The 113031-nt window shown below is 69.8% G+C and carries 104 protein-coding genes (2 of these 104 only partly in view); 42 read left to right on the top strand and 62 right to left on the bottom strand.

Annotated features, from left to right (window positions below; genetic code table 11):
• Positions 1-1266, bottom strand: the 5' portion of a protein-coding gene (locus AVME950_RS15060) for a solute carrier family 23 protein (protein WP_284430437.1). The gene continues 21 nt to the left of window position 1, outside the view; only the first 1266 of its 1287 coding nucleotides appear in the window; the start codon lies at positions 1264-1266; its stop codon lies off the left edge, out of view.
• A 273-nt stretch (positions 1267-1539) separates the two neighbouring features.
• On the opposite strand from AVME950_RS15060, the gene AVME950_RS15055 reads away from it, so the two are divergent.
• Both AVME950_RS15055 and AVME950_RS15050 read left to right on the top strand, forming a co-directional pair.
• The gene (locus tag AVME950_RS15055; protein WP_284430436.1) at positions 1540-2835 is read left to right on the top strand and encodes an AsmA family protein; all 1296 of its coding nucleotides are present in this window, start codon (positions 1540-1542) and stop codon (positions 2833-2835) included.
• A gap of 213 nt (positions 2836-3048) precedes the next feature.
• A complete protein-coding gene (locus AVME950_RS15050) occupies positions 3049-5649 on the top strand; it encodes an ATP-binding protein (protein ID WP_284430435.1) in 2601 nt (866 codons plus the stop codon).
• A 27-nt stretch (positions 5650-5676) separates the two neighbouring features.
• Here the strand turns inward: AVME950_RS15050 and AVME950_RS15045 are convergent, their stop codons facing one another.
• From AVME950_RS15045 to AVME950_RS15015, 7 genes are all read right to left on the bottom strand, one after another.
• Positions 5677-6522 carry a hypothetical protein gene (locus tag AVME950_RS15045; protein ID WP_284397084.1) on the bottom strand — a complete coding sequence of 282 codons (846 nt, stop codon included), beginning with the start codon at positions 6520-6522 and terminating at the stop codon, positions 5677-5679.
• Positions 6523-6708: 186 nt separating this feature from the next.
• Complete coding sequence (locus AVME950_RS15040) at positions 6709-7317, bottom strand: hypothetical protein (protein ID WP_284430434.1); 609 nt, start codon at positions 7315-7317, stop codon at positions 6709-6711.
• Positions 7318-7389: 72 nt separating this feature from the next.
• Entirely contained in the window at positions 7390-9303 is a 1914-nt protein-coding gene (locus AVME950_RS15035; protein WP_284430433.1) for a B12-binding domain-containing radical SAM protein, read from the bottom strand.
• Between the two features lie 86 nt (positions 9304-9389).
• On the bottom strand, positions 9390-9956 hold the full coding sequence (locus tag AVME950_RS15030; RefSeq protein WP_284430432.1) for a GNAT family N-acetyltransferase: 567 nt from the start codon (positions 9954-9956) through the stop codon (positions 9390-9392).
• Complete coding sequence (locus AVME950_RS15025) at positions 9953-10231, bottom strand: DUF2164 domain-containing protein (protein ID WP_284425199.1); 279 nt, start codon at positions 10229-10231, stop codon at positions 9953-9955. The genes AVME950_RS15030 and AVME950_RS15025 overlap by 4 nt, the downstream gene beginning before the upstream one ends.
• Before the next feature lie 103 nt (positions 10232-10334).
• A complete protein-coding gene (locus AVME950_RS15020) occupies positions 10335-10748 on the bottom strand; it encodes an ACT domain-containing protein (protein ID WP_284430431.1) in 414 nt (137 codons plus the stop codon).
• Entirely contained in the window at positions 10745-11386 is a 642-nt protein-coding gene (locus AVME950_RS15015) for a LysE/ArgO family amino acid transporter (RefSeq protein WP_284430430.1), read from the bottom strand. The genes AVME950_RS15020 and AVME950_RS15015 overlap by 4 nt, the downstream gene beginning before the upstream one ends.
• Before the next feature lie 95 nt (positions 11387-11481).
• Here AVME950_RS15015 and AVME950_RS15010 point away from each other — a divergent pair, with 95 nt between their 5' ends.
• The gene (locus AVME950_RS15010) at positions 11482-12378 is read left to right on the top strand and encodes a LysR family transcriptional regulator ArgP (RefSeq protein WP_284430429.1); all 897 of its coding nucleotides are present in this window, start codon (positions 11482-11484) and stop codon (positions 12376-12378) included.
• Between the two features lie 19 nt (positions 12379-12397).
• Here the strand turns inward: AVME950_RS15010 and AVME950_RS15005 are convergent, their stop codons facing one another.
• Positions 12398-13042, bottom strand: a complete 645-nt coding sequence (locus AVME950_RS15005) for a TetR/AcrR family transcriptional regulator (RefSeq protein ID WP_284425203.1) — start codon at positions 13040-13042, stop codon at positions 12398-12400.
• Positions 13043-13189: 147 nt separating this feature from the next.
• Between AVME950_RS15005 and AVME950_RS15000 the strand changes: the two genes are divergently transcribed.
• Positions 13190-14227, top strand: a complete 1038-nt coding sequence (locus AVME950_RS15000) for an MBL fold metallo-hydrolase (protein ID WP_284430428.1) — start codon at positions 13190-13192, stop codon at positions 14225-14227.
• Positions 14228-14252: 25 nt separating this feature from the next.
• Here the strand turns inward: AVME950_RS15000 and AVME950_RS14995 are convergent, their stop codons facing one another.
• From AVME950_RS14995 to AVME950_RS14965, 7 genes are all read right to left on the bottom strand, one after another.
• A complete protein-coding gene (locus tag AVME950_RS14995; protein ID WP_284430427.1) occupies positions 14253-14810 on the bottom strand; it encodes a gamma carbonic anhydrase family protein in 558 nt (185 codons plus the stop codon).
• Positions 14811-14892: 82 nt separating this feature from the next.
• Entirely contained in the window at positions 14893-15369 is a 477-nt protein-coding gene (locus AVME950_RS14990; RefSeq protein ID WP_284430426.1) for a hypothetical protein, read from the bottom strand.
• Positions 15284-16162: a PDDEXK-like family protein gene (locus AVME950_RS14985; protein ID WP_284430425.1), complete on the bottom strand. Its 879-nt coding sequence runs from the start codon at positions 16160-16162 to the stop codon at positions 15284-15286. The genes AVME950_RS14990 and AVME950_RS14985 overlap by 86 nt, the downstream gene beginning before the upstream one ends.
• Before the next feature lie 35 nt (positions 16163-16197).
• Entirely contained in the window at positions 16198-17493 is a 1296-nt protein-coding gene (gene ubiM / locus AVME950_RS14980) for a 5-demethoxyubiquinol-8 5-hydroxylase UbiM (protein ID WP_284430424.1), read from the bottom strand.
• 229 nt (positions 17494-17722) lie between these two features.
• A complete protein-coding gene (locus AVME950_RS14975) occupies positions 17723-18301 on the bottom strand; it encodes a GNAT family N-acetyltransferase (RefSeq protein ID WP_284425207.1) in 579 nt (192 codons plus the stop codon).
• The gene (locus AVME950_RS14970) at positions 18298-18909 is read right to left on the bottom strand and encodes a helix-turn-helix domain-containing protein (protein WP_284430423.1); all 612 of its coding nucleotides are present in this window, start codon (positions 18907-18909) and stop codon (positions 18298-18300) included. The genes AVME950_RS14975 and AVME950_RS14970 overlap by 4 nt, the downstream gene beginning before the upstream one ends.
• Positions 18910-18979: 70 nt before the next feature.
• Complete coding sequence (locus tag AVME950_RS14965) at positions 18980-20200, bottom strand: MFS transporter (RefSeq protein ID WP_284430422.1); 1221 nt, start codon at positions 20198-20200, stop codon at positions 18980-18982.
• 121 nt (positions 20201-20321) lie between these two features.
• On the opposite strand from AVME950_RS14965, the gene AVME950_RS14960 reads away from it, so the two are divergent.
• Both AVME950_RS14960 and AVME950_RS14955 read left to right on the top strand, forming a co-directional pair.
• Positions 20322-20777: a winged helix-turn-helix transcriptional regulator gene (locus AVME950_RS14960; protein WP_284430421.1), complete on the top strand. Its 456-nt coding sequence runs from the start codon at positions 20322-20324 to the stop codon at positions 20775-20777.
• Between the two features lie 28 nt (positions 20778-20805).
• A complete protein-coding gene (locus tag AVME950_RS14955) occupies positions 20806-21333 on the top strand; it encodes a class IV adenylate cyclase (RefSeq protein WP_284430420.1) in 528 nt (175 codons plus the stop codon).
• 50 nt (positions 21334-21383) lie between these two features.
• Here the strand turns inward: AVME950_RS14955 and AVME950_RS14950 are convergent, their stop codons facing one another.
• Entirely contained in the window at positions 21384-22868 is a 1485-nt protein-coding gene (locus AVME950_RS14950; protein ID WP_284430419.1) for an aldehyde dehydrogenase (NADP(+)), read from the bottom strand.
• Positions 22869-23052: 184 nt separating this feature from the next.
• Between AVME950_RS14950 and AVME950_RS14945 the strand changes: the two genes are divergently transcribed.
• The 4 genes from AVME950_RS14945 to AVME950_RS14930 all read left to right on the top strand — a co-directional run bounded on the left by AVME950_RS14945 (position 23053) and on the right by AVME950_RS14930 (position 28510).
• A complete protein-coding gene (locus AVME950_RS14945; protein WP_284430418.1) occupies positions 23053-24675 on the top strand; it encodes an IclR family transcriptional regulator domain-containing protein in 1623 nt (540 codons plus the stop codon).
• A gap of 302 nt (positions 24676-24977) precedes the next feature.
• A complete protein-coding gene (locus AVME950_RS14940) occupies positions 24978-25808 on the top strand; it encodes a M48 family metallopeptidase (protein ID WP_284430417.1) in 831 nt (276 codons plus the stop codon).
• Positions 25809-26016: 208 nt separating this feature from the next.
• A complete protein-coding gene (locus tag AVME950_RS14935; RefSeq protein ID WP_284430416.1) occupies positions 26017-26253 on the top strand; it encodes a DUF6139 family protein in 237 nt (78 codons plus the stop codon).
• A gap of 136 nt (positions 26254-26389) precedes the next feature.
• Complete coding sequence (locus tag AVME950_RS14930; RefSeq protein ID WP_284430415.1) at positions 26390-28510, top strand: acetoacetate--CoA ligase; 2121 nt, start codon at positions 26390-26392, stop codon at positions 28508-28510.
• Positions 28511-28533: 23 nt separating this feature from the next.
• Here the strand turns inward: AVME950_RS14930 and rocF are convergent, their stop codons facing one another.
• A complete protein-coding gene (gene rocF / locus AVME950_RS14925; protein WP_284430414.1) occupies positions 28534-29502 on the bottom strand; it encodes an arginase in 969 nt (322 codons plus the stop codon).
• A 158-nt stretch (positions 29503-29660) separates the two neighbouring features.
• A complete protein-coding gene (gene ocd / locus AVME950_RS14920; protein ID WP_284430413.1) occupies positions 29661-30794 on the bottom strand; it encodes an ornithine cyclodeaminase in 1134 nt (377 codons plus the stop codon).
• Between the two features lie 149 nt (positions 30795-30943).
• Between ocd and AVME950_RS14915 the strand changes: the two genes are divergently transcribed.
• The 5 genes from AVME950_RS14915 (at position 30944) to minE (ending at position 34328) form a co-directional block, all read left to right on the top strand.
• The gene (locus tag AVME950_RS14915) at positions 30944-31405 is read left to right on the top strand and encodes an Lrp/AsnC family transcriptional regulator (protein WP_284397018.1); all 462 of its coding nucleotides are present in this window, start codon (positions 30944-30946) and stop codon (positions 31403-31405) included.
• A 116-nt stretch (positions 31406-31521) separates the two neighbouring features.
• Complete coding sequence (gene pssA / locus AVME950_RS14910; RefSeq protein WP_284430412.1) at positions 31522-32145, top strand: CDP-diacylglycerol--serine O-phosphatidyltransferase; 624 nt, start codon at positions 31522-31524, stop codon at positions 32143-32145.
• Positions 32146-32426: 281 nt separating this feature from the next.
• Positions 32427-33188 carry a septum site-determining protein MinC gene (gene minC / locus AVME950_RS14905; RefSeq protein ID WP_284430411.1) on the top strand — a complete coding sequence of 254 codons (762 nt, stop codon included), beginning with the start codon at positions 32427-32429 and terminating at the stop codon, positions 33186-33188.
• A gap of 57 nt (positions 33189-33245) precedes the next feature.
• Positions 33246-34061: a septum site-determining protein MinD gene (gene minD, locus AVME950_RS14900; RefSeq protein WP_284397011.1), complete on the top strand. Its 816-nt coding sequence runs from the start codon at positions 33246-33248 to the stop codon at positions 34059-34061.
• Between the two features lie 3 nt (positions 34062-34064).
• Entirely contained in the window at positions 34065-34328 is a 264-nt protein-coding gene (gene minE / locus AVME950_RS14895; protein WP_092744488.1) for a cell division topological specificity factor MinE, read from the top strand.
• 64 nt (positions 34329-34392) lie between these two features.
• On the opposite strand, the gene AVME950_RS14890 is transcribed toward minE, so the two are convergent.
• Positions 34393-34950, bottom strand: a complete 558-nt coding sequence (locus AVME950_RS14890; protein WP_272566146.1) for a flavin reductase family protein — start codon at positions 34948-34950, stop codon at positions 34393-34395.
• 99 nt (positions 34951-35049) lie between these two features.
• Here AVME950_RS14890 and AVME950_RS14885 point away from each other — a divergent pair, with 99 nt between their 5' ends.
• Together AVME950_RS14885 and AVME950_RS14880 are read left to right on the top strand one after the other, a co-directional pair.
• Entirely contained in the window at positions 35050-35832 is a 783-nt protein-coding gene (locus AVME950_RS14885) for an alpha/beta fold hydrolase (RefSeq protein WP_272566145.1), read from the top strand.
• A complete protein-coding gene (locus tag AVME950_RS14880; protein ID WP_284430410.1) occupies positions 35829-37007 on the top strand; it encodes a M14 family zinc carboxypeptidase in 1179 nt (392 codons plus the stop codon). Before AVME950_RS14885 ends, AVME950_RS14880 begins: the two co-directional genes overlap by 4 nt.
• 26 nt (positions 37008-37033) lie before the next feature.
• On the opposite strand, the gene AVME950_RS14875 is transcribed toward AVME950_RS14880, so the two are convergent.
• Both AVME950_RS14875 and AVME950_RS14870 read right to left on the bottom strand, forming a co-directional pair.
• Positions 37034-37594: an NAD(P)H-dependent oxidoreductase gene (locus tag AVME950_RS14875; protein WP_284430409.1), complete on the bottom strand. Its 561-nt coding sequence runs from the start codon at positions 37592-37594 to the stop codon at positions 37034-37036.
• A 29-nt stretch (positions 37595-37623) separates the two neighbouring features.
• On the bottom strand, positions 37624-38967 hold the full coding sequence (locus tag AVME950_RS14870) for a D-amino acid dehydrogenase (protein WP_284430408.1): 1344 nt from the start codon (positions 38965-38967) through the stop codon (positions 37624-37626).
• Between the two features lie 88 nt (positions 38968-39055).
• Here AVME950_RS14870 and AVME950_RS14865 point away from each other — a divergent pair, with 88 nt between their 5' ends.
• Both AVME950_RS14865 and AVME950_RS14860 read left to right on the top strand, forming a co-directional pair.
• A complete protein-coding gene (locus tag AVME950_RS14865) occupies positions 39056-39967 on the top strand; it encodes a LysR family transcriptional regulator ArgP (RefSeq protein ID WP_272566141.1) in 912 nt (303 codons plus the stop codon).
• Between the two features lie 53 nt (positions 39968-40020).
• Entirely contained in the window at positions 40021-40689 is a 669-nt protein-coding gene (locus tag AVME950_RS14860) for a TetR/AcrR family transcriptional regulator (RefSeq protein WP_284430407.1), read from the top strand.
• Here AVME950_RS14860 and AVME950_RS14855 read toward each other — a convergent pair.
• The 3 genes from AVME950_RS14855 to AVME950_RS14845 form a co-directional block, all read right to left on the bottom strand.
• Positions 40637-41059: a universal stress protein gene (locus tag AVME950_RS14855; RefSeq protein WP_284430406.1), complete on the bottom strand. Its 423-nt coding sequence runs from the start codon at positions 41057-41059 to the stop codon at positions 40637-40639. The genes AVME950_RS14860 and AVME950_RS14855 overlap by 53 nt on opposite strands.
• Positions 41060-41184: 125 nt before the next feature.
• A complete protein-coding gene (locus AVME950_RS14850; protein WP_284430405.1) occupies positions 41185-42030 on the bottom strand; it encodes a metallophosphoesterase in 846 nt (281 codons plus the stop codon).
• A gap of 33 nt (positions 42031-42063) precedes the next feature.
• Positions 42064-43032 (bottom strand): LysR family transcriptional regulator, encoded by a 969-nt coding sequence (locus AVME950_RS14845; protein WP_284430404.1) that lies wholly within the window; start codon positions 43030-43032, stop codon positions 42064-42066.
• 126 nt (positions 43033-43158) lie between these two features.
• Between AVME950_RS14845 and AVME950_RS14840 the strand changes: the two genes are divergently transcribed.
• A complete protein-coding gene (locus AVME950_RS14840) occupies positions 43159-43599 on the top strand; it encodes a hypothetical protein (protein ID WP_284430403.1) in 441 nt (146 codons plus the stop codon).
• A 93-nt stretch (positions 43600-43692) separates the two neighbouring features.
• On the opposite strand, the gene AVME950_RS14835 is transcribed toward AVME950_RS14840, so the two are convergent.
• The 4 genes from AVME950_RS14835 to AVME950_RS14820 form a co-directional block, all read right to left on the bottom strand.
• Positions 43693-46788, bottom strand: coding sequence for an efflux RND transporter permease subunit (locus tag AVME950_RS14835; RefSeq protein WP_284430402.1), 3096 nt, complete (start codon positions 46786-46788; stop codon positions 43693-43695).
• Positions 46785-49946 (bottom strand): efflux RND transporter permease subunit, encoded by a 3162-nt coding sequence (locus AVME950_RS14830; RefSeq protein WP_284430401.1) that lies wholly within the window; start codon positions 49944-49946, stop codon positions 46785-46787. The genes AVME950_RS14835 and AVME950_RS14830 overlap by 4 nt, the downstream gene beginning before the upstream one ends.
• A gap of 52 nt (positions 49947-49998) precedes the next feature.
• Positions 49999-51252 carry an efflux RND transporter periplasmic adaptor subunit gene (locus AVME950_RS14825; protein ID WP_284430400.1) on the bottom strand — a complete coding sequence of 418 codons (1254 nt, stop codon included), beginning with the start codon at positions 51250-51252 and terminating at the stop codon, positions 49999-50001.
• Positions 51253-51570: 318 nt separating this feature from the next.
• A complete protein-coding gene (locus tag AVME950_RS14820; RefSeq protein WP_284430399.1) occupies positions 51571-53433 on the bottom strand; it encodes a phosphoenolpyruvate carboxykinase (GTP) in 1863 nt (620 codons plus the stop codon).
• Between the two features lie 184 nt (positions 53434-53617).
• Between AVME950_RS14820 and AVME950_RS14815 the strand changes: the two genes are divergently transcribed.
• The 8 genes from AVME950_RS14815 (at position 53618) to AVME950_RS14780 (ending at position 63250) form a co-directional block, all read left to right on the top strand.
• Positions 53618-54634, top strand: coding sequence for an enoyl-CoA hydratase/isomerase family protein (locus AVME950_RS14815; protein WP_502869413.1), 1017 nt, complete (start codon positions 53618-53620; stop codon positions 54632-54634).
• Positions 54635-54799: 165 nt separating this feature from the next.
• Positions 54800-55429 carry a TetR/AcrR family transcriptional regulator gene (locus AVME950_RS14810; RefSeq protein ID WP_284430398.1) on the top strand — a complete coding sequence of 210 codons (630 nt, stop codon included), beginning with the start codon at positions 54800-54802 and terminating at the stop codon, positions 55427-55429.
• 150 nt (positions 55430-55579) lie between these two features.
• On the top strand, positions 55580-56575 hold the full coding sequence (locus AVME950_RS14805) for a Bug family tripartite tricarboxylate transporter substrate binding protein (RefSeq protein ID WP_284430397.1): 996 nt from the start codon (positions 55580-55582) through the stop codon (positions 56573-56575).
• Between the two features lie 132 nt (positions 56576-56707).
• Positions 56708-57925, top strand: a complete 1218-nt coding sequence (locus tag AVME950_RS14800) for an acyl-CoA dehydrogenase family protein (RefSeq protein ID WP_284430396.1) — start codon at positions 56708-56710, stop codon at positions 57923-57925.
• A gap of 3 nt (positions 57926-57928) precedes the next feature.
• Entirely contained in the window at positions 57929-59008 is a 1080-nt protein-coding gene (locus tag AVME950_RS14795; protein ID WP_284430395.1) for an acyl-CoA dehydrogenase family protein, read from the top strand.
• Positions 59009-59076: 68 nt separating this feature from the next.
• Positions 59077-61188 (top strand): acetate--CoA ligase family protein, encoded by a 2112-nt coding sequence (locus tag AVME950_RS14790; protein ID WP_284430394.1) that lies wholly within the window; start codon positions 59077-59079, stop codon positions 61186-61188.
• A complete protein-coding gene (locus AVME950_RS14785; protein WP_284430393.1) occupies positions 61175-61732 on the top strand; it encodes a nuclear transport factor 2 family protein in 558 nt (185 codons plus the stop codon). The genes AVME950_RS14790 and AVME950_RS14785 overlap by 14 nt, the downstream gene beginning before the upstream one ends.
• A 288-nt stretch (positions 61733-62020) precedes the next feature.
• Positions 62021-63250: a porin gene (locus tag AVME950_RS14780; RefSeq protein WP_284430392.1), complete on the top strand. Its 1230-nt coding sequence runs from the start codon at positions 62021-62023 to the stop codon at positions 63248-63250.
• A 177-nt stretch (positions 63251-63427) separates the two neighbouring features.
• Here AVME950_RS14780 and AVME950_RS14775 read toward each other — a convergent pair whose 3' ends face one another.
• The gene (locus AVME950_RS14775; protein ID WP_284430391.1) at positions 63428-64225 is read right to left on the bottom strand and encodes an SDR family NAD(P)-dependent oxidoreductase; all 798 of its coding nucleotides are present in this window, start codon (positions 64223-64225) and stop codon (positions 63428-63430) included.
• Between the two features lie 218 nt (positions 64226-64443).
• Between AVME950_RS14775 and AVME950_RS14770 the strand changes: the two genes are divergently transcribed.
• Positions 64444-65211 carry an IclR family transcriptional regulator gene (locus AVME950_RS14770; RefSeq protein WP_284430390.1) on the top strand — a complete coding sequence of 256 codons (768 nt, stop codon included), beginning with the start codon at positions 64444-64446 and terminating at the stop codon, positions 65209-65211.
• A 30-nt stretch (positions 65212-65241) separates the two neighbouring features.
• On the opposite strand, the gene AVME950_RS14765 is transcribed toward AVME950_RS14770, so the two are convergent.
• From AVME950_RS14765 to AVME950_RS14700, 14 genes are all read right to left on the bottom strand, one after another.
• A complete protein-coding gene (locus AVME950_RS14765) occupies positions 65242-66945 on the bottom strand; it encodes a flavin-containing monooxygenase (protein WP_284430389.1) in 1704 nt (567 codons plus the stop codon).
• 213 nt (positions 66946-67158) lie between these two features.
• A complete protein-coding gene (locus AVME950_RS14760) occupies positions 67159-67950 on the bottom strand; it encodes an SDR family NAD(P)-dependent oxidoreductase (RefSeq protein ID WP_284430388.1) in 792 nt (263 codons plus the stop codon).
• Between the two features lie 9 nt (positions 67951-67959).
• The gene (locus tag AVME950_RS14755; RefSeq protein ID WP_284425240.1) at positions 67960-68916 is read right to left on the bottom strand and encodes a branched-chain amino acid ABC transporter permease; all 957 of its coding nucleotides are present in this window, start codon (positions 68914-68916) and stop codon (positions 67960-67962) included.
• 8 nt (positions 68917-68924) lie between these two features.
• Entirely contained in the window at positions 68925-69806 is an 882-nt protein-coding gene (locus tag AVME950_RS14750) for a branched-chain amino acid ABC transporter permease (RefSeq protein WP_272566111.1), read from the bottom strand.
• Between the two features lie 34 nt (positions 69807-69840).
• Positions 69841-70560 carry an ABC transporter ATP-binding protein gene (locus AVME950_RS14745; protein WP_284430387.1) on the bottom strand — a complete coding sequence of 240 codons (720 nt, stop codon included), beginning with the start codon at positions 70558-70560 and terminating at the stop codon, positions 69841-69843.
• Positions 70553-71308, bottom strand: a complete 756-nt coding sequence (locus AVME950_RS14740) for an ABC transporter ATP-binding protein (RefSeq protein WP_284410349.1) — start codon at positions 71306-71308, stop codon at positions 70553-70555. Before AVME950_RS14740 ends, AVME950_RS14745 begins: the two co-directional genes overlap by 8 nt.
• A gap of 22 nt (positions 71309-71330) precedes the next feature.
• On the bottom strand, positions 71331-72086 hold the full coding sequence (locus tag AVME950_RS14735; RefSeq protein WP_272566107.1) for an SDR family NAD(P)-dependent oxidoreductase: 756 nt from the start codon (positions 72084-72086) through the stop codon (positions 71331-71333).
• Positions 72083-72991, bottom strand: a complete 909-nt coding sequence (locus AVME950_RS14730; RefSeq protein ID WP_284430386.1) for an SMP-30/gluconolactonase/LRE family protein — start codon at positions 72989-72991, stop codon at positions 72083-72085. The genes AVME950_RS14735 and AVME950_RS14730 overlap by 4 nt, the downstream gene beginning before the upstream one ends.
• Positions 72992-73027: 36 nt before the next feature.
• Positions 73028-74251, bottom strand: coding sequence for an ABC transporter substrate-binding protein (locus AVME950_RS14725; RefSeq protein WP_272566105.1), 1224 nt, complete (start codon positions 74249-74251; stop codon positions 73028-73030).
• A 112-nt stretch (positions 74252-74363) separates the two neighbouring features.
• Positions 74364-76010, bottom strand: a complete 1647-nt coding sequence (locus AVME950_RS14720) for a long-chain-fatty-acid--CoA ligase (protein ID WP_284430385.1) — start codon at positions 76008-76010, stop codon at positions 74364-74366.
• Positions 76011-76224: 214 nt separating this feature from the next.
• The gene (gene queC, locus AVME950_RS14715; protein WP_284430384.1) at positions 76225-76935 is read right to left on the bottom strand and encodes a 7-cyano-7-deazaguanine synthase QueC; all 711 of its coding nucleotides are present in this window, start codon (positions 76933-76935) and stop codon (positions 76225-76227) included.
• Between the two features lie 75 nt (positions 76936-77010).
• Positions 77011-77166: a hypothetical protein gene (locus AVME950_RS14710; RefSeq protein WP_272549895.1), complete on the bottom strand. Its 156-nt coding sequence runs from the start codon at positions 77164-77166 to the stop codon at positions 77011-77013.
• An 82-nt stretch (positions 77167-77248) separates the two neighbouring features.
• Entirely contained in the window at positions 77249-78850 is a 1602-nt protein-coding gene (locus tag AVME950_RS14705; protein ID WP_284430383.1) for an OpgD/OpgG family glucan biosynthesis protein, read from the bottom strand.
• A gap of 128 nt (positions 78851-78978) precedes the next feature.
• The gene (locus tag AVME950_RS14700) at positions 78979-80178 is read right to left on the bottom strand and encodes a threonine ammonia-lyase (RefSeq protein ID WP_272566099.1); all 1200 of its coding nucleotides are present in this window, start codon (positions 80176-80178) and stop codon (positions 78979-78981) included.
• A 367-nt stretch (positions 80179-80545) separates the two neighbouring features.
• Between AVME950_RS14700 and AVME950_RS14695 the strand changes: the two genes are divergently transcribed.
• Positions 80546-82129, top strand: coding sequence for an NEL-type E3 ubiquitin ligase domain-containing protein (locus AVME950_RS14695; RefSeq protein ID WP_284430382.1), 1584 nt, complete (start codon positions 80546-80548; stop codon positions 82127-82129).
• Between the two features lie 209 nt (positions 82130-82338).
• Here the strand turns inward: AVME950_RS14695 and AVME950_RS14690 are convergent, their stop codons facing one another.
• Positions 82339-84006, bottom strand: coding sequence for an acyl-CoA dehydrogenase family protein (locus AVME950_RS14690; RefSeq protein ID WP_284430381.1), 1668 nt, complete (start codon positions 84004-84006; stop codon positions 82339-82341).
• Between the two features lie 88 nt (positions 84007-84094).
• Positions 84095-85015, bottom strand: coding sequence for a LysR family transcriptional regulator (locus AVME950_RS14685; RefSeq protein ID WP_284410358.1), 921 nt, complete (start codon positions 85013-85015; stop codon positions 84095-84097).
• 162 nt (positions 85016-85177) lie between these two features.
• Between AVME950_RS14685 and gtdA the strand changes: the two genes are divergently transcribed.
• The 8 genes from gtdA to AVME950_RS14645 all read left to right on the top strand — a co-directional run bounded on the left by gtdA (position 85178) and on the right by AVME950_RS14645 (position 92833).
• Positions 85178-86248: a gentisate 1,2-dioxygenase gene (gene gtdA, locus AVME950_RS14680; protein WP_284430380.1), complete on the top strand. Its 1071-nt coding sequence runs from the start codon at positions 85178-85180 to the stop codon at positions 86246-86248.
• Between the two features lie 47 nt (positions 86249-86295).
• Complete coding sequence (locus tag AVME950_RS14675) at positions 86296-86994, top strand: fumarylacetoacetate hydrolase family protein (protein WP_284425255.1); 699 nt, start codon at positions 86296-86298, stop codon at positions 86992-86994.
• A gap of 16 nt (positions 86995-87010) precedes the next feature.
• On the top strand, positions 87011-87655 hold the full coding sequence (gene maiA / locus AVME950_RS14670) for a maleylacetoacetate isomerase (RefSeq protein WP_284430379.1): 645 nt from the start codon (positions 87011-87013) through the stop codon (positions 87653-87655).
• 61 nt (positions 87656-87716) lie between these two features.
• Positions 87717-89042: an MFS transporter gene (locus AVME950_RS14665; RefSeq protein ID WP_284430378.1), complete on the top strand. Its 1326-nt coding sequence runs from the start codon at positions 87717-87719 to the stop codon at positions 89040-89042.
• Positions 89043-89095: 53 nt separating this feature from the next.
• Positions 89096-90109 carry an AraC-like ligand-binding domain-containing protein gene (locus tag AVME950_RS14660; protein WP_349817237.1) on the top strand — a complete coding sequence of 338 codons (1014 nt, stop codon included), beginning with the start codon at positions 89096-89098 and terminating at the stop codon, positions 90107-90109.
• 199 nt (positions 90110-90308) lie between these two features.
• The gene (locus tag AVME950_RS14655) at positions 90309-91037 is read left to right on the top strand and encodes an alpha/beta hydrolase (protein ID WP_284430377.1); all 729 of its coding nucleotides are present in this window, start codon (positions 90309-90311) and stop codon (positions 91035-91037) included.
• Positions 91038-91126: 89 nt separating this feature from the next.
• The gene (locus AVME950_RS14650; RefSeq protein ID WP_284430376.1) at positions 91127-91891 is read left to right on the top strand and encodes an OmpW/AlkL family protein; all 765 of its coding nucleotides are present in this window, start codon (positions 91127-91129) and stop codon (positions 91889-91891) included.
• Positions 91892-92233: 342 nt separating this feature from the next.
• Positions 92234-92833 (top strand): sce7726 family protein, encoded by a 600-nt coding sequence (locus AVME950_RS14645; protein ID WP_284430375.1) that lies wholly within the window; start codon positions 92234-92236, stop codon positions 92831-92833.
• On the opposite strand, the gene AVME950_RS14640 is transcribed toward AVME950_RS14645, so the two are convergent.
• From AVME950_RS14640 to AVME950_RS14625, 4 genes are all read right to left on the bottom strand, one after another.
• On the bottom strand, positions 92800-93942 hold the full coding sequence (locus AVME950_RS14640; protein WP_284430374.1) for a beta family protein: 1143 nt from the start codon (positions 93940-93942) through the stop codon (positions 92800-92802). The genes AVME950_RS14645 and AVME950_RS14640 overlap by 34 nt on opposite strands.
• Positions 93863-94708 carry an ImmA/IrrE family metallo-endopeptidase gene (locus AVME950_RS14635; RefSeq protein WP_284430373.1) on the bottom strand — a complete coding sequence of 282 codons (846 nt, stop codon included), beginning with the start codon at positions 94706-94708 and terminating at the stop codon, positions 93863-93865. Before AVME950_RS14635 ends, AVME950_RS14640 begins: the two co-directional genes overlap by 80 nt.
• A complete protein-coding gene (locus AVME950_RS14630; protein ID WP_284430372.1) occupies positions 94705-95364 on the bottom strand; it encodes a GNAT family protein in 660 nt (219 codons plus the stop codon). Before AVME950_RS14630 ends, AVME950_RS14635 begins: the two co-directional genes overlap by 4 nt.
• A gap of 682 nt (positions 95365-96046) precedes the next feature.
• Positions 96047-96958: a LysR family transcriptional regulator gene (locus tag AVME950_RS14625; protein WP_284430371.1), complete on the bottom strand. Its 912-nt coding sequence runs from the start codon at positions 96956-96958 to the stop codon at positions 96047-96049.
• A gap of 113 nt (positions 96959-97071) precedes the next feature.
• On the opposite strand from AVME950_RS14625, the gene AVME950_RS14620 reads away from it, so the two are divergent.
• The 4 genes from AVME950_RS14620 to AVME950_RS14605 all read left to right on the top strand — a co-directional run bounded on the left by AVME950_RS14620 (position 97072) and on the right by AVME950_RS14605 (position 100245).
• A complete protein-coding gene (locus AVME950_RS14620; protein ID WP_284430370.1) occupies positions 97072-98064 on the top strand; it encodes a 2Fe-2S iron-sulfur cluster-binding protein in 993 nt (330 codons plus the stop codon).
• A gap of 83 nt (positions 98065-98147) precedes the next feature.
• Positions 98148-99413: an aromatic ring-hydroxylating dioxygenase subunit alpha gene (locus AVME950_RS14615; RefSeq protein WP_284430369.1), complete on the top strand. Its 1266-nt coding sequence runs from the start codon at positions 98148-98150 to the stop codon at positions 99411-99413.
• A gap of 3 nt (positions 99414-99416) precedes the next feature.
• Entirely contained in the window at positions 99417-99908 is a 492-nt protein-coding gene (locus tag AVME950_RS14610; RefSeq protein WP_284430368.1) for an aromatic-ring-hydroxylating dioxygenase subunit beta, read from the top strand.
• Positions 99909-99921: 13 nt separating this feature from the next.
• Positions 99922-100245: a non-heme iron oxygenase ferredoxin subunit gene (locus AVME950_RS14605; RefSeq protein ID WP_284430367.1), complete on the top strand. Its 324-nt coding sequence runs from the start codon at positions 99922-99924 to the stop codon at positions 100243-100245.
• Between the two features lie 24 nt (positions 100246-100269).
• Here the strand turns inward: AVME950_RS14605 and AVME950_RS14600 are convergent, their stop codons facing one another.
• The 12 genes from AVME950_RS14600 to AVME950_RS14545 form a co-directional block, all read right to left on the bottom strand.
• On the bottom strand, positions 100270-101739 hold the full coding sequence (locus AVME950_RS14600; protein WP_284430366.1) for a methyl-accepting chemotaxis protein: 1470 nt from the start codon (positions 101737-101739) through the stop codon (positions 100270-100272).
• A gap of 164 nt (positions 101740-101903) precedes the next feature.
• Positions 101904-103235 (bottom strand): MFS transporter, encoded by a 1332-nt coding sequence (locus AVME950_RS14595; protein ID WP_284430365.1) that lies wholly within the window; start codon positions 103233-103235, stop codon positions 101904-101906.
• Between the two features lie 4 nt (positions 103236-103239).
• On the bottom strand, positions 103240-103797 hold the full coding sequence (locus tag AVME950_RS14590; RefSeq protein ID WP_284430364.1) for a hypothetical protein: 558 nt from the start codon (positions 103795-103797) through the stop codon (positions 103240-103242).
• Positions 103798-103858: 61 nt separating this feature from the next.
• Positions 103859-104554 (bottom strand): hypothetical protein, encoded by a 696-nt coding sequence (locus AVME950_RS14585; protein WP_284430363.1) that lies wholly within the window; start codon positions 104552-104554, stop codon positions 103859-103861.
• A 151-nt stretch (positions 104555-104705) separates the two neighbouring features.
• On the bottom strand, positions 104706-106094 hold the full coding sequence (locus tag AVME950_RS14580; protein WP_284430362.1) for a sigma-54-dependent transcriptional regulator: 1389 nt from the start codon (positions 106092-106094) through the stop codon (positions 104706-104708).
• A complete protein-coding gene (locus tag AVME950_RS14575) occupies positions 106079-107536 on the bottom strand; it encodes a sensor histidine kinase (RefSeq protein WP_284430361.1) in 1458 nt (485 codons plus the stop codon). The genes AVME950_RS14580 and AVME950_RS14575 overlap by 16 nt, the downstream gene beginning before the upstream one ends.
• Positions 107537-107686: 150 nt before the next feature.
• The gene (locus tag AVME950_RS14570; protein ID WP_284430360.1) at positions 107687-108751 is read right to left on the bottom strand and encodes a homocysteine S-methyltransferase family protein; all 1065 of its coding nucleotides are present in this window, start codon (positions 108749-108751) and stop codon (positions 107687-107689) included.
• A 22-nt stretch (positions 108752-108773) separates the two neighbouring features.
• A complete protein-coding gene (locus AVME950_RS14565; protein WP_272566074.1) occupies positions 108774-109655 on the bottom strand; it encodes a LysR family transcriptional regulator in 882 nt (293 codons plus the stop codon).
• Positions 109656-109707: 52 nt separating this feature from the next.
• A complete protein-coding gene (locus AVME950_RS14560; RefSeq protein ID WP_284430359.1) occupies positions 109708-110871 on the bottom strand; it encodes an acyl-CoA dehydrogenase family protein in 1164 nt (387 codons plus the stop codon).
• Complete coding sequence (locus AVME950_RS14555) at positions 110868-111287, bottom strand: cupin domain-containing protein (protein WP_284430358.1); 420 nt, start codon at positions 111285-111287, stop codon at positions 110868-110870. The genes AVME950_RS14560 and AVME950_RS14555 overlap by 4 nt, the downstream gene beginning before the upstream one ends.
• Complete coding sequence (locus AVME950_RS14550; protein WP_284425276.1) at positions 111284-112537, bottom strand: CaiB/BaiF CoA transferase family protein; 1254 nt, start codon at positions 112535-112537, stop codon at positions 111284-111286. The genes AVME950_RS14555 and AVME950_RS14550 overlap by 4 nt, the downstream gene beginning before the upstream one ends.
• Positions 112538-112708: 171 nt before the next feature.
• On the bottom strand, positions 112709-113031 hold the end of the coding sequence (locus AVME950_RS14545) for a Bug family tripartite tricarboxylate transporter substrate binding protein (protein WP_284430357.1). 649 nt of this gene lie beyond the right edge of the window; the window shows 323 of its 972 coding nt (coding positions 650-972); the start codon falls outside the window, past its right edge — the gene reads right to left on this strand; it ends in the stop codon at positions 112709-112711.

Below are 113031 nucleotides of genomic sequence, written 5' to 3'. Positions count from 1 at the left end.
CGCGTAGAGGCCGATGGCGCCGAAGGTGGCGGTGCCGATGCCGCCCAGCGCGAAGTCGCCGAACTTCAGCGTGAAGTCCCCCGTGCCGATGATGAGCGTGATGGCCGCCACGATGAGGTTCTTGTTGTCCGAGAAGTCCACCCGGTTGTCCACCCAGATCTTGGCGCCGGCCACGGCGATGAGGCCGAACACGACGATGGAGACGCCGCCCATCACCGGCAGCGGAATCGCCTGGATCAGCGCGCCGAACTTCGGGCTAAAGCCCAGCAGCAGCGCGATCAGCCCCGCCACCAGGAACACGGCGGTGGAGTAGATCTTGGTGGCGGCCATCACGCCGATGTTCTCGGCATAGGTGGTCACGCCCGTGCCGCCCGCGCTGCCGCTCACCATGGTGGCGATGCCGTCGCCGATGAAGGCGCGGCCCATGTAGCGGTCCAGGTTCTGGCCCGTCATGGCCGTCACGGCCTTGATGTGGCCCAGGTTCTCGGCCACCAGGATGACGGCCACGGGCGCGATCAGCAGCATGGCCGGGCCGCTGAACACCGGCGCCGTGAATTGCGGCAGGCCCAGCCAGGGGGCGGAGGCCAGGGCCGACAGGTCGATCGGCTTGCCCCAGCCCAGCAGGTTGGTGAACACGGCATAGACCCCGCTGGCGGCGATCAGCCCCAGCAGGATCAGCAGGCGCTGCGCCATGCCCCGCGTGAGCACGGCCACCAGGCCCACGCACACGAAGGTGACCGCCTGCATCCAGCTCTCGAAGTTGTTGGCCGCCATGTTCTTGATGGGAATGCCGGCCAGGTTCAGCCCGATCACCGCCACCACCGCACCGGTCACCACGGGGGGCATGAAACGCTCGATCCAGCCGGTGCCGACGGCCTGCACCAGCGCGCCGATCAGGGTGTAGACCAGGCCGCACGCGACGATGCCGCCCAGCGCCACGGCCATGTTGGCGTTGGGGCCCTGGCCGGCGTAGCCCGATGCGGCCACGACCACGCCGATGAAGGCGAAGCTGGAGCCCAGGTAGCTCGGCACCCGCCCGCCGGTGATGAGAAAGAAGATCAGCGTGCCCAGCCCGCTCATCAGGATGGCCACGTTGGGATCGAACCCCATCAGGATGGGCGCGAGCACCGTGGCGCCGAACATCGCGATCACGTGCTGCACGCCCATCACGGCCGTCTGCCCCCAGGGCAGGCGTTCGTCGGGGGCGACGACGGCGCCCTGGGCGGCGGTGGTCACCCGCCAGCGGGGAAAGTAGGGGGAAGTCACGGGAAGGTCTCCTGAAAGGGTATGGGCACCGCGGCGTGCGGGTGCCATCTGGATGGGGGAACGGCCGGTGGCGCGTGGGCGAGTTTAGGGTCAATGCCCGCCCGTCCCGCCGAGGACCGGGTACCGCGTTTCGGCCCCTGGGCCCACAGCCACGTAGGACAGAGCCGACCTGCCGCAGCCGGCCCCTGCGATAACGTAGCCCTTCGGTACCGCAGCACCGTCCCGCCCCCCCCGCCTGGGCTCTTCATACCCTCTCGAACCTTTCTGACGCACATGCCGCGCCACCGCTTCCGCTGGATTGCCCTGGGCGCCACTGCCGTGGCGATGGCGTGCGCGGGCGCCCTGGCGATCTGGTGGCCGTCCGAGGCCGAGCTGGCCCGCCGCGCGGGCGATGCCGCGACCGAGCGGCTGGGCGTGCCGGTCAAGGTCGGCCAGTTGCACTGGTCGCTGTTTCCTTCGCCGCGCGTGGAACTGCGCGACGTGCGCACCGAACAGGAGGCCCCCTTGAGCGCCGAGCGCCTGTCGGCCGGCGTGCGCTGGGGCGACCTGCTGCACCGGCGCCTGGCGCTGACCGACCTGCAGCTGGAGAACGCCACCATTCCCCAGGCCTCGCTCTCGGAGTTCCAGGTGCGGCCCACCGATGGCGACGCCGGGTCTTCCCTGCCGTTCACCCTGGCCCCCGTCCCGGTGGAGCGGGCCGACTGGCAGGGCGTGCGCTGGATCGGCCGCAACGGCCGCACGCTCGTCTATGCCGGCAGCGCCGAATTCGACACCGCATGGCGGCCCCGCCAGGCCTGGCTGGAGCGCACCGGCGCACCCGTGCCCACGCGCATGGCCCTCGCACGCGAGGGCACCGAGGACCGCTGGCGGGCCGACGTGTCCGCCGGCGGGCGCACCGAGCAGGGCACCCTGCGCCTGCAGGAGATCAACGGCCGCTACCGCGTCACGGGTGCCATCGACTTCACCGGCGTCGATGTGGAGGGCGTCATGGCCGCCTTCGAGCGCCGCGCCGTGGTGGCCGGCAAGGCCAGCGGCCACACCGACCTGATCGCCGAAGGCGCCGACCCGGCCGAGGCGGTGCAGGCCCTGCACACCCGCACCCGTTTCACCGTGGCTCGCGCCCGCCTGCTCACCTTCGACCTGGAGCGGGCCGTGAAGACCGTGGGCACCCAGCGCGGCGGCACCACGCAGCTCGACAGCCTGGAAGGCGTGGTGCGCACCGAGGCGGACCGCGGCGGCACCATCGTGCGCTACAGCGACCTCAAGGCGACCTCCGGCGTGCTCACGGCCACGGGCGACGCGGTGCTGCAGAACCGGCGGGTGAGCGGCCACGTGGCCGTGGACCTGGTGGATGGCGTGGTGGGCATTCCACTCGAATTCGGCGGCACCATGGACGACACCACGCTGACCCTTCCGCCGGCCGCGCTGGCCGGGGCGGCCGTGGGCACGGCCGTGGCGCCGGGCGTCGGCACGGCCATTGGCGCCCGCATCGGTGAAACCCTGCGCCGCATCTTCGGTGGCGACGAACCGGAGGTGCCGCCCCCCAAACGCCCGGCTGCGCGCCACTGAGCGCGCCCGGAACCCCGCCACCAGGGCTGGATCTTCTTTTTTCGGTGCGGCATGGATAACCCCATTGAAAATGCCGGTCACCGCAATAAATACTAGGGCATATCGCTATGAATTCAGGAGCAAAACAGCAAGAAGGAGCTTTCGTATGACGGGTCGCAATCCGGCCCCGCCGGGTGTTGGGCGGGTCGCTTTCGATCGATAGGAAACCGTGCCATGTCCAGCGGCATCCCCACCCACCCCCCTTCGTTTCTCGCCTCCGGCGGCGAGATGGCGCAACGCATCGCCCGACATGACTGGGCCGCCACGCCCCTCGGGCCCCTGGCCGCCTGGCCGGCCCCCATGCAATGGGCCATCTCCACCATGCTGCACGCCGCCGTGCCCATGGCCACGCTGTGGGGCGAGTCCGGCGTGCTGCTCTACAACGACGCCTATGCGGCCTTCTCGGGTCAGCGCCATCCGCAGCTCCTGGGCTGCAACATCGGCGATGCCTGGCCCGAGGCGGAGCAGTTCAACCGCCACGTCGTGAAGACCGTCCTGGCCGGCGGCACCCTGAGCTACCGCGACCAGCCCTTCGTACTGAACCTCAACGGGCGTGCCGAGCCGGTGTGGATCAACCTCGACTACTCGCCGTTGCTCGACGGGAGCGGACGCCCCGCGGGCGTGCTCGCGCTGGTGGTGGACACCACCGCCAAGGTCCAGGCCGAGCGCCAGCTCAAGGGCGAGCGTGAACGCTTCGCCCATCTGTTCGAGCAGTCGCCCAGCTTCATGGCCATGCTGGAGGGCCCCGAGCACCGCATCGTGCTGGCCAACCCCGGTTACCTGCGGCTCGTGGGTGATCGGCCGCTGCTGGGCCTGACCGTGGCGCAGGCGCTTCCGGATGCGACCACGCAGGGCTACGTCGAGCTGCTGGACCGGGTCTATGGCAGCGGAGAAGCCCTGACGGCGCATGCCGCCCGCTACGTCCGCCAGGCCGAGCAGGGCGGGCCGGTGCACGAGCTGTACGTGGACTTCGTCTTCCAGCCGATCCGCGATGCCGCGGGCGCGGTGACCGGCATTTTCGTGGAGGGCGTGGACATCACCGAGCGCATGGCGGCCGAGGCGCGGCGCGAGGCGCTGGCACGGTTTTCCGACCAGCTGCGGTCGCTGGACAGCGTGGACGCCGTCTGCCTGGCCGCGGCCGAAACCCTGGGCCGCACCCTGAAGGTCAGCCGCGCGGGCTATGGCGCGGTGGATGCCGCCGCGCAGGCCGTGCACGTGCACCACGACTGGATGGCGCCCGGCTGCGATCCGCTCGCGCCGGTGCTGCACCTGCCCGATTTCGGCGGCTTCCTGGACGACCTGGCGCGCGACGAATCCGTGTGCGTGGCCGACGTGCGCGGCGACGCCCGCACCCGCGATCGGGCCCCGGCGCTGGAGGGCCTGTGCGCCCGCGCCTTCATGAACATGCCGGTGGTGGAGCACGGCCAGCTGGTGGCCATGCTGTTCGCCCACCACGAGCACGTGCGCGAGTGGACGGGCGAGGAGATCGCGTTCATGCGCGAGGTGGCCGCCCGCACGCGCACCGCCGCCGAGCGCGCACGCACCGAGGCCCAGCTGCGCGAGGTCAACGAGTCGCTGGAGCAGGCGGTGGCGCAGCGCACCCACGAGCTGATGGAGGTCGAGGCCAAGTACCGCCAGGCGCAGAAGATGGAGGCCATCGGCCAGCTGACCGGCGGCATCGCGCACGACTTCAACAACCTGCTGGGCGCCATGAGCGCCAGCCTGCAGGTGCTGGAAAAGCGCATCGCGCTGAAGAAGTTCGACAACGCCGAGCGCTACATCGGCATGGCGCAGGCCTCGGTGCGCCGCGCCGCGTCCCTCACCCAGCGCCTGCTGGCCTTCTCGCGCCGCCAGACGCTGGATCCCAAGCCGGTGGACGTCAACCGGCTCATCGGCAGCATCGAGGAGATGGTGCGCCGCACGGTGGGCCCGGGCGTGGAGGTGGAGGTCGTCGGCGCGGGGGGGCTGTGGCTCACCCGGGTCGATCCGTCGCAGCTGGAGAACGCGGTGCTCAACCTGTGCATCAACGCGCGCGACGCCATGTCGCCCCACGGCGGGCGGCTGACCATCGAGACCGCCAACAAGTGGCTGGACGATCGCGCCGCCACCGAACGCGAGCTGGCGCCGGGCCAGTACATCTCGGTGTGCGTGACCGATACCGGCGCGGGCATGGCGCCCGACGTGGCCGCGCGCGCGTTCGACCCCTTCTTCACCACCAAGCCCATGGGGCAGGGCACGGGCCTGGGCCTGTCGATGGTGTACGGATTCGTGCGCCAGTCGGGCGGGCAGGTGCGCATCTATTCGGTGCCCGGCGAGGGCACCACCATGTGCCTGTACCTGCCGCGCTACCTGGGCGACGCCGATGCCGAGGTGCCCGAGCTGCCGGCCATCGACGGCCACCGCGGCGAGGGCGAGGTGGTGCTGGTCATCGAGGACGAGTCCATCATCCGCGGGCTCATCGCCGAAGAGCTGGAAAACCTGGGCTACCGGGTCGTCTCGGTGGGCGACGGGCCGGCCGGCCTGCACGTGCTGCAGTCCGGGCGCCGCGTGGACCTGCTGCTCACCGACGTGGGGCTGCCCGGCGGCCTGAACGGCCGCCAGGTGGCCGATGCCGCCCGGGTGACGCGCCCCGGCCTCAAGGTGCTGTTCATCACCGGCTATGCCGAGAATGCGGCCGTGGGCAACGGCCTGCTGGAATACGGCATGGAGGTGATCACCAAGCCCTTCGACGTGGGCGCGCTGGCCGCCAAGGTGCGGGAGATGATCGAGCGCTGAAGGGCCCGCGCCCCGCGCGCTCTTGTTTCAGGGGCGGACCCGCTGGGTGGCGTGCGTGAAGAACGTGTTGCCGCCCGAGGTCTTGAACTCGCTGAACTCGCGCGACGGCGCACCCGAGCCGGCGGTGCGCCAGCCGAAGAGCCCGGTCGGGCTGGGGTCGGGCGCAAGGCCCTCCGTCGCCACCTCGAGCGCCGCGTTGTAGAAGGCCGTGTACTGGGTGTTCCAGCGCAGGTTGGTGGCGTCGTTGACGAGTGCCAGCACCCCGTTGATCACCTTTTCCTGGCCGCCGCCCAGCCGGGGATACTGGTCGAATCCCTTGAACTGCACGCCATGGGCGCTGGCGCGCACGATGTCCGTCAGGCTGCGCGCATTGGGAGCGCCGAAGTCCTGCGGCTTGCCCGAAGCGAGCCGGTTGTGGAGCACGCGTCGCATCATGCGCATGCCCTGCTTGGCGTCCTCGATGTCCTTCACGCCGGTGTCGCGCCACGTCTGTGGCGCCGGGGCCTCGGCCAAAAACAGGCGCATCAGCATGCCGGCCTCGGAGGCGGCATCGGGCAGCGACACCGGCTTTCGGATCGTGATGCTGACCAGCGGCGGGGTGATCGTCAGCAGCGGCGCGCCCGCGCCCTGCTGCACCTGGATGGCCAGCTTGGCATTGCCCTCGCGCAGGGCGGTGACCACGAAGGCCCACGAGTCGGCGCGGCTGTTGTGGGTGCTGCTCACCTCCAGCAGGTTGGGGATGTCGCTCACGGCGACGAGCTTCTGGCGCTTGTCGATGGCCTCGAGCTTGACGCGCAGCTTGTTGCCCACCACCAGGGTCAATACGCTGGGCACCGGGTCGTTGTAGGCGAACTTCAGGAGGGCATTGGGCATGGCAAAGGGCTCGGATCGGAAGAGAGAGAAATAAAGGAAGAAAGGGGCTGCGGCAGGCCCGCAGGCCGGTGCCTCGGGCCTCCACACGGAATGCGCCGCGAAGTGGCAAGAGGGACGAGAAAAGGGAAGGGGAACGGGGCAGGGCCGAGACGCCTGGAAGGCGCCCAGGGCGGCCTCAGTGCGGCGTCATGGCGGCGGCGGGCGGAACGCCGGCACGCGCACCGCGGTGCCGATGCGCCGGCACTGGCCCTGGATGCGCTCCACCCAGGGGCGGCTCACAAGGAAGGTGCTGGAACCCACGGCCTCGTCGGTGGGCACCACGTCGGTCCGCAGGTTCACCGATTTGCCATTCGCCAGCGCCGCGCCGCGCTCGGCCGGGTCGTCGTCCTGTGCGGGGTTCGGGGCCCCTGGCGGCACCGGAGGCGGCACCCGCAGCCGGTAGATGTGTGATCCGGTGGTCCAGACCATCCACACCAGCGCAAAGCCTTCCGGATCGGCCTTGGACGGCGGAAACGCCTGCTGCACGAAGCAAAACGACTGGGGCCGCCGCGTCTGCCGCAGCTCCGTCAGGAACGCGCGGAGCATGGCCGGGCTGGCGATGTGTTCGGTGGCTGGCGTCGAGAAGGCCGGGTCGGCCGCCACGGGCTGCGGTTGCGGCGCGGTGCCCTGGCGGCCCGCGTCGGCCCAGGCGCCGGGCGCCAGGGTCGCCAGCAGGGCCGCAAGGCCCCAGGCGTGCAGCCTCGGGCGCGCCGTGGGGCACAGGGACAAGACAGGGCGCAGCCGGGGTACGTGCATGGGGCGGTGGGAGGGGAAGCCGGGACCGGCGTAGTGTACGCAGGCGCCCCCAGCCGCTGCGGCGATCGAGCTTCAGTGCGCGCGGCTGGCGAGCGCCCGCTCGATGCGGTGCCGCGCCACGGTGGTCTTGGGCACCTTGAACGGGAACCAGGCGCGCACATCCTCGTCCAGCCCGATGCCGTGCATGTAGTTGTAGATCGCCTTCTTCAGCGCGCCGCCCAGCGCGTCGTGGTCCACGCCCGTGGGGTCGATGAAGGCCACGTCGTTCTTGGCGAAGCCGCCCGGCGGCAGCGGCGCGAGCGTGACGCCGTACTCCCCGGGGTTCTTGCCCACGGGCGAGTGCACGGTGCAGGCGAAGCGGTGGAAGAACCCGCTCTGGATGCAGCCGTTGGCGAACAGCTGGCGCACGTATTCGAGCGCATCCACGGTGTCCTGCACCGTCTGGGTCGGAAAACCGTACATCAGGTAAGCGTGCACGAGGATGCCGGCATCGGTGAAGGCCCGCGTCACGCGCGCCACCTGGTCCACCGACACGCCCTTCTTCATGAGCTGCAGCAGCCGGTCCGAGGCCACCTCCAGCCCGCCCGAGATCGCGATGCAGCCGGAGTCGGCCATCAGCTCGGCCAGCTCGGGCGTGAAGGTCTTCTCGAACCGCACGTTGCCCCACCACGAGATGCCGGCGTTGCGTTCGATCAGCTCGGTGGCCAGCGCCTTGAGGGCCTTCGGCGGAGCGGCCTCGTCCACGAAGTGAAAGCCGGTCTGCCCGGTCTCGCGCACGATCTGCTCGATGCGGTCGGCCAGCACGGCGGCGCTCGCGCCCTCGTAGCGGCTGATGTAGTCCAGGCTCACGTCGCAGAAGCTGCACTTCTTCCAGTAGCAGCCGTGGGCCACGGTGAGCTTGTTCCAGCGGCCATCGCTCCACAGCCGGTGCATGGGGTTGAGCATGTCCAGCAGCGAGAGGTAGCGGTCCAGCGGCAGGCCGTCCCAGGTGGGCGTGCCCACCTCGGCGAAGGCGATGTCGGCCTCCATCATGTTCACGTACTGCACGGCGCCGTCGTCGCCCCGCACGAAGGTGCGCACCAGGCGCTGGCGGCCGCGCTGGCCCTGCAAGTGCTCCAGCAGCGCGAGCAGCGGGCGCTCGCCCGCGTCCAGCGTGACGTAGTCGAAATGGTCGAACACGCGGGGCTCGGCCAGCTCGCGCAGTTCGGTGTTCACGAAGCCGCCGCCCAGCACCGTGGCGATGTGCGGGTAGCGCGCCTTGATGGCCTGCGCGATGCGAAAGGCCGCGTACACCGAGCCGGGAAAGGGCACGGACAGCAGCACCACGTCGGGCGTGTGGCGCGCGATGGCCTCGTGCGTGAGCGCCTCGAGCATCTCGTCCACCAGCGTGGGCGGCGCGGCCAGCGCGTCGGCCAGCGGATCGAAGGTGGGCTGGCTGCCGGCCAGCGACTCGGCATAGCGCACGAACTCGAAGCGCTCGTCCACCGCATCGCGCAATACGTCGGCCAGGTCGTTCAGGTACAGCGTGGCGATGTGCTTGGCCTTGTCGTGCAGGCCCAGGGCGCCGAAGGCCCAGCCCAGCGGATCGCCGCCCTCGTCGTCCACATAGACGTCGAGCGAGGCGAAGCGCGGGCCCTCGGGCAGGTAGTGGCGCCCGGCGATGCGGTGCGCGAGCGTCGAGTCGCGCCCCTGCAGGAACGCGATGGCCGGCGCCACCGTGGCGAGGTAGCGGTCCTGCTGCGCGGCGAAGGACTGGACCGCCGGGCTGCGCCGCGCCTCGGGCAGGGCCTGCACCCGCGCGGCCACGGCCTGCAGGCCCTCGGGCGAGAGCAGGCGCAGCACCAGGGCCAGCGCCAGGTCTTCCTGGAACGCGGTGACGCCGCGCGAGCGCAGAAAGCCCGTCAGGTAGGCGCTGGAGGGGTAGGGCGTGTTCAGCTGCGTCATCGGCGGGATGACGGCCAGCACGCGGGGGGTCGAGGCGGACATGGGTGTGGGGCAGGGCGGCCGCGCAAAAAAGGCGGGGGCAGCAAAGCGCGGCGGAAGGCGGGCGAGGGCCGATTATCCCGCCGGGCTCAGGCCGGCGCGCCGCGTGGGGGCTTCGGCCGCCCGGACACGGGCAGTGCGCCCGCCTGCCAGGCGAAGCGGAACGTGGGCACCTGCGTGCCGCCGGGCGCGTCCCACTGGTCGGCCTGCACGTTCGCGGCCCCGTGGGCGGCATAGAAGCGCTGCGCCTGCAGGTTGCTCTGCAGCACCCAGAGGTACAGCCCCGCATCGGCGCAGGCCGCGGCGCAGTGGTCCGCCACGGCGGCGAGCAGCTGCGCGCCGATGCCCGACCCGTGCGCCTGCGCACTCACGTGGATGTTGTCCAGCAGGCTGCCCCACACCGGGTCTTCTCCCGGATAGGCGCAGACGAATCCGAGCAGGCGGTCGCCTTCGGCGGCCACGATCACGTGCTGCCCAGCGGGCGGATGCGGTGATTGAAGCCGTTGCGTCCAGAGGGCCAGCCGGTCGGCTTCCACGTCGGTGGCGAGGTAGTGCTCGGACAGGGCGCCCCGGTAGGCGAACCGCCAGCTGGCGGTGTGCAGGGCCGCGATGGCCGGGGCGTCGGCGGGTCGGGCGGGGCGCAGGTGCGCGGTCATGGCCGGCCTTTCTTTGCCGCGCGGTCGAACTTCTGCCAGTACCGGAATTCGTCTTCGTGCACCTCGATATCGATTTCGGCCACGCGCTGCTGCAGGCGCTCCTGCACGTCGGCCACGGCCTGGTTGTAGACGCTGGGTCCGATCTCCTCCAGAAAGAAGCCCAGCAGGCCGCTGGCGGCGATGTTGCCGATCTTCTCTTCCATGTTGTCGCGGAAATACCGCTCGATCGAGGCCACGGCCTGCTGGTGGACGTCCTTGGGCAATGCGATGGTCATGCGGGCTCCAGTGCGAAGGGGCCGGCTGAGGGAGGGCGGAAAGCCCCAAGCCGGCGACCCGGTCGATTCTGCCCGCCTTCGGTCCCCGCCCGCCCGTGCCCCTTCAGCCGGCCGCCGGCACCACCCGGTGGCCCGCGGCGGCCAGCAGCGCGCAGGCGCGTTCGCCGTCCGCCTGCGACACCAGCAGGTGGTCGCCGTCGAAGGTGGAGACCACGAAGATGCCGATGCCGTTCTCCGACAGCGGGCGGATCACCGACAGGACGATGCCCGTCTCGCCGAAGCCGAACGGCCCCACGAAACGGAACGCCACCCAGCCCCGGTCGGCCTGCACGCCGTCCGGCACGCGCGCCTGCAGGCAGGTGATCGACAGTTCCTCGCCGCTGCGCGAGATCGAGACGAACCCCTCGCCATCGGCCCACGGCGGAATGGCCGCCTGCGGCGCGAGCCGGGCGACGGCGTAGAGGGAGGGCAGGGTGGCGAGCGTGATGCTGCGGGTGGAGACGGGTGGAGCAGTCATGGGGTGGAATGCAGGGGGGTGAAGGCCAGGAACAGCGCGATCGAGAACATGACCACCGCGATGCCCGCGTCCAGGCAGCGCCAGGCCACCGGCCGGGCGAACCATGGCGCCAGCCGCCGCGCGCCCAGCCCGAGCGTGAGGAACCACAGGGTGGAGGCCGTGGTGGCGCCCAGCGTGAAGCGCAGCTGCTGGCCCGCCGGCTGCTGGCCGCCCAGCGCGCCCAGCAGCACCACGGTGTCCAGGTACATGTGCGGGTTGAGCAGCGACACGGCCAGCACCGCCGCGAGCGCCTGCCGCGCCGTGGGGCCTGCGCCCGGCGCGCCCGGGCCGGCGGCCAGGGCGCCATCGGGCCGCAACGCGCGGCGCAGCGCCCCCAGGCCGTACCAGGCCAGGAACGCCGCGCCGCCCCAGCGGGCGATCGCCAGCAGCCACGGCTGGCCCTGGATCAGCGCGCCCATGCCGGCCACGCCCGCGGCGATGGCGATCACGTCGATGGCGATGCAGGTGCCCACCGTGAGGGCCACGTGCCGTCCGAGCAGGCCGACGCGCAGCACATGCGCGTTCTGCGCACCGATGGCGATGATCAGGCCGGCCCCGGCGCCGAAACCATGCAGAAAAGGGGTGATGGAAGACCACATCGGCGAATTGTCTGGGGCCGGGGCCGAATCCCATCCTGAATGGGGAAAATATCGACTTGGCTGAGAATTTCTCAGCTTTCAACCCCAAAGGCGCCATGGCACTGGATTCCAAACAATGCGAGGCGTTTCTCGCCGTGGCCGAGGCGGGCAGTTTCGAGCAGGCCGCCGCCGCGCTGCACATCACGCCCTCGGCGGTGTCGCTGCGCGTGCGCGCGCTGGAGACGCGGCTCGGCCAGCCGCTCATCGTGCGCGGGCGGCCCAGCCGCGCCACCCGGGCGGGCCGGCAACTGCTGCAGCACCTGCAGCGCGCCCGCGTCATGGAGCACGACCTGCTGGCGGGGCTCTCGGGCGGCGATGGGGAGGCGGATGCGTTCTTCGCCGTCACGCTCGCGGTCAACGCCGATTCGCTCGCCACCTGGCTGCTGCCGGCGCTGTCGGGCGTGCTGCAGCGCGAGCGCATCGCCATCGAGCTGGTGGTGGACGATCAGGAGCACACGCACGCGCTGCTGGAGGCCGGCCTGGCCCATGCCTGCGTGTCGGCCCAGCCGCATGCCATGCGCGGCTGCACGGCCGAGCCGCTGGGCCGCATGCGCTACCGGCTGGTGGCCTCGCCCGCATTCGCCGCGCAATGGTTCGGGCCGCGCGGCATCACCCGGGCGTCGGCGCGCCGGGCCCCCACGGTGGTGTTCAACCGCAAGGACCCGCTGCAGGCCAATGCGCTGCTCAATGCGTTCGGGCTGCAGGCCAGCGCCTATCCGAGCCATTACGTGCCGGCATCGGAGCCCTTCGTCGCGGCGATCCGGCTGGGGCTGGGCTACGGCATGGTGCCGGAGCTGCAGATCGGCGATGCCATCGAGCGCGGCGAGTTGATCGACGTGCTGCCCGATGCGGCGACGGACGTGGCCCTGTACTGGCACGGCTGGGCGCAGCAGCCGCCCCGGCTGGAGCGGCTCGCCCAGCGGGTGATGCAGGCGGCCCGGGGGCTGCTGTAGGCCGCCGGCCGCCGTTCGCTCACGTGGCGGCGCCCGGCCCGGGCACGGCGTAGAAGCCCAGGAACATGTCCACCGCGTCGTGCAGCACCTGTCGCTGCTGGGCCGGCGTGAGCGGCGGCTGGCCCAGCGCCAGCTGCGGCCAGAAGGCGAAGGCCTTGACCATGCCCTGCAGCTGGTGCGCGGCGTATTGCGGATCGACCCCGCCACGCAGGCGGCCGGCCTGCTGCGCCGCGTGGATCCACGCGGGAACGCCTTCTTCCTTCTCGCCCAGGCGCGCCACCATGGCCTGCGCGCGGGCCGGGGTGTGCAGCATCTCGGCCATGGCCACGCGCGACAGGTCCATGAACGCCGCATCGCCCAGCAGCGCCATCTTGCGCTCCAGCAGCTCCAGCAACTGCGCGCGCAGGGGCCGCTGCGGATCGTGCCCCGGTGCCGCCAGCGACTGGCTGCGGTCCCACAGCTGCCCGAGGATGGCGGCGAACAGGTCGTCCTTGCTGGGGAAATGGTTGTAGACCGTGCGCTTGGAGACCGCGGCCGCGGCGGCCACCCGGTCCATGCTGGTGCCGGCGAAGCCGTGCTCGCGGAACTCGCCGATCGCCGCCTGGACGATGGCATGGCGCTTGCGGTCGGTCAGGCGGGATGGCGGCGGAGCGATGGCGGTCATAGGCAAAATTTTACACTCGGCAGTTTACTTTTCTGGGTCGAACACTACACTGTGCAGTGCAGTTTTTGCGAAGGCTTGGCTCCCTGCCTCGCCGCATGTTCCGGATTTCCCGGCTGCTTCACTCCCTACATCGCCATGGCTCACCGCATGTCCTCCTGTTCCGAATCGCCGGCCGCTCCGTACGGCCCGTCGCCCCAGTTCGTTGACGGGCGCTTTCGCAACGCGGCGCCCCGGCACCGCCTGGGCATGCTCAAGACGCTCGGCGTGCTGTGGCGGTTCGCCCTCGGCAAGCCCGCGGACACGGTGCCGGACCGGCCCATCGCCGTCCAGCCCCTGACCACCGCCGCACTGCTGCAGGCGCCGGACGACAGCCTGTGGCGGTTGGGGCATTCGACCCTGCTGCTCAAGCTGGACGGCCGGTTCTGGCTCACCGACCCGGTGTTTTCCGAGCGCGCCTCGCCGGTGCAGTTCCTGGGCCCCAAGCGCTTTCATGCGCCGCCGCTGGCCATCGAAGACCTGCCGCCCATCGCGGGCGTGATCCTCTCGCACGACCATTACGACCACCTGGACCACGCGGCGATCCTGAAGCTCGCGCCCAAGGTGGAGCACTTCGTCGCGCCGCTGGGCGTGGGCGACCGCCTCATCGCCTGGGGCGTGCCGGCGGCCAAGGTGCAGCAGTTCGACTGGTGGCAGGGCACGACCCTCGGCGGGCTGCGCCTGGTGGCCACGCCGGCGCAGCATTTTTCGGGGCGCAGCCTGTCGGACGGCAACCGCACGCTGTGGGCGTCATGGGTGCTGATGACGGCGGACACCCGCATCTTCTTCACCGGCGACACGGGCTATTTCGACGGCTTCCAGGCCATCGGCGAGCGCTTCGGCCCATTCGATCTCACGCTGGTGGAAACCGGCGCCTACAACGCCGACTGGCCCGACGTGCACATGCAGCCCGAGCAGAGCCTGCAGGCCCATCTGGACGTGAAGGGCCGCCACATGATGCCCATCCACAACGGCACGTTCGACCTGTCGCTGCACCCGTGGACCGAGCCCTTTGAGCGCATCACCGCGCTGGCCGCCGCAGCCGGCGTGCCGCTGGTGGCGCCGGCGATGGGCGAGCGGCTGGACATCCGGGCGCCGGCGCCGTCCCGCCAGTGGTGGCGAGAAGCCGCGGTGCCGTCCGCGCGCTGAAAGAGCGCGCCGCGCGGCGAGGGCTTCAGGCCGCCGTCGCGCCCGCCTGCGGCGGCGCCGCGAGGTAGTTGTTCTTCACGCGCACGTAGTGCTCGGCCGAATACCGCAGGTACGCGATTTCCTGCGGTGTCAGCGCCCGCTGCCGCACGGCCGGGCGGCCCGTGTAGAGGTAGCCGCTCTCCAGCACCTTGCCGGGCGTGACCAGGCTGCCGGCGCCGAGCATCACGCGGTCGCCGACCACCGCGTCGTCCATCACGATGCTGCCCATGCCGATCAGGCACTCGTCCCCGATGGTGCAGCCGTGCAGGATCACCGAATGGCCCAGCGTGACGTGGCTGCCGATCACGAGCGGCGAGCCGTCCGGCTTGGCCGGATGGCGGTGCGACACGTGGCCCATGGCCAGGTCCTGCACGTTGGAGCATTCGCCCACCACGATGCGGTTCACGTCGCCGCGCAGCACCGCGTTGCACCACACCGAGCTGTCGCGCCCCAGGTGCACATCGCCGATCACCTGGGCCGAGGGGTGGAGGTAGACGCCGGCGTCCAGCGCGGGGGCGGTGTCGAGGTAGGGGGCGAGGGGCATGGGCTATCCAGAGAAATGCGGTGCGTAAATGGTGGCTTGGCGGCCACGGGTCAGGTCAGGCCGCGGGGCGCTGGCGGGAGGCTCATTCAGCAGCCCCGTGGCATCGCATCGACACGATCGCGCTAGCGTATAGCCGTTCCTTGACCTCTGCCGCGCGGCGCATGGCGGTGCTGGCAAAAGCATGGGCTCCGGAAGGATCGGCGATGGATATCCATGGCTGCATCTGCTGGCTTTCCTGTTCTTGTCCGTCGTAGTCCAGATCGTGTTCCAGATACTGCCACCATGGCCAGTGAATCCAATCTTCCTGCCCATTGGGATAGTGCAGTTTCATCAAGCGCTGAATCTCAGGCCACATCAATGTGTCGCGCTTCGTCAACTCGCCATTCGTGTAGATGCCCCAGTAGAAAGTACCAGCCTCGGTCAGGTCGCTCGTCTCGTACCGAAGTCGCAAATCGCGCAAACCGAGGTCGAATTCAAAGCCGATCCACTCTTCCGACGTCTGCCAATCTTCGTCCCAATGGGCCGCGAAGGCACCGGGCGCCCCCGCCATCATTTGCATCTGCTCGTAAATCTTGCGAAGCAGAGCGCGCTTCATGTGCGGCATCGCTTGGGCAATGCGAATGGACGACGCGATATTCGCTTGGGTAGCCGTCATCGCGTCCACGATTTCCTGCGAGTTTTCCATCGAAGGCTCCCGAATGATTTTTTGTCGGATGAACTGCACGAGGGCGTCCACGAAAAGGCGCACGGTGGGGGCCTGGATGTGCAGGGCGCAGTCTTCCAGCCAGGCGACGATGCCGGGCCATTTCAGCCAGATGAACCGCCCCCGGTCTTCCCATGGCCCGGAGGCTTTTTTCGTCGATGCTGCGGCTGCTGGGGCCGGCGCTGCACAAGTACACCAGCATCCAGGGCCTGCCGAGCGCGGCGCTTTCGAGATGGCGGGCGTAGTTCTGCAACTGCCCGATCTGGTCGGCGGCCCACGGCTTGTTCTCGATGCAGATGCAGCCGCGGTCCAGTTCCAGGTGGATGTCCATGCGCCCGCCGTTGATGGACTTCTCGCGCTGAATTCGGCAGCGCTGGCTGCCGAGCGTCCATGAAGCGTCTGGATGCTCCACCGAAAGCACCTGCAGAAAGCGGTGCAGGAACAAAGGTCCCTGCCCGTGGCTGCCCGCCGGATCGAGCAGCAGCGACAGGTACTCCGAAATCGCCATCTCGTTCCTGCGCAGGTATTCCAGCAGGGAGAAGTCCGGGGCCAGTTGCCTGGCGAACTGCTGGGCGGCGATGCGGCGGGCCTGCTGCCGCACCTGCACTTGCTGCAGCAGCGCGTATTCGTTGCGATGGGTCGGGGTCATGTGGCGGGGGACTGGTGGCTGGGGGTTGGCCGCGCTCATCGCAGCGGCGTTTGGGTATCCCGCCCGAGCGTACCGGACCGCCACGCACTGCGCCCCGTCAGCTCCCCCACGATGGCCGCCTTCAGCGGCGCCAGCCGCCGGGCGCCCTGCAGCACCAGTTGCCGCACGGCGCGGGGCGGGGGGCGCGCGTCGGTGTACAGCCGCACGATGGCGTTGGTGCCTTCATAGATCGGCCAGGCGCGGCGGTGGTGCGCGCGGGCATAGGGCCGCAGCGCGTCGGCGCTGCCGATGTCCTGGCCGCGCTGCCGGGCGTCGGCGAGGGCGCGTGCCAAGCCCTCCACGCCGGCCAGGCCCAGGTTGTAGCCATGGGCGGTCACCGGGTGCATGCCCACGGCGGCATCGCCCAGCAGCGCGCAGCGGTGCCCGGCGAAGCGGTCCGCATAGGTGGCGACCAGCGGGTAGGCGTGGCGCTCGCCCACCAGCGCCATCGCGCCGAGCCGGCCCGCGAACTGGGCCTGCACCTGCGCGGCGAACGTGGCGGCGTCCTGCGCCATCAGGGCCGCCGCTTCGGCCGCGCCGGTGGTGACGACCACGGAGCACTGCGGCGCGCCGTCCGCCGGGTCGTCCGGCAGCGGCAGCACGGCCAGGGTGCGGTCGTGTCCGAAGGCCTCGTGCGCGATGCCGTGGTGGGGCGCTGCGTGGCGCATGCGGCAGACGATGACGGTGCGCCCGAAGTCCGCCATGCGCGCGCCGATGCCCAGTTGCCGGCGGGTGGCGGAAAACCGGCTGTCGGCGGCCACGACCAGCCGGGCCTGCAGGCGCGTGCGGGGCGCGGCCGGATCGCCTGCATCACCAGCGGCCGGCATGGTTTCCACCGCCGCATGGTCGGCCGCCACGGACACCTGCGCCACCTGCGCGCCGGCCAGGATGCGCACGCCCGGCCGCTGCGACGCCACGGCGTGGGCGGTGCGGCGCAGCGCGTGGTTGGGCACGATCCAGCCCAGGTGCGCGACCCCCTGGTCCGCGGCCTGGCCCGGGTGCAGCCGCAGCGGCGCGTGCCGCCCTACCGGGCCGTCGTGCACCCGGGCCTCGGCGATGCGGCCGATCTCGTGCGGGGCCAGCAGCGCCCAGGTGCCCAGGCGGCGCAGCGTGTCGCCGCTGGCGTGGGTGAGCGCGATCTCGCGGCCGTCGGGCGCGGGATCGGCGAGCGCGGTGGCGGGTTGCCGGTCTAGCACCGTGCTGGTGAAACCGGCCTGGCACAGGGCGATGGCCAGCGACAGGCCGGCCGGGCCCGCGCCGACGATGAGAACGTCGCAATGCTGCTGGGGCATGGGAGGAAAGACCAAGGAAGGCGAGCGCCCGGCGGGCGCCGGCGGCCATTGTGCGGGCCCCGCCGCGCCCCCGGCTTGCACTGGGTCAAGGGAATGTGGCCGGCTGCACTGGTGGATTTGCTATTGACTTAATAGCTATATGCCCTAGTATCGATTGCCTTTGGGGCCCAAAAGGCCCCAATGCCTCGCGGCGGCACCCCGGCGGGCCATGGGGCCACGGCCCGCTGCGTCACACCGCCCGGTAGAAGAACGTGGTGCCGCACGGCGCGCCGTCGGGCATCAGGGCATAGCCCGGTACCTCGCCCACGCGCTGCCAGCCGGCGCGGGCGTAGAGCCGTTCGGCGTCGCCGCCGGTCACCGTGTCCAGCACCATCAGGGTCTTGCCCTCCTGCCGGGCGACCGCGTCCACGGCGTCCAGCAACTGCCGGGCCACGCCCTGGCGGCGGGCGCGGCGGTGCACCAGCATCTTGGCCACGTCTGCCCGGTGCGGCTGGTTCTCGGGCTGCGCCAGCACGAGCTGCACGGTGCCCAGCACCGCGCCGCTGTCCACCGCTTCGGCGATGAGCAGCGCCCGTTCGCCGCGCGCCACGCCCTCGGCCACGCCGCGCCAGAAATCCACGGCCCTGTCGTGCGCCAGCGGGTGCATGAAGCTCACCGAAGCGCCGCCGGCCACGCAGTCGATCAGCACCTCGGCCAGCGCCGGCACGCAGGCGGCGGCTTCGTTCACGCCCAGGCGGCGCACGGTCACGGCAGGGGCGCCGGCGGGGACTTCGGCGGAGGGCGTGGCGAGTGAGGTGGCGGCGGTCATGTCGGGCTCCGGGTCGGGTGGGGTGGAATGGCGGGCAGGGTGGCCAGGGCCACCAGGTAGCGCGCGGGGCTGCGCGTGGGGTTGCGGTATTCGATGGCGCCCTCCAGCCGGTGGGCCAGGCAGTCGCCGGCCTCCAGCCGCCAGACCGTGCCATCCAGCGCGATGTCCATGCGGCCGTCGATCATCCAGATCTGCTGGTGGATCTCCGCGCCGCGGTCGGCCCGCTCGTAGGCCACGCGCTGGCCCGGCGGAAACACCACGTCCACGAGCTGCAGCGGCGACGCCACCGTGGGCGACACGTTGCGCCGCAGGTAGCCGGAGGCGGGGTCGGTCCACACGGGCTGCTGCGCCACGCGGGCCACGGGCGAGGGCGCGGCGAGGCCTTCGTCGCCCTCGGCCTGGGGCGCATCGAACAGCGAGGCCAGCGCCACGCCCAGGCCGGTGGCCAGCTTGTCCAGCACGGTGGCGGTGGGGCTGCTTTCGCCGCGCTCGATGAGCGAGATGTTGGAGCGGCTCACGCCGCTGCGTTCGGCCAGGGCGTCGAGCGAGAGGCCACGCGCATCGCGCAGTTCGCGCACGCGGCGGGCCAGGCGGGTATTGATGTCCATTCCTCCAGTTTAATGGAAATGATTCCAGAAAAATGGATGCGCGCCGGATCAAGGCCGGGTCAATGCCGTATCAGGCCCCCTGTGCAGGCATCGCCCGCAGCGTCGCCGCCCAAAAGACCAGCGCCGCCAGGCTGAGCCCCAAGCCCAGCGCGCACACGCCGGGCCAGCCGGCAAGGCCGTACACCGCGGTCGATGCCACCGCTCCCAGGCCGCTGCCCACCGCGTAGAACAGCATGTAGCAGCCCACCAGGCGGCCGTGCGCCTCGGGCCGGGTGCGCAAGATCAGGCCCTGGTTCACCACGTGGACCGCCTGCCCGCCCAGGTCGAGCAGCACGATGCCCACCGCCAGCGCCCACAGCGTGTGCGCTGCGAACGCAATGGGCACCCACGACACCAGCAGGCATGCCAGCGCGAGGCCGGTGGCCCATTGCCCCCGGCCCCGGTCCACGGAACGGCCGGCCCGCGCGGCGGCCAGGGCGCCCACCACGCCGACCAGCCCGAACGCGCCGATGGCGGTGTGCGACAGGGCATGGGGCGGCGCGCTCAGCGGCAGCACCAGCGCGCTCCAGAAGACGCTGAACGCCGCGAACATCAGCAGCCCGATCACGCCGCGGATCTGCAGCACGCGCTCGGTCGCCAGCAGCGTGCCCATCGAGCGCAGCAGCGGCCAGTAGCCCAGCGTGGCCGGGCGCGCGCGGGCGTGCGGCAGGGCCTTCCACAGCAGCGCCAGCATCGCCAGCGACAAGCCGCAGGAGACCAGGTACACGGCGCGCCAGCCCGCCAGGTCCGTGACCGCGCCGGCCAGCGTGCGGGCCAGCAGCAGGCCGATGACGACGCCGCCCTGCACGGTGCCGACCACCCGGCCCCGCTCGGCGGGAGGGGCCAGCGTGGCGGCGCAGGCGATCAGCCCTTGCGTCATGGCCGTCCCCAGCAGCCCGATGGCGGCCATGGCCGCCAGCAACAGCAGCGGCGTGGGCGCCCAGGCCACGCCCAGCAGCGCCAGCGCCAGCAGCACCAACTGCCCGCACAGCAGGCGCTTTCGGTCCACCCGATCGCCCAGCGCCACCACGAACAGCAGAGCGATGGCGCAGCCCACCTGGGTGGCGGTGATCACGCCACCCACCGCCATGGCGGGGATGCCGAAATCCAGCGCGATGGCATCCAGCAGGGGTTGGGCGTAGTAGACATTGGCAACGCTCACGCCGCAGCACACGGCCAGCAGGCGCACGAGGCCCGGCGGCAGGGGATGGCCGGGGGCGGCGTGCAGGGCGGACGGGTTGGCGGCGGTCATGGGCTCTAATCCAGTTGCTGATTGAAACTGGATCGAGTGTAGTGCCATCCTGTTTTAAAATGAAACCACTTCGGTGCGTGGATCGAATGCCCGGTCCGCCACCGGCACCCAAGGAGTGGCCATGGCCAAAAGAAAAAGCCTCGCGGATTCCCCCTGCCCGGTGGCCCGTTCGCTCGACGTGGTGGGCGACCGCTGGTCGATGCTGATCGTGCGCGATGCGTTCGACGGACTGCGGCGCTTCGGCGAGTTCCAGGCCAGCCTGGGCGCAGCGCGCAACATCCTCAGCGACCGCCTGCGCACGCTGGTGGAAGGGGGCGTGCTGGAGATCGCGCCCGCCTCCGATGGCAGCGCCTACCAGGAATACGTGCTGACCGCCAAGGGCGAGACGCTGTTTCCGGTGGTCGTGGCCCTGCGCCAGTGGGGCGAGGCGCACCTGTACGCCCGGGGCGAGAAGCACTCGGTGCTCGTCGATCGCGCCACGGGCAAGCCGCTGCCGAAAGCCCTGCTGCGGCTGGAGGACGGGCGGGTCGTCCGGCCGGTGGACACCCTCGTGAAGAAGGTGCGTGCGCGGCCCTGATCCGCGCGGCCGCCGGCATACTGGGCCCATGCCCCGCAACATCGAAATCAAGGCACGCCTGCCGTCGCCCGGCGCATTGGCCGCGCTGGAGGCCCGCGCCGCAGTGCTGGCCGACCGCGGCCCGGAGTGGATCCACCAGGACGACACGTTCTTTCGCTGCGCGGCCGGCCGGCTCAAGCTGCGCGCGTTCTCCGCCGGCGCGGGCGAGCTGATCTTCTACCGCCGCCCCGACGTGCAGGGGCCCAGGACCGCGTTCTACGTGCGCACGCCCACGGCCGATCCCGACGGGCTGCGCGAGGCGCTCACGCTGGCGCACGGCCAGGCGGGGCGGGTGGTCAAGGCGCGCACGCTGTACCTCGTGGGCCGCACGCGCGTGCACCTGGACCGCGTGGCGGGCCTGGGCGAGTTCATGGAGCCGGAGGTGGTGCTGGACGAGGCCGAGCCCGAAGACGCCGGCCTGCGGGAGGCACACGACCTGATGGCCCGGCTCGGCGTGGCACCGGCGCAGTGGGTGGACTGCGCCTACGTCGATCTGCTGCGCGGCCGGGGCGGCTGACGCCCGGGCGCGCGCTGCGCCGCAGGGCTTTGGCCCCGCGGCACCGCCCTTCAGCAGGGCACGCCGTTGCGCTCGATGAGCCAGGCGGGGGCGTCCTGCAGCGCCACGGGGCGCAGGAACCGGTCCAGCGCCGCATAGCCGACCGAGGTGGTGAACGGTGCGGTGCTGGCGGGGTAGGGGCCGCCGTGCATCTGCGCGCCGGTCACGGCCACGCCCGTGGGCACGCCAGCGAACAGCACGCGGCCGGCCACCTGCGTGGCGGCGCGCACCAGCGCGCGGTGTTCGGCCGTGTCGGCATCGGCGCCCCACAACGTGACGGTGAGCGAGCCGCCGATGGCCTGCAGCACGGCCACGGTCTCCTCGATGGAGGCCACGCGCACCACCAGCGCGGCGGAACCGAAGACCTCTTCGTGCAGCGCAGGGTCGGCGATGAAGTCAGCCGCCTGCACTTCGCCCAGGAACGGGCGCGGCGTGGCGCCGGCTTCGGCCGTTTCGCTCACCAGGGCCCGGAGCTTGCCGTGGCCGCGCCATGCGGCCACGCCCCGGTCGAACGCGCCGCGGATGCCGGGGGTGAGCATGGCGTGCGGCGCCAGGGGGCGCAGCTTGTCGGCCAGGGCCTGCACGAAGGCATCGCCCGAGGCATCCTGGCGCACGACGATCACGCCGGGGCTGGTGCAGAACTGGCCCGAGCCCAGGCAGATGGAGCCGGCCAGCGTCTCGGCCAGCGCGGCGCCGTTGGCCTGCAGTGCCGAAGGCAGCGCCACCAGCGGGTTCACCGAACCCAGCTCGCCGTAGAACGGGATCGGGCGCGGACGCTCTGCGGCCACCTTGGCCAGCGCCGTGCCGCCCTTGAACGAGCCGGTGAACGCCACGGCCGCGACCGCCGGCGCCTGCACCAGGCGCACGCCGGCCTCGATCGAGCCGCCCTGCACCAGCTGGAACACGCCGGCCGGCAGGCCGCGCGCGGCCACCACGGATTGCGCCAGCGCCGCGGTCTGGCGCGACAGCTCGGGGTGTGCGGGGTGCGCCTTCACCACCACCGGGCAACCGGCCGCCAGGGCCGAGGCCGTGTCGCCGCCCAGCACCGAGAACGCGAACGGGAAGTTGCTGGCCGAGAACATGGCCACCGGCCCCACGGGCACGCGCACGCGGGTCAGGCGTGGGCGGCCCGCGGGCGGCGCGCCGGCCACGGCCGCGTCGTCCAGCACGGTGTGGGCCGCGCCGCGCTCCAGCACGTCGGCAAAGCCGCGCAGCTGGAAGGCCGTGCGGTCCAGCTCGCCGTTCAGGCGCACCGGGCCCAGGCCGCTTTCGCGGTCGGCCACGGGCACCAGGGCTTCGCGCTGGGCTTCCAGGGCCTCGGCCAGCGCGCGCAGCAGGGCGGCGCGGTCGGCGGCCGATGTGGCGGCGAAGGCATCGGCGGCGCTCGCGGCGGCGGCCACGGCGGCGTCGATCTCGGCCGGGGTGGATTCGGGCCAGGCGGCGCCGTGGGGCTGGCCGGTGCGGGCGTCGATGGATTGCAGGGTGTTGTCGGGCATGGAGGTTCCTGAAAAGGGCAAGGGCCGTCGCGGCCTGCTGTCTCACTGAATGGAATTGTTCGCCGATCGGCAGGGGCCCGCCGTTGGGAGCCTGCCATCGTAATGAAAGGGCGAGCCGCCTAAAATCCCTGCGGCCCGCCGCCCCCTCCCCGCGCGGTTCTGAATTCCATTTCGTGAGACAAACATGCCTGCATCGCCCGGAGACGGCACCGCCGCGCTCGAAAAAGCCCTCGACGTGCTGGACGCCGTGGGCGCCGCGCCGCAAGGCCTGAGCCACGCCGACCTGGCAGCGCGGCTGGCGTTGCCCCGCACCACGGCCTACCGCCTGCTGGCCACGCTGGTGGCGCGCGGCATGCTGCGCCGCGATCCGCTGCGCAAGGTGTACTGCCTGGGTGTGCGCTGCTTCGAGCTGGCACGCCAGGCCCATGCCATGCCCGATCTGGCCGCGGCGGCCGTGATGGAACTGCGCACGTTGCGCGACCTGACGGGCGAGACCACCTACCTGGCCGCGCTGGACGGGCGCGACGTGGTGTCGCTCGAGCGCTGCGATGGCGCGCACAGCCAGCGCTCGTCCAGCGCGCTGGGCCAGCGCAAGCCGGTGTACTGCACCAGCCAGGGCAAGGCCATCCTCTCCGCCATGGACGGCGCGGCGCGCGATGCCCTGGTGCGCGAACTGGTGCTGCGCCCCCTCACGCCCCGCACGCTGACCGACCGGCGGCGCCTGCTGGCCGAGCTGCGGGTCACGGCGGCGCGCGGCTATGCCATCGACGACGAAGAGATCGTGCCCGGCGTGCGCTGCGTGGGCGCGCCCATCATCGACGGCCTGGGCCAGGTGCGCGGCGCGCTCAGCGTGGCCGGGCCGGCCTGGCGGCTCACGCCCGAGCGGCTGGAGCTGCTGGGCCCCGAGGTGGCCGAGGCCGCGCGCCGTGTGGGCGCGCAGTTGCACGGCGTGCGCCCCACCCTGGGCGATGCCGAGGCCCGCCCCGTGCCCGGCCCCTGGGCGTTCCACGGCGCCCACCCGCGCTGGTGCGCGGCCAGCGGCCGGCTGTTCTGGGCCGACACCCTCGCCCCCGCGCTGCGGGCGGTGGGACCGGGGGACGAAGGCGACACGCTCTGGGCCGAGGCCGAAGGCCCCGTGCACGGCCTGCTGCTGGGGCAGGACGGCAGCGGCGAGGCGCAAGCGACCGGCCCCGCCACCGCGCCCCCGCCCATCGCCTGGTGCGCCCACGGCGCCTTCGCGCTCCCCCGGGGCGGGCCGGCGCAGCGCCTGGCCCCCTGGCCCGCGCTGCCGGCCCAGGCCGTCTGCCGCGGTGCCGGCGGCGAACTGTGGCTGGCCTGCGAGACGCCCGAGGGCGGCAGCGCCGTGGGCTGCCTGCGGCTCGGCGCGCCGCTGGAGGTGCGCTGGCGCCTGCCCGAGCCGGTGCAGTGCCTGCGCTGGCGCGCGGCGGACGGCACCCTCTGGGCCGCCGTGCCGGACACGGGCGCCATCCTGTCGCTGCAGCCCGAGACCGGCGCCGTGCGCCGCCTCGTCTCCGTGCCCAAGGGCTCGGGCCGGGTGAGCGGCCTGGCGCTGGATGCGGAGGGCGGGGTGTGGACGGCCCTGCGCGATGGCTGGAGCGTGGTGCGTTTCCTGCCCGACGGCAGCCTGGACCGCGTCGTCGCGCTGCCGGTGCCCTGTCCCACCGACGTGGAACTGGGCGGGGCCGACGGGCGGCGGCTGTTCATCACCACGGCGCGCCAGCCGGTGCCACTGGACGTGCTGGCCAAGGCCCCGCTGTCGGGCCGGCTCTTCGAGGTCGCGGTGTAGCGGAGCGCCGTTTCGTTCCCCGTTGATGGCGTCTTTATTGAAACAAAAGGTTGTGTACGGGGTGGTTCACCCTATGGCGCCACGGCGTTTCGTTACTTTGTAAAGCGGCGGAAGCGGTGGCCAAGCCGTGGATACAACTCGATGCATTCGCGGCGCCACGCCGTATGGCATTTCAAACGCCCGTGAAACAATTTCCGCCTGCCCGGTCCACCCCATGACCGCCAAGGGGCCGCAGAGCCTCCCGAGCACCGCATCCGTCGCCCCATTGGCGCTTGTTTCCAGACCTCAACGAAAGTGTTTCCATGAAGAAGTTCTCACTGAGCGCCGTCGCGCTCGCCCTGCTGCTGTCCGGCTGCGCCACCACGGGCGATGGCAGCAAGAGCGGCTCCGGCACCTCGGCCATCTCCAGCGTGCTGGGCGCGGCCAGCGCCGGCGGTTCCAACTCCAGCAGCACCGAGAACAAGGCGGGCGCCGCGCTGGACGTGTTCAAGGCCGTGACCGTGTCCGACGAAGAACTCAAGACCGTCTCGCTGCAGTACCGCAACTACGAAGACCGCACCGAGAACGCCGCCCCGGCCAACAACAAGTACGCGCAGCGCCTGGCGCGCCTGACCAAGAAGCACGTGAACGAAGACGGCATGAAGCTGAACTTCAAGGTGTACCTGAGCAAGGACGTGAACGCCAACGCCACGGCCGACGGCTCCATCCGCGTGTACAGCGGCCTCATGGACATGATGAACGACCAGGAGCTGCTGGGCGTGATCGGCCACGAAATCGGCCACGTGAAGCTGCAGCACTCGCTGTCGGCCATGCGCACGGCCTACATGGCCTCCGCCGGCCGCAAGGCCGCGTCCGCCGCGGGCGGCGTGGGCCGCCTGGCCGACTCCGACCTGGGCGCCCTGGGCGAGAAGCTGGTCAACAGCCAGTTCTCGCAAAGCCAGGAAACCGCCGCCGACGACTACGGCCTGGCCTTCATGAAGAAGCACAAGTACAAGGTGCAGGCCATGGAGTCGGCCTTCCGCAAGATCGCCTCGCTGAGCGGCAAGAGCGGCGGCATGGACGCCATGCTGTCCACCCACCCGGACGCGGGCGGCCGTGCGGACCGCATGCGCGACCTGGCCTCGGCGAAGTAATCAGCCAGCCTGAGGCAGCCAGTCAAGGCAGCCAAACCAGAAAGGCGGCGGGCGAAGGCCCGGCCGCCTTTTTTGGTTTTTGCAGGGCGTGGGGGTGGGGCGCCTTCCGGTGCCACCCTCCCGCGAGAGGTGTTTTCCTACGCCCCGCCAGAACCCCGCTCGATAGAGTGGACAGCCTTTGCGTCTCATTTCCGAAAAGGACTCCCACATGCGCGTAGACATCTATCGCCGAGCCGAAGCCGATGGCAAGTTCTCCCACCTCGCCGTGCCCGAAGGGCGCCCCATCCCGCAGGAGGCGATCAACGTGGACTGGGACACCGAAGCCCGCGGCGAGGAGATGGACGAGAACGCCGACCACTGGGACGACTACGGCATCGCGCAACCGGCCGCGCAGATCGAGGAAAAGGGCTACGCCATCACCAGCGTGCACGAGCTGACCGACTGACCCCGGGGGCCCGGCGGGCAACGCCCCGCTGCCGCCTCCCTCGCAAAGCCGCCCGCCGCACCCGGCCGGCGGCTTTGTCCATTCGGGGACGCCCGCCCGGTGACAGCGGCGGTGGCGCACGCTACGCTGCGGCGCCATGGAGACAAAAAACACCCCCCCGTTCGTTCCCCAGATCCGCCTGTACCAGGATTGGCTGCAGGCCCGCCACGGACTGGCCTTCGCGGACTACGACGCGCTCTGGCGCTGGTCCGTCACCGACCTCGATGCGTTCTGGCAGAGCATCTGGGACTACTTCGACCTGCAGTCGCCCACGCCGCACACGGCCGTGCTGGCACGCAATGCCATGCCGGGGGCCGTGTGGTTTCCCGGGGCGCAGGTCAACTACGCGCGCCAGGTGCTGCGCCATGTGGACCCGGCGCACGCCGCGGGCCTGCCGGCCGTGGTGAGCCGCAACGAGCGCGGCCTGCACCGCGAGCTGTCCTGGCCCGAGCTGCGCCGCCAGGTCGCCTCGCTCGCGCTGCACCTGCGCCGCCAGGGCGTGCGGCGCGGCGACCGCGTGGCGGCTTACCTGCCCAACATCCCCGAGGCCATGGTGGCCCTGCTGGCCACGGCCAGCCTGGGCGCGGTGTGGAGCGTGTGCGCGCCCGACATGGGCACGGCCGCCGTGCTGGACCGCTTCCGCCAGATCGCGCCCAAGGTGCTGATCGCAGTGGACGGCGTGACCTACGGCGGGCGCGACCACGACCGCACCGGCGTGCTGGCCGAGCTGCGCGCGGCGCTGCCCTCGGTCACCCACATGGTGGTGGTGCAGCACCTGCATGCTCCTGAAACAATAGCAGGCACGGCAGATTTTTCTAGGGCATGTGGCCAAAACGATACCGAAGTGGCTGCGTTCGAGCCCGAGTGGCTGCCGTTCGACCACCCGCTGTGGATCGTCTACTCCAGCGGCACCACCGGCCTGCCCAAGCCCATCGTGCACGGCCACGGCGGCATGGTGCTGGTGGCGCTGCAGCTCAAGGGGCTGCACAACGACATCGGCTGCAGCTACGAGCCCAATTCGTTCGGCGAGCGCTACCACTGGTACAGCTCGACCGGCTGGGTGATGTGGAACGCGCAGGTGAGCGGCCTGCTGGCGGGCACGACCTGCGTGATCTACGACGGCAACCCGGGCGGCAGCCGCGAGCGGCCCGACTGGGGCACGCTCTGGCGCTTCGCCGCCGAGACGGGCGTGACGTTCTTCGGCGCGGGCGCGGCCTTCTACGCCAACTGCATGAAGTCGGGCCTGTCGCTCACGGACTGCGGCGACCTCTCTCGCGTGCGGGCACTGGGCACCACCGGCTCGCCGCTCGCGCCCGAGGTGCAGGCCTGGGGCACGGCGCAGTTCCGCGCGCTGGGCGTGTCGGGGCATGCGGACGGCGACATCTGGTGGAACAACATCTCCGGCGGCACCGATTTTTGCGGCGCCTTCATCGGCGGGCACCGCGAGCTGCCCCAGGTGCCCGGCGAGATGCAGTGCCGCATGCTGGGCGCGGCGGTCGAGGCCTGGAACGCCGAGGGCCAGCCGGTGATCGACGAGGTGGGCGAACTGGTGTGCACGCAGCCCATCCCGTCCATGCCGCTGTACCTGTGGGGCGATGGCGAGCCGGGCCCGGCCGGGCAGGGCGGCGACCCGAACGGCAAACGCTACCTGGCGAGCTACTTTGACATGTACCCGCCGGGCCACGGCCGGCGGCCGGGCGGGGGCGACGGGCCCGTGGACATGGGCCCGGTCTGGCGCCACGGCGACTGGATCCGGATCGGCCGCCACGGCGGCTGCGTGATCTACGGGCGCAGCGACGCCACCATCAACCGCCACGGCCTGCGCATGGGCACGAGCGAGATCTACCGCGCCGTCGAGGCCCTGCCGGAGGTGCTGGACAGCCTGGTGGTCGATCTGGAATCGCTGGGCCGCGACAGCTACATGCCGCTCTTCGTCGCGCTGCGGGGCGGCGTGGTGCTGGACGACGACCTGCGCGGGCGCATCGCCGCGGCCATCCGCACCGCGCTGTCGCCGCGCTTCGTGCCGGACGAGATCGTGCAGGTGGCCGAGGTGCCGCGCACGCTGAGCGGCAAGAAGCAGGAGCTGCCCATCAAGAAGCTGCTGCTGGGCCAGCCGCTGGACAAAGTGGTCAACCAGGACGCCATGGCCAACCCGGGCTGCCTGCCCTGGTACGTGGCGTTCGCGCAGCAGCGCGCGGCCACCGCTGCGGCGCATTAGCGCTTCAGTGCGTCAGCGCGCCGTCACGCGGCCGCGGGGCGGGCGCGCACCAGCGTGCTCTTGCCGAACAGGCTCTGCACCAGGTCCACCACCAGCTCGGCGGTCTGGTTGCGGATGTCGAGCGCGGGGTTCAGCTCCACGATGTCCAGCGAGGCCAGGCGGCCCGTGTCCGCGATCATCTCCATGCAAAGCTGCGCCTCGCGGTAGTTGGGGCCGCCGCGCACGGTGGTGCCGGTGCCTGGGGCGATCTCGGGGTCGAGGAAGTCCACGTCGAAGCTCAGGTGCAAGTGCACATCGTCGCCGGCCTCGCCCTCCAGCCCGTCGAGCGCGCGGCGCATGACCTCGCGCATGCCCAACTCGTCGATGGAGCGCATGTCGTACACCTCGATGCCCAGCTCGCGGATCAGGCGCTTTTCCTCGTCGTCCACGCTGCGCAGGCCGATCTGGCACAGCTGCGCGCCCTGCAGCGCGGGCACGGCGCCGCCCAGGGCCGACAGCGATTCGGGGCCGAAGCCGTACAGGCTCGCCACGGGAATGCCGTGCACGTTGCCGCTGGGCGAGATGGCGGGCGTGTTGCAGTCCGCGTGGGCATCGAGCCAGAGCACGCGCAGGCGCTTGCCCGTCTGGCGGCAGTGCCGCGCGACCGCGCTGATCGAGCCCACCGCCAGGTGGTGGTCGCCCCCGAGCAGGATGGGCATGCGGCCGGCGGCGAACTGCGCGGACACGGCGTCGTGCACCGCGCGGTTCCATGCCACGCATTCCGCCAGGTTGCGCAGCCCGTGGTCGCCCCGCGCGCTTTGCGGGTTGGGCGGGCCGAAGAGGTTGCCGGCATCTTCCACGTCCACGCCGAACCGCGCGAGGGCCGGGCCCAGCTGGGCGACGCGCAGGGCGTCGGGCCCCATGGCCGCGCCCAGGCGCGCGGCGCCGGCGTCGGTGGGGGCGCCGATGAGGGTGGCGCGCGTGTGCGGGGCGGGGGTTGCGGTGTCGGTCATGGGTTCATCTCCTGGAAACGCACGGCGTGCGGGCGCCGTGGCGCCAAAGTTTTCACCCGCATGCGGTCTGGCGGCCTGCGGAAAACGGCATGGGGCGCGTGCAGTGTGCACGCGGACGGTGACGATGGGTGGCGTGTCCTGGCGCAGTCCACGCGTGCTTAAAGCGCTTCCGCCAGGTGGGCGGCGGCCTGCACCAGCGGGGGCGCGCCTGCGGGCGTGCCCAGGGCGATCCACGGCTGGATCTGCGCGTACAGGTCCTTGGGGTCGGCCTGGTCGGGAATCAGCTCCAGCGGCTGCAGCAGGCCTGCGCTGCGGCCCAGGGCACGCATGAAGCGCAGGGCGGAATAGTCCTCCAGCGCAAAGCCCACCGAGTCGAACACGGTGACCTGCGCGAGCGACGTGCGGGCCGGCGCCTCGCCGCGCACCACGCGCCAGAACTCGGTCACGGGGAAGTCGGCAGGCATCTGCTGCAGGTCGCCTTCGATGCGGGTCTGGGGTTCGTACTCCACGAACACGCTGGCCGCCCGCAGCACCTCGGCCGCCAGTTCGGTCTTGCCGGGGCAGTCGCCGCCCACGGCGTTGATGTGCATGCCAGGCTCGACCAGGTCGCCGTGCAGGATCGTGGCGTAGGCCTTGTCGGCGGTGACGGTGGTGACGATGTCCGCGCCGCGCACGGCCTCGGCGGTGCTGGCGCAGCGGACGATCTCCAGCTCCCCCCGCGCCACCAGCGGCGCGAGGTTGGCCGCCAGCTTGGCCGTGGCGGCCGGGTCGATGTCGTACAGGCGCAGCTCGCCGATGCCCAGCAGGCCCACGAAGGCCAGGGCCTGGAACTCGCTCTGCGCGCCGTTGCCGATCAGCGCCATGCTGCGGCTGTCCGGGCGGGCCAAGTAGCGCGCGGCCATGGCCGACGTGGCCGCGGTGCGCAGCGCCGTGGTCAGGGTGAGCTCGCTCAGGAAGGAGGGGTGGCCGGTGGCCACGTCGGCCAGCGCGCCGAAGGCCATCACCGTGGGCAGGCCGTGGCGGGTGTTGACCGGGTGGCCGTTCACGTACTTGAAGGCGTAGTCGCGGGCGTCGGCGACGGGCATGAGTTCGATGACGCCATTGGGCGAATGGCTCGCGGTGCGCGCGGACTTGTCGAAGTCCTGCCACCGGGCGTAGTCCTCTTCGATGGCCTGCGCCATGCCGCGCAGGCATTCCACCACGCCGGTGCGGCCGACCAGTTGCGCGGCGCGCGTGGCGCTCAAGAACTCGGTGGACATGGTGCCGGGGATGGGGCGTTGGTCGGGGGTCATGGGATCGGCTCCTCGTCGGTGGGTGCGCCACGCGACGGGTGTCGGGGCGGCATGGGTCCTAGCGTCCCACAAGGGTGCGCCAATCCAAATCGGCAAAAATGCACGCATAAGCGCAAAAGACTGGCTTTTTGCTCAAAGGAATTGCCGAAATGGACAATATCGACCAGCAACTGATCGCCCAGCTGCGACACAACGCCCGCGCCAGCGTCGCCACGCTGGCCACGCGGCTGGGCGTGTCGCGCGGCACCGTCACCAACCGCATCCGCCGGCTGGAGGACACGGGCGTGATCGTCGGCTACACGGTGCGGCTGCGGCCCGAGCGCGAGACGGGCGGCGGGCTGCAGGCCTGGACCAGCATCTCCATCGAGGGCAACGACGCGCGCCGGGTCACGGCCTCGCTGCTGGGCGAGCCCAGCGTGCTGGCGCTGCACAGCACCAATGGCCGCTGGGACCTGCTGGCCGAACTGCAGGTGGGCAGCCTGGCGGAGCTGGCGCATGCGCTGGAGCGCATCCGCCTCATCAAGGGCATCAGCAACACCGAGACCAGCATCCACCTGGAGACCGTGCGTGCGCCCATCGCGTCCGGCGGGCGCGGCACGGCCGGGCCATAGCGGGCCCGTAGGACATGCCTGACGGTGCGCCCCTCGGGGCGCCGCCCATAATCGGCAGGCATTGCCACCGCGGCCTTCCACGGCGCGCGGCGGCCGCCACCCACCCAGGAGAGTCCATGTCCCAGTCCACCCCCAAGCGCTTTTCGATGATCCGCGAGTTCCACCTCGCCGACTGGTTCACGCTGGGCAACGCCGTGTGCGGCGTGGGGGCGCTGTTCTCGTCCATGACGTTCCTGGAGACCGGCGAGGTGCGCCACGTGTACTTCGCCTGCGCCCTGGTGCTGGCGGCGCTGATCTTCGACGTGCTGGACGGCCGCATCGCGCGCTGGCGGCAAAAGTCCTCGGCCATGGGGCGCGAGCTCGATTCGCTCGCCGACGTGATCTCGTTCGGCGTGGCCCCGGCCATCATCGCCTACGCCTGCGGCATGCAGGGCCTGTACGACCGCATCGTGCTGGCGTATTTCGTGGCCTGCGGCGTCTCGCGCCTGGCGCGCTACAACGTCACCGCCGAAACGCTGTCGGAAGGCTCGGGCAAGGTCAAATACTTCGAGGGCACGCCGATCCCCACCTCCATCGTGCTCGTGGCCCTGATGGCGCTGGCCGCCGCCCTGGGCGCGGTGCGCGAGCACCTGTGGTTCGGCAGCGTGGTGCTGGGCGGGTTCACGCTGCACCCGCTGGTGCTGCTGTTCGCGCTGTCGGGCTCGCTCATGATCAGCCGCATCCGCATTCCCAAGTTCTGAAGGCTTCGGGGGACGGAATATTGCTATGAAAATAATAGCTGCATGCCGTTGATTTGATTGCGCTGAGGCCCGATTCGATCCAGGGTGCCGGCGCCTGCCGCACGCGGCCTGCAAGCATGGGCTTGTCCGGCCGGGCCTCGGCGCCAAGCTGCCTGCCCCACGCGGCGCGCAGCGCGCGGATACGTCCGGCGACAGGCATCGGCGGGCCCCCACGGTACACTTCGCGCCTTCGGGCCGGGCGTACCGCTCCCCCTTTTTTCCGCACCACGCACCCCCCTTCCATGGCCGTTGACACGGCGGGCCAGGCCCGCACCAGCTTTGACCTCAAGAGCGCCCAGCTGCCCGTGGTGGCGGTCGTGCTCAAGACCACCGACGTCGGCGTGCTCGCCGCCGACCTGGCCGCACGGCTGGAGAGCGACCCGGACTTCTTCGACAACGACCCCGTGCTGATCGACCTGGCCGGCGTGCGCGAGGCCGGCGACGCCATCGATTTCGACGCCCTGTGCGCCGCGCTGCGCGGCCACCATACCCAGCCCGTGGCCGTGCGCGGCGGCAGCCCCGCACAGATGGAGGCCGCGCACGCCGCCGGCCTGATCGCCGCGCCCGAGGCGCCCCCGGCCCGCGTGCATGCCCCGGCGGCCGACGCCCCGCGCGAGGTGGTGCGCGAAGTCATCCGCGAGGTCGAAGTGGTGCGCGAGGTGCCCGCCGGCGGCCCGACCACCGTGGTGGTGGACAAGCCGCTGCGCTCGGGCCAGCAGGTGTATGCCCGCGGCGCCGACCTGGTCGTGATGGCCGTGGTGAGCTTCGGCGCCGAGGTGATCGCGGACGGCAACATCCACGTCTATGCGCCCATGCGCGGGCGGGCCATCGCCGGCGCGCGCGGCGACACCAGCGCGCGCATCTTCAGCACGTGCCTGGAGCCGCAGCTCGTGTCGATCGCAGGCATCTACCGCACCACCGAGACCGAGCTGCCGGACGCCGTGCGCGGCAAGCCGGCCCAGGTGCGGCTCGACGGCGAGAAGCTGCTCATCGAGCCGCTCTAGAACCCGTTCTGACCGCCTTCTTCTTTCATTCGGACCAACGCAGGGAATTTTCACAACATGGCCAAAATCGTCGTCGTGACCTCCGGCAAGGGTGGCGTGGGCAAGACCACCACCAGTGCCAGCTTCGCATCCGGCCTCGCACTGCGCGGCCACAAGACCGCGGTGATCGACTTCGACGTCGGCCTGCGCAACCTGGACCTCATCATGGGCTGCGAACGCCGCGTGGTGTATGACCTCATCAACGTGATCCAGGGCGAGGCCAACCTGAACCAGGCCCTCATCAAGGACAAGCAGTGCGACAACCTGTTCGTGCTGGCCGCCAGCCAGACGCGCGACAAGGATGCGCTCACGCAGGACGGCGTGGAGAAGATCCTGAACGACCTGTCCGGCATGGGCTTCGAGTACATCGTCTGCGACTCGCCCGCCGGCATCGAGAGCGGCGCGCTCATGGCCATGCACTTCGCCGACGAGGCGCTGCTGGTGACCAACCCCGAGGTGTCCTCGGTGCGCGACTCCGACCGCATCCTGGGCATGCTGGGCAGCAAGACCAAGCGCGCCATCGCCGGCGGCGAGCCCGTGAAGGAGCACCTGCTCATCACGCGCTACAACCCCAACCGCGTGGAAGACGGGCAGATGCTGTCGCTGGAGGACATCCAGGACATCCTGCGCATCGAGCTGATCGGCGTGGTGCCCGAGTCCGAGAACGTGCTGCAGGCCTCCAACCAGGGCACGCCCGCCATCCACATGCAGGGCACCGACGTGTCCGAGGCCTACAAGGACGTGGTGGCCCGCTTCCTCGGCGAGGACAAGCCCCTGCGGTTCATCGACGCGCACAAGCCCGGCTTCTTCAAACGCATCTTCGGCGGGAGGTAACGCATGTCTCTGTTGTCTTTCCTGCTGGGCGAGAAAAAGAAGACCGCCTCGGTCGCCAAGGAGCGCCTGCAGATCATCCTCGCGCACGAACGCAACGGCCGCAACGCCTCCACGCCCGACTACCTGCCCGCGCTGCAGCGCGAACTGGTGGCGGTGATCTCCAAGTACGTGTCGATCCACGCCGACGACATCAAGGTGCACCTGGAGCGCCAGGACAACCTGGAAGTGCTGGAAGTCAAGATCGAGCTGCCCGACGGCGTGAAATAGCCGCCACCCTGGCCGTTCGGTCCCCGCCGCGCCGCGGTGCCCCCTCGAAGGGCCCGCGGCGCCGTCATTTGCGGATCTCGGCCTGCAGCGCGGGCGCGGCGCCCAGCGGGTGCTCGGTGTAGAACGTGCCGCCGTGGTAGAGCAGCGGCGAGGCGCCCGTGCGGTGGCTGCAGCGCTCCACCTCGCCCACGAAGATCGTGTGGTCGCCCTCCACGTACTGGCTGCGGTTGAAGCACTCGAACACCGCCGCGGCGCCGTCCAGCACGGGGGCGCCGGCGATGCCCGGCTGGTGGGCCACGCCGGCCCAGCGGTCCACGCCGCGCGAGGCGAAGCGCTCGGCCAGCGCGCGCTGGTCGGCCGCCAGCACGTTGATCGCGTAGTGGGAGCCGGCCGACAGGGCCGTCAGCGTGGAGGCCTTGTGCGCCAGGCTCCACAGCACCAGCGGGGGCTGCAGCGACACCGAATTGAAGGAGCTGGCCGTGAGGCCGATGAGCCCGCCGTCCGGGCCGCGCGCGGTGACGATGGTCACGCCCGTGGCGAACATGCCCAGCGCATCGCGGAACTCGCGCGTGGAGAAACCGGGCGGACGGGCGGCGATGGGGCGGTGCAGGGGGCTGTTCACGAAGGCGCGGGCGCGGGCGGCCGGAGGGAAGGGGTCGGCTATTATGGTCCGGCGCCTGGCGATTTGCTGCCGGCGGCCGCGGCGCCTGCCGTTCTCTTCATGGCCCTTCTACCCACTTTCACGACCCTCGGCTCCGGACCCACCGTGCTCATGCTGCACGACGCGGACGGCGACCACCTCACTTTCGCTCCCCAGGTCGAGACCCTGGCGACGGCCGGCTACCGCGCCGTGGCCTGGGACATGCCCGGCTACGGCCGCAGCGCCCCCATCGAGCCCTACAGCTTCAAGGGCCTGGCCAACAGCTGCGTGCAGTTGCTGCAGGCGCTGCAGTGCGGCCCCGCCGTACTGGTGGGCCACGGCCTGGGCGCCATGATCGCCATCGAGGTGGCGCTGCGCGAGCCTTCGCTGGTGCGCCGGCTGGTGCTGTGCAGCGGCGGGCCGGCCCTGGATGCGCACAGCCTGGACGAATGGGTGGCGCCGCGCCTGGCCGAACTGGACGCCGGCCAGTCGATGGAGCAGATCGCCCAGCGCCTGGTGCCGCGCCACATCGGCACCGGCGCACTGCCCGAGGGCGTGCGCCTGGCCGGCCACGCCATGGGCCAAGTGCACCGCTCGGCCTACCGCCGCGCGCTGGAGGCGCTGCCCACGTTCGCGCGCAGCGCGGCCGAGCTGTCGCGCCTGCACATGCCCACCTTGCTGCTGGGCGGCGAGCAGGACCGCTGCACCCCGCCCGAGGCGCTGCAGGCGCTGGCGCAGGTGCTGCCCGATGCGCGCCACCTGGACCTGCCCCACGTCGGCCACTGGCCGCAGCTGGAAGACCCCGACGGCTTCGACGGCGCGCTGCTGGCGTTCCTGGCTGCTTCCGAGCGGGTGCTGCATTGAGCGCCGCCGACCGCACGCCGCGCGGCGCCGCCGCGGCCGCCCTGCCCTGGCTGCTGCCCCTGGGGGCGGCGCTGGCCCTGGCGCTGATGGGCACGCGCATCTGGAACCCGGACCTGGTGGGCGGCGCGCGCGTGCCGCTCGGCGAGGGGCCGGCCACCGCCCAGGTGACGGTGCCTGCCCGCATGGCCGGCATCCAGTCGGCCGTGATCGTGCAGCCCCGTTCTCCAGAGGCGCCCTTGCCGCAGGCCCGCACGCCCGAACGGGGCGTGGCCCCTTCCCATGTCGGCCCCGGCGCGCCGCACAAGGCGGCGTCCGCACCGGCCCCGGCGCCATCGCCGCCCGGCACGGCCGCCGTGGGCACGGCCGCCGCGGAGCCCGACACCGCCTGCCCGCTGCTCCTGCCGCGCCTGCCCGGCATCTCCAAGGCCCAGTGCCAGTCCGCCCACCTGGTGCCCAGCGGCGCGCTGTCGCGCAACGGCATCCCCCTGTACTGGCGCGACGTGCCGCCGGCCGGCCTGGCCCCGGGCACGGTGCCGCTGCGCGTGCTGGTGGTGGGCGCCATGCATGGCGACGAGCCCACGGCGGCGTCGCTCGCGCTGCGCTGGATCGGGTTCGCCGAGACGCGCCTGCTGCCCACGCGGCGGCCGGTGCACTGGCGGTTCATCCCCGCGCTGAACCCGGACGGCATGCTCGCCAAGCCCGCCACCCGGGTGAATGCGCGCGGCGTGGACCTGAACCGCAACTTCCCCACCCCCAACTGGGAGCGCGACGCCCCCATCTACTGGGAAAAGCGCACCCGCCGCGACCCCCGCCGCTGGCCTGGTCCCGCGGCGCTGTCGGAGCCCGAATCGCAGTTCCTGCACACGCAGATGGCGCAGTTCGAGCCCGATCTGGTGGTCAGCATCCATGCGCCCTACGGCGTGCTCGACTTCGACGGCCCGCAGCCGCCGCCCAGCCGGCTGGGGCGCCTGCGGCTGGACCAGCTGGGCATCTTTCCGGGCTCGCTCGGGCACTACGGCAGCGTGCACCTGGGGCTGCCCGTGGTCACCATCGAGCTGCAGCACGAGCTGCGCATGCCGCAGGACGACGAGGTGCGCGTGATGTGGCGCGACCTGCTGCGCTGGATGGACGAGCACCTGGCCGTCGTGGACGGCCAGGCATCACCGCAGAAATAGCCTCCAGCGCAGATTCGACTAGGGTGTTATGCTATTAAAAATGTAGCAGCCGATGCCAGGGCCTGCGCATCGGACTGCACCGCGCCGGGCGGCCCGCCCTTGCCCCACAGGGCGCCGCCCCAGGGCATGGCCAGGAACTGCGCGCACAGCCGCACCGAATCGATCATGGGCTGCGCCTTGGCGCGGTCGCCGCTGGTGGTGATGAGCCGCAGCGTCTTGGCCGCCATGGGCTCCTTGAACGGCTGGCCCGGAATGCGCATCCAGCCGCTCCAGTGGTCCAGGTAGGTCTTGAGCGGCGAGGGAATGCTGTACCAGTACACGGGTGCGACGAACACGATGTCGGTCGCGGCGAGCGTGGCCTCCAGCAGCGTCTTCATGTCGCCGGTGGGTGCGGGGTACTCGCCGGTGGTGTGGCGCCGGTCCACGAAGGGCGGCAGCGCCATCCGCGCGAGGTTCAGCCAGGTCTGAACGGTGTCCGCCGGCAGGGCCGCGGCGGCCTGCCGCGCCAGCCATTCGGTGTTGCCGACATGGCCGGGCTCGCGGGTGGAGGTCGTGAGGAACAGGGTGTGGGAGGGCATGCCCGGCATGGTAGCGCCGGCCGGCGGTGCCGCCCCGGTCAGGCCGCGACGGGGGCGGACGCGGCGGCACCCGCGGCCACGCCCTGGCCCAGGAAGCCGAAGGCCATGGCCGGCCGCTCGCCGCTGATCAGCTCGGCCACCGCCTTGCCGGAACCCGCGCCGTGCGTCCAGCCCAGCGTGCCGTGGCCCGCGTTGACCCACAGCTTGCCCACGCGCGTGCGGCCGATGAACGGAATGTTGGTGGGCGTGGCCGGGCGCAGGCCGGTCCAGTACTGTGGGTTGCCGCCTTCCTCGGGCGTGCGGGTGTCGCACACGCCGGGCAGGATGGCCTCGATGCGGCGCGACAGCATGTGGCAGCGCGCCCGCGCCAGGGGGCTGTCCAGCGACAGGTCGTAGCCGCCCAGCTCGATGGTGCCGGCCACGCGCAGCACGTTGCCCAGGCGGCTCATGGCGATCTTCTTGCCGTCGTCGATGGTCGAGACCAGCGGCGCGCCCTCGGGCTTGAGCAGCGGGAAGGTCGCGCTGTAGCCCTTGCCGGGGTAGATCGGCAGGTCCACGCCCACGGTGCGCAGCAGCGGGGCGCTGTAGGTGCCGCAGGCGACGACGATCGCATCGGCGGTGAGGTTCTGGTCTTTCTGGCCTCCAGCGCTGGTGCTGCTTGCGCGAACGGCTACGGATTCGATAGCGCCACCGGCCTGGTTCAGGCGCACCACGTCGTGGCCGTAGAGGAACTGCACGCCGCGCTCGGCGCAGCGGCGCGCGAGCTCCTGCGTGAACAGGCGGGCGTCGCCGCTTTCGTCGGTGCTGGTATAGGTGCCGCCGGTGATGTGATCGCCGTAGGCGCGGAAGGCCGGCTCGATCTGCAGCAGCTCGTCGCGGCTGACCAGGCGGCGCTGCACGCCGTGCCGGCGCATCACCTCGACCGCGTGGCCGGCGGCGTCGAACGATTTCTGGTCGGTGTAGAAGTGGGCGATGCCGCGCTCCAGCCGGTGGTATTCGATGCCGGTGGCGCGCACCACGTCCTTCAGGGCGGCATGGCTGTAGGCGCCCAGGGCCACGATCTGCTGCACGTTGCGCTCGAACGCCGCATCGTTGCACTGCGCGAGGAATTTCAGGCCCCAGCGCCACTGGTCCCAGTCGAGCTGCGGGCGAAACAGCAGCGGTGCTTCCTTGTCGAACATCCACTTGAGCGCCTTGAGCGGCGCATCGCGGTTGGCCCAGGGCTCGCAGTAGCTCACCGAGATCTGCCCCGCGTTGGCGAAGCTGGTCTCCAGCGCCGCGCCGGGCTGGCGGTCCACGACGGTGACTTCATGGCCGCGCTCGAGCAGATGCCAGGCGGTGCTGATGCCGATGATGCCGGCGCCCAAGACGATGGTTTTCATGGGCCGGAGTGTGGATCGCGTTGCGGCGAATTAAAAGCAAAATTAAACTTCATCCAAATTCATCAGAACCTCTAATGCACGCACGCCCATGAGCAGCTTTGATCCCGCCGCACTGGAATGCCTGGCCGCCATCGTGGAGGAGGGCGGTTTCGAGCGCGCCGCCCAGCGCCTGAACGTCACGCAGTCGGCCGTCTCGCAGCGGCTGCGCGCCCTGGAGGCGCAGGTGGGCTCGGTGCTCATCGTGCGCAGCCGGCCGCTCAAGCCCACCACCGCCGGCCAGCTGCTGCTCAAGCACACCAAGCAGCTGCGCCTGCTGCGCGCCGACCTGGAGCGCGACCTGCAGGAACTCGCCCCGAGCGCCCCCGGCGGCGCGCGCGAGGACGAGCGCATCTCGATTGCCATCAACGCCGACAGCATTGCCACCTGGGCGCTGGAGGCGCTGCACGATCTGGTGCGCCAGCGCCTGCCCGTCGAGATCATCGTGGACGACCAGGATTTCACGCAGGAGTGGCTGCGCTCGGGCCAGGTGCTGGGCTGCGTCACCACGCTCAAGCAGGCGCTGCGCGGCTGCAAGGTGGTGCCGCTCGGGGCCATGCACTACGTGGCGGTGGCCTCGCCGGCGCTGGCGGCGCGCTACCTGCCGCACGGGCTCACGCCGCACAACTTCCGCGACGTGCCGTTCCTGTCGTTCAACCGCAAGGACGACATGCAGGCCGAGTTCGTGATGCGCGCCTTCGGCCTCAAGCGCGTGGCGCTGCACCACCTGTTCGTGCCCAGTTCCGAAGGCCAGGTGCGCGCCGCCACCGCCGGCTGGGGCGCGGGCGTGGTACCCGAGTTGCTGGTGCGCGGGGCGCTGGCCGACGGCAGCCTGGTGGACCTGGCGCCCGGCCATTCGCTGCCGATCCAGCTGTACTGGCACTGCTGGAACCTCGAATCGGAGGTGCTGGATGCGTTGTCCGAGGCGCTGACCCGCACCGCGGCCCGCATGCTGGCGGTGTAGGCCCTGGGCTGTCCCGGTACCGGGGGCCGCGGCCGGTCGCTAAGATGCGCCGCATGAACACGCCCCCGTCCCGCCCCTCCTTCAAGGCGCAAATGCACCAGGCACGGGAAGAGGCCATCGTGGCGGCTGCGGGCCGCCTGCTCGGCGAAAAGGGCTTCGAGGCCATGACGCTGGACGACGTGGCCGCCGAAGTGGGCGTGGCCAAGGCCAGCCTGTACAAGCACTTCGCCGGCAAGGACGACCTGTGCGCCGCCGCCATGGTGCATGCCGTGGACCGGCTGCAAGGGTTTTTGCAGGGCGTGCCGCCCGGCCAGTCCGCCATCGAGCGCCTGCAGGCGCTGCTGCGCTGGATGCTCTCGCTGCAGCTGACCGACGAGATGCCCCTGCTGCTAAGCCGCAACTCCGGCCTGGCCGGGCCGCTGCGCGACTGCGAGCGCTACCAGGCGTCGCTGCAGACCGCCAGCGCGCGGATCACCACCTGGATCGTGGAAGCCCAGGAGGCCGGCCAACTGAACGCCCAGTGGCCGCCCGACGTGGTGCTGTGGGCGCTGCTGGCCCGTTCGGCCGACCCGCTGCCGGCCATGCTGCGCGCCACCGGGCGGTACACCGATGCGCGCATCCTCGACTGGGCGGTGGAGACGTGCTTCGGCGGCCTGGCCGCGCAAGGGGTCAGCGCACCAGCGGCACCGGCACCTGGCTGTTCGCCAGCACCTGGGTACTGACCGAGCCCATCACCAGCTTGCCGAGCGCGCCGTGGCCGTGCGAGCCCATCACGAGCAGGTCGAACTTTCCGGTGTCCGCCACCTTGCCGAGGGTTTCGCCGATAGGACCGGTCTTCACGATCCGCTGGGCGACCACCCCGTGGCGGGCGAGGAACTTGACCACCGGGCCGATGATTTTCTCGGCCTCTTCGGCGTGGTATTTCTCGACGGTTTCCTTGCCCAGGGCCGCGCGGGCGCGGGGCGGCAGGGCGGGCTGCACGGTCACCACGGTGTAGTCGTGCGTGCCGGCCAGTAGTTCCTCGTGGGTGGCGAGGTAGGCGAGCATTTTCTTGGTGTACGGGCTGCCGTCGACGGCGAGGAGGATGTTCATGAAGACGTCTCCAAAAGAGAAGGGACCAGACTAATCTGCGCGTGCGCCTGTTGTCTTGACCTGCGTCATCTTTGTATGCCCTGCGCGGCGAAAGCGCCGGCGTGGAAGCCGGCACCTGCGAACGATCATACGGTGGCGGTGAAATGCGGCGAGAAGGTGTCCTGCTCGCCCTTGCGGGCATAGCCCAGCGGGTTGGCCACCACGCGGCAGCGCCAGGGCGTTCCATCGGCCCGCGCGCCTTGCACCGTGTAGTCGCTCGGCGAATGCAGGTGGCCGTGCATCCACAGCTGGGCATGGGGCAGCAGATCGTCCAGCGCATTGCAGAACCCCGCGGTGCCGGGAATCAGCCCGTAGCGCGGGTCGGCGCTTTTCAGGCTCGGGGCGAAGTGCGTCACGGCCACGGTGGGACCGTTGAACGGGCGCGCGAGCGCGTCGCGCAGCCAGGCCTGGCAGGCCAGGGACTGCTCGCGCATCGGCTCGGCCAGGAAGGGCTCGCCGCTGCGGGTGCCGCCAGTCTTGCGCAGGTAGAAGTTGGCCGCGCGAAAGGCCTTCTCGCGCTGGCGCAGGCGGCGCGCGAGGTCGGTGCTGCCCTCGTCCTCGGCCAGCGCGTCGAAGTCGCTCCAGAGGGTGGTGCCGACGAAGCGCACGCCCTCCAGCACCACGCTTTCGCGTTCCAGCCAGATCAGGCCCAGGCGGTCGCACACCTGGCGCAGGCGCTGCTGGGCGGCGTCGAAATCCTGCATGTCGTATTCATGGTTGCCGGGCACGAACAGCACGGGGGTCGGCCAGCCGGCGAACTGCGGCAGCGGGGAAAAGCGCGCCAGCCCGAAGTCGTCGTCGGCCAGCTGAGAGCCGGATTGGTAGGAGCCGATGTCGCCGGCCAGCACGAGCACGTCGGCGCCCGGGGCGGGGCTGGGGGCGAAGGCAGGGTGGGCTTCCAGGTGCAGATCGGACAGCAGTTGAATCTTCATGCGCCGATTGTGGAGGCTGGCGCGGTGCCGCCGTCAGGCCACGGGAGGGCGCCGGGCCGTGGGCAGGGCCGAGCGCGCCATCGCGCCCCGCAGCCAGCGGTGGGCCGCATCGTGCAGGCGGCGGCGGTGCCACAGCGCATCGACATGCACCGTGGGCAGCGGCATGGGCAGCGGGCGCCACACCAGTTCGCCGGCGATGCTGGCCACGCCCACGAAGTGGCGCGGCAGCACGGTGAGCAGGTCGGTGGTGGTCACCACGCGCCCAGCGGTGAAGAACTGGTTCACCGTGAGCACGATGCGCCGCTCGCGGCCCAGCGCGGTGAGCGCCTCGTCGATGAAGCCGTAGGGCTTGCCGGAAAAGCTCACCAGCAGGTGGCGCGCGCTGCAGTACAGGTCGAGCGTCATCGGCACCTGGGCGAGCGGGTGGCCGTGGCGCATCACGCACACGTATTCGCCGTCGTACAGGCGCACGCTTTCGAAGGCCACCACGCTGTCGGTCTGGGCGCGCGCGGTCAGGTCGGCCATCACCGCGGGGAAGTAGCCCACGGCCATGTCGGCGGATTCGTCGTCCAGCATGCTGCGCGGATCGCGCGTGGTGAGCGGCACCACGCGCACGGACACTCCGGGCGCCTCGCGCTCGATGATTTCCACCAGCGGCGGGATCAGCGTGGCGCCCGTGGCGTCGGCCATGGCCAGCACGAACGTGGAACTGGCGGTGGCAGGGTCGAAATCCCCCGGCGCCAGCGACTGTTGCAATTGCGCCAAGGCCTGCCGCACCGGCGGCCACAGTGTGAGCGCCCGGGGCGTGGGCTGCACGCCCTGCCCGCTGCGCACCACCAGGTCGTCGCCCAGCACCTCGCGCAGGCGCCGCAGCGCGTTGCTCACGGCCGGCTGGGTGAGCGACAGCTTGTGCGCCGCTCGGGTGAGGTTGCGCTCGGTCATCACCTCATCGAACACGCGCAGCAGGTTCAGGTCAAGCGAGCGGAAGTTGAGAGGTAGCATGTTGAACCATCACTTCAATGAATGACTGAGATTCAAAATATAAAGTGGAACAGCCATGGGGTAAACCCTAAGATTCACCCATTCGCCCGGCAATTTCGCCAAAAGCGTCTGAAAAGGGTTCTCATCATGGCAAATTTTGTACACATCGAATACCGCACCGAACACCCCGGCGTGCAGCGCGCAGAGCGCTTCGCCGCTTCCCTGAGGGGCGCTGCCGCCAGCCTGGACGGCGCACGGGGCGCATCCTCCCTCCTGCTGGCCGCCGTCGTGGCCGCCGTGCTGGTGGTCGCCAACCAAGTGGTCGACACCCGCGCAGAAGGCCACATGCTGGCCGCCTGGATGGTCATGTGGGTGATCGCCTTCGCCGCGCTGGCCCTGCTGGCCGGTCCCGCCCGCCGCGCCAGCGCCGTGTTGCGCTCCGGCTACAAGGCCTGGGCCGAAGCCCGCCGCCGTGAAGCCGAAGACGAAAAGACCTGGAACGCCGCACTGTACGACGCCCGCATCATGGCCGATCTGAGCCGTGCCATGAACGGCATCGCGGTGGACAACATCCGCCGCTACTACTGAGATCGGGGGCCGGACCGGCCGCGAAGTCTCCCCATCAAGGGCGCCTCACCAGGCGCCCTTTTTCTTTTTCATGGTGCGCCGGGTACGGGATCCTCAACCCCCTGCCAGCCACCGCTGGCGCCAGCGCTCCAGGCCGTAATAGATGACAGGGGTGGTGTACAGCGTGAGCAACTGGCTGACCGCCAGCCCCCCCATGATGGCCAGGCCCAGCGGCCGGCGCAGCTCGGAGCCTTCGCACGTGCCGAGCACCAGGGGCAGCGCGCCGAGCAGGCCTGCCAGATTGGTCATCAGGATCGGGCGCAGCCGCAGCGCCGCCGCACGGCGGATCGCCTGCTGCGGCGGCAACCCCTCGCGGCGCTGGGCGTCGAGCGCGAAGTCGATCATCAGGATGGCGTTCTTCATGACCACGCCGATGAGCAGAAACAGCCCCAGCAGCGCCATGAGGCTGAACGGGGTGTTGGTCAGCCACAACGCCAGCAGCGCGCCAACGCCCGCCGGCGGGACGGTGGAGAGGATCGTGAGCGGGTGCACCAGGCTCTCGTACAGCACCCCCAGCACCAGGTACACGGCCAGCACCACGCCCAGGATGAGCCAGGGCTGCGAGCGCACCGCGCTGGACCGTGCCGCGTCTTCCCCGGACGGCGCCAGGTGCACCGAGGCGGGCAGCATCACGCGCGCCATCACGGCGTTGAGTGCACGCTGGCCCTGCTCCTGCGTCACGCCGGGGGCGAGGCTGTAGCCGATGTACATCGACGCGAACAGCGCGTCGTGCCACACCTGGTCCTCCGCCAGCCCGTAGCGCCACGTGGCAAAGGCGGTGAGCGGCACGCGCGATCCGTTCGGGGTGAGCACCTGCATCTGCGCCAGCGATTGCGGCTGCGAAGTGAAGCGCGGGTCCACCTCCATCACCACGCGGTACTGGTTGAGCCGGTCGTAGAGCGTGGTCACCTGGCGCTGGGCGTAGGAGTTGTTCAACACGGACGCCACGGTCTGCATGTCCACCCCCAACCGCTGCGCGGCCTCGCGGTCGATGTCCACCACCACCTGCTGCGCGCCACCGTCGCTCACGGCCTGCACGTCGGTGAATTCCGGTGCCTCGCCCATGGCCAGCGACACCTTCCGGGCCCAGGTGCGCAGCGAGCGAACTTCGCCCGAGCGCAGGATGACGGCCGTATCGGCCTCGCCGAACGACACGCCGCCGATCTGGATGTCCTGCTCGATGCTGGGGCTCAGCACCCCGCCCGGCACGGCTGGCGCCTTCTCGCGAAGCCGGTTGACCACGGCTTGCGTCGGCTCGCCGCCACGCTCCGCCAGAGGTTTGAGGCTGACGATGAAAAAACTGTTGGCGATGCTGCCGCTGCCGCCGCTGGTGCCGGCCACGTGGGCCACGGCCGGGTCGGCCAGCAGCAGGCGGCGGTAGGCCTCGATCTTGGGCTGCATGACCTGGAACGAAAAGCCATCGTCGCCGCGGATGAAAGCGTGGACGATGCCGGTGTCCTGACGCGGCATCATGATCTTGGGCAGCGACTGGTAGAGCCATACGTTCACGCCCACCACGGCCAGGAAGGCGAGCAGCACCACGAAGCTGTGGCGCAGCGCCCAGCCCAGGCTGCGGTCGTAGCCGTGGCGCAGGTCGGCCAGCATCGCGGCGCTGACGGCCCCCACGCGAGCGGTCCAGGCATGCCGCGCCTGTGCCTGGCGTGCGCTGCGCTGCCCGCGCAGGCCATAGGCGCACAGCACGGGCGTGAGCGTCAGGGACACCACCAGCGAGATCACCACCGCCGCCGCCAGCGTGATGGAGAACTCGCGGAACAGCCGCTGCACCACGCCGCCCATGAACAGGATCGAGACGAAGACCACCACGAGGGCGAGGGTCATCGCCACCAGCGTGAAACCCACCTCGCCCGCGCCGCGCAGCGCGGCGCGCAACGGCGTCATGCCGCGTTCGATGTAGCGCTCCACGTTCTCCAGCACCACGATGGCGTCGTCCACCACCAGGCCGGCCGCCACGATGAGGGCCATGAGCGACAGGTTGTTGAGCGAAAAGCCCGCCAGGTACATCACCGTGAACGTGCCGATGAGCGACACCGGGATCGCCACGGTGGGAATGAGCGCCGTGCGCAGCCGCCCAAGAAAGGCCGCCACCACGGCCACCACCAGCGCCACCGACAGAGCGAGCGTGAGATGCGCCTCGCGCAGAGTAGCCCGGATGCCCTGCGAACGCTCGACGACGATGTCCAGCCGCGCGCTCGCAGGCACCAGCGTGCGCAGGTAGGGCAACTGCGCACGGATCGCGTCCACGGTCGCCACCGTATTGGCGCCGGGCTGGCGCCGCACCTGCAGGATGACGGCATCGCGCTCGTTGTGAAAGCCGCTGCTGTAGCGGTTCTCGGTGGAGTCGGTCACCCGGGCCACGTCGGACAGGCGCACCGGGGCGTTCTCGGCCCAGCGCACCACGAGCGACGCGTAGTCGGCCGCGCGGGCCGGCGCGCCATCCAGCGCCAGGGGCCAGTGGCGGGCGCCTTCTTCCACCGCGCCCAGGGGCTGCACCGAGCCGGCCCGCACGATGGCCGACCGCACCTCGTCCAGCGACAGCCCCTGGTGCGCCAGGGCGCTCGGATCGAGCTGCACCCGCACCGCCGGCAGCGAGGCGCCCCCGACCGAGACATCGGACACACCCGGCACCTGCGCGATCTTCTGCGCCAGGATCGTGGAGGCGGCGTCGTACAGCGCCGAGGGCGCCAGGTCCGGCGACGACAGCGCCAGCACCACGATGGGCCGCTGGGACGACTGGATCTTGCGGAAGGTCGGGTTGCCCTTCATGCCCGCCGGCAACTGGCTGCGCACTGCGTTGATCGCCGCCTGCACGTCGCGCGCGGCCGCATCCAAGTCGCGGCCCAGCACAAATTCGAGCTTCACCTCCGTCGTGCCCTGGTTGCTGCTGGACGAGATGGCCGCCACGCCGGCAATCGCACCGAGGGCGCGCTCCAGTGGAGCGGCCACGGTGGCGGCCATGCTTTCGGGGCTGCCGCCGGGCAGGCTGGCGCTCACGCGGATGACGGGGTAGTCCACCTGCGGCAGCGCCGCCACCGGCAGCAGCCGCCAGGCCAGCAGGCCCATCAGCACCAGCGCCAGCGACAGCAGCGAGGTGGCCACCGGGCGGCGGATGCACAGGCGCGCCAGGTTCATGGCCCGCTGCCCGCCGTGCCGTCCTGCCAGGCCGCACGGCGGCGGGAAAGCCGCTGGCCCAGCCGGTCGAAATACAGATACACCACGGGGGTGGTGAAGAGCGTGAGCACTTGGCTGACCACCAGCCCGCCCACCATCACGATGCCCAGCGGCTGGCGCAACTCCGCGCCCGAGCCCTGTGCGAGCATGAGGGGCAACGCGCCCACCAGGGCGGCCAGCGTCGTCATGAGGATGGGGCGCAGGCGCAGCAGCGCTGCACGCCGGATGGCCTCGTGCGCGGGCAGCCCGAGGCGGCGCTGCGCATCCAGGGCGAAGTCCACCATCATGATCCCGTTCTTCTTCACCAGGCCGATGAGCAGCACGATGCCGATCACCGCGATCAGGTCCAGCGGGCGGCCGCTGACGAGCAGGGCCAGCAGCGCGCCGACGGTGGCCGAGGGCAGCGTGGAAAGGATGGTGATGGGGTGGATGGTGCTTTCGTAAAGCACCCCGAGCACGATGTACATGGTGACCACCGCTGCCAGCACCAGCCACAGCGTGTTGGACAGCGATGCACGGAACGCCTCGGCCGCGCCCTGAAAGCGCGTCTCGATCTGGGGCGGCAGGCCGGTGGCCGCAAGCTCCCGTTCGATGGCCGCCACGGCCGCCCCGAGCGAGTGGCCCGCGCCCAGGTTGAACGACACCGTGGCCGCCGGAAACTGGCCTTGCTGCAGGACCTGCAGCGGCGCGGGCTGCTGGGTGATGCGCGCCACGGCCGCCAGCGGCACGCTGCGCCCGGACGGCGTGGACACGAACGTGGTCTGCAACGCATCCAGCCCGCGTGCGTGGCGCGGATCGACCTCCAGCACCACGCGGTACTGGCTGGCCTGGGTGAACAGCGTGGCGATCTGCCGCTGGGCGTAGGCGTTCTGCAAGGCGGTGGCGATGTCGGCCACGGTGAGGCCCAGGCGCGCAGCGGCGTCGCGGTCCACCTCCACGTGCGCCTGCCGGCCCTGCTGCTGCAGGTCGCTGGCCACGTCCGCCAGTTCGGCGCGGGCGCGCAACCGCTCCACCAGGCGTGGCACCCAGGTGTCGAGCAATGCCGGGTCCGGCGTGGTCAGGGTGAACAGGTACTGCGTGCGGCTCACACGGTCTTCGATGGAGAGTTCCTGCACCGGCTGGAACCAGGCCGTGATGCCGCCCACCTGGCGCGCGCGGGCGCGCAGGCTGTCCAGGATGGCGCGGGCACTGGCCTGCCGTTCTCCATGGGCGCGCAGGTTGATGAGCATGCGCCCGCTGGAGAGCGAGGCATTGCTGCCGTCCACCCCCACGAAGGACGAAAGGCTCGCCACGTCCGGCTCCTGCAGCAGTGCGTCGGCCAGCGCCTGCTGGCGCTTCGACACCACGGTGAACGAGCTGTCGGGCGCCACCTCGGTCACCACCTGGACCACCCCGCTGTCCTGCACCGGAAAGAATCCCTTGGGCACGGCCAGGTAGAGCAGGACGGTGAGGACCAACGTGGCCAGCATCGCCAGCATCGTCAGGCCCTGGTGCGCGAGCACCGCATCGATCGCGCGGCCATAGCGTTCGAGCACGCGGTCCATGAAGCCCGTGCCCTTGCCTTCGCCGGGCGGCGCGTGCAGGGGGGCCTTGAGCAGCCGGGCGCTCATCATCGGCGTGAGCGTGAGCGACACCAGCAGCGAGATTCCGATGGCCACGGCCAGCGTGAGTGCGAACTCGTGGAACAGCCGCCCGACCACGTCGCGCATGAACAGCAGCGGAATCAGCACGGCCACCAGCGACACGGTGAGCGAGACCAGGGTGAACCCGATCTCCGAAGCGCCCTTGAGCGCCGCCTGCAGCGGCGGCAGGCCCTGCTCTCGGTGGCGCGCGATGTTCTCCAGCATGACGATGGCATCGTCCACCACGAAGCCCGTGGCGATGGTGAGCGCCATCAGGCTCAGGTTGTTGACCGAAAAGCCCAGCAGGTACATCACGCCGAAGGTGCCCACCAGCGACAGCGGCACCACCACGCCCGGAATGAAGGTGGCGGTGGCGCTGCGCAGGAACAGGAAGGTCACCAGCACGACCAGACCCACCGCGAACACCAGCTCGAGCTGCACGTCGCGCACCGAGGCGCGGATGCTCTGTGTGCGGTCGGTGAGCAGCGCCACGTCCAAGGCGGCGGGCAGGGTGGCGGTGAGCTGGGGCAGCAGGGCACGCACCCGGTCGGCGACGTCGATCACGTTGGCACCCGGTTGCCGCTGCACGTTGAGCAGCACGGCCGGCTGCCGGTCGGCCCATGCGGCCAGAAAGCGATCTTCCGGACCGGATTCGACGGTGGCCACGTCGCCCAGGCGGATCGGAGCGCCCGGCGGCGCAGTGCCCGTGCCGGCGACGGCCGGGTTGGACGCCACCGTGCCGGTGGGAGTGCGCCAGGCGACGATGAGCCGGCGGTAGGCGTCCGGCGAGGTGATCTGGTCGTTCGCGTCCAGCAAGGTGGTGCGGTACGGGCCGTCGAAGCTGCCCTTGGGCTGGTTGGCATTGGCGCCCGCGATCGCCCGGCGCACGTCTTCCATGCCCAGTTGCTGCGCCGCCAACGCCGTGGGGTTGACCCGCACCCGCAGAGCCGGGCGCTGACCGCCGGCCAGGCTCACCAGACCCACGCCCGACAGCTGCGCGAGCTTTTGCGCCATGCGCGTTTCCACGAGGTCGTGCACCTCGTGCAGCGGCAGGCTCGTCGAGGTGATGGCCAGGGTGAGGATGGGCGCGTCGGCCGGGTTCACCTTGCGGTAGATCGGCGGTGCGGGCAGGTCGGCGGGCAGCAGGCTGGCCGCGGTGTTGAGCGCGGACTGCACGTTCTGCTCGCCCACGGCCAGGTCCGCGTCCAGCATGAACTGCAGCGTGATGACCGAGGCACCGCTGGAGCTGGTGGACGACATTTGCCGCAGCCCCGGGATCTGCCCGAGCCGGCGCTCCAGCGGCGCGGTGATGGCACGGGCCGTGACATCCGGGCTGGCGCCCGGGTGGAAGGTGAACACCTGGATGACGGGGTAGTCCACCTGCGGCAGCGCCGCTACCGGCAGCAGGCGCCAGGCGATCGCCCCTGCGATGAGCAACGCCAGCATGAGCAGCAGCGTCGCCACCGGGCGCAGGATGAACGGGCGCGAAAGATTCATGGCGGCGGCAGTACCAGGGCGGCGGTGGTTCGGGCGTTGCGGTGCAGCGCCATCAGCGCGCCGTGCTGGCGGAGGTGGAAGCTGCCGCGGCCTGCGCTTTTGCGCGCTGCTGCAGCTGATGCGCGGTCTGAGGGGGCTCGCCATCCACCACCTGCGCCACGTCGATGCCGTCCCGCAGGCGATCCAGCCCTTCCAGCACGACGGAATCGCCTTCGGCCAAGCCCTGGGTCACGACCAGGCGCTCGCCATCGCTGGCACCCAGCGCCACGCGGCGCAGCACGGCTTTACCGTCCCGCACGGTGTACACGTAGGGCCCCTGGCTGCCGTGCTGAACTGCATCCGCCGGCACAACGAGGGCATTCTCCAGCGTGCGCACTTTCAGCCGCACGTTGACGAATTGGTTGGGAAAAAGCGCGTCGTCGGCATTGTCGAACTGGGCCTTGAGCCGCAAGGTGCCGGTGGCCGTGTCGATCTGGTTGTCCAGGGTGGTCAGCCGCCCGGTTCCCAGCAGGGCGGCTTCGGCGCGGTCCCAAGCCTGCACCACCAGGGGCCGGGCACCGCGTGCGCCGGCACGTACGGCCGGCAGCTGGGTTTCGGGAATGGCGAACAGCACTGTGATGGGGTGCGTCTGCGTGATGGACACCATGCCCTGGGCATCGGCCGTCGCGACCAGATTGCCCGCATCGACCCGCCGCATGCCCAGACGGCCGGCCACCGGGGCCTCGATCCGCGTGTACGACAGCTGCAACTGGGCCTCCTGCACCTGGGCGCGCGCAGTCGCCAGGCTGCCGCGCAGTTGGGCCACCAGGGCTTCCTGGGTTTCCAGCTGCTGCCGCGCGATGGAGTCCTGCTGCAGCAGCGTGCGGTAGCGCGCCACGTCGCGCTCCGCGCTTTGCAGTTGCGCCTGCATCTGCTGCTGCAGGCCCTCGGCCTGTGCCAGCTTCACGCGGAAGGGCGCGGGGTCGATCTCGGCCAGCACCTGGCCACGCCGCACCTCCTGGCCCTCCTGGAACAGCACGCGCGCCAACTGGCCGTCCACGCGGCTGCGCACGGTCACGCTTTGCAGCGCAGTCACGGTGCCGATGGCCTTGATCTGCTCGTCCATGGCCTGCCGCTGCACACCCACGAGGCGCACCGGAATGGGTCCGCTCCAGGGACTGGGCCCCGTTTCCTGCAGCGCAGGTTGGCGCCATATGAGATACCACGCCACCCAGGCCAGCAACACCAGCACCACGCAGCCCAGCAGCCGCAGCCAGAGACGGCGTGTGGATGCCGCCGGCATCCGCTCAGAAACCATTTCAACCATGTCGGGCCCGTCGAGGGGAGAAGAGTGCCAGCGCCGCGGGCGCAGGAAGCCGGTGCGCAACCCGGCGAACCGGGAGTTGCAGCGGCATTGTCGGTCCCATGCGAAGACGGGGCGGTGGGGACGTGTGCGGTGCGATGCCCGGTCAGGGTTGGCCGCCTGCGAATTTAGCCGAAAGAACGGTCTAAATGATAATGACTTTTAATTGGAAGGTGATCTGTGCCACCACGAAAAAGCGCCCGGGCCGCTGTGCGGACCGGGCGCTTTACATCGAACGGCCATTCGGTGGCGTGGCGCCACCGAACCCCGTGCGCGAAGGGATCAGCCAGCCAGACGCTTTTCCAGCGCGGCCTTCGTGTCGAGCAATGCGGCAGGCAGGTGGTAGGCCAGTTGATCGAAATGGGCCGTGTGCAGCTTCAGCTCGTCGGCCCAGGCGGCGGCATCGATGCGGGTGACCGTGTCGAACTGGACCGGGGTGAATTCGATGCCCGTCCAGTTGATCTCGCCGTACTGAGGGGCGGTGCCGATCGGCGTGTCCTGACCGCTGGCCTGGCCTTCGATGCGGTCGATCATCCACTTGAGCACGCGCATGTTGTCGCCATAGCCGGGCCAGACGAACTTGCCGTCGTCGCCCTTGCGGAACCAGTTGGTGGTGTAGATCTTCGGTTGTTGTGCGCCGGCGGCAGCGATCTTCTCGCCCATGTTCAGCCAGTGCTGGAAGTAGTCGCTCATGTTGTAGCCCATGAAGGGCAGCATGGCGAACGGGTCGCGGCGCACCACGCCCTGCTGGCCGGCGGCGGCGGCAGTCGTCTCGGAGCCCATGGTGGCGGCCATGTAGACGCCTTCCGTCCAGTTGCGGGCCTCGGTCACCAGCGGCACGGTGGTGGAGCGGCGGCCGCCGAAGATGAACGCGTCGATCTTCACGCCCTTGGGGTCGTCCCAGGCTTCGTCGAGCGCGGGGTTGTTGGTGGCAGCCACGGTGAAGCGCGCGTTGGGGTGTGCGGCCTTGGCGCCGGTTTCCTTGGCGATCTGGGGCGTCCAGTCCTTGCCTTGCCAGTCGATCAGGTGGTCGGGCAGCTTGCCGGTGTCCTTTTCCATGCCTTCCCACCACACGTCGCCATCGTCGGTCAGCGCCACGTTCGTGAAGATCACGTTCTTGTCCAGGCTGGCCATGCAGTTGGGGTTGGTGTGGTAGTTCGTGCCCGGGGCCACGCCGAAATAGCCGGCCTCGGGGTTGATGGCGCGCAGGCTGCCATCGGCCTGGGGCTTGATCCAGGCGATGTCGTCGCCGATGGTGGTGACCTTCCAGCCTTCGAACGCCTTGGGCGGAACCAACATGGAGAAGTTGGTCTTGCCGCAGGCGCTCGGGAAGGCGGCGGCCACGTGGTACTTCTTGCCTTCGGGGTTCGAGACACCCAGGATCAGCATGTGCTCAGCCAGCCAGCCCTGGTCGCGGCCCATGGTGGAAGCGATGCGCAGCGCGAAGCACTTCTTGCCCAGCAGCGCGTTGCCGCCGTAGCCCGAGCCATACGACCAGATCTCGCGCGTTTCGGGGTAGTGCACGATGTACTTGGTCTTGTTGCAAGGCCAGGACACGTCCTTCTGGCCGGCCTGCAGCGGGGCGCCCACGGTGTGCACGCAGGGCACGAAGTCGCCTTCCATGCCCAGCACGTCGTACACGGCACGGCCCATGCGGGTCATGATCTTCATGTTCACGGCGACGTAGGGGCTGTCGGACAGTTCGATGCCCACGTGTGCGATGGGCGAGCCCAGCGGGCCCATGCTGAACGGCACCACGTACATGGTGCGGCCCTTCATGCAGCCGTCGAACAGCGGCTGCAGCGTGGCGCGCATCTCGGCCGGTGCCATCCAGTTGTTGGTGGGGCCGGCATCTTCCTTCTGGGCGGAGCAGATGTAGGTGCGGTCTTCCACGCGGGCCACGTCGCTCGGGTCAGACCAGGCAAGGTAGCTGCCAGGGCGCTTGGCGGGATTGAGTTTCTGGAACGTGCCGGCATCGACCAGTTGCTGGCAGAGGCGGTCGTACTCTTCCTGAGAGCCGTCGCACCAGTAGATGGCGTCGGGCTTGCAGAGGACGGCCATGTCGGCCACCCAGGCGAGCAGGCGGGCGTTTTTGACGTAGGCGGGGGCTTTGAGATCCAGGCCTTGCATGGTGGGTGCGTTCATCGGGAGCTTCCTGAAGTTGAAAAACAGTTTTTTCAAAGGAAGCTGCCGACGAGCGGCGCGACGTGGGGGCCTGCGCATGGGTCTTCTGAGCGCTGCCTTTGAAAAAACGGCTGGATGCTCAGTCGGCGGGCGGGGAGTGCGGCGAGAGCTGCAGGGTCCGCGGGTCGGCTGGGATGACGATTTTATGAATCCCACCCGCGCCTGTCTGTCAGACAGGCATTACTTTTATGCAAAAAAGGCATGGGGTTATGTGTTGAGCATGATCTGGACTGCCATGTCGCTGCCGGGACAAATCTGCCGGTTTTTCCGTAGTCGCCTGCTTGCGTGCGCTGCGGATTTCTCCGAAAGTTCAATTACCGCCCGGCAGGTAAAAAATGGATTGCAGTGTTTTGGCCGTGGCGAGATTCCATGCCACACAAGGAGATATATGGACTTCCAGACCTTGCAACTCGCGGTGCAGGACCGCATCGCCGTCGTGACGCTGAACCGGCCACCGGTCAATGCCCAGAACGCGGAGCTGCGTGCCGAGATCACGCAGGTATTCGATGAATTGTCGGATCGGGAGGACGTCTCGGTCGTGGTGCTGACCGGCGCAGGCAAAGTTTTTTCCGCAGGTGCCGACATCCGCGAGCGCCCCAACCTCGGTGCGACCGCGGGCGCTTACGGCCGCCACAACCGGCTAGTGCGCGAATCGTTCTACGCAGTTGTCGAATGCTCCAAGCCCGTCATCGCGGCCATCAACGGGCCCGCCATGGGTGCGGGCTTCGGTCTGGTGATGGCCTCTGACATCTGGGTGGCTTCCGAGGACTGCTATGTGTCGATGCCTGAGATCAACGTAGGGCTCGCAGGGGGCGTGACTTTCCTGCAGGAGGTGTTCGGCCGTTCACGCGCACGTCGCATGTTTTTCACCGGCATGAAGGTCAGTGGCGCCGAACTCTATCGCCTGGGCCTGGTGGAGGCTTGCTTGCCTGCCGAGGAACTGATGCCCTACGCGATGGACCTGGCGCGCGAGATCGCATCCAAGAGCCCCATTGCGCTGCGGCTGGCCAAGGAGGCCGCGCGACTGACGCAGTTGATGCCATCGCGCGATGCCTATCGCTACGAGCAGGGCAACACCGTCGCGTTGTCCAAGACGGAGGATGCCAAGGAGGCCCAGCGCGCCTTCCTGGAAAAGCGCGCTCCGGTTTACGTGGGCCGCTGACGGGCAGAGAGAGCAGCCGGGCCTGCGCCCAGGACGCTGCTGCAAAATGGAGGCTGCAAGACACCATCCCCATCGCAGCGATGCGAGGGGTTTGTGGCACCGGGGTGGCGCCGATCCGCCGCCCGGCCGGGTGCCAGAACTACAAAAGAGAGGAGGCCTCCCCCTATGGCAAACCGTCCAGCCGCTTCGGCGAACGACCCCGTCGACTCGGCGCCCACGACCCGCTCCGACACCCGGCAGGAACAGCTCATCGACATTGCATGCCGCCTGTTTGCGCAGCGCGGGTACGAGGGCACTTCGCTGCGTGACATCGCCGAAGAGGCCAAGATCACCAAGGCGGCGCTGTACTACCACTTTCCCAACAAGGAAGCGCTCTACGAGCGCATCGTGCTGGAATCCATGCAGGCGCTGGTGGATTCCGTGCGCGAGGCGATGGCCGGGGGCGCCACGCCGGTCGACAAGGTGCGGCTGTTCATGCAGTCGTCGGCCGACTTCCTCGACCGCAGCCGCCATTCCTGGATCGCTGGCTCCAACGCCTTCTGGTCCGGCAGCGCGGTTGACCCGCGTGCCATGGCCGTCTATCTGCGCGACGAGTACGAACACCTGCTGCGCGACAGCATCGCGCAGGCCATCGCGGCAGGGCAGTTCCGTGCGGTGGACCCGGCCATGGCCGGGCGCATGCTGCTGTCCATGCTGAACCACATCGCGCGGTGGCATTCGCCCGGAGGTCGCCTCACCACCCGGCAGGTGATCGAGCAGTACCTCGACATGGCGTTCGGCGGCCTGCTGCAGTAAAGCGCGCCACCTTCTCCCGGGCACCCCCCAAGCCGCCCCGGCCTGCGCCGGGGCGGCTTGTTCGTTTCTGGCCTTCCTGGCGCGCGGCGCGGGTTTTCCCTGTTCATTTACTTGCCGGCCGTTTAGTAGACTTTTCGCAGGAGTCTACCCATGCGCACTGACCGACGCCATTTCCTCTTGTTGCCCTGGAGTGCAGGCCTGGCCTGTGCCCAGGCGCGGGCGCAAGGCGTGGTGGGCGCTGAGGGACTGGTGGGGGCCAGGCCCGTCCAGATCGTCGTGCCTTACGCCGCTGGAGGCCTGACGGACAACCTGGCACGCCCGATCGCGTCGGCCCTCTCGGCGCGGTGGTCCCGGCCAGTGGTGGTCGACAACCGCAACGGCGGGGGCGGCACCATCGGCACGGCGGTGGTGGCGCGCGCGCCGGGCGATGGCCATGCGCTGCTGCTCACGGCATTCGGCTACATCGCCAATCCGCTGTTGATGAAACAGCTGCCTTACGATCCACGCGCCCTGGCTCCCCTCGCCATGGTGGGCGATACGCCCAGCGTCCTGTACGTGAGCACGCGCCTGCCCGTGACGTCGGTGGCCGAGTTGGTGGTGTACGGCAAGGCACACCCGGGCAAGCTGGTGTTCGCTTCGTCCGGCAACGGATCCAGTCCGCACATCGCCGCAGAACTGCTGGCGTCCCTCACGGGCATGGACATCGTGCATGTGCCCTACCGCGGCAATGGGCCCGCGCTGAACGATCTGCTGGGCGGGCAAGTGCATGCCATGTTCGATTCGGTGGCGTCGTTGTCCCATGTGCGCAGCGGACGGCTGCGGGCGCTGGGTGTTGCGAGCACCGCCCCGCTGGCCCGGGCGCCCGAGTTGTTGCCCATTGCCCAGTCCGGCGTGCCGGAGCTGGCCCATTTCGCCGCAGGGGGCTGGTTCGGCTTTTTCCTGCCGGCATCCACTGCGCCGGCATTGCAGCGATGGCTGCATGCCGAATTGCGCCAGGTTCTGGAGCAGCCCGCCGTGCGCGAGGCCGTGGAGCGTGCCGGTGTCGAGCCCCGCAACCTAGACCTGGAGGCCTTCGCGGCCTACCTGCGCGCGGAGAGCGAGCGCTGGGCCCCCGTTTTCCGTGAACGCAACATTCAACTGGATTGATGCGTGCCGTGGCCTCTACCCCGCCTGCGCGCGCAGCCGCCACGCCGCGGCCTTCTACCGCATGGTCCAGGGCTGTGGCTTCCTTCTTTTCTGCAATGAACCGGGGCTAGCGCCCCAGCACTTCCAAGCACCATGACGATCTCCCTCCCTTCATCGCACACCCTCGACCCCTACGATGCCTTCCGCGAGGAACTGCGCCAGTTCGCCGAGTCCGAATGCCCGTCGGCCCTGAAGGAGGTCGTTCGCAACAACCAGAAGGTCACGCGCAACGAGTACCGCATCTGGCAGGAAAAGCTCTTCGCGCGCGGCTGGGGTGCGCCCAACTGGCCGGTGGAATACGGCGGCACGGGCTGGGACCTGCAGCAGCGCTACCTGTTCGAGGAGGTCACCGCGCAGGCCGACTGCCCGCCCCAGTACCACCACGGCCTGGGCCACATCGGCCCGGTGATCATGCACTTCGGAACGCCCGAGCAGAAGGCGCGCTTTCTGCCGCGCATCCTGGACGGCAGCGAGTGGTGGTGCCAGGGCTACTCCGAGCCCGGCGCGGGCTCCGACCTGGCGTCGCTCAAGACGGCGGCGGTGCGCGACGGCGACCACTACGTGATCAACGGCCAGAAGATCTGGACCTCGCACGCGCAGGAGGCCGACATGATGTACACGCTGGTGCGCACGTCGAACGAAGGGCGCAAGCAGGCCGGCATTTCGCTGCTGCTCGTGCCCATGGACACGCCGGGCATCGAGGTGCGGCCCATCCCCACGATCGACCACTGGCACCACGTCAACGAGGTGTTCCTCCACGACGTGCGCGTGCCTGTCGCCAACCTCCTGGGCGTGGAAGGCGAGGGCTGGAAATGCGCCAAGTTCCTGCTCGACCGTGAGCGGCTCTCGCCCGCGACGGTGCCTCGCCTGGCCCGGCTGGCTGAGCAGGTTGGGGATCTGCTGCGCGCACGCGGCGCTGGCGGATCGGCGCCCAGCGCGAGCCAGCATGTGCTGCTCGAACGCCTGTACCTGGCCCAGGCCGGCGTGGCGGGCGCGCGCGAGATGCTGCTGAGCGCCATCCAGGAGGAGATGCAAGGCACGCTGGCAGCCTCGAAATCGTCGGCGCTCAAGCTCTACTGCTCGGACCTGTCCCAGCAGCTCATCGGCATCGCGCTGGACATCGCCGGCCCCGAGTACGCCGCACGCCTGGTCGACACGGTCGCGGCCACAGGGCAGGAAGTGGCGGACGATTCAGACGACCCCCTGCGCCAACTCATCCACACCTACCTGTTCTACCGCTCGCGCACCATCGCCGGGGGCACCAGCGAAGTGCAGAAGAACGTGATCGCCCGCGACCTTTTCGGAGCCTGACCCATGACATTCCACGCCACGCCGATGTTCCCCGGCGACCTCTATGACACCACCTCCCGCGTGGCTGCTGCGGCGCCCGTGGCAGAGACCTTCGAATCCCAGGAGCCCAGCGAGACATGGAACCAGTTCCTGCAGCTGGGCTGGCAGGGGGTGCTGATCGACGAGACGCACGACGGTGCCGGCGCCTCGCTGGGCGATGTGGCCGCCATCGCCGAAGCCGCGGGCCGGCATGCCCTGGCGCAGCCCCTGGCCGCGCGCTGCGCCGTGGTGCCCCTGCTGCTGGCCGGCCTGCCGGGCGCCAGCAACGTGCTGCGGGCCATGGCCGCGGGCGAGGCTTCGGTCTGCCCCGTGCTGGACATGGGCCCGGTGCCCCTGGCTGCCGTGCGCGATGGCGATCGCCTCACTCTCAACGGCCGCCTGCATGGCGCCGACCTGACCGAGCCCGCCACGCACTTCGTGTTCGTCGCCACACAGGACGATGGCCAGCCGCTGCTGGTGCTGGCACCGCGCGATGCGGTGCCGGGCCACGCCAGTACCTGGCTGGGCATCGACGGGCGTCAGACGGCCGACATCGCCCTGACCGGCGTCACGCTGGCGGCGTCCAGCGTGCTGGCGCAGGGCGAGGACGTGCGCACCCGCGTGGAGCGCGCCAGCGCTGTCGGTGGCCTGCTGGCCTGCGCCCAGACCGTGGGCGCTATCGGCGCGATGATCGAGCAGACCATCGAGTACCTCACCACGCGCGTGCAGTTCGGCGTGGCGCTGGCCACGTTCCAGGCGCTGCGCCACCGCGTGGTGGAGATGTACGTGGCCTACGAGAACGTGCGCGGCATGGTGCGCCGGCAGGTGCTGGACCTGTGTGAGGGCTCCGCCAGCGGCTCGCCGCGAGACATCGCGCTGGTCAAGCTCTACCTGTCGGTCACGGGGCGCCAGGTGGCCGAGTCCGCGATCCAGCTGCACGGGGGCATCGGCATGTCGCGCGAACTGCCCGCGGCGCGTCTGGCCATGCACGCGCTGGCCTGCAGCCTGCAGTGGGGCGATCGCTTCGCGCACCTGGACCGCCTGGCTCGGCCCGCGCTGCACTGAGCCGCCCTGGCCACGCCAGCCTTCCGAACCGACCAGACAGAGACCCCCGTACAGAAGGACGCTTTCCCATGCATTCGTTGCACCCGCTGTTCCACCCCACGTCGGTCGCCCTGGTGGGCGCCTCGTCGGACCCCGAACGCATCGGCGGCAGGCCGCTGCGTTTCATGCTCGAAGGGGGCTTCGAGGCGCCGCTGTACCCCGTCAACCGCAGCGGCGACACCATCCAGGGCCTGCCGGCCTACGCCAGCGTGCGCGACATCCCGCACCCGGTGGACCACGCCATCATCTGCGTGCCCGTGGCGGGCGTGGAGGCGGCGGTGCGTGACAGCATCGCCCAGGGCGTGAAGGCCATCCAGGTGCTCACGGCCGGGTTTGCCGAGGTGGACGCCGAGGGACGCGCGCTGCAGGACCGCATCGTGGGCCTGTGCCGCGATGCCGGGGTGCGCATGGTCGGCCCCAACTCCCTGGGTCTGCTGAACGTGCCCACGCGCTTCTTTGCCACCTTCTCCACGGCGCTCAATGGCTTAAAGCCGCGCCCCGGCCCCATCGCCCTGGCCACCCAGAGCGGGGCCTTCGGCTCGGCCGCCTACGGCGCGGCATCGCTGCGCGGCCTGGGCTTCAGCAAGATCGTGGCCACGGGCAACGAGGCGGACGTGGATGTCGCCGAGTGCATCGACTACCTCGTGGACGACCCCGATACGCGCGTCATCTGCGCGGCGCTTGAGTCCTGCCGCGATGGCGATCGCCTGCGCGCCGCTCTGCTCAAGGCCGCGCATGCCGGCAAGCCCGTGGTCATCATGAAAGTGGGGCGCACGGAACTGGGCGCGGCCGCCGCATCCACGCACACCGGCTCGCTGGCCGGCGACGACGCGGTGTACGCCACGGTGTTCGAGGAGTGCGGCGCCTGGCGCGCCGCTTCAATCGAGGAGATGCTCGACATCGCCTACCTGCACTCCACCACGGGCCGGCTGCCGCAGAACACCGATGTCGGCGTGGTCACCGGCTCGGGTGGCATCGGCATCCTGATGGCCGACGACGCGGGCGAGCGCGGGCTGCAGCTGTCGCCGCTGCCGGCCGCCGCGCGGGCCGCGGCGCTGGAGCTGCTGCCGTTCGCCGTGGCCAGCAACCCGCTGGACATGACGGCGCAGGTGACCGCCGTGCCGCAGGGCGTGCCGCGCACCGTGGCACTGATGCTGGACCAGGCCGGCTACGGCACCGTGTTCGCCTACCTGGCGCATGTGGGCCTGTCGCCACAGCGCTTCGCGGCCACGCAGGCCGAGCTGATCGCGCTCAAGCAGCGCCATCCGCACCGGCTGCTGGTGCTCGTCATGCTCTCGCGGCCCGAGGTGAATGCGGCGCTGGAACAGCACGGCATCGCCGTGTTCGAAGACCCGTCGCGCGCCGTGCAGGCCGTGGCGGCGCTGGCCCACGTGCACCAGCGCCGGAGCGCCCTGCACCTGCCGCCCCCGCCGACCGGGCTTTCCGCACCACTGGGGAACGTGGCCACCGAAGACGGCGCCAAGCGTGCGCTGGCGGCCGCGGGCCTGCCCGTCCTGCCCGAGCGGATCTGCCGCAGCGCCACGGAGGCTGCCGAGGCGGCCTCCGCCATGGGCTACCCCGTGGTGGCCAAGATCGTCTCGCCCGACATCGTGCACAAGACCGAAGTGGGCGGCGTGCTGCTGAACCTGCCAGACGCGCAGGCCGTGGCCGAAGGCTTTGCCGCGCTGATGCAGCGCGCGCAATCGGCCCGGCCCGATGCTCGGCTCGATGGCGTGTTGGTGGCGCCCATGCTCAAGGGGGGCGTGGAACTGATCGCTGGCATCCACCGGGACCCGACCTTCGGACCCATGGTGATGTTTGGCTCGGGCGGCACGGCCGTGGAGCTGTTCAAGGACGTGGCCTTCGCGTCGGCACCGCTCACGCCGCAGCGGGCCCGGGCGCTGATGGAGCGCGTGCGCTCCACACAGTTGCTGCGCGGCTGGCGCGGCGGCCCGCAGTACGACGAACAGGCCCTGGCCGACGCGCTGTGCAGGCTGTCGGAATTCGCCTTTTCGCATGCCGATCAGATCGAGAGCATCGACATCAACCCGCTGGTGGTGCGCGTGCAGGGCGCCGCCTGCCTAGATGCCGTGATCGCCGTGCGCGCTCCCGCGCCAGGGGACTCCTATGGCACCCATTGAAGCGCGCCTGACGGCGCTGGAGGCCGGGTGGCAAGCCCTGGCCGACAAGGATGCCATCCGCGAATGCCTGTACCGCTACAGCCGGGGCATCGACCGCTGCGATGCGGAGGCCCTGCGCAGCGCCTACTGGCCCGACGCTACCGACCGCCACGGCCCCTACCAGGGCAGTGCGGAGGGATTCATCGACTGGGCCCTGGACAAGCTGCCGGGGGGCGGCCGGATGGTGCACCTGCTGGGCAATATCGCGATCGAACTGCGGGGCGAGCACGCCGCGGTCGAAAGCTACTTCCAGGCCTTCCAGACGGGTACCGGCGCCCAGGGGGAGGCCGCCGAGACCTTTCTGTGCGGCCGCTACATCGACCGCTTCGAGCGCCGCGCGGGCCAATGGCGCGTGGCGGCCCGCACCGTGGTCTACGACTGGATCCGCGAGGCGCCCGCCGCCCCGGGCACCGATGCGCAGCGCTTCGGCGTGCGCATGCCTGTGGGCGCGCACAAGCCGGCGGATGCATGGTATGCACTGCTGTCTGGATTACCCGAGGGATAATTTCGACGCCTGATTTTCGTTGGGCTTCAATAATGGCCTGGATGAATAATCCGGGCCATTGGCGCTGGATTTTTGGGATTTCCGGATGGGTTTCTTTGATGGTCGGTGAATACCCGTAATCGATCGGTGCATACCCTGCAATTGCTATGTAGGTCATTGAAATAAATAGGATTTTTTCTTACCATTTTTTAACCGGTCGACAGGTAATTAATGGTTTTGCTGTGGGTGGCCGGTCATGTGCCAACCCTGGCGGGTGGCGATTCATATTGCTGCGTGAGGAGACATTCGATGTCGGAAATATTCAACAAAACAGCCGGCCGCATTCGCCGGGGCATCCAGGGCACGCCATCACGCGTGCTAGTGGGCGCCATGGCCGCCTGGGCCTGTGGCCAAGCGCCAGCGTGGGCGCAACAGGCGCAGAAAGAAGAATTGCGCCAGATCACCACGCCTGCGGGCGGCATGGCCGCCGCCGCATCCAGCGTGACCCTTTATGGACTGATCGACACCAGCATCGCCTATGCCTCCGGCGCAGGCGGGCGCATCACCAAGCTGGACAGCGGGCACATGAATGGATCACGGTTCGGTTTCCGGGGCTCCGAAGACCTGGGCGGCGGGCTGCGTGCCAATTTCTGGCTGGAAGCGGGCATCAACTCCGACACGGGTGGTTCGGGGCAGAACCAGGGCGCAGGTGCCAAGTTCTTCGGCCGGGGTTCCCTGGTCAGCCTCACGGGCGACTTCGGCGAGGTGCGGCTGGGCCGCACGGTGACCACGATCAGCTCCGAGGCGCAGGCCGTGGGCGATGCCTTCGGTTTGGGGGGCGCCGGCAACCTGCAGGGCATCCAGCCGGCCACAGGCCGCGCGAACAACACGGTCTGGTACCAGTCGCCAGCGTTGTCCGGATTCATCGGCAAGTTCTCGTACTCCTTCGGCGAGCGCACCAGTGCCACGGGCGGCACCCAGGCCGCCAACCAGGCCGCCGTCGCGTTGTTCTATTCCGGCCAGGCGCTCAGCGGCGCGGTGGCGTACACCACCTTGCGCCATCCCACGGACCTGAGCACGGTGCGCTGGCTCAACTCCAGCCTGGCCTACAACTTCGGCGGCTTCAAGCTGTTCGGCTCGTTCGCGACATTCAAGAACCCCGGCGCCGACCTCAGCCCGGCTGTGCATGCGGCACTCGATGGCAATGTGCAGTTGGCGGGCATTCCGACCGTGGGCTACTACGCCGGGCAGGACGACCGCAGCGCCTCTCTGGGTGTGGCGGTACCGTTCGGGTCCAGCACGGTGCTCGCGCAGGTCGTCAAGGTGGATGACCGCGGCCCGCTGAACCGCGATGCCACGCAGTTCGGCGTGGCTTACCTCTATGCCCTGTCCAAGCGCACCACGCTGTATGCGGACTACGGCAAGGTGAAGAACCGCAACGGCGCAGGCTACGCGCTGACGGGCGCGACGTCGCAGGCCGGCCTCGGCGACAGCGGCAACAGCGATGCCGTGCACGTGGGCGTACGCCACGCTTTCTGAGCCTGCGGCCGCGGGCAGGCCCACCTGGTGGGGACGGGGCCTGACGTGATGGCACGCGGAGCAGCAGGAGTCCAAGGGCAACGGCCGCGTTGCAGCCCGGATCGGCTGCCGGGTACCCAGCTCTGGAAGGCCCGGTTTCCAGGCTCGACGGGCCTGCGCACCGGGCTCGCAGGCGTTTCAGCCGGCGGCGGGCCGGCCCCAGCCGCCCATGGGCAGCGAGCCCATGAGCGTGTGCGCCAGGCCACCGTCCACCAGCAATTCGGCGCCATGCACGTAGGCCGCGTCGGGGCCCAGCAGGAAGGCAGCCACGCTCGCCATGTCATCGGCTTCGGCCAGCCGGCGCAGGGGCACGCGCGCTTCGCGCAGCGTGCGGGCCTCGGGGTCGGTATAGGCTGCCGCCGTGCCCGGCGTGAGCGTCAGCCCGGGCGAGAGCGCGTTCACGCGGATGCCCTCGGGGCCCCACTCGGCGGCCATCTGGCGCATCAGCATGAGCGCGGCGGCTTTGCTGGCGCTGTAGGCGCCCAGCGGCGGCGTGGCATGGCTGCCCGAGATCGAGGTGATGAACAGCACGGTGCCGCGCGCGGTTTTCAGCGCCGGGTAGGCGGCCTGGGCCAGCAACAGCGGCGCGCGTGTGTTGACGGCGAAGACGCGGTCCCACATGGCCGGGTCGTACGTGGCCAGCGGGCCCGGTGCCGCGAAACCCGCGTTGCTGACCACGGCGTCCAGGCCCCCGAAGGCGTTCACGGCCTGCGCGCACAGGCGGGCCGGAAAGGCCGCGTCGGCCAGGTCGCCGCCCAGCACGAGCGCGGTGCCGCCGAGTTGCTGGATCTCGGCCGCCAGGGGCTCCAGCTCGGCCACGTGCTGGTCCGCCAGCGCGATCCAGGCGCCGCCGTGGGGCGCCGCGTCCCGCGCCAGACGCAGTGCGATGGCGCGGCCGATGCCCCGCGCGGCGCCGGTGATGATGCAGCGGTTCATGCGGCCTCCGCTGGCGTGGTAACGCCGGGCTGGCCGATGGAAGGGAAAGGAAGGTGTGCCATGGGGTTCAAAGGTTGGAATGAAGGCTTGCGGGAAGGAAAGCGGTCCGCCGCGCGGGCCCGTACCTTTGTCGCGCGCAGGGCTGCCGGTGGTGGCGGGGGCCCGCACAATGGGCCGGCCATGCCATGCACCTGCCGCGTTGTCTCTGGAGCTTTCCCATGCCCACCAGCACGGTGAAGTCGGCAACGCGCGTGCTGCAGGTGCTGGAACACTTCGCGCAGGTGCGCACGCCCCTGCCGCTCAAGCACATCAGCGAGGCGCTGGGCTACCCCCAGTCGAGCACCACGGTGCTGCTCAAGAACCTCATCGCCATGGGCTACCTGCGCTATGACCGCACCGAGCGCCTGTACTTCCCCACGCCGCGCGTCACGTCGCTGGGCGACTGGATCTCGCAGGCGCTGTTCGGGCAGGGCCGCATCTTCGAACTGATGCACGACCTGCACGGCGCCACGGGCGAGACGGTGTCCATCGCCATGCTCAACGACATCTATGTGCAGTACATCCGCGTCATCCAGTCGACGCATGCCATCCGCTTTCACACCGACGAAGGCAGCCTGCGGCCGCTGACGCGCTCGGCCGTGGGCTGGCTGCTGCTCACCGACCGCACCGATGCGGAGGTGGAAAAGCTCGTGCACCGCGCCAACATTGCCGTGCAAGGGCGCGAAGACCGGGTGCCGCTGGAGACCATCGCCCCCGAGGTGGCCGGCGCCCGGCTGCGCAAGGCGCTCTACCTGGAGAACCTGCCGCTGCTGGGCGGCGCCACCATCGGCGTGGTGCTGCCCTGGCGTGTGCAGGGCCGCCTCGTGGTGCTGGGCATGGGTGGCACCATCGAGCGCATGCGGCCCCACCGGGCGCGCTACACCGCGCTCATGCGGCGGCTGGCCCTGCAGCTGGAGCAACCGCAGCCCGGGCCGGGCCGCGCATAGCGCACGCATTGGGCGGGGCGGCGCGGACGGTCAGCCCGCCACCGCTGCTTCGGCCGGGGCTTCCTGGCCTGTGTGCGGCACCGGCCGCGTCAGGGTTGGGCGCTGGAAGGTGAAGTTGCGGTAGCCGTCCTGCGCGGCGGCCGCGCAGTGCTCGCGGTACTTGGCGAAGCCTCCGGTGAACAGCGTGAGGCCCTGCGGCTTGTCCTTCACGTTGGCGCCCACGTACCAGGTCTTGGCCTTGAGCAGCAGCGAGCGCTGCGACAGTGTGTAGACCAAGTCCATCCAGCCCTGCTCGGCCTGGGCCGTGGGCTCGATGGTGGCCAGGCCCTGGCCCTGCATGTGCTGCATGGCAGCGGCGATCCAGTCCACGTCGTTTTCGCTGATGCGGATGATGTTGGCCAGCGCGGCGGGGCCGTTGGGGCCGGTGGTCATGAAGAGGTTGGGGAAGCCCTCCATCATCAGGCCCAGGTAGGAGCGCGCGCCGTCCTGCCACTTGCCGTTGACGGTGCGGCCGTCGCGGCCGACCACGTCGAAGGCCAGCATTGCGCCTGTCAGGCCGTCGTAGCCGGTGGCCAGGATGAGCATGTCCAGCTCGACCTCGCCGGACTGCGTGCGAACGCCCTTCTCGGTGATCTCCACGATCGGATCGTGCAGCAGGTCCACCAGGTGCACGTTGGGGCGGTTGTAGGTCTCGTAGTAGCTGGAGTCCAGGCAGGGACGGCGGGCGAAGATGGGGTAGCCGCGCGGCTTGAGCTGCTCGGCCGTCACCGGGTCCTTCACGACCTCCCCGATCTTGCCGCGCACGAATTGCGCTACATGCTCGTTGGCTTCGGCGTTGGTCATCAGGTCGCAGAAGGTGCCGAGCATGGCCAGGCCGCCGCTCTTCCAGGCATCTTCCAGCAGTTGCTGGCGCTGGCGGAGCGTCACGCTGAAAAACGCGCGGGTGGATTGCGGGCGCACGCCGCCCACGGCACTGTTGCGCGCGGACTCACGGATGCCGGCGTAGTGGCGCTTGACCTCGGCCATGTACTCGGGCGTGAGGTCTTCGTTGCGCATGGGCATGGTGAAGCTGGGCGTGCGCTGGAAGACGAACAGCTCGCCGGCCTCCTTGCCCACCTCCTGCACGATCTGGATGCCGGTGGAGCCGGTGCCGATCACGCCCACGCGCAGGCCTTCGAAGCGCACAGGCTCGTGCGGCCACCTGGCCGCGCGCAGCAGGCGGCCCTTGAAGCGCTCCAGGCCGGGGATCTCGGGGTCCTTCGGGATGGAGAGCGGGCCGGTGGCCATGATGCAGTAAGTAGCCTCGTAGACGGCCCCGCGGTCGGTCTTCACCGTCCACAGCTGGCGCTCCTCGCTCCACACGGCGCTGGTCACGCGCGTGTTGAACTGGATGTGCCGGCGCAGGTCGAGCCGGTCGGCCACGAAGTTGATGTAGCGCAGCAGCTCGGGCTGGGCCGCGAACTGCTCCGACCAGGTCCACTCCTGCTCGATCTCGGGCGAGAAGGAGAAGCTGTAGTCGATGCTGGGCAGGTCCACGCGCGCGCCGGGGTAGCGGTTCCAGTACCACACGCCGCCCACGTCGCCGCCGGCCTCGAAGCCCTGGATCTTCAGGCCCATTTCCCGAAACTTGTACACGGCGTACATGCCGCCAAAGCCCGCGCCGACGATGGCGACGTCGATGCGCTGGGGCGGGGTGGGAGCGTTGGCGTTCCCGAGCGGGGTTTGCGTTGTCATGTTGTCTCCTTGGGGGGCGGCATGGTCCGTGCCGCGGATGGTTTCAGATGGGGTCAGGTCGCCACCGGCGCTGCGCTGGCGCTTGCGGCGTGCGGTCTGTCCTGCGGGAAATGATGCGTTCGCGCCGTGCGCGCATCAAGCAAATGCACGGGTGGGGCCTGCAACATCACATCCATGATTTCCGGGTGCCCGCGCGGCCCGTGGACGCCTGCCTCAGACGGCCAGCGTGCCGCCGTCCACCGGCAGCGTCACGCCATTGACGAAGCTCGCCATGTCCGAGGCCAGGAACACCGCCGGCCCCGCCAGCTCGTGCGGCTGGCCCAGTCGGCCGGCGGGAATGCGCTGCATGAAGCGCGCGAGCCGCTCGGGGTTGGCGCGCGTGGCCTCGGTCATCGGTGTGTCGATCACGCCCGGCGCCAGCGCGTTGACACGGATGCCATCGGGCGCGAGGTCGAGCGCCAGGGTCTGCGTGAACATCTTCACCGCCGCCTTCGAGGGCGAGTAGCCCAGCGCACCGCCCTGCGCGATGAATGCCGCGCCCGAGGCCACATTGATGATGCTGCCGCGCGTGCGCCGCAGCGCGGGCAGCCAGGCGAGCACCGTGTGGAACACGCCGAAGAGGTTCACGTCCATCGTGCGGCGCAGGTTCTCGGCGGCGCGCGGGCTGTCGATGCCTTCGCGGATGATCACCCCCGCGTTGTTGACGAGCGTGTCCACATCGCCGACCGACTGCGCCACCTGCGTGGCGAGGTCATGGCAGGCCTGGGCGCTGGACACGTCGAGCGCCCAGGCCCAGCCCTCGGTGCCGGCGGCGCGCACATCGCGCAGCGTGTCTGCACAGCGATCGGCCTGCAGGTCGGTCACGATGACGCGCGCGCCGGCCTGGGCGAAGGCCACGGCCACCGCGCGGCCGATGCCGCTGGCCGCGCCCGTGACAAGGGCCAGGCGGCCGGCCAGCAGCCCGGGGGTGGCCGGCCAGTTGGGGGGAAGTGCATGGGCTGGCATGGGGTCTCCCTACAGCGGTGCCGCGCCGCGCTGGCGGCGGCTGGCGAGATAGGCCTGGAACTGGCCGACGATGCCCTTGCGGAACAGCATGACCACGATGACGAACACCACGCCCTGCAGGATCAGCACCCACTCGGCGAACGAGGCGAGGTAGTTCTCCATGGTCACGATGACCATGGCGCCCACCACCGGGCCCAGCAGCGTCTGCATGCCGCCCACGATGCAGATGAGCAGGGCCTCGCCCGAGGTGGCCCAGTGCACGTCGGTCAGCGAGGCGAGCTGGAACACCAGCGCCTTGAGCGAGCCCGCGAAGCCCGCGATGGCGGCCGACAGCACGAAGGCCAGCAGCTTGTAGCGGTTGACGCGGTAGCCCAGGCTCTGGGCGCGCGGCTCGTTGTCGCGGATGGCGCGCAGCACCTGCCCGAAGGGCGAGTGCACCAGCCGGTGGATCAGCCAGAACGCGCCGCCGATGAGCACCGTGACGAAGTAGTACAGCACCAGCGTGTTCTCCAGCGAGAACAGACCCAGCACGGTGGGGCGCGGGATGTTCTGGATGCCGTCTTCGCCGCCCGTGAACGGCAGGCGCAGCGCCATGAAGTACACCAGCTGCGCGAAGGCCAGCGTGATCATCGAGAAGTAGATGCCCTGGCGGCGGATGGCCAGCAGCCCCGTCAGCAGGCCCAGCACAGCGGCCGCGGCCGCGCCCAGGGCGATGCCGCTCAGGCCCTCCCAACCCCAGACCTTGACCGCGTGCGCGGTGATGTAGCCGGCGGTGCCGTAGAACATGGCGTGGCCGAACGACAGCAGGCCGACGTAGCCGACCAGCAGGTTGACCGATGCCGCCAGCAGCGCGAAGCACATCAGCTTCATGAGGAACATGGGATACACCACGAACGGCGCGGCGGCCAGGCAGGCCAGGGCGGCCAGCAGCAGCGCGTTGTGGGTGCGTCGACTCAGCAGGTCCATGGCGACTCCTAGTGGGCACGGCCGAAGAGGCCATGGGGACGGACGGCGAGCACGAGGATCATCACCACGAAGATGACCACCCCCGCGCCATCGGGATAGAAGACCTTGGTCAGGCCCTCGATGGCGCCCAGCGCGAAGCCGGTGACGATGGAGCCCAGGATGGAGCCCATGCCGCCGATCACCACCACCGCGAACACGACGATGATCAGGTTCGAGCCCATCAGCGGGCTCACCTGGTAGATCGGCGCGGCCATCACGCCGCTCAGGCCCGCCAGGCCCACGCCCAGCCCGTAGGTGAGCATGAGCATGCGCGGCACGTTGATGCCGAAGGTGCGCACCAGCGGGGCGTTCTCGTTGGCCGCGCGCAGGTACGCGCCCAGCTTGGTCTTCTCGATGAAGAACCAGGTGCCCAGGCAGACCGCCAGCGCCGCGGCGATCACCCACACGCGGTACAGCGGCAGGAAGGTCACGCCCACGTCGATGCCGCCCGTCAGCGGGTTGGGGTAGGGCTGGCCGCTCACACCGAACTGCAGGCGGAAGGCGCCCTCCATGAGCAGCGCCACGCCGAAGGTCAGCAGCAGCGCGTACACATGGTCCAGCGCATACAGCCGGCGCAGCATCAGGCGCTCGAACACGACCCCGAAGCCCGCCACCACCAGCGGCGCGATGACGAGCGCCGGCCAGTAGCCGATGCCCAGGTATTCGAGCAGCCCCCACGCCACGAAAGCACCCAGCATGTACTGAGCGCCGTGGGCGAAATTGACCACGTGCAGCAGCCCGAAGATGATCGACAGCCCCAGGCTCATCAGGGCGTAGAAGGCGCCGTTGATGAGCCCGACCAGAAGCTGCCCGATCAGTGCAGCCCAGGGGATTCCGAATAGCCCGTCCATCGTGTTGTCCGTCCTGCGTTGGGTGAAGAAGGGCTCACAGGCCCAGAAGCGACTCGATGTGTTCGCGCTGCGTGTCGAGTTCGTCGCGGCGGAAGTGGCCCGCCACCTCGCCTTCCTCGATCACGTAGAAGCGGTCGGCCAGCGCGCAGGCGAAGCGGAAGTTCTGCTCCACCAGCAGCACGGTGAAGCCGCGCTCGCGCAGCATGCGGATGGTGGCGCCGATGCGCTCCACGATCACCGGCGCCAGGCCCTCGGTGGGCTCGTCCAGCAGCAGCAGCTTGGCGCCCGTTCGCAGGATGCGGGCGATGGCCAGCATCTGCTGCTCGCCGCCCGACAGGCGGGTGCCCGGGCTGTGCCGGCGCTGCTGCAGGTTGGGGAACAGCGTGTAGATCTCGGCCACGCTCAGGCCGCCGGGCAGCAGCACCGGCGGCAGCAGCAGGTTCTCTTCGGTCGAAAGGCTGGCGAAGATGCCGCGCTCTTCGGGGCAGTAGGCCGCGCCCAGGCGCGCGATCGCCTCGGGCGGCAGGCCCTCGGTGGGCTGGCCGCGCAGCGTGATCCGGCCCTCGCGCCGGCCCAGCAGTCCCATGATGGCGCGCAGCGTGGTGGTCTTGCCGGCGCCGTTGCGCCCCAGCAGGCACACCACCTCGCCCTCGTTCACGTCCAGGTCGATGCCTTGCAGCGCCAGGGTTTCGCCGTACCAGCCGCGCAGGCCGCGCACCTGCAGCAGGGGCTGCGCGTCGTGGGCCTCAGGCATGGGTACCTCCTACGTAGGCTTCGATGACGCGCGGGTCGCGCGAGACCTCGTCATAGCTGCCCTCCGCCAGCACCTGGCCGGCCTGCAGCACGGTCACGCGGTCGCACAGCTCGGCGATGACCTTCATGTTGTGCTCGACCATGAGCACCGTGCGTCCGCGCGCGGCCTCACGGATCAGCGCCACCACCGGGCCGATGTCTTCGTGGCCCAGGCCCGCCATGGGCTCGTCCAGCAGGATCATCTCGGGCTCCATGGCGATGGTGGTGGCCAGCTCCAGCGCGCGCTTGCGCCCGTAGGGCAGTTCGCCGGCGGGCGTGTCGCGCCAGCGCGTGAGGCCCACGCGTTCCAGCAGCTCCAGCGCCCGCGCGTCCAGCGTGCGCAGGACCTTCACGTTGCGCCAGAAGGCGAAGGTGCCGCCGTGGCGCTTCTGCAGCGCCACGCGCACGTTCTCCAGCACCGTCATCTGTCCGAAGACGGCCGAGATCTGGAACGATCGCACCAGGCCCGCCATGGCCACGGAAGCAGGGTCGCTGCGCGAGATGTCGCGGCCGTTGAAGACCACGGTGCCCGAGGAAGGCCGCAGGAAGGTGGTGAGCAGGTTGAAGCAGGTCGTCTTGCCTGCGCCGTTGGGCCCGATGAGGGCGTGGACCGAGTGCCGGCGCACCCGCAGGTCCACGTCCTTGACGGCGTAGAAGCCGCGGAACTGCCGGCTGAGCTGGCGGGCTTCGAGGATGAAGGGGGCGTCCATGGCGGGGCGGCCGTTGGGCGGCTCAGAGGAAGGCATGGGTGACGCCGCCGTCCACGAGCAGCGACTCGCCGGTCACGAAGCTGGCGTCGTCCGAGGCCAGGAAGCATGCGGCCTTGGCGATGTCCTCCACCTCGCCCAGGCGCTTCATCGGCGTCTTGGCGATGCGCAGCTTGGCCTTTTCGGCATCGACGTTGATCTTCACGCCCTCGGTGAGCACCGAGCCCGGGCAGATGGCGTTGACGCGGATGCCGCGCGGCCCCAGGTCCACGGCGGCCGAGCGGGTCAGCCCCAGCACGCCGGCCTTCACGCCGCAGTACAGCATGCCCTCGGGCAGCCCCAGAAAGGCGGCCGACGAGGCGATGTTGACGATGCTGCCGCCGGCCTCCATGGCCTCGGCACCCACCTGGATGCCCCAGACCACCGAGTTGAAGCCCGTGCCCACCATGCGATCGAGCATCTCGGGCGTGATGGCGTCGATGGGGCCGTAACGCACCCAGATGGCGTTGTTCACGAGCACGTCCAGGCGGCCGAAGCGCTCCTTGAGCGCACCCACGGCGTCGCTGAAGCTCGCGCGGCGTGCCACGTCGCCGCCGAAGGCCATGGCCTGCAGCCCCTGCGCCTGCAACTGCTCGGCCGCTTCGTGCGCCATGTCCTCGGCGCGGTCCAGGATGCCGACGGCGGCGCCTTCGGCCGCCATGGCGTCGGCGATGGCACGGCCGATGCCGCGCGCACCGCCGGTGATGAGGGCAACCTTGCCTTCGAAACGTCGGGTGGTCATTGAGGGGTCCTTGTCGAATGGTGAGAGGGGAGGTCGGCGAAGCGGGCTTCCTCCAGCCCGCGCACGCCCGTGCCGTGGATGGCGAACACGGCGCCCGCGTCGGGGTGGTCGCTGCGCAGCAGGTTGCCGCTGTCGCGGATGGAGGTGAGGTAGATCACGTCCAGCCCGGGGCCGCCGAAGCAGGGGCAGGTCACGAAGGTCACCGGCAGCTGGATGCGGCGCTCCAGCCGCCCGTCGGGCGTGAAGCGTGCGAGCTGGCCGTTCTGCACCAGCGCCACCCACAGGCAGCCCTCGGCGTCCACGGTGGCGCCGTCGGGCACGGAGCCCAGCGCGCGCGTGTCCACCAGCACCTCGGCCGGGCCGATGTTGCCCGTGGCGGGGTCGTAGGCGTAGCGGCGCACCTGGTGCGTGGGGCTGTCGGCAAAGTACAGCCAGCGCCCATCGGGGCTGAAGCAGGTGCCGTTGGCCACGTGGATGCCCGTGTCCAGCGTGCGCACGGCGTGCGCGCCGAGCTGGTAGAGCGCGCCCTCGGGCGCCATGCGGCCCAGCGTCATCGATCCGACCACGAAGCGCCCGTTGCGGTCGGTGCGGCCGTCGTTCAGGCGCATCCGGTCGGCGCCGTGCGCTACCCGCACGCCCAGGGGCGAGAGGGTGCCCGTGTCCGGGTCCAGGTACTGGAAATCGTCCTCCAGCGCCAGCAGCAGCCGGCCGCTGTCGCACAGCGCGATCGCGCCGATGTGCTGGGGCAGTTGCCACTGCGCGCCGGCCCCGGTGGCCGGCGTGTGGCGCCGCACGATGCCGGCGCGCCCGTCGATCCAGTAGAGCGACTGGGTGCGCGCGTCCCACAGTGGGCATTCGCCCAGCAGGTCCCGCTGCGGGGCCAGGATGTCGATGCGAAGGGCCATGGAAGGGCTCGGGCTGCGTATCGGCCGGGCGCGGGCCTACTTGGCGGCGGCCTTGATGTAGTCGCAGCTGCTCTCGGACAGCGGGCGCCAGGTCTGCTCGGGCGGGATCTCGCCGCGCACCGTGTAGAAGTCGTTGGGGCCCTTGGACTCGGAGGGCTTCTTGACCTGTATGGCGTACACCGTGCGCAGCGCCTGGCCGTCCTCGCGGATCTTCACGTCCTTGGAAAAGAAGTCGTTGATGGGCAGCTCGCGCATCTTGGCCGCGACCTTGGCGCCGTCGTCGGTGCCTGCGGCCTTCACGGCCTGCAGGTAGTGCCAGGCGGCGCTGTAGGCGCCCGCGTGGATGTAGGTGGGCACCACGCCCTTGTTGCGCGCCATGAAGCGCTTGGCCCAGGCGCGCGAGGCCTCGTCGCGGTCCCAGTAGAACGGCAGCGTCAGCTGCAGGCCCTGGGCCACGTCCAGTCCCATGGCCGAGACGCTGTTGATCGTCATGCCGAACACCGTCACCACCTGGCCGCCGCGGGTGATCTTGTATTCCGCGGCCTGCTTGAGGGCGTTCGACAGATCGAGCCCCGCGTTCAGGATCACGATGGCCTGCGCGCCGCTGGATTGCGCCTGCAGCAGGTACGACGAGAAATCGGTGGCGCCCAGCGGGTGCTTGACCGAGCCCACCACCTTGCCGCCGGCGGCCTGGATGAAGCGCGTCGCATCGTCCTGGTAGGCCTGGCCGAAGGCGTAGTCCACGGTGATGAAATAGAAGCTCTTGATGCCCTGTTTCATCAGGCTCTGCACGCCGGCCTTGGGCAGCGCATAGGTGTCGGTGAGGAACTGGAAGTTCATCGGCGAGCAGGACTTGTTGGTCAGTTCCGCGCTCACCGTGCCCGCGATCAGGTAGGGCTTCTTGCGTTCCTTGAGCAGGCTGGAGATGCCCAGCGCGATCGACGAGGCCGAGCCGCCGACGATGGTGTCCACCTTCTCGGTGTCGAGCCACTTGCGCGCGATGTTCAGGCCCACGTCGGGCTTGTTCTGGTCGTCGGCCACGACCACCTCGACGGGCTTGCCGAGCACGGCGCCGCCGAAGTCCTCTGCGGCCATGCGCACGGCCAGCGTGGAGCCGGGGCCGCCGTTGCCCGAGTAGGGGCCGGTCTGGTCGGCCATGACACCGATGCGCACCACATCGTCGCTGATCTGGGCGTGGGCCGCTGCGCCGCAGGCGAGGGCCAGGGCGGCAAGGGCAAGGCGGGAGCTGGGCAATGGCATGGGTGTGTCTCCTTGGTGTGTGCGTGTCTTCGGTCGGGACGGGTGCATCCAGGGCCCCGCCGTCCGCGGGGTGTGCGATGCCAGCGGCCCGCAGGGGCCGCGGGGCGTGGGCTCAGGCCGCGTCGGTGGGCAGGCGGTGGTCGCGGAACAATTCGCGCAGCCGCGTCTTTTGCAGCTTGCCGGTGGCGGTGTGGGGCAGCGCGTCGATGAACACCACGTCGTCGGGCATCCACCAGCGCGCGATGCGGTCCTTCATGAAGTCGAGGATCTCCGCGCCGCTCACCGACTCGCCCGCCTTGGGCACCACGATGAGCAGGGGGCGCTCCTGCCACTTGCTGTGGTAGGCGCCGATCACCGCGGCCTCCTGGACCTTGGGGTGGCCCACGGCCAGGTTCTCCAGGTCGATGGAGGAAATCCATTCGCCTCCGGACTTGATCACGTCCTTGGAGCGGTCGGTGATCTGCACGTAGCCCTCGGCGTCGATCAGCGCCACGTCGCCCGTGGCGAACCAGCCGTCCGCATCCAGGGCCGCGCCCGGCTCCTGGCCGTAGTAGGCCGACACCACCCAGGGCCCGCGCACCTTGAGATCGCCGGGGGTGCGGTCGTCCTGCGCGCGCTGGCGCCCCTCGGCGTCGAACACCGCGATCTCCACGCCGAAGATGGCGCGGCCCTGGCGGGCCTGCACGGCGTGGCGCCCTTCGGCGGGCAGGTCGGCATGCCGGGGCAGCAGGTTGCCGATGGTGGCCAGCGGGCTGGTCTCCGTCATGCCCCAGGCCTGGATCACGAACGCACCGAAGAGTCGGTCGAATTTCTCGATGATGGCGCGCGGCGCGGCCGATCCGCCCACCACCACGCGTTGCAGCCGCAGCGCCGCGCGCTCGGCGGCGGGCAACGCCTCGGCATGCTGGAAGAAGCCCAGCCACACCGTGGGCACGCCCAGCGAGAGCGTGCACTGTTCGTCGCGCAGCAGCGCGAAGAGGCGCTCGCCCGAGAGGTTGGGGCCGGGCAGCACGAGCTTGGCGCCGCTCATGGCGCTGGCATACGGAATGCCCCAGGCGTTCACGTGGAACATGGGCACGGCCAGCAGCACGCTGTCGCGCGCGCCCAGCCCCAGGCCGTCCGTGGCGCAGGCGGTCCACGAATGCAGCACCGTCGAGCGGTGGCTGTACAGCACGCCCTTGGGGTGGCCGGTGGTGCCCGAGGTGTAGCAGAGCGATGAGGCGGTGTTCTCGTCCAGCGCGGGCCAGGCGAAAGCGGCGTCGCCCGCGTCCACCAGGTCTTCGTAGCACAGCAGCGGCGCGGGCAGGTCCACCGCCGGCAACTGGTCGCGCCGGCACAGGGCCACGTAGGCCCTGACGGAGGGCAGGTGCGGCGCGATCTGGGCCACGAGCGGCGAGAAGTCCGGGTCGAAGCACAGGTACTCGTCGGCCGCGTGGTTGACGATATAGCTGATCTGCTCGGGGAACAGGCGCGGGTTCACGGTGTGCAGGATGGCGCCCATGCCCGAGACCGCGTAGTACAGCTCCAGGTGCCGGTGCGTGTTCCAGGCCAGCGTGCCGACCCGCGCGCCCTGCGGCAGACCGCGGGCGTGCAGGGCGCTGGCCAGGCGCCGCGCGCGGTGGCCCACTTCGCCCCAACTGGTGCGCAGGCTGGTGTGCGCGTCGACGTGGGAGACGATCTCCACGTCGCCGTGGTGGCGAGCCGCGTGCTCCAGCAACGTGGAGATGAGCAGTGCTCCGGATTGCATCAAACCCTGCATTTGTCTTCCTCTTTCTCTGCGGCGTCGCCCTGATTCCGTGAGCGATCTGTTTTTTACATGCCGGCCGGTAAGTGAATTGATGCTAGCAGAACGACTCCGGACCAACAACGCCCGCGCGCTGGGTGAAAACCCTTGCGTCGCGAGGCATTCGACGCCGGGTGGGGACGCAGGGAATGTGCGGAGACGGCCGGAAAGTGGCCCATCTCCGCGGTCGTCAAGGGCCTGGCGGCAGCCCCGTCCACTGAAAGTAGCCTGCGCGGCGCAGTTCGCACGCCGGGCAGGTGCCGCAGCCGTAACCCCAGGCATGCAGCGTGTCGCGCACCCCGTGGTAGCAGGTGTGGGAGCGCTGCACGATCAGGTCCACCAGCGCATCGCCGCCCAGCTGGCGCGCCATCTCCCAGGTCGCGGCCTTGTCGATCCACATGAGCGGCGTCTCGAAGGTGAAGCGCTGCCCCACGCCCAGCGATACCGCCACCTGCAAGGCCTTGAGCGTGTCGTCACGGCAGTCGGGGTAGCCCGAGAAATCGGTTTCGCACATGCCGCCCACCAGCGTGTGCAGCCCGCGCCGGTAGCCCACCGCGGCGGCGAGCTGGAAGAACAGCAGGTTGCGGCCGGGCACGAAGGTGTTGGGCAGCCCGGCCTCGGTCATCTGGATGGCGGTGTCGCGCGTGAGCGCGGTGTCGCTGATCTGGCCCAGCACCGCGAGATCGACCATGTGGTCCTCGCCCATGCGGCCGGCCCATTGCGGGAACTCGGCGCGCAGCGCGGCCAGTACCTCCTGCCGTGCCTGAAGCTCCACGTGGTGCCGCTGGCCGTAGTCGAAGCCGATGGTTTCCACCCGCTCGAAGTGGGTCAGTGCCCAGGCCAGGCAGGTGGTGGAGTCTTGTCCACCGGAAAAAAGGACCAGGGCGTGGCCGGCTCTCATGGTGTGTTCCTTTGAAGGACGTGGGCGTAAAAAAGCCCCGCGGCGCGGGGCTCTGCGAAGGGGAGGGGTCGGCGCTCAGGCCATGTAGATGGCGATGAAGGCCAGCAGGAACATCAGCACGCCGCCCACCACGGGCAGCACGATGGGCATCAGCGGGACCACGGCTTCGACGCCATCGGGGGCATGGTGGTGTTCGCCAACGTGCGGGGTGGTGGTCGTGTCGTGGGCCATGGGTTCTCCTGGTGGCTGCCTCAAAAAGTGATGAAATTCTAGCGGCAGCCGCCGGGCGGCCGCCACAGGGTTTCGACGGGTGTCACACCAGCTTGCGGTCCGCAGGGGCCGGCGGCACCCACTGGTAGAGCCACGTTTCGGTGATCGGCTCCTTGCCCACGCGCAGGAACAGGCGGATGGTGATGGGCTCGGTGCTGTCGTCCTCGGGCCGGATGTCGAACATCGCGCGCCAGCCGTTCATGGCGTCCAGGGGGCGGGCGGACGTGATCTCGACCTTGCCGCGGCTCACCGTGATCACGGGCTCCACCTTGGCGTCCCGGCCGAGGGCCGCGAGGTTCTCGCCCGCGAAGTCGACCGCGAAGCGCCACGAAAAGTACTTGCGCGGCTGGCCCACCACGCCGCCCAGGCCCGTGCGCGTGGCCACGCAGCTGGCCAGCGCGGAACGGGCCGGTGGGTGCGCGCCCCAGTACAGGCGGTAGCCCACCAGCAGCTCTTCGCCCGCCTTCGGCTTGCGCTCGGGGTTCCAGAACGCCACGATGTTGTCGAAGGTCTCGTCGATGGTGGGAATCTCCACCAGCTGGATCGAACCCGCGCCCCAGTCGGCCTTGGGCTCCACCCACAGCGAGGGCCGGCGCTCGTAGAACACGCCATCGTCCTGGTAGTGGTCGAAGTTGCGGTCGCGCTGCAGCAAACCGAACCCGCGCGGGTTCTGGTCGGCAAAGGCGTTGAACTGCAGGTTCGGCGGATTGGTGAGCGGGCGCCACACCCATTCGCCGTTGCCGCGCCACATCGACAGGCCGTCGGAGTCGTGGATTTCCGGCCGCCAGTCGTTGGCCATGCGGCGGTCGTTCTCGCCGTGCTGGAACATGCTGGTGCAGGGTGCGATGCCGATGCGCTCGATTTCCTTGCGCGGGTACAGCGCGGCGTCGATCTCCATCACCTGCGTGTCGCCCGGGGTGATCGCGAAGCGGTAGGCGCCGGCCACGCTGGGGGAGTCGAGCAGGGCGAGCACGACCACGGTGTTGGAGCCCGGGGCCGGCCGCTCCAGGTAGAACGCGGTGAAGTCCGGAAACTCTTCCGGCCGCTGCATGCCGGTGTCGATGGCCAGGCCCCGCGCCGACAGGCCGTACTGCCACTCGCCGCCCACGGCCCGGAAGTAGCTGGCGCCCAGGAAGGCCGCCACGTCGCGCACGGGATCGGTGTGGAAGTTCAGGCGAAAGCCCGCGAAGCCCAGGTCGGCGGGCAGGTCGCTGGCCTTGAGGCCGCTCTTGCCATAGTCGAACATGGCCGGGTCATAGGCCAGCTCCTGCGCCTGGCCGTTGGCCAGTTCGTACATGTGCACGGGCTTCTTGAAGAACAGGCCCAGGTGGAAGAATTTGGCCTGGAAGCGCAGCTTCTCGTCGGCCCACAGCGAGTGGTCGGGCCGGAACTGCATGGACTGGTACTGGTCCCAGTCGAGCGACGTGACCGAGGGGGGCAGGGTGCCCTGGTACGGCTCGTAAGCCTTGGCGGCCAGGGCGCGGGCCTGGCCCTTGAGCGCGGCGAAATCGAAGGGCTGCGGCTTGCCCAGGGGCTTGAGCGTGGCGAAGGCCTGGGTCCAGTTCAGGCCGAGGGTCCCGGCCGAAGCCAGGGCGGCGCCTCGGCCGAGGGTGCGCAGGAAGTGGCGTCGTTTTGGTTGCTGCATGGGCCAGCAGTGTGCCGAAAACCGCGCGCCATCCCATGCAACGCCGTGTATTCGGCGGGGAATTTCGGCAAAAAACCGCGTTTCTCCTACAAAAAACCCGCGGTTCGGAGCGGACGCCTTTCGGTGCCTCAGATCAGGTCGGCCTCCATGTGGGCCGCGCGCAATTGCTCCAGCACCTGCTGCACGTGCGCCTTGCCGCGCGTCTGCAGCACGAGTTCGATCTCCACGTTCTGGGCGGCCAGCATGGTGAAGGCCCGCTGGTGGTGCACCTCCTCGATGTTGGCGCCGGCCTCGGCCACGGTGGCGGTGATGCGCGCCAGCACGCCCGGAATGTCGCGCGCGCTGACCTTGATGCGGGCCAGCCGCCCGGAGCGCACCATGCCGCGCTCGATGATGGCGGCCAGCAGCAGCGGGTCGATGTTGCCCCCGCACAGCACCAGGCCCACCTTCTTGCCCTGAAAGCGTTCCGGGTAGCGCACGAGCGCTGCCAGGCCCGCGGCGCCGGCGCCCTCGACCAGCGTCTTTTCGATTTCCAGCAGCATGAGCACGGCCTGCTCGATGTCGCCCTCCTGCACCAGCACCAGGTCGTCCACCAGCCGCGCGATCACTTCGCGGGTGAGGGTGCCCGGCGTGCCCACGGCGATGCCCTCGGCGATCGTGGAGGTGCCCTGCGGATGCTGCGTGCCCTTGATGGCATTGACCATGGCCGGAAAGCGCGCGGTCTGCACGCCCACGATCTCGATGCCGGGGCGGATCGCCTTGGCGGCCGTCGCCACGCCGGAAATCAGTCCGCCGCCGCCCACCGCGATGACCAGGGTGTCCAGGTCCGGCACGGCCTGCAGCATCTCCAGGCCCAGCGTGCCCTGGCCGGCGGCCACGGCCTCGTCGTCGTAGGGGTGCACGAAGGTCAGGCCACGCTCCTCGGCCAATGCATAGGCGTGGGCGCGGGCTTCCTCCAGCGTGTCGCCGTGCAGCACCACTTCGGCGCCAAAGCCGCGCGTGCGCTCCACTTTCACGCCTGGCGTGAAGCGCGGCATCACGATCACGGCGCGCAGGCCCAGGCGCTGCGCGTGGTAGGCCACGCCCTGGGCGTGGTTGCCGGCGCTCATCGCGATCACGCCGCGCTGCTGCTCTTCGGGCGACAGCTGGCTGAGCTTGTTGCAGGCCCCGCGCTCCTTGAAGGAGGCGGTGAACTGCAGGTTCTCGAACTTGAGGAACACCTGGGCGCCCACGATCTGCGAGAGCGTCTTGGATTCCACGCACGGCGTGTCGAGCACATGGCCGCGCAGGCGGGCGGCGGCATCCTGGATGGTTTGGAGCGTGAGCATGGGCGACATTGTGGCGCGTGCCGGACCGCGCGCCGGCCATGACAACGCCAACGCCAACGCCGACCCACCGGCGGCGCCGGCGGGCCGGTTCGCCTCCAGCACAGCCCCTTCGGGCCGCAGGCGGCCCCGGGTCCGGGCCCGGCGCAGCATGTCGGCGTTCTTCACTCCGCGTTGCGCCATGCCCCTGTCCGGCCCTTCCCGTGCGCCGTCCGTGCCTGCCGCGCCGCTACTGCAGAGGCCGGCCGATCACGCGCCCGCGACGGTCACCCCGCCGCAGAGGCACACGCTCGGATCGCTGTTGAGAATGCCCTCGGGGGCCTTGGCGACGCGGGCGCCTTCGGTACCCGGGGCCACCGCCGCCGCGCCGATGCCCCCGCTTCCCGTGCGGCGCACTCTGGGCGAGTTGCTGGCAATTACGTCGGCGCCTGCCGATGGAGCAGCGCAGGGCGCGCCAGCAACGCCCGTGCAGCCACACTGGGTGCCCACCCCGGACGCGACGGCCGAGGCGCCGGCCGTGCCCTTGCCGGCATGGGCGGATTGGCTGCAAGCGCCTGCCTCCGTCCAGTATCTGCACGCCAAGGCCCTGGCCCCCGGGCAGCGCCAGCTTCTGGCGCGCACCCTGGAGGCGCAGTGGCGAAAGCATCCCGACCTGCAGGCGCCCTCCCAGGAGATGAACCTGTGGATGTCGGTATTGAATGCGCAACTGCGGGCCCGCCGCGATGCGGGACGCCTGGCCCAGGCCGGCCAGCGGGTCCTGTCCCTGCTTCGGGCCTGCGCCCCGCTCGATGGCGCGGCTGCGGTCCGCGACGGCGAGACCCGCATGCGGGGCCCGGAATACCGGGAGGCGTTCAACCATTTCCTGCGGGTCATCGGCGACGAGTCGCTTGCGCAGCCCCTGCGCGATGCGGCCGAACGTGCCTTGCAGGCCCATGGCGAGAACGGCGCCACGCTCACGCCGGACCATGCCGAACGGCTGTCCCGTGAGGGCATCGTGGCCCTCGCGGAGCAGGGTTACCGGGCGATCGGTGCCGGGGCCCTGCACAAAGCCACGCCACCCCATCTTCGATCCGAGTTGCGGGCACCCTTCTCGCTCTGGCTGGAAGCCCAGGAAGCCTTCGATGGCGAGGAAAACGCGCCCGCGTTCGCCCATTTGCTGGAGCGAAGGCTGCCGTCCACCCCGGCGCTGCGGAAAGCCCACGGGCCGGGCGCCACCCTCCTGCAGGAAGGGGCGCAGGTGATCCAGGCCATCGCCCGCGACGGCCGGCTCCGGGCGCGGGTGCTGGCCATGGCCGAGAACGCGCTCGGATCGTGCGGCGACAACGTGGCCGAAGGCTTTTCCGCCATCGTGCTCGCGGTGCGCAACCACCAGATGGTCCAGGCGGTGCAAGAGGGCCGCATCGACGCGGCGGGGCTGGACGGCTGGGCGCGGCAGCAGTTCCGGCTGGGAGCGCTGGAGGCGGCCGTGCACCACTTCATCCGGCAGGCGCTGGAAACGCCCGGTATTCCCGAGGACATGGAACGGCAGTTGCGCAGGGAACCCCTGGAGACCATGCTGCACGCCAAGGTCAGCCTGAAGGCCCTGCTGTGGCTGCCGGACAGCGTGCCCTCCGAGATGACCTATGCCGCGCAAAGCGTGCTGACGCCCGGCGACCTGTCGGCCCTGGCCGCGGGGGTGATGGACGCCGAAGGCGACGACCGGCAGCTCACGGCCTACCTGCTGTCCAACGAAACCTGGCGCGTCGGCATGCGGCACCTGCATCGCGAGGCGTTCGCCGCACTCGATGCGGCTTTCGACGAAGACCCGTTCCATGACCGCGATCTGCCACGCGATGGCGATGCCCACGTGCAGGAGCGCGTGGCTTACAACGTGGCCGCCGCCGAGTTCATGCAACGCCAGCGCGCTGCCGAGGACGCGTTGCTGCTGCAGCGTTGGGGTGGCGTGCCGGGGTGAGCGTGCTCTCTGGCGGTGATCGAAGCGACCACAGGCGGCCCTCGCCCACTGTGACAGGCGCGTCCGAGCCCGTTTTTAGCGGAAACCGCCGCATGCCGGGAGTTTGCATGCCTGTATTGCTATTTAATTGATAGCAAAAAGAGGGCCGGAGCGACGTCCGCCGGACGCGCGAAAGCTGCGTGGCAATGCGTGGGGCGTAGCCGGCTGGATCACGCCGGAAACGCCCGGTCCAGAATCGCCCCGGCATCCATCGCTCGGGTGTCGATGGCGCCCACGACGCGGCCTGCGCCGCCGTCCTCCAGCCGGGTGGCAATGAACGCATCCGCCACCGCCTGCGGCGCATGGCGGCGCAGCAGGCAGGCTTGCGCCACCAGCACCAGGCGCTGCACGAGCTGGCGGCCCAGGGGCTCCAGCTGTTCGGGCGGGAGGGCGAGCAGGCCTTGGAGCGGCCGGAGCGCGTCGAGGATGCGCGGCTCGCCGGCCGCGGCGTCGGCGAAGTCCTGCAGCAGCGCCGACGCGGCCTCGGGCTCGCGCGCCAGGGCGCGCAGCACGTCCAGGCACATCACGTTGCCCGAGCCTTCCCAGATCGAGTTGACGGGCGATTCGAGAAAGAGGCGCGCCATCACGCCGTCCTGCACGTAGCCGTTGCCGCCGAAGACCTCCATGGCCTCGCCGGCCAGCCCCACGCCGCGCTTGCAGACCCAGAACTTGGCGGCGGGCGTCATCACGCGCTTCCAGGCGCGGTCGGCCGCGCTGGCGGTGCCGTCATCCTCGCGTTCGAAGGCCTCGGCCAGGCGCATCAGCAACGCCAGCGCGGCCTCGCTCTCCAGCGCCAAATCGGCCAGCACCGCGCGCATCAGCGGCTGCTCGGCCAGGGCCCGGCCGAAGGCATGGCGCTGGCGGGCATAGGCGATGGCCTGCACGGTGGCCTGGCGCAGGATGGCGGCGCTGCCGGCCACGCAGCTCAGGCGCGTGGTGGTCGCCATCTCGATGATCGTGGGGATGCCGCGGCCTTCCTCGCCCATCAGCAGGCCCCAGGCGCCGTCGAATTCCACCTCGCCGCTGGCATTGCTGCGGTTGCCCACCTTGTCCTTCAGGCGCTGCACGTGCACCGCGTTGAGCGTGCCGTCGGGCCGCCAGCGCGGCACGTAGAAGCAGGCAAAGGGGCCGCCCTCGCCGGTGCGCGCCACCACCAGGTGCGCGTCGCTCTGCGGGGTGGAGAAGAACCACTTGTGGCCTTGCAGCCGGTATTCGCCGCCGCGCCCGCCCGCGCCGACGGGCGTGGCCACGGTGGTGTTGGCGCGCACGTCGGAGCCGCCCTGCTTTTCGGTCATGCCCATGCCAAGCCAGACGCTGGATTTTTCCTGCGCGGGCCGGTCACGCGGGTCGTGGGTGCGGCTGTGGAGCTTGTCCTCCAGCTGCGCCCAAAGCGCGGGCTCCTTGCGCAGCAGCGGGATCGCGGCCTGCGTCATGGTGGCGGGGCACAGGGTGCCCTGCTCGACCTGGCCGTGCAGGTAAAAGCCCGCGGCCCAGGCGGTCCAGCGGCCGGGCCGGTCGCTGTCGAAGGGCATGGAGACCAAGCCCTGTGCGCGGTAGAGCGCCATGAGCGCGTCCCACGCGGGATGGAATTCGACCCGGTCGATGCGCCGGCCCCGGTTGTCGAAGCGGTGCAGTTGCGGCGTGTGGCGGTTGGCCTGTTCGGCCAGGGCCCCTGTCGCGGCCGTGCCGAGCTGCCGTGCGTAGGCGCCCAGGGCGGGCAGGGCGCCTTGCGCACCCGTGCGATGCAGCCCGTCCTGCAGCGCGGCATCGGTGGCGAGCAGGTCGTAGTCGGTGCGTTCGGAAAACTGGTTGAAAACTGCGTGGGTGGCCTGGGCCATGGGTTGTCTCCTGCGCGTGGGGGCGCACCGTGCGCCCAGGCCGCCATGGTGCCCCCATTGGCACGGGCCTGCACGCCCTGGCGTGCGGTCAGGAGGCGGGTGCGGCGGCCTCGCGCAGGGCGCGCAGCATGCTGGCCACGGCCACCCGGTCGGTGGTGTTCTCGCGCCAGTACATCGACACCGAGCCGAAGCCCGACAGCCGCACCGGCAGCACGCGCAGCGCGCCCATGTGCGAAAACCGCAGCGCCGCGCGGTGCGAGGCCATGCCGATCATGTCGCTGTGGCCCAGCAGCGTGAGGTTGAGCGTGACGGAGTTGGACTCCACGCTGCCCTGCGGCAGCGCATGCCCGGCGGTTGCCAGCGCGCCCTCCAGCGCATTGCGGATCGGCGTGCCGCGCGGCCAGACGAGCCAGCGGTAGGCCATGAGATCGCCCCATTCCAGCGCGCGCTCCTGCCGCAGCAGCGGGTGCTGCGGGCGCGCCACCAAATGGATGGGCTCCATGTACAGCATCTCGGTGTGGATGTGGGTGTCATGCAGTTCGGGCGCGGAGCGGCCCACCACCACGTCCAGCTCGCCATGGGCCAGCTGCTGCATGAGCACGTTCATGGTGCTTTCGGCCAGCCGGATCTGCGCGCGCGGCAGCCACTCCAGCAGGCGCAGCACCGCCATGGGCACCACGTCGGACGCCGAAGCGCCCGAGGTGCCCACCGCCACCAGCCCGCTGCCGCCGTCGCGCAGGGCCTGCATGTCGTCGCGGGCGCTGTCCAGGTGGGCCTCGATGCGCCGGGCGTGGGCGATCAGCGCCTCGCCCTGGGGCGTGGGCTTGAGCCCGCGCGCATGGCGCTCGAACAGCACCATGCCCAGGTCCTCTTCCAGTTCCTTGAGCCACTTGGAGAGCGCGGGCTGCGCAGTGTGGAGCAACTGCGCCGACTGGCTCATGTTGCCGGTCTGCGCCAGGCTCAAAAGCATCTGCAGCTGTCGCAGGCGCAGGCGGTGGGTCCAGTCCATGGGGTCGTCGGTGGTGTTGAAGGTATATCCAAAAGATTATGGATAAGACCAATAAATGATTTTACGGACTATCGACGGGTTCGAATAATCCGCCCATGGACCGGCTGGCAGCGCGCATTCGAGTGCTTTGGCATGGCTGGCCGCAGACACAGGAGACAACGCATGGACACGCCCACCCTGGCATCGCCGCCTGCCGCCGCATCCGCCGACCGGCAGGCCTACTACGACCACATCGCCCGCCATGGCATGGCCCCGCTCTGGGAATCGCTGCACAGCCTGGTGCCGCGCGAACCCCGCCCGCGGGCCGTGCCCGCCTTCTGGAAATACGAGGACGTGCGCCCGCTCGTCATGCAGGCGGGAGAGGTCATCAGCGCCGAGGAGGCGGTGCGCCGCGTGCTCATCCTGGAAAACCCCGGCCTGCCCGGCCGCGCCAGCATCACCTCCACGCTGTATGCGGGGCTGCAGCTCATCCTGCCCGGCGAGGTCGCGCCCAGCCACCGCCACACGCAGTCGGCGCTGCGCTTCATCGTGGAAGGGCAGGGTGCCTACACGGCCGTCAACGGCGAGCGCACCACCATGCACCCGGGCGACTTCATCATCACCCCCTCGTGGACCTGGCACGACCACGGCAACCCGGCGGTGGCGGACGGCGGCGAGCCCGTGGTCTGGCTCGATGGGCTCGACATTCCCCTCATCGGCCACCTGGATGCGGGCTTCGCGGAGAACTACCCCGAGGCGGTGCAGCCCGTGAGCCGGGCCGAGGGGCACAGCTTTGCCGCCTTCGGCCACAACATGGTGCCGGTGCGCCACCGCGCGACGGAGGGCTCCACCTCGCCCCTCTTCAGCTACCCCTACGAGCGCAGCCGCGAGGCGCTGGACCGGCTGTTTCGCCAGGGCGAGCTGGACGCCTGGGACGGCGTCAAGCTGCGCTACGTGAACCCCACCACCGGGGGGTGGCCCATGCCCACCATGGCCACGTTCATGCAGTTCCTGCCGGCCGGCTTCCAGGGCCGCACCTACCGTGCCACCGATGCGACCGTGTTCAGCGTGGTCGAGGGCCAGGGCACGGCGCGCATCGGCGAGCGCACCTTCCAGTTCGGCCCGCGCGACACCTTCGTCGCCCCCTCATGGGCGCCCGTGCAGCTGGCCGCGACGCAGGACGCGGTGCTGTTCAGCTATTCCGACCGCCCGGTGCAGGCCGCCCTGGGCCTGCTGCGCGAAGAGCGCCTGTGAGCCGCTGCGCATCCTGAATCTTCAATCCCCTTTTGAAAGACATCTCCATGGCCTTCGTGTTTCCCGCTCCTCCCTCCGTTGCCGTGCCCGTTGCAGGCAGCGGCGATGCCTTCGCCGTGCGCCGCGTCTACTGCGTGGGCCGCAACTACGCGGCCCACGCCCGCGAGATGGGGTTCGATCCCGACCGCGAGCCGCCCTTCTTCTTCTGCAAGCCGGCCGATGCCGTCATCCCCGTGGCCCATGGCGAGACGCTGCGCTTGCCGTACCCCTCGCGCACGGACAACTTCCACTACGAGGCGGAACTGGTGGTCGCCATCGGCAAAGCGGGCAGCGACATCGCCCGCGAGAACGCGCTGCAGCACGCCTGGGGCTATGCCGTGGGCCTGGACATGACCCGCCGCGACCGGCAGATGGAGATGCGCCAGATGGGCCGGCCCTGGGAGATCGGCAAGGCCTTCGATGCCTCCGCGCCCATCGGCCCCATCCACCGCGCCAGCGACGTGGGCCACTTCGAGCAGGCCGGCATCTGGCTCACCGTGAACGGCGCGGACCGCCAGCGCAGCGACGTGTCGCACCTGATCTGGTCGGTGGCCGAGACCATCGCCGACCTCTCCACCTGGTTCCGGCTGGAGCCGGGCGACCTGATCTACACCGGCACCCCCGAAGGCGTGGGCCCGGTGGTGCGCGGCGACCGCATGGTCGTGGGCGTGGACCGCCTGGGCGAGCTGCGGGTGGACGTGGTCTGACGCCGTGGAGCCCGCCGTGCAGCTCTACAGCTTCTTCAACAGCTCCACCTCGTACCGGGTGCGCATCGCGCTGGCCCTCAAAGGGCTGCCCGCCGACTACCACGGGGTGAACATCCGCACCGGCGAGCACCGCGCACCGGGCTATGCCGAACTGAATGCCTCGCGCGTCGTGCCCACGCTGGTGGATGGCGACTTCGCCCTGGGCCAGTCGATGGCCATCCTCGACTACCTGGACCAGCGCCACCCCGAGCCGCGCCTGATCCCGCTGGAGCCCCGGCTGCGTGCCCGTGTGCTGGAGCTGGCCCATGTCATCGCCTGCGACATGCACCCCGTCAACAACCTGCGCATCCTGAAGTACCTGCAAGGGCCGCTGGGCTTGAGCGCGGCGCAGAAGGACGCGTGGTACGCCCACTGGGCGGCCGAGGGCTTCGAGGCTGTGGAGCGGCTGCTGGCCAGGCACGGTGACGGCGGTGGCCCCTGGTGCTTTGGCGACCAGCCCACGCTGGCCGACGTGTGCCTGGTGCCCCAGGTGGCCAACGCGCTGCGCGCGGGTTGCGACCTCCAACCCCATGCGCGTGCCATGGCCGTGTACGCGCACGCCGAACGGCACCCCGCCTTCATCGCGGCCCGACCGCAGGAGCAGCCCGACTACCAGCCTTGATTTTTCCTGTGGTCCCCGGCCCATGAGCCACCCCCATCCCTACAAGACGGAGAGAGACAAAATGACCCCATCCATGGCCGCCGGCATTCCGGCGGCAGACCGCGCTGCTTTCGGGCCGCTGCAGCTGCGCGTGACGCTGCTGTGCGCCATCGTCGCCATGCTCGACGGCTTCGATACCCAGTCCATCGCCTACGTGGCGCCGCGCATCGCGGAAGATTGGGGGCTCAAGCCCTCGGCGTTCGGGCCCATCTTCGCGGCCGGCCTCTTCGGCCTCATGGCCGGCGCCTTCCTGCTCAGCCCGGCCGCCGACCGCTGGGGCCGCAAGAAGATCATCCTGCTGTCCACCTTCATCTTCGGCCTGTTCGCGCTGCTCACGGCCTGGGCCACCAGCATGAACGAGCTGCTGGCCTACCGCTTCATCACCGGCGTGGGCCTGGGCGCGGCCATGCCCAACATCATCGCCCTGACCAGCGAATATGCGCCGCAGCGCCTGCGCGCCACGCTGGTCACGGTGATGTTCTGCGGCTTCCCGCTCGGCTCCACGCTGGGCGGGCTGATCTCCAGCTGGCTCATCGCGCATTTCGACTGGCACTCGGTGTTCGTTCTGGGCGGCGTGCTGCCCCTGCTGCTGCTGCCGGTGCTGGCCGCCCTGCTGCCCGAATCGCTGCGCTACCTGGCCGCCAGCGGCGCCGCGCCCGCGCACTACGAACCCATCGTCAAGAGCGCCTACCCGGGCGAAGACCCGGCCACGGTGATGACCGGGCTGCGCGGCGAGGCCGCGGGCGTGCAGGCGGGCTTCTCGGTGTTCGAGTTGTTCCGCCACGGCCGCCTGCCCACCACCATGCTGCTGTGGCTGGCGTTCTTCATGAACCTGCTGGTCATGTACTTCCTGGTCAACTGGCTGCCCACGCTGCTCAAAAGCGCCGGCCTGCCGCTGGAAAAGGCCATTCTCTCCACCGCCATGCTCAACCTGGGCGGCGTGGTCGGTGCGCTCGCGCTGGGCCGGCTCATCGACCGCTTCAGCGCCTACACCGTGCTGGGCGCGGCCTACGCCGCCTCGGCCGGCTTCATCGCGCTGATCGCCTTCAGCGGGCAGAACCTCACGGGGCTGCTGGCCGGCGCCGCGCTCTCGGGCTTCGGCGTGGTGGGCGCGCAGATCGGCTGCAACGCGCTGGCCGCGGCCATCTACCCCACCCACATCCGCGCCACCGGCGTGGGCTGGGCGCTGGGCGTGGGCCGCATCGGCGCCATCGTCGGGCCGCTGGCAGGCGGCGCCCTGCTGGCCGCGGCCTGGACACCCGCGTCCATCATCCTGGTGGCCGCCGTGCCCGCGGTGCTGGCGGCCGCGGCGGTGCTGCTGCTCGGGCGTGTGCGCAGGGACGCCTGAGCCGAACGCCCCTTCAAGCCAAAACGGCCCGCAGCGCACAGGGAGAGCGCACCATGGCCTCCAAAAGCATAGCAATGCAGTCGGAGCCGACCGGCGACAGGCAGGCCATGGAATGCGCCATCCGCACATGGAGCACCGATGCCGTTCCTGCCGCGCAGCGGGCGGACTACTGGGTCGGCGCGGTCTGCGACTGCTTCCTCGACATGGAGGTGGAGCCCGGCCAGCGCCAGGCTTTTTCGGCCACGCTGGCCTCCATGCCCTGCGGCGGCTTGCGCGTCAACCGCGTGAGCGGCAGCGCGCAGCGCGTGCGCCGCACCTTGCAGGGCATTCGCCGCAGCGGGGGAGACAACTTCTACTACCTGCTCTGCAAGGAGTCGTCGCCCTGCCACGTCGCGCAGGACGATGCCGGCGCCGCGCGCCTGCTGCCGGGCGACCTGGCACTGATCGATTCGCGCCGCCGCTATTTGCTGGAGTTCCCCGAGGCGGTGGACACCGTCTCCATCCAGATCCCCATCGGCTGGCTGGACACCTGGCTGCCCGCCGCCGACCGCTGGCTGGGCCGGCGTTTGGACGGCGCCGCCGGATGGGCCCGGGTGCTGAGCGCCTACGTGACCCAGCTGTGCGCCGAACAGCCCGCCCGCCTGGGCACGCTGCAGGCCGAGCACCTGGGCGGCCTGTTGTCGCTGGCCTGCGGCACTGCGCCCGAGGTGCCGCCGCGCCCCGGCCTGCTGCTACGCATCGAGCACTGCGTGCGCCAGCGCTTTGGCGAGCACGGCCTCACCGCCGCCGACGTGGCCGATGACGTGGGCGTATCGCTGCGCACCCTGCACCGCGCCCTGTCGGCGGGCGGCAGCACCTTCGCGCTGCTGCTCATGCGCGAGCGCATGGCGGTGGCGCAGCGCATGCTGCATGCGCCCTCGCACCGGCACCTGACGGTGGCCGAGATCGGCCGGCGCGCGGGCTTCCTGGACCCGTCGCACTTCGCGCGCGCCTGCCGCCAGTGGTGCGGCAGAACCCCCGCGCAGGAGCGCTGCGCGCCAGCGCAATCGTTCGCCAGCACGCACTGACACGGCCTGGATTCAGTCGGGCAACCAGGCAAGGGGCGCCGCAGACAGTGCCGCAGCACGGCGAGGCGGGTCCAACGGCCTGCGCCGGTTAAAGGCCAGACGCACGGCACCCAGCGTCCGCCACGCTGGCACGCATCGGCCATCCACGGCCCGGCAGGCGCGACACCATGGGTCTCCCACCACACAAGGAGACAACGACATGGCGGACACCTACGTCCTGGTCCACGGCGCCTGGCACACGGGCGACACGCTGCAAGCCACCGCCGAGCACCTGCGCGCACGCGGCCACACCGTGCACTGCCCCACGCTGCCGGGCAACTGCCCTGGCGACGGCACGGCCCCGCTGGGCCTGCCGGATGCGATCGACGGGCTGGTGCAGTTCCTCGCATCGAACGACCTGCGCGAAGTGCGGCTCGTCGGCCACAGCTACGGCGGCATGCTGCTGTCCGGCGCCGCCGACCGCGTGCCCGAACGCATCCGGCGGCTGGTCTATGTGAACGCCTTCGTTCCGCTGCCCGGCGAGGCCCTGTGCGACATGGCACCCCCGCACTACCGCGCCCTGTTCGAGGGCCTCGCGGCCGCTGGCGGCGGCGGCGTGCAACTGCCCTTCGAAGTCTGGCGCGAATGCTTCATCAACGACGCCGATGCCGATCTGGCGCGCAGCACCTACGCCCTGCTGCACCCGCAGCCGCTGCGCTGCCTGACCGACCCCATCGCCCTGTCGCAGCCCACCGCCGCGCTGGCGCTGGGCAAGTCGTACCTGAACTGCCGCGAAGACACCGCGCTGCCGCACAGCCTGCCCTGGCACCCGCGCCTGTCGGAACGGCTGGGCCTGTTCCGCTACGTGGAGGCGAGCGGCAGCCACGAGGCGCTGTTCACCGACCCCGAAGGCTTCGCACGGGGCATCGAGCGGGCCGGCCGGGACTGATCGGCAGGTGCCGCTGCGGCGCCAACGCCGCAGCACGGCAACGCGAAGCGAAGCGAAGACACGGACAAATCAATTCAGGAGATGACACCATGCAAGGCATTGCACACCACCACATCACCGCGCGCTCTTTCTCTGCGCGGCCCGTTTTCCCGCGCGCCCGGGCACGCCAGGCCGCCGCGGCCTTGGCCGTGGCAGCCGCTGGCGGCAGCCTCATCGCCCCACTGCCCGCAAAGGCACAGGCGCAGACCCCGGCATCGCCGGATGCGTCATCGCCCTCGCCCTGGCGCATCTATGCAGGCCCCGCGCACATCGGCTTCAGCACCTCGGCCGAAGTGCGGGCTGGCGGGCAAATCGTGCCCGGAGCCAGCGCCAAGGCCGATTCCAACGACAGCATCGGCTTCGGCGCCATCTACGACTTCCACCCGGGCTGGAGCGCCGAACTCGCTTTGGGCCTGCCGCCCACCACCGCGCTCAAGGGCACCGGCACCCTGTCCAGCGCAGGCACGCTTGGCAAGGTCAAGTACGGCCCGGCCGTGCTCTCCGTGCGCCGCCAGCTGTGGGATGGCGGCCCCGTGCGGCCCTACATCGGCGCCGGCATCAACTACACGCTGGTGCTGGAATCCCGCGACGGTTTCGTGTCGGACCTGCATGTGAAGAACGGCATCGGCCCCGTGCTGCAGGCCGGCTTCGAGGTGCCGCTGGATGCACGCTGGAGCTTCTTCGTGGATGCCAAGAAGATCTGGCTCAAGACCACGGCGACCGGCACGCTGCCGGCATTGGGCGGGGCGCCTGCGCATGCGAAGGTGCGGCTGGATCCGCTGGTGGTGACGGCAGGGGTGAGTTATCGGTTTTGAGGGGTGTGCTGGTTCGGGTGAGCCGGTGGGCAAGGCTCATCGGGGGGAGACTCCGACACGTCGCTAGATCGCTTTGAAAGACTGCTTGGCAGCAATTGCAGTCGTTTGGAATCACCGCCAGATTGACCGCCTCCGCCGCCGCAACTGAACGTTTGTCCTTGCCTCACAAGCGGCTCCTGTAAGCGAGCGCATTAACCGGGGTGCCGTTCACAATCTAGTTTCACCGCTTGGCACGAGGGAAGTCCGTAGCGGCAGCACTACGCAAGCTCAAGAAATCACCGGTTCGCAGCAGCGGCTTGTATGATCCGGATCCGTGTGAGATGCGCGCTGGACACAAATTTAATGGGCCAATTGACCGACAAGGAAATTCGCGCAGCTCTGATCAGGCACCTTCGCGGCCGGCCCGTGGCGCCTAAGGCAGTGCTCGAGGAAGTTCGTGTGCACAACGGCAATGCGATTGCCGATGTTGTCGCTGTGCATCGTGCTGCGCACTGCTATGAGATCAAGGGCGAAACCGATGCGATCGCTCGTATTGTCCGGCAAGGTTCGTACTACGACCAAGCATTCCGGCGCATCACGCTGGTGACCACTGAAAATCATCTTCGACAGGCGCTGCGTATCGCCCCGGCGCATTGGGGAGTAATGGTCGCAACTAGCGCAAACCACCAAGCTCGTGCTGGTGTCGAAGACCCCCCGATGCTTCGATACGTGCGCAAAGCCACGATCAGCCCCAGGTTTGACAAGCAGGTTGCGCTTCTGGCCTTGTGGAAATGTGAGCTTCTAACAATGTGCGGCGTGGAGACCAAGAACGTGCAGAAGCTCAGCCGCGCGAATCTCTCGGAAATGATCGCCGAGAGGAAAGGGGCGCTTGAGGTCAGCGCCTCGATTGCGCAACTTCTACTGACTCGTCACATCAACAACGGATGGCCTGTAGCCATGTAGGTGATGTGGGCGTTGATGGTCGGGTTGAGGATGCTGCCGGGGGTTACCAGCTTGCCGCCCATTTTTGCCTTGACGTTAAGAAAATCATCGCCGAACGAGTACGGAGCACCCCGGTAAAACGGTTGTGCCACGATTTCTGAAGCTAGATCGTTGTACTGCAGATTGCCTCGCGCATGCGTCTTCAGGGCACCACCACGCGCGATGAAGTGAAGGTCCTCATGGCTGTACAAGACCTTGGGTGCCGTCACTGTACGCATCATTTCCGGAGGCAAAGTGACATCGGAATACAGCGGACTCACGACTGTATAGTCCCCGAAGCCTACGCGATCCAAACCCATGGCCCGGATCGTCCTGTAGATTGTTAGCTCCACGCGTGAGATGTTGCACCTGACGTCTACCTTCGCGATCTCGCCAATGGCTGCAGGGATCGATGAGCCAGCGACAATGGTCAGCGAGAAATCGAACACCCTTGTAGCCTGGCTGATAAAGCTTGCCAACTTGGCCGCGTGTGTAGCCGGGTCAACGTTACGGCACATCCGACAGTCCAAGACGAGTATCCAGTGGGCGAACTGTGCGCCGGCCTTGATGAGGTCGCCAAGTTCGCCTTGAATTAACCCGAACGACTCGAAATCTTCTTCGGCCAGACGGATCGCCACAGCGCCTGATTTCAGAAGGCCGCTCGCCTTGGCATTAAACACGGCCTGGTTATGAGCCACTGTCCGATTCAGCCCAACGACGGGGATGAAGTTCAACTCTCTGAACTCATGCATCACAGCTTCATAGTTCGGCTGCCCATTCAGCAGAATGTCGTCGGCAATGTCGTAGTTGTCGAGAAAAAATGGGCGCGTTTGCCCTATGTATTTTCTCAGCTTGACCACCGACTTGGACACCATCGAACCAAACCCGGCAGGAGACATGCCGTCCTTTCGAGCAAGATCGAAGAAAGGAACAATCTTGTCCTTCACTACATCGCTCAAACTGGCGATTGCAGCGACTTCGTTTGCCTTGAGCTTGAGGAATGGGGTGTACTTATACCGATCCAAACAATGTCTCCCGGATGTTGATTCTGTTGACCAGTTCGGAAAAGAGATCGTGTCTCCGGAACTCACGCCGGAGCCTTCCTGCCACGATCTGGGGCGCGATGCCCAGCTTGGCCGCGAAATCTAGAACATCCCTCTCTGCCAAGCTGTACTTAGCGGGACAGCTTCGCCATTCGCCGCGTGGAATGAGCGAGTCTGTGGCGAGCTTGTCAGCCTGCAGTTCGATCAAATCGGTATTTTCGGCGTCCATGTCGTCGATGATCGGCGTCGACAACAGGTCGCCATGGAGAACCACGTGCGAGAGTTCATGCATCAGCGTGAACCAGAAGTAGTCCAGGCGCGGATACCTCAGGCTCATGCCAATCACGGGATTCCCGGAAGCCAGCTTAAACACGGCGCCATCTACCTTCATTCCGGGAATATGAGGTTCGTAGATCACGATGATGCCGCGTTCGACTAAGTAGGAGGCAACCTGTGTGATCCGAGACGGATCGGCGCTCAGCTTGATCAGGCCTCTCAAATCGTCAACAAAGAGCCCCTGGAATACAGGCACGGGCTGTGCGGCAGAAAACCATTCTGCGAGCGTCCGAACCTTTGATAGCCAAACTGCAGCCAACGTTTCGGATGCCCCAAGCTTGGCTCTGAAGAGCGCCTCAGGCTCGGACTTCTGAGCGTAGAGGTGGCGGGTCAGGTCGTATAGCGACCTGTCCACGTTGACTCCGCGGCTCTTCGCGGGGACTCTGGACAAAAAGTCTTCCGCCTTCAAATAAGCTTGATAGAAAGCCGCAGCGTCCGCCCAGCAATCTGGCGACAGTGGAAAGTCGTCGTTGCTCATATGGGCATCTCGAAGTATGGCATTCCTTCTTTATCGAGTTGCGGGAAGTTCCTCATCCCGATCGATTGGTAGAAGCCCGCCGCCCTTGGGAGCGCGTGCAAGGAAAACCCTGGTCGTAGGCCGAGTTGAGCGCAAGCGTACTCTTTCACCGTGGCGATCAGGGTGGTGCCGACCCCTTTGAATGAACGTTCCCTCATCGGGTTGACGCGATTCCATGGAGCGACTGCCAAAAATTCAATGTAGAAGATTCCTTGCCCATCCATGGCGCTTGGTTTCGGGTGGTAAATGAGACAAGCCGCCTGCGGGTAGCCTTCGGCAAAAAGGAAGAACCACTTGTACTCATCGCTGTTGAAATGAAGCGACTTGTTGAGCCACCTCCAGTGACTGTCATCGACTTGAATCTGCGCCAGTACCGCCCCCAAAGCAGCATTGTCGTAGTTCTGGGCTCTGATGAATCGCATCAACTGAATGTTGAACACGCCCCAGGTCTCGTCGCAGACGTTGGCGACGGCGATGTCCCAGCCCAACTTCACCTGATAGCAAACCTTGTCCCCGCCGGCCCCCACAAGCACATCGCTCGCGATTGTCGCGCCCGAGCTTTCGATTGGACCGGCCTCGGCCAGCAACGCCTTGATCCTTTGAAGGACGTCCTCCATTCTTGCCCCTCCATGTGGCGGTCTATTTTTATCTGCACTCGCCGAATGATCCCTAGTCGCACACACGCGGGAAAGCGACGTGCGTCGGTCAAGCTCAGCCGGATACGATAGCGCATATGTCGTGATCACGGGAGATCAACGCAGGTTGCGCCACCGCATTTTTGCGAAAGATCACACGACTTGGCAATAATTTAAGATCGACCACCTGGGCGATAAAGCGTCAGAAACTTTTCGGCTGCGAAAAGTCGGCATTGAGTGCAATCTTGCCGAGGACGGCATGTGAAGCCAAGACACTCCATTGAGTGAGTCTGAGTTCTCCACTGTACTGCGACAGAGTATTTCATGCTCTCGTCGGCAGGAACCCAAGCAGTGACAGGTCTAGCCGTGGCCAATAGGCCAATGCTGCAGAAGAGTAGCTGCTCTCCGCCAACCCCAATGACTGGAAAGGGCGCGAACGCTCAGTTGTTGTGGCGCAGACGCTCGACTGCCCTCAGTCTGAAACGGCCGTTCGCGTTGAGCGGCAACTGATGGCCGATAGCATTTTTTCGGCACGTACATACCAACGACTGCAACCAGCCTGTAGGTGATATTGCGCCGCTGGGATTCACATGGCCTAGGGTCGCCGCAGCAATTTGCACGGACACATAGTGGCTAAGCCATGAGGACGTGCCATGCATCTCCCTTACTCCCCTTCCGCAAACATCTCCACCAACACCCCCCGCAGCCACTGGTTCCCCGGATCCCGGTGGTACTTCGTGTGCCAGAACAGATTGATCGCCACCTGCGGCAATTTGGCCGGGTGGGGCGCATAGGCCAGGCCGAAGGGCTCGGCCATGCTCTGGGCCATTTTCTCGGGCACGGTGGCGACCATTTGCGTGGCCTGCAGGATGTGGCCGATGGCGACGAAGTGCGGCACGGTGAGCCGCACGTCGCGGGCCACGCCCATGCGCTCCAGCAGTTCGTCCACCTTGCCGTGGCCCGTGCCTTCGGAGACGACCACCACGTGCTCCGCCTTGGAAAAATCCGCCAGTGCGATGCTGCGGCGCTTGTGCAGCGGGTGGCCCTCGCGGAACAGGCACACATAGGGCTGGCGGAACAGCCGGCGCTGGAAGAAGCCGGCCTTGAGCTGCGGCAGCAGGCCCACGGCCAGGTCCACCTTGCCGGCTTCCATGGCGTCCTTCAGGTCGGTGGCTGAATTGCGCACGGTGGTCAGGCGCACGCCCGGGGCCACCTGCGCCAGCCGCTCCAGCAGGCGGGGCAAAAAGTAGATCTCGCCGATGTCCGTCATGCCCACCTTGAACACGCGCCGGCTGGTGGCGGGATCGAACCCCAGCCTGTGGTTGAGGGCGCCGTGGATCATGGCCAGCGCGTACGACACCGACTCCGCCAACTGGTCGGCATAGGGCGTGGGCTGCATGCCCTGGGCCGTGCGCAAAAAAAGCTCGTCGCCCAGCAGGCGGCGCAGCCGCGCCAGCGCGTTGCTCACCGCGGGTTGCGTCAGGCCCAGGTTTTCCGCGGCCTGCGACACCTTGCGCGTGATGAGCAGCTGCTGAAAGACCACCAGCAAATTCAGATCGATGTCTTCCAGTTCCACGGGGCACCTTTATTCATCAGGGTGATGCGGTGTATTCACGCCATTCTATTGGCTGATTATCGGATCACAGGAATGATCGGGGCCATAACAACGACAGTGAGTGAGACAACCCGATGGAACTGCATATCGAGCCGCTGGGCCGCGTGCTGCCCGTGGCGCCGGGCGCCAACCTGCTGGAAGTGCTGCGCGAGCACCAGATTCCCGTTTCCTACAGTTGCATGGCCGGGCGCTGCGGCACCTGCCGCTGCAAGGTGCTTTCGGGCGAGGTGATCGATGCGGGCCAGGCGCTGCGCATGCCGCCGCTGGGCGGCGGCGAGGGGCAGTACGTGATGGCCTGCCAGACGGTGCTGAGCGAGTCCTGCACCATCGAGATTCCCGAGCCCGACGAGGTGGTGGTGCACACCGCCCGCACGATCAAGGCCACGGTGACGGCGGTGGAAACGCTCACGCACGACATCCGCCGCCTGCGCCTCAAGCCGGCCAAGCCGCTGGACTTCTCGCCGGGGCAGTACGCGCAGTTGCAGTTCGGCCCGGGCCTGGTGCGGCCGTATTCGATGGCCGGGTTGCCGCACGATGACGAACTCGAATTCCACGTGCGGCTGGTCGAGGGCGGGCGGGTGTCCACCCATGTGGCCCAGGTGCTGGCCGTGGGCGATGCGGTACGCGTGAGCGGGCCTCTGGGCTCGGCCTACCTGCGCCGCAAGTACGAAGGTCCCATGCTCTGCGTGGCGGGCGGCACGGGGCTGGCGCCGATCCTCTCCATCGTGCGGGGCGCGCTGGAGTCGGGCATGCCCAACCCCATCCACGTCTATGCCGGCGCCCGATCGGCGCGCGATGTCTACGGCCTGCAGTGGCTGAAATATCTGCAGCAGCGCCATCCGCAATTGCAGGTGCATGCCGTGGTGGCCGCGGCCGATGCGGCGCCGGGCCAGCGCATGGGCCTGGTCACCGACGCGATCGCGCAGGACTGGCCCACGCTGGAAGGCTGGCGCGCCTACCTGTGCGGATCGCCGCCCATGGTGGAGGCCGTGTCGCTGCTGGCGCGCCAGCGTGGCGTCGCCGCCGAGCATCTCTATGCGGATGCCTTCTACGCCAGCACGCCGTGAGGCAGGGGCCAGCGCCCCTTCCTGCGCGCCCTTCCCTCTCTTGATTCGCAGCGCCCCATCACAAGCCCCAAGGAGACAACGCCATGAGTACGCCCCACCCCGTCTTCCCATTGCATCCGACCTGGGAAAGCCCCGGCACGCACCGCGTGCCCTTCGCGGCCTATACCAGCGAGGACATCTACCGCCGCGAACTGGAGCGGTTCTTCTACCGCAGCCACTGGTGCTATGTGGGCCTGGAGGCCGAGGTGCCGAACCCGGGCGACTTCAAGCGCACGGCCATCGGCGAGCGCTCGGTCATCCTGGTGCGTGGCGAGGACCTGCAGCTGCACGTGGTGGAAAACGTGTGCGCGCACCGCGGCATGCGGTTTTGCCGGGAGCGCCATGGCAACCGCAAGGAGTTCGTCTGCCCCTACCACCAGTGGAACTACAAGCTCGACGGCGCGCTGCAGGGCGTGCCTTTCCGGCGCGGCGTCAAGCAGGACGGCAAGGTCCACGGCGGCATGCCGGCGGATTTCAAGCTGGAGGAAAACGGCCTGACGCGGCTCAAGGTGGCCACGCGCGGCGGCGTGGTTTTTGCCTCGTTCGACCACGGCGTGGAGTCGCTGGAGGATTTCCTCGGGCCGGTGATCCTGGGTTACTTCGATCGCCTGTTCAACGGCCGCAAGCTCAAGATTCTGGGCTACAACCGCCAGCGCATTCCGGGCAACTGGAAGCTGATGCAGGAGAACATCAAGGACCCCTACCACCCAGGCCTGCTGCACACCTGGTTCGTGACCTTCGGCCTCTGGCGGGCCGACAACAAGTCGGAGCTGAAGATGGATGCGCGCCACCGCCACGCGGCCATGGTGTCCACGCGCGGCGAGGCCAAGAAGCAGTCCGACGTGTCCAACGTCTCCAGCTTCAAGGCCGGCATGCAGCTGGAAGACCCGCGCTTTCTCGACATCGTGCCCGAGCCCTGGTGGGGCGGGCCCACGGCGGTGATGACCACGCTGTTCCCCAGCGTGATCCTGCAGCAGCAGGTCAACAGCGTTTCCACGCGCCACATCCAGCCCGTGGGCCACGATGCCTTCGATTTCGAATGGACGCATTTCGGCTTCGAGGACGACACCGACGAGATGACCGAGCGCCGCCTGCGCCAGGCCAATCTGTTCGGGCCGGCGGGCTTCGTCTCGGCCGACGACGGCGAGGTGATCGAGTTCTCGCAGCAGGGCTTCGAGCAAAAGCCTTTCCATCGCGCGCTGGTGGAGCTGGGCGGCCGGGATGTGGGAGACACCGACCACATGGTCACCGAGACGCTGATCCGCGGCATGTACGAGTACTGGCGCAGCGTGATGGAAAAGGAGGACTGAACCATGGACGCCCAATCCACCGCGATCGAATTCGCCGACTACTTCGCCCTGCAGCAGCTCTATGCCGACTACGCCGCCGCGCTCGACGCAGCGCAGTGGGACCGGTGGCCCGGCTTCTTCACCGAAGACTGCCTCTACCGCCTGCAGCCGCGCGAGAACCACGAGCGCGGCCTGCCGCTGGCCACGCTGTCGTTCGACAGCCAGGGCATGCTCAAGGACCGCGTCTACGGCATCCGCGAGACGCTGTTCCACGACCCGTATTACCAGCGCCACGTGATCGGCGCGCCGATCGTGCGGCAGGCCGGGGAGGGCCGCTGGGCGTGCGAGGCGAACTACGCCGTCTTTCGCACCAAGCTCTCGGAGCCCTCCACGGTGTTCAACGTCGGGCGCTACCTGGACGTGGTGGTGCGCACGCCCGAGGGCCTGCGCTTCGCCCGCAAGGAGTGCATCTACGACAGCGAAATGATCCCGAATTCCATCATCTACCCCATTTGAGAGGAGACACACCATGCCAGCAATCGACACCGGATGGACCGAGGCGACCGCGCGCGCCGACCTGCCCGAGGACGACGTGGTGGGCGTGACCGTCGAGGGACGCGACGTGGCGCTCTACACCGTGGACGGCGAAGTGTTCGCCACCGACAACCTGTGCACGCACGGCAATGCGCGGCTGTGCGACGGCTTCCTGGAGGGGCACAAAATCGAGTGCCCGCTGCACCAGGGCCGCTTCGACGTGCGGGACGGCAGCGCGCTGTGCGCGCCGCTCACCCAAGGCGTGCGCAGCTACCCCGTCCGTGTGGAGCAGGGAACGGTGTACCTCAAACTCGCTTGACGCGAGGCGGCATGCGCCGCCGTCTCAGGCGGGCGCGGCCAGCGTGCCGCGCGGTGCTTGGAACTGGAACCCCTCCACCACGCTTTTCAGCCGGCCGGCATGCTCCAGCAGGCTGGCCGCCGCGGCGGAGGACTGTTCGACCAGCGCGGCGTTCTGCTGGGTCATGTGGTCGAGTTCGGTGACCGACGTGCTCACGCGGCCCAGGTCGCTGGACTGGCCTTCGACCGATGTGCTGATGGTGCCCACCACCTGCGAGGCGCGCCGTGCGCAATCGACCACGTTCTGCATGTTGCGGCCCGCGTCGGCCGCCAGCGTGCTGCCGCGCTCGGCCTGCGCCACCGAGGCGGCGATCAGCGTGCGCACCTCGCGCGCGGCCTCGGCGCTGCGCCCGGCCAGGGCCCGCACCTCGCTGGCCACCACGGCGAAGCCCCGGCCCTGCTCGCCGGCACGGGCGGCTTCCACGGCCGCGTTCAGCGCCAATATGTTGGTCTGGAAGGCGATGCCGTCGATCACGCCCACGATGTCGGCAATGCGGCCGGCGCTGGAATGGATGCCCTCCATGGTGGCCACCACCTCCGTCACCACGCCGCCGCATCGTTCGGCCAGTTGCGTGGCCTCCTGCGTCAGGCGGCGCGCGGCCACGGCCTCCTGCACGCTGTGGCGCACCACGCCGTCCAGCTGCTCCATGGATGCGGCGGCCTCCTGCAGGTGCGAGGCGGTGCGCTCGGTGCGCTGGCTCAGGTCGTGGTTGCCGGAGGCGATCTCGCCCGAGGCCGACGCCAGGCCGGCCGCGGCCTGGTGCACGTCGGCCACCACGCCGTTGAGGCGTCCTAAAGCACCCTGCAGCGCCCGGGCCGCCGCGCTGCGCACGGCCACGTGGCCCACGTCCAGCGACAGCTGGCCGTTCGGCTGCAGGCGGCACAGCTGCTGCAGCTCGGCCGACTCGATGGCGTCGGCCCGCGTGCGCAGGGCGATGGCGACTTCCACCGCGGTCTGCACCACCACGAAGCTGGCATGGATGAGGATGCGGCCGAAGTCGGGCTCGGTCAGGCAATAGATCGGCAGCCCCGCCAGTTGCAGCCGGTCGAACGCGATGTGGTGCACGGCGATCAGCCCCGCCGCGAAGAGGATGGGCCGCCAGTCGCGGTAGGCCAGCAGGAAGGCCAGGAACACGAACACGCCGAAGTGCATTTCGGTGGCGCCCAGGCTGAGCTGGATGTGCAGCGCCACCATGCCCATGCCGGCCACCACCATGGCCAGCCGGCTGAGCAGCGTGCCGCGTGCCAGCAGGTAGGCCAGGGCGGCCAGGCCCGTCAAACCCAGGCCCCACAGCGCGGCGGTGCCGGGCCGGCCGTGCACCACGCCGATCCAGAGGGCGACGGCCCCGCCCAGGGCGACGATGCCCAGCAACAGCGCGTCAGCCCGGCGGCCGATCGCATGCAGGGCGTCGTGCGCGCCCATGGAGATGTCGTGGATGCCGTCGCGTCGTGCCATGCGGAGTGCTCCCTGCAGTTTCGGTTGGGACAGGCCGCGGGGGCAGGCAACGCAGGGGTTGCACCGGAGAATCGGTATCAGCCATCGGGACGCGGCAGGAAACATGTTGTAACGCAGCAGGCCCGCAGGCGTCAATCGGAACGGCGTGGGAGGGTCCTTCCCGCTCAGGCCGGCAAGGGCGGCGGCGGTGCGGTTGCCGCGCCGCGGCGGCCCGCAGTCCGCTGCGCCAGCCAGAAGACCGGCAGGGCCAGCACCGCGCAGCCCGCCAGCACGGCGAACGCGAGGCCGAAATGCCCCTGCGCCCCGACCACGCTGTTGGCAATGGCGGGGCTCAGCGCGGCGCCCACGCCTTGCAGCGTCATCACCAGCCCCAGCGCGGTGTTGTAGCGGCCGCTGCCGCGCACGTACCGTTCCACCATCAGCGGCGTGGCCACGCCCAGCGCGCCGGCCGCCAGGCCGTCGAGCACCTGCACCGGGATGTTGGCCCAGGCATCGGGGATGGCCCAGGCGATGACGCCCCGCACGGGGAGGGCCAGGATGGCGATGTAGACGAACACCTGCAGGTCCCACCGCCGGCTGCGCGACACCCACAGGGCCACCGGCACCATGGTGAGTTGGGCGACCACGATGGCGACGCCCGTCCACAGCAGCGGGGACGAGTCGGGCACCGTGGCGGCGAGCCGCTGGTTCAGCAGCGGCAGCATGGACGCATTGCCCAGATGAAAGAGCGCGCAGGCCAGCCCGAAGCACCACAGCGCGCGGTGGCCCAGAAACGCGCGAAAACCTTCGGGTGCCACGGCTTCGGGATGGGAGGAGGGGGCAGGCTTGGCACTGTCGGCTTCGGCGCCGCGCGCAGCCACATGGTCGATGTCGCCGGGCCGGATCGCCCGCAGGCACGCCAGCGCACCCACGGCCATGGCGGTCATGACGACGAGCATCCAGGGCGCGCCCATCCAGTGCGCAAAGGCCGCGGCCCCCAGCGCGGACACGATGTTGCCGGCATGGCTGTAGGCCTCGTTGCGGCCGGTCTGGTGGCGCAGGCCGGCGCTGCGCGCCAGCCCGAGCGTGAGCGCGGCCAGTGCGGCCGCCAGCACGGCGCCGGCAGCGCCGGTGAGCACCTGCGACAGCACGAGCAGGCTGGGCGACCGGGTCAGGAAGGCGACGGCGCTGGCGCCCAGCACCGCCAGCGCGCAGACCGCCACCAGCGCCCGCTTGGCGCGCGTACGGTCCGCGAGGGCGCCGGCCAGCGGCGTGGCCGCCATGGCGGCCAGCCCCCCGGCGGACAGCACGATGCCGATCATCGTCTGGTCGATGCGCTGGGTCTGCAGGTAGGTGGCGAGGAACGGGCCGAGCCCGTCGCGCACGTCCGCCATGAAGAACGCCATCCAGGCCAGGGCGGTCAGGGAAGCCCCGGCCGCAACGCCCGTGCGGGCGGGTGGCGATGCGGGCGGGGTGGGCGCGGAAAGCGCGCCAGGGGCGGTGTGCGCGGCGGTCATGGCGTCACGGCTTGACGGGTTTGCCCGGCACGGCTTGGCCGTTGACGGTGTGCGCCTCGATCACGTGGGCACCGGTGCTGCCGCGCAAGGGCCGGGCGGGGCCCTCGGCCGTCACCGCATCGCCCGGCTTCAGGTGCAGCCGGGCAAAGCCATCGGGTCGCGTGTGGACGAAATCGCCCGTGTCCAGCACCACGCCGTTGGGCTCGCCGTGCCGGGCGTGGTGCAGGTGCGCCACATGGCCTTTCACCTGGCGCGGTGCGTCGTCCGGCGCGAACGCCTGGCCGTCGATGGACACCAGCCGCTCGAACGCATAGACCTCGTGCGCGGCCTCGCCGTGGGGTGGCGGTGGCGCCACGGTGCCATCGACGACCACCGTCTGGCCGGCGCGCAGGGCCTTGAAGGACCGTGCCGCACTGTCGTCGTGCTTGCCGAACACGAACTGCGCAGGCACGCCGTCCACATGGATCATCACGCCCTCCACATCGCCGCGCGGGCTGTAGAGGGCATGCTGGAACTGGCCTTCGAGGGACCAGACGTCGATCATTTCCTGGGGTTTGCTCATGGTGTCTCCGAATGGGTGAGGAAAGAAGAAACGGGTGTATGGAGCGGGCCGGGCGATGGCTTCACGGGCGCAGTGCCGGGGCGCCGATCGGGCCGCCCAGCATGTCCTGCAGGGTGTCCGGCGTGGCGCCCATCTGCGCCGCTTCCATGCCGGTGCCCAGCGCGTTGCGGGTGCCCCAGCCGCGCACCGCCACGGTGGCGCCGGGCTTGAGCAGCGCCGCGACCGACGTGCCCATGTGGGGCGGAAAGCGCACGACCACGCCGTCTTCCAGCAGCAGGCCATGCGCATCGCCGCGGCTGTTGAACAGCACCTGGGCCACGCGGCCATTGGCCTGCAGGGCCGTCAGGGCTTCGCGTGGGGGCGGCGGGGGGCGCTGGCCGGGGGTGGGCGGCGTGTCCTGCACCGTGCGGCCCTGCGACTGGAAGGTCTCGGCGCGCAGCACGGGCGCGTCGGGACGGTGCCAGCCGGTGACCTCCAACGGGTCGCCGGGGCGCAGCCATGCGGTGAGGGGCTCCGACAGGTGGGGCGGGAAGGCGATCTGCGTGCCGTCCTGCAGCAGCAGGCCGTCCGCCTCGCCGTTCGGGTTGGGCAGCCAGCGCTGCAGCCGGCCGCTCGCGGTCGCGGACTGCTCGGCGGCGGGGGCCTGGGCCAGGGGGCCCGGCCCGCCGGGCGGGGGTGGGGGCAATTGCGCGTGGGCGCTGGCGGCGGCAAGGGCGGCGGCCATCAGGCTGGTGCGGAGCAAGGGGTGGAGCGTCATGAAAGTCGTCCTTTCGAGTGGGGATGCGCTTTCTCACTCAAGACGCGTGCCAACGCCAAATTTCTTATGAATCAAACACTTGCGTGCGATGGCGGGCGCGCGCAGTGGGTGGAATGGCGACAGGCTGTCCGCTTTTGCGACAGGCTTGCGGTCATTCGATGCCGTATTGCGTGAGCTTGCTGTAGAGCAACTGGCGGTGGATGCCCAACCGCCGGGCCGCGAGCGAGCGGTTGCCCTGGGCCTGCGCGAGCGCGTGTGCCAGCATCTGCCGCTCCAGCCGCTCGATGGCCTGTGGCAGCGATCCCTCCAGCCAGGCGGCGGGCAAGGCGTCGCCCGACCCGGTGCGGTGGCTGTGGCCGGGGTCATCGGGCGGGGTCGGCGATGGCTGCAGCCCCAGGTCGGCGGCCCCCACCACCGGGCCGCGCTGCAGGGCATGGCAGCGCTCCATGGCATTGCGCAGTTCGCGCACGTTGCCGGGCCAGGCGTGGTCCAGCAGCGCGCGCGCCGCGCCGGCCGACAGCCGTTTGGCGGGCTGCGGCGCCGCCGCGACGCGCAGGAAATGCTCGGCCAGCGGCACGATGTCGGCCAGGCGCTCGCGCAGCGGCGGCAGCACGATGTGCAGCACATCCAGCCGGTAGCGCAGGTCTTCCCGGAACCGCCCTTCGCGCACGGCCGCCGCGAGGTCGCGGTGCGTGGCGGCCAGCACGCGCACGTTCACCTTCACGGGCCGGTGGCTGCCCAATGGCGTGACTTCGCCCTCCTGCAGCGCGCGCAGCAGCTTGGCCTGCACCTCCGGCGCCATGTCGCCGATCTCGTCGAGCAGCAGCACGCCGCCATCGGCTGCGCGAAAGCACCCGGGCCGCTCGGTGGCCGCGCCGGTGAAGGCGCCTTTCACATGGCCGAACAGCTCGCTTTCCAGCAACTCCTTCGGAATCGCCGCGCAGTTCACCGCCACGAACGGGCCCGCCGCGCGCGTGGAATGCCGGTGCAGGGCACGCGCCACCAGCTCCTTGCCGGTGCCGGTCTCGCCCTCGATCAGCACCGGGGCATCGCTCGCGGCGGCCATGCCGATGCGCTTGTGCACCTCGCGCATGGCTTCGCTGATGCCGATCAGCTCGCCGTCCTCCTGTGCATCGGGCGGCGGCGCGGGTGCGGCGGCCGTGGCACCGGCGTCGGCCTCGGAGCGCAGGGCGCGCTCCAGCACCTCCACCACGGCCGCGCGGCTCACCGGCTTGGTCAGGTGGTCGAACGCCCCCAGGCGCATGGCCTCGATGGTGCCCGAGCCGCTGGCGTAGGCGGTGAGCACCAGCACGGGCGGCAGCCGGGCCATGCGCGCGGCCAGCGCCTGCAGCGTTTGCAGCCCGTCCATGCCGGGCATGCGCTGGTCCAGGAAGATGGCGCTGTAGCGGTGGCTCTCCACCTGGCGCAGTGCCTCGGCCCCGCCACTGGCGCCGTGCACTTCATGGCCCAGGCTCTGCAGGGTTTCGACCAGCGATTCGCGGAAGGCCGCGTCGTCATCGACGACTAAGAGGCGCGCCATGGCAGCTCCAGGATGAAACGGGCGCCGCCGCCCTCGCGGGGCGCGTAGTGCAGGTCGCCGCCATGGGCCAGCGCCACTTCGCGCGCCAGGGCCAGGCCCAGGCCGTTGCCGTCGGCGCGGCCGGTGGCGAAGGGCTCGAACAGTTGCGCCCGCAGGTCTTCGGGCACGCCGGGGCCGTCGTCCTCCACCGTCAGCGTGCACAGGGTGCGTGCCGCATCCACCTGCGCCGACAGCGCGGCCTCGCCGCCGGCCGGCGCATGGCGCACGGCGTTGTCCAGCAGGTTGTCGATGGCGCGCGCCACGTGCACGGGGTCGAACACGGCGTCGGCGGGGGCCTCGCCGCGCAGCGTCAGCCGCACGCCACGGGCTTGCGAGCCCGGGCGGGCGGTGTCCAGCCGTTCCTGCAGCCAGGGGCCGATCGGCACGGTGCGGGGGTGGAGGTTGAGCGGCTGCACCAGCGAGAGCAGGCTTTGCACCAGGCCCTCCAGCCGGTCGATCTGCGTGACGATGGACGCCAGCGCTTCGGCATGGCGGGCCGGCGGCGCGGCCAGGGCGTTGTCCGCCTTCAGGCGCATGGCGGCGATGGGATTGCGGATCTCGTGCGCGACCGAGGCCGTCATGCGGCCCAGGGCGGTCAGGCGCAGGTCGCGGTGGCGCTGGGCCAGGGCCTCCTTCAGCCGGGCGCGGGCGTCTTCCAGGCGGGTGCCGAACGCATTGAAGCCGTCGACGATGCGGTCCAGCTCGCGGATGCCGGTGCGCTCCAGGTGCGGCACGGCGTCGCCCTGGGCCTGCGCCAGCGCGCCTTCCAGGCGCCGCACCTGGCGCAGGCCGCGCAGCAGCATCCAGCCCAGCCAGGCACCCGAGGCCACCACCAGCAGCGCCAGCACCGCGATGCCGGTGCGCAGGGTGTCCTGTGCGGCGATGGCGCCGGCGTGGGCGCGTGTCATGGTCCACACCGCGGTGCCGGGGTGCGCGGCCAGGGGGCAGGCCGCGACGATCAGCACCTCGCGGCTGCCGCGCACCAGGTTCACGATGGGCTGGCCGGTGCTGCCGGCCTGCTTGGCCAATTCGACGATGAGCGGCTGCTCGGCGGCCGGCACGTCGATCTTGACGCCGCTGCCTTCATAGGTCGGGTAGGCGTAGGCCAGCATGCCGCTGCCGGCGCGCCAGACGCCGCCTTCCACCTGCGGCACTTCCAGCAGCACCACGTGCAGCAGCACGCGCAGCAGGTCGGTCTGGGGGGTGTCGGCCGGCACCGTGGGCACCGACTTGGCGTAGCGCGTGGCGATGTCCTCGCAGGCCTGCGCGGCGCGTGCCCGGCTGGACGCCACCTGGGCGCCCGAGCCCGTCTGGTAAAGCACCACGATGATGGCCGCGACCAGGGCACAGGCGGCCAGCAGAAAGGCCCAGAAAAGAAGCAGTTGGATGCGCAAAGACCGCACGGTAGCCCATCGGAGTGAGGACGGCGGATCGTAAGGGCGAACACGTGGCCGTCCGGTAGGAAAGCGGCGTGTCCTGCATCGCCCGGTGGTGGCCGCGGGCCCGTGCCGGGGGCAGGGGCTTTGGATGGGGGGCGAGCCGCCCCCTAGAGATCAGGCGGCTTCGGGGTAGAACAGCTTGCGCGCCGGCACGGGCGCCACGGCCTGGCCGATGGCCGCGATGTGGTCCGGCGTGGTGCCGCAGCAGCCGCCCACGATGTTGACCAGCCCTTCGGCGGCGAATTCGTGCACCAGCCGGCTGGTGACCTCGGGCGTCTCGTCGAAGCCCGTGTCGCTCATCGGGTTGGGCAGGCCGGCGTTGGGGTAGCAGCTGATGAAGGTGTCTTCCGCCACCCGGTTCAGCTCCTGGATGTAGGGGCGCATCAGGGTGGCGCCCAAGGCGCAGTTCAGGCCGATGGCCAGCGGGCGGGCGTGGCGCACGCTGTGCCAGAAGGCCGTCACCGTCTGGCCCGAGAGAATCCGGCCGGAGGCGTCGGTCACCGTGCCGCTGATGATGAGCGGCAGGCGCTCGCCGCTTTTCTCGAAGAACTCGTCGATGGCGAAGAGGGCCGCCTTGGCGTTGAGCGTGTCGAAGATGGTCTCGACCAGCAGCACGTCGGAGCCGCCTTCGACCAGGGCCTCGGTCTGCTCGTAGTAGGCGGCGCGCAGCTGCTCGAAATCGACGTTGCGTGCGCCCGGGTCGTTCACGTCGGGGCTGATGCTGGCCGTCTTGGGCGTGGGGCCCAGGGCGCCGGCCACGAAGCGGGGCTTGTCGGGCGTTGAGTATTTGTCGCAGGCGGCACGGGCCAGCTGCGCCGATTTCAGGTTCATCTCGCGCGCGAGATCGGCCATCTTGTAGTCCTCCTGCGCGATGGTCGTGGCGCCGAAGGTGTTGGTCTCGATCAGGTCCGCGCCGGCGGCCAGATACCGCTCGTGGATGTCGCGGATCACGTCCGGCCGCGTGAGGCTCAGCAGCTCGTTGTTGCCCTTCACGTCGCGCGGGAAGTCCTTGAACCGGTCGCCCGCGCCGTCCGGGCCGCTGTAGCCCTCGCCGCGGTACTGGGCCTCGCCCAGCTTGAAGCGCTGGATCATGGTGCCCATGGCGCCGTCGAGGATGGCGATGCGGCGGGCCAGGATGTCGGGTAGCTGTCGGGCGCGGGTGTAGTGGAGCGGAGTCATCCCCCGATTGTAGGAAGCCGCGTCAACCCTTGCCGTGCCCGGCCACGTCGAGGAAGGTCTGCAGCACCGGCGTCAACGCGTCGCCATGCCACGCCAGGACCCCGACGGTCGGATGCTCCAGGTGGGCGATGGGCACGAACCGCACGCCCTGGACGGCCGCCTGCGCCATCGAGGCCGGCACCAGGGCCACGCCCATGCGCATGGCCACCAGCGCCACCACGGTGAGCCACTGCCGGGTGGCGTGGCGCGTGTGGGGGTGGATGCCGGCACGGTGGAAGAGGGCGATGACGTTGTCGTGGTTGGCCGGCGCCACGTCGCGCGCGAACATCACGAAGGTCTCGTCGGCGAGGCTACGCAGGTCGACTTCCGCCTGGCCCGCCAGGGTGTGGTCCTGCGGCAGGCAGGCCACGAAATGGTCCTCGGCCAGCGGCAGGCTGCGCAGGGGCGCTGGCACGACGCTGGCATTGATGAAGCCGGCATGCAACTGCCGGTGCAGCAGGGCTTCGAGCTGCTCGCCCGAGGACATCTCGCGCAGGTTGACCTCGATGCCCGGCGCGCGCTCGCCGAAGGCGCGCACGATGGCGGGCATGTCGCGGTACACCATGGAGCCGGTGAAGCCGATGTCCAGCCGGCCGCGCTGCCCCGCGGCCACGGCGCGGGCCGTCTCGCCGGCGCGGGCCACGCGGTCGAGCGCCACGCGCACCTCGGCCAGGTAGGCATGGCCGGCGGGCGTGAGCGCCACCTGCTTGCTGGTGCGCTCGAACAGCCGCACGCCCAGTTCGTCCTCCAGCGCCTTGATGCCCGAGCTGAGCGGCGGCTGCGTGATGGCCAGCCGCTCGGCCGCCCGGCCGAAGTGCAGTTCCTCGGCCAGCACGGCGAAGTAGCGCAGGAGGTGCAGTTTCATGGCGGCGATGATGCCAGCGCGGCCCGCAGCGCCGGCACCGGCTTGCGGCCGTTCAATAGGATTTCGGCAGGCCCAGCACCTTCTCGGCGATGAAGCACAGGATGAGCTGCGGGCTCACCGGCGCCAGGCGCGGTATCCACGACTCGCGCAGGTAGCGCTCCACGTGGTATTCCTTGGCGTAGCCCATGCCGCCGTGGGTGAAGATGGCGCGCTCGCAGGCGTGGTAGCCGGCCTCGGCCGCCAGGTACTTGGCGGCGTTGGCCTCGGCCGCGCACGGCAGGTGCTGGTCGTACAGCCATGCGGCTTTCTGCACCATGAGGTGCGCGGCCTCCAGCTCCATCCACGACAGGGCCAGCGGGTGCTGGATGCCCTGGTTCTGGCCGATGGGGCGGCCGAACACCTCGCGCTCCCTGGCATAGCCCGCGGCGCGCGCCAGCGCCGCGCGGCCCAGGCCCACGGCCTCGCTGGCGATCAGGATGCGCTCGGGGTTCAGGCCGTGCAGGATGTATTGAAAGCCCTGGCCTTCCTCGCCCACGCGGTCTTCCACCGGAATGCGCAGGCCGTCGATGAACACCTGGTTCGAATCCACGCATTTGCGCCCCAGCTTGTCGATCTCGCGCACCTCGACGGTGCTGCGGTCCAGGTCGGTGTAGAACAGGCTCAGGCCCTCGGTGCCGCGGCATTGCTCCACCGGCGTGGTGCGCGCCAGCAGCAGGATCTTGTTGGCCACCTGCGCGGTGCTGATCCAGACCTTCTGGCCGTGCACCACGTAATGGTCGCCCTCCCGCACCGCGCGGGTCTTGAGCTGGAGCGTGTTCAGCCCGGTGTTGGGTTCGGTCACGCCGAAGCAGGCCTTGTCGCGGCCCGCGATCAGCGGCGGCAGCCAGCGCGCCTTCTGCGCTTCGGTGCCGAACACCACCACCGGGTGCAGGCCGAAGATGTTCATGTGCACCGCCGAGGCGCCGGACAGCCCCGCGCCCGTGGCGGAGATCGTGTGCATCATCAGCGCGGCCTCGCGGATCCCCAGGCCGGCGCCGCCGTAGGCCTCGGGCATGGCGATGCCCAGCCAGCCGGCGTCGGCCAGCGCGCGGTGGAAGTCCTCCGGAAAGCCGCCTTCGCGGTCGCGGCGCAGCCAGTAGTCGGCATCGAACGGGGCGCAAACGCGCTCGATCGCGTCCCGGATCTGGGCGTGTTCGGGAGAGAGGTCGAAGTTCATGGGGCGGGCCGGATCACCTTGTCGGGCGACTCGCCGTAGGGCGGGCTGTAGATCACCAGCAGCTTCACGGGGGTGTCGCTGGTCACGGTGAAGACATGCATCTGGTCGGCCGGAAAGAAGCACATGTCGCCCGGCACCATGTCGAAGGCCTCGCCCGCCACTTCGGCGCGGGCCGTGCCTTCGAGCAGGTAGCACGATTGCTCGATGCCCGGATGGGCATGGGGCAGGGCGCCGCCGCCCTTGTGCAGCGTGCCCAGCAGCACCTCCATCTGCTGCGCGCCCACCGTCTCGGGGCCGATCAGGCGCTGGTTGTGCGTGTGGTGGTGGTTGGCGGGCTGGTAGCTGGGCACCTGGGCGGCGCGCACGCGGTACCGGGGCGCGGTGGTGGTGGTGGTGGTGGTGGTGGCGAGGGTCATGCGGGTTCTCCGGTGGCGGCGTGGCAGGCGTTTTGCGCGAGCAGGGCGTCGATCTGGGTGGGGGTGTAGCCGGCCTCGGCCAGCAGGGCGCGGGTGTGTTCGCCCAGTTGCGGAGCAGGCGCCAGGGTGCGGGGCGGCGGGGTGGCCGACCAGCGCGTGGGATGGGCCATGGCGTGCATGGGCCCCTCGGTGGGGTGCACGCTGTCGTGCAGGAAGCCCGTGGCGCGCAGCTGCGGGTTGGTGAGCAGGTCGGCCGGCGAGTTCATCGGCATGTGCGGCACGTCGGCGGCATCCAGCAGCGCCTGCCACTGGGCCGTGGTGCGGGTGCGCAGGATGCGCGCCACCTCGGCATAGACGGCATCGATGTTCGCCGCGCGGGCGCCGTGCGTGGCAAAGCGCGGGTCCTGCGCCAGGCCCTGCGCCTCGCCGATCTCGCCGATGGCCGCGAAGAAGCTGCGCCAGTGCTTGTCGTTGTAGATCAGCACGCAGAGCATGCCGTCGGCCGTCGCATAAGGCTTGCGGTGCGTGGTCAGCAGCCGGGCATAGCCGGCCTCGCCCTGCGGCGGCTCGAAGGTCAGGCCCGCCATGTGGTCGCCCAGGATGAACTGCGCCATGGCCTCGAACATGGGCACGACGATGGCCTGGCCCTGGCCCGTCTTCTCGCGGGCATAGAGCGCCGCCGTCACCGCGTACACCGCATGCAGCCCGGTCACGCGGTCCGACAGCGTGGTCGGCGCATAGGCCGGCTCGGGCGCGCCGTAGCGCTGCATGAGCCACGGGATGCCGGTGGCGCCCTGGATCAGGTCGTCGTAGGCCGGGCGCGCCGCGTCGGGGCCCTCCTGATCGAAGCCGCAGCAGCTCACGTGGATGAGGCGCGGGTTGCGCGCGGCCACGCTGGCCGGGTCCAGGCCCAGCCGCGCCAGGGCCTGCGGGCGCACGTTGCTGATGAGCACGTCGCAGCGCTCGGCCAGCCGCAGCGCGGCCTCGCGGCCCTCCGGGTGCTTGAGGTCCAGCGCGATGCTGCGCTTGCCCGCGTTGGCATGCAGGAAGATGTGGCCCATGCCGGGGTGGCGCATGGGGCCCACGTGGCGCATGTTGTCGCCGTCGGGCGTTTCCACCTTGATGACCTCCGCGCCCAGCTGGGCGAGGATCTGCGTGGCGAACGGGCCCATGATGACCGAGGTCAGGTCCAGGATCCGCACGCCCGCCAGGGGGCCGGTGCGTGAAGTGCTATGCGTGTTGTCGGTCATGCCATTCTCCAGAACGTCTGACAGGGGCAGCGGCCGGTGCCACCGGTGCGGCCCGCGCGAGCAGACGCCGCGCAAGGGCCGCCCCGCCGCGCTGGCGTCGTCCCCCTTCCCGCAGCGCGCAGCGATGCGAGAGCAAGGGGGAAGCGGCAACGCCGCTCAGGGGGATGTCGTTCATTCGGGCTGGATGCGGGCCTGCTGGATCAGCGTGCGCCAGTGGGCCAGCTGGTCGGCCACGTAGGTCGCGAATTCCTGCGGCGTCTTGCTGGGCCATACCTGGAAGCCGATCTGCGCGAGCTTGTCCTGCGTGTCCTTTTCGGCCAGCACGGCCTGCAGCTCCGTGTTCAGGCGGTTCACGATGGCCGGCGGCATGCCGGCCGGCCCGAAGATGCCGTTCCAGGACGTGAGGTCGAAACCCTTCACCGTCTGCCCGATCGGCGGCACGCCCGGCAGCAGGGGCGAGGGCTGCGTGGTGGTGATGCCCAGCGTGCGCACCT

The sequence above is a fragment of the Acidovorax sp. SUPP950 genome (genome assembly GCF_030158935.1).
Lineage (GTDB): Bacteria > Pseudomonadota > Gammaproteobacteria > Burkholderiales > Burkholderiaceae_C > Paracidovorax.
This window is presented reverse-complemented; position numbering and strand designations above follow the sequence as displayed.

Bases quoted from the DNA above. Each gene is read 5' to 3' on its own strand.
- minD (WP_284397011.1), top strand. From the start codon at position 33,246: ATGGCCAAAATCGTCGTCGTGACCTCCGGCAAGGGTGGCGTGGGCAAG.
- AVME950_RS14705 (WP_284430383.1), bottom strand. From the start codon at position 78,850: ATGCAGCAACCAAAACGACGCCACTTCCTGCGCACCCTCGGCCGAGGC.
- AVME950_RS14915 (WP_284397018.1), top strand. From the start codon at position 30,944: ATGGACAATATCGACCAGCAACTGATCGCCCAGCTGCGACACAACGCC.
- AVME950_RS14760 (WP_284430388.1), bottom strand. From the start codon at position 67,950: ATGCCAGCCCATGCACTTCCCCCCAACTGGCCGGCCACCCCCGGGCTG.
- AVME950_RS14870 (WP_284430408.1), bottom strand. From the start codon at position 38,967: ATGAAAACCATCGTCTTGGGCGCCGGCATCATCGGCATCAGCACCGCC.
- AVME950_RS14825 (WP_284430400.1), bottom strand. From the start codon at position 51,252: ATGGTTGAAATGGTTTCTGAGCGGATGCCGGCGGCATCCACACGCCGT.
- AVME950_RS14885 (WP_272566145.1), top strand. From the start codon at position 35,050: ATGGCCCTTCTACCCACTTTCACGACCCTCGGCTCCGGACCCACCGTG.
- AVME950_RS14935 (WP_284430416.1), top strand. From the start codon at position 26,017: ATGCGCGTAGACATCTATCGCCGAGCCGAAGCCGATGGCAAGTTCTCC.
- AVME950_RS14675 (WP_284425255.1), top strand. From the start codon at position 86,296: ATGGCCTTCGTGTTTCCCGCTCCTCCCTCCGTTGCCGTGCCCGTTGCA.
- AVME950_RS15010 (WP_284430429.1), top strand. From the start codon at position 11,482: ATGGCACTGGATTCCAAACAATGCGAGGCGTTTCTCGCCGTGGCCGAG.
- AVME950_RS14605 (WP_284430367.1), top strand. From the start codon at position 99,922: ATGCCAGCAATCGACACCGGATGGACCGAGGCGACCGCGCGCGCCGAC.
- AVME950_RS14720 (WP_284430385.1), bottom strand. From the start codon at position 76,010: ATGCAGGGTTTGATGCAATCCGGAGCACTGCTCATCTCCACGTTGCTG.
- AVME950_RS14810 (WP_284430398.1), top strand. From the start codon at position 54,800: ATGGCAAACCGTCCAGCCGCTTCGGCGAACGACCCCGTCGACTCGGCG.
- AVME950_RS14950 (WP_284430419.1), bottom strand. From the start codon at position 22,868: ATGCCCGACAACACCCTGCAATCCATCGACGCCCGCACCGGCCAGCCC.
- AVME950_RS14570 (WP_284430360.1), bottom strand. From the start codon at position 108,751: ATGACTCCGCTCCACTACACCCGCGCCCGACAGCTACCCGACATCCTG.
- AVME950_RS14650 (WP_284430376.1), top strand. From the start codon at position 91,127: ATGCAAGGCATTGCACACCACCACATCACCGCGCGCTCTTTCTCTGCG.
- AVME950_RS14585 (WP_284430363.1), bottom strand. From the start codon at position 104,554: ATGACGCTCCACCCCTTGCTCCGCACCAGCCTGATGGCCGCCGCCCTT.
- AVME950_RS14590 (WP_284430364.1), bottom strand. From the start codon at position 103,797: ATGAGCAAACCCCAGGAAATGATCGACGTCTGGTCCCTCGAAGGCCAG.
- ocd (WP_284430413.1), bottom strand. From the start codon at position 30,794: ATGACCCCCGACCAACGCCCCATCCCCGGCACCATGTCCACCGAGTTC.
- AVME950_RS14820 (WP_284430399.1), bottom strand. From the start codon at position 53,433: ATGAACGCACCCACCATGCAAGGCCTGGATCTCAAAGCCCCCGCCTAC.
- AVME950_RS14660 (WP_349817237.1), top strand. From the start codon at position 89,096: ATGGCCTCCAAAAGCATAGCAATGCAGTCGGAGCCGACCGGCGACAGG.
- AVME950_RS14565 (WP_272566074.1), bottom strand. From the start codon at position 109,655: ATGAAACTGCACCTCCTGCGCTACTTCGCCGTGCTGGCCGAGGAACTG.
- AVME950_RS14690 (WP_284430381.1), bottom strand. From the start codon at position 84,006: ATGGCCCAGGCCACCCACGCAGTTTTCAACCAGTTTTCCGAACGCACC.
- AVME950_RS15025 (WP_284425199.1), bottom strand. From the start codon at position 10,231: ATGACCATCGCATTGCCCAAGGACGTCCACCAGCAGGCCGTGGCCTCG.
- AVME950_RS14945 (WP_284430418.1), top strand. From the start codon at position 23,053: ATGCCTGCATCGCCCGGAGACGGCACCGCCGCGCTCGAAAAAGCCCTC.
- AVME950_RS14725 (WP_272566105.1), bottom strand. From the start codon at position 74,251: ATGCCATTGCCCAGCTCCCGCCTTGCCCTTGCCGCCCTGGCCCTCGCC.
- AVME950_RS14735 (WP_272566107.1), bottom strand. From the start codon at position 72,086: ATGACCACCCGACGTTTCGAAGGCAAGGTTGCCCTCATCACCGGCGGT.
- pssA (WP_284430412.1), top strand. From the start codon at position 31,522: ATGTCCCAGTCCACCCCCAAGCGCTTTTCGATGATCCGCGAGTTCCAC.
- AVME950_RS14805 (WP_284430397.1), top strand. From the start codon at position 55,580: ATGCGCACTGACCGACGCCATTTCCTCTTGTTGCCCTGGAGTGCAGGC.
- AVME950_RS14595 (WP_284430365.1), bottom strand. From the start codon at position 103,235: ATGACCGCCGCGCACACCGCCCCTGGCGCGCTTTCCGCGCCCACCCCG.
- AVME950_RS14695 (WP_284430382.1), top strand. From the start codon at position 80,546: ATGCCCCCGCTTCCCGTGCGGCGCACTCTGGGCGAGTTGCTGGCAATT.
- AVME950_RS14875 (WP_284430409.1), bottom strand. From the start codon at position 37,594: ATGCCGGGCATGCCCTCCCACACCCTGTTCCTCACGACCTCCACCCGC.
- AVME950_RS15030 (WP_284430432.1), bottom strand. From the start codon at position 9,956: ATGACCGCGCACCTGCGCCCCGCCCGACCCGCCGACGCCCCGGCCATC.
- AVME950_RS14750 (WP_272566111.1), bottom strand. From the start codon at position 69,806: ATGGACGGGCTATTCGGAATCCCCTGGGCTGCACTGATCGGGCAGCTT.
- AVME950_RS14755 (WP_284425240.1), bottom strand. From the start codon at position 68,916: ATGGACCTGCTGAGTCGACGCACCCACAACGCGCTGCTGCTGGCCGCC.
- AVME950_RS14960 (WP_284430421.1), top strand. From the start codon at position 20,322: ATGGCCAAAAGAAAAAGCCTCGCGGATTCCCCCTGCCCGGTGGCCCGT.
- AVME950_RS14990 (WP_284430426.1), bottom strand. From the start codon at position 15,369: ATGCAAATGATGGCGGGGGCGCCCGGTGCCTTCGCGGCCCATTGGGAC.
- AVME950_RS14665 (WP_284430378.1), top strand. From the start codon at position 87,717: ATGACCCCATCCATGGCCGCCGGCATTCCGGCGGCAGACCGCGCTGCT.
- minE (WP_092744488.1), top strand. From the start codon at position 34,065: ATGTCTCTGTTGTCTTTCCTGCTGGGCGAGAAAAAGAAGACCGCCTCG.
- AVME950_RS14975 (WP_284425207.1), bottom strand. From the start codon at position 18,301: ATGACCGCCGCCACCTCACTCGCCACGCCCTCCGCCGAAGTCCCCGCC.
- AVME950_RS14855 (WP_284430406.1), bottom strand. From the start codon at position 41,059: ATGAACATCCTCCTCGCCGTCGACGGCAGCCCGTACACCAAGAAAATG.
- AVME950_RS14600 (WP_284430366.1), bottom strand. From the start codon at position 101,739: ATGGCACGACGCGACGGCATCCACGACATCTCCATGGGCGCGCACGAC.
- AVME950_RS15005 (WP_284425203.1), bottom strand. From the start codon at position 13,042: ATGACCGCCATCGCTCCGCCGCCATCCCGCCTGACCGACCGCAAGCGC.
- AVME950_RS14700 (WP_272566099.1), bottom strand. From the start codon at position 80,178: ATGCTCACGCTCCAAACCATCCAGGATGCCGCCGCCCGCCTGCGCGGC.
- AVME950_RS14560 (WP_284430359.1), bottom strand. From the start codon at position 110,871: ATGAACTTCGACCTCTCTCCCGAACACGCCCAGATCCGGGACGCGATC.
- AVME950_RS14770 (WP_284430390.1), top strand. From the start codon at position 64,444: ATGCCCACCAGCACGGTGAAGTCGGCAACGCGCGTGCTGCAGGTGCTG.
- AVME950_RS15020 (WP_284430431.1), bottom strand. From the start codon at position 10,748: ATGACTGCTCCACCCGTCTCCACCCGCAGCATCACGCTCGCCACCCTG.
- AVME950_RS14555 (WP_284430358.1), bottom strand. From the start codon at position 111,287: ATGACCCTCGCCACCACCACCACCACCACCACCACCGCGCCCCGGTAC.
- AVME950_RS15050 (WP_284430435.1), top strand. From the start codon at position 3,049: ATGTCCAGCGGCATCCCCACCCACCCCCCTTCGTTTCTCGCCTCCGGC.
- AVME950_RS14610 (WP_284430368.1), top strand. From the start codon at position 99,417: ATGGACGCCCAATCCACCGCGATCGAATTCGCCGACTACTTCGCCCTG.
- ubiM (WP_284430424.1), bottom strand. From the start codon at position 17,493: ATGCCCCAGCAGCATTGCGACGTTCTCATCGTCGGCGCGGGCCCGGCC.
- AVME950_RS15000 (WP_284430428.1), top strand. From the start codon at position 13,190: ATGTCCTCCTGTTCCGAATCGCCGGCCGCTCCGTACGGCCCGTCGCCC.
- AVME950_RS15055 (WP_284430436.1), top strand. From the start codon at position 1,540: ATGCCGCGCCACCGCTTCCGCTGGATTGCCCTGGGCGCCACTGCCGTG.
- AVME950_RS14840 (WP_284430403.1), top strand. From the start codon at position 43,159: ATGGCAAATTTTGTACACATCGAATACCGCACCGAACACCCCGGCGTG.
- rocF (WP_284430414.1), bottom strand. From the start codon at position 29,502: ATGACCGACACCGCAACCCCCGCCCCGCACACGCGCGCCACCCTCATC.
- AVME950_RS14790 (WP_284430394.1), top strand. From the start codon at position 59,077: ATGCATTCGTTGCACCCGCTGTTCCACCCCACGTCGGTCGCCCTGGTG.
- gtdA (WP_284430380.1), top strand. From the start codon at position 85,178: ATGGACACGCCCACCCTGGCATCGCCGCCTGCCGCCGCATCCGCCGAC.
- AVME950_RS14580 (WP_284430362.1), bottom strand. From the start codon at position 106,094: ATGGCGCGCCTCTTAGTCGTCGATGACGACGCGGCCTTCCGCGAATCG.
- AVME950_RS14965 (WP_284430422.1), bottom strand. From the start codon at position 20,200: ATGACCGCCGCCAACCCGTCCGCCCTGCACGCCGCCCCCGGCCATCCC.
- AVME950_RS15045 (WP_284397084.1), bottom strand. From the start codon at position 6,522: ATGCCCAATGCCCTCCTGAAGTTCGCCTACAACGACCCGGTGCCCAGC.
- AVME950_RS14970 (WP_284430423.1), bottom strand. From the start codon at position 18,909: ATGGACATCAATACCCGCCTGGCCCGCCGCGTGCGCGAACTGCGCGAT.
- AVME950_RS15040 (WP_284430434.1), bottom strand. From the start codon at position 7,317: ATGCACGTACCCCGGCTGCGCCCTGTCTTGTCCCTGTGCCCCACGGCG.
- AVME950_RS14645 (WP_284430375.1), top strand. From the start codon at position 92,234: ATGGGCCAATTGACCGACAAGGAAATTCGCGCAGCTCTGATCAGGCAC.
- AVME950_RS14795 (WP_284430395.1), top strand. From the start codon at position 57,929: ATGACATTCCACGCCACGCCGATGTTCCCCGGCGACCTCTATGACACC.
- AVME950_RS14550 (WP_284425276.1), bottom strand. From the start codon at position 112,537: ATGACCGACAACACGCATAGCACTTCACGCACCGGCCCCCTGGCGGGC.
- AVME950_RS14955 (WP_284430420.1), top strand. From the start codon at position 20,806: ATGCCCCGCAACATCGAAATCAAGGCACGCCTGCCGTCGCCCGGCGCA.
- AVME950_RS14685 (WP_284410358.1), bottom strand. From the start codon at position 85,015: ATGGACTGGACCCACCGCCTGCGCCTGCGACAGCTGCAGATGCTTTTG.
- AVME950_RS14985 (WP_284430425.1), bottom strand. From the start codon at position 16,162: ATGACCCCGACCCATCGCAACGAATACGCGCTGCTGCAGCAAGTGCAG.
- AVME950_RS14940 (WP_284430417.1), top strand. From the start codon at position 24,978: ATGAAGAAGTTCTCACTGAGCGCCGTCGCGCTCGCCCTGCTGCTGTCC.
- AVME950_RS14630 (WP_284430372.1), bottom strand. From the start codon at position 95,364: ATGGAGGACGTCCTTCAAAGGATCAAGGCGTTGCTGGCCGAGGCCGGT.
- AVME950_RS14740 (WP_284410349.1), bottom strand. From the start codon at position 71,308: ATGGACGCCCCCTTCATCCTCGAAGCCCGCCAGCTCAGCCGGCAGTTC.
- AVME950_RS14745 (WP_284430387.1), bottom strand. From the start codon at position 70,560: ATGCCTGAGGCCCACGACGCGCAGCCCCTGCTGCAGGTGCGCGGCCTG.
- AVME950_RS14815 (WP_502869413.1), top strand. From the start codon at position 53,618: ATGAATCCCACCCGCGCCTGTCTGTCAGACAGGCATTACTTTTATGCA.
- queC (WP_284430384.1), bottom strand. From the start codon at position 76,935: ATGAGAGCCGGCCACGCCCTGGTCCTTTTTTCCGGTGGACAAGACTCC.
- AVME950_RS14780 (WP_284430392.1), top strand. From the start codon at position 62,021: ATGTCGGAAATATTCAACAAAACAGCCGGCCGCATTCGCCGGGGCATC.
- AVME950_RS14730 (WP_284430386.1), bottom strand. From the start codon at position 72,991: ATGGCCCTTCGCATCGACATCCTGGCCCCGCAGCGGGACCTGCTGGGC.
- AVME950_RS14865 (WP_272566141.1), top strand. From the start codon at position 39,056: ATGAGCAGCTTTGATCCCGCCGCACTGGAATGCCTGGCCGCCATCGTG.
- AVME950_RS15035 (WP_284430433.1), bottom strand. From the start codon at position 9,303: ATGTCCGCCTCGACCCCCCGCGTGCTGGCCGTCATCCCGCCGATGACG.
- AVME950_RS14800 (WP_284430396.1), top strand. From the start codon at position 56,708: ATGACGATCTCCCTCCCTTCATCGCACACCCTCGACCCCTACGATGCC.
- AVME950_RS14615 (WP_284430369.1), top strand. From the start codon at position 98,148: ATGAGTACGCCCCACCCCGTCTTCCCATTGCATCCGACCTGGGAAAGC.
- AVME950_RS15015 (WP_284430430.1), bottom strand. From the start codon at position 11,386: ATGTGGTCTTCCATCACCCCTTTTCTGCATGGTTTCGGCGCCGGGGCC.
- AVME950_RS14785 (WP_284430393.1), top strand. From the start codon at position 61,175: ATGGCACCCATTGAAGCGCGCCTGACGGCGCTGGAGGCCGGGTGGCAA.
- AVME950_RS14860 (WP_284430407.1), top strand. From the start codon at position 40,021: ATGAACACGCCCCCGTCCCGCCCCTCCTTCAAGGCGCAAATGCACCAG.
- AVME950_RS14635 (WP_284430373.1), bottom strand. From the start codon at position 94,708: ATGAGCAACGACGACTTTCCACTGTCGCCAGATTGCTGGGCGGACGCT.
- minC (WP_284430411.1), top strand. From the start codon at position 32,427: ATGGCCGTTGACACGGCGGGCCAGGCCCGCACCAGCTTTGACCTCAAG.
- AVME950_RS14655 (WP_284430377.1), top strand. From the start codon at position 90,309: ATGGCGGACACCTACGTCCTGGTCCACGGCGCCTGGCACACGGGCGAC.
- AVME950_RS14710 (WP_272549895.1), bottom strand. From the start codon at position 77,166: ATGGCCCACGACACGACCACCACCCCGCACGTTGGCGAACACCACCAT.
- AVME950_RS14765 (WP_284430389.1), bottom strand. From the start codon at position 66,945: ATGACAACGCAAACCCCGCTCGGGAACGCCAACGCTCCCACCCCGCCC.
- AVME950_RS14830 (WP_284430401.1), bottom strand. From the start codon at position 49,946: ATGAATCTTTCGCGCCCGTTCATCCTGCGCCCGGTGGCGACGCTGCTG.
- AVME950_RS14850 (WP_284430405.1), bottom strand. From the start codon at position 42,030: ATGAAGATTCAACTGCTGTCCGATCTGCACCTGGAAGCCCACCCTGCC.
- AVME950_RS14835 (WP_284430402.1), bottom strand. From the start codon at position 46,788: ATGAACCTGGCGCGCCTGTGCATCCGCCGCCCGGTGGCCACCTCGCTG.
- AVME950_RS14775 (WP_284430391.1), bottom strand. From the start codon at position 64,225: ATGAACCGCTGCATCATCACCGGCGCCGCGCGGGGCATCGGCCGCGCC.
- AVME950_RS14930 (WP_284430415.1), top strand. From the start codon at position 26,390: ATGGAGACAAAAAACACCCCCCCGTTCGTTCCCCAGATCCGCCTGTAC.
- AVME950_RS14620 (WP_284430370.1), top strand. From the start codon at position 97,072: ATGGAACTGCATATCGAGCCGCTGGGCCGCGTGCTGCCCGTGGCGCCG.
- AVME950_RS14845 (WP_284430404.1), bottom strand. From the start codon at position 43,032: ATGCTACCTCTCAACTTCCGCTCGCTTGACCTGAACCTGCTGCGCGTG.
- AVME950_RS14995 (WP_284430427.1), bottom strand. From the start codon at position 14,810: ATGCCCCTCGCCCCCTACCTCGACACCGCCCCCGCGCTGGACGCCGGC.